Consider the following 115,343-nt stretch of genomic DNA (forward strand, 5'->3'; position numbering starts at 1 on the left):
AAGAGATGCTGACGGCCGCTCTGAAAGGCGTTGTCGACAAGTATCAGCTGCACGGCGAGCGCATTGGCGAAGTCGCCGCTGGCGCCGTGTTGAAGCACAGCCGTGACTTCAACCTGACCCGCGAATCGGTTCTGTCTTCGGGCCTCGCTCCTGAAACCTCCGCTTTCGATGTGCAGCAGGCCTGCGGTACCGGTCTGGAAGCCGCTATCAACATCGGCAACAAAATTGCCCTCGGTCAGATCGACTCCGGTATCGCTGGCGGCGTTGATACCGCTTCTGACGCCCCAATCGCTCTGAACGAAAAACTCCGCAAAATCCTGCTCGAAGCCAACCGCGCCAAGACCACCGGTCAGCGCCTGAAGGCGATCGCTAAGATCCGCCCAAGCATGCTGGCTCCAGCCATCCCAACCAACGGCGAACCACGCACCCGTCTGTCGATGGGTCAGCACTGCGAGTTGATGGCACAGGAATGGAACATCCCGCGCGAAGAGCAGGACCAGTTGGCTTTTGAATCGCACAAGAAAGCCTCAAAGGCCTATGACGAAGGTTTCTTCTCAGACCTGATTGTTCCTTTCGCTGGTCTGACCCGCGACAACAACCTCCGCACCGAAATGTCGCTGGAAAAGCTGGCCACGCTTGGTTTGGCCTTCGACAAGAAGAGCGGCAAGGGCACGCTGACCGCGGCCAACTCGACCCCGTTGACCGACGGCGCATCTGCCGTTCTGCTCGCTTCGGAAGACTGGGCCAAGGAGCACGGCCTCAAGATTCAGGCCTACCTGACCCACGCTGAAACCTCGGCCATCGACTTCGTAAATAAGAAAGAAGGCTTGCTGATGGCTCCGGCTTACGCCGTTCCACGCATGCTCAAGCGCGCTGGTTTGACTCTGCAAGATTTCGACTTCTACGAAATCCATGAAGCCTTCGCTGCACAGGTTCTCTGCACCCTGAAGTCATGGGAAGACGAGAAGTTCTGCAAAGAACGCCTCGGCCTCGACAAGCCACTCGGCAGCATCGACCGCGCCAAGCTGAACGTGCGTGGTAGCTCGCTGGCCCTCGGCCATCCTTTCGGCGCAACCGGCGGCCGTATCCTCGCCACCGCAGCCAAGATTCTGGACGAGAACGGCGGCGGTCGCTGCTTGATCTCGATCTGTGCGGCGGGTGGTCTGGGTGTTACGGCGATTGTTGAAAAGTAAGCCTGACGCTTTCAAAGAAGGTCAACGAAGAAGCCGGGTTCGCCCGGCTTTTTTGTGGGTAGGCCTAGGGCAAATCCTGTCGTACACTGTCATCCAAGCAGGCAGTACTTCCGTATCTCCTGCTGACAAATAAGGAAGCGGAATAATCAAGGATGATCGTGAAAACGATGAATCGGCGCGTGCGTTTTACCCTGATGTGGATGTTCGGCTTGGCCGCATTTTTAATCAATGCGCAGACCTATGCTGCGGCGACACCACTCTCTACTGTTACTCCGGTTCCTGCATCTGAGCAGCTGCGTTTGCAGACTCTGATGTTCAAGGACATGGGCCACTACGAGCCTGTCCAACTCAAGGGTGTCGATGGACGCATGAATCTGGCGTTCGGCGTGCGTCTTGATGAGTCCGTTGTTAGCGCAAAACTCAAACTTCGCTTCAGCTATTCGCCTGCATTATTGCCATTACTGTCGCACCTCAAACTGGTGCTCAATGGTGAAGTAGTTGATGCATTGCTTTTGCCAAAGGAAACGGCGGGCACCGAAGTAGAACGCGAGATTGAACTCGATCCGCGCTACTTCACTGATTACAACAATCTCTCGATTCAGTTGGTCGGCCACTACACGATGGAGTGCGAAGATGCGATGCACTCCAGCATCTGGGCGTCGATCAGCAATCGCAGCAGTCTCGAACTCACGCTAAGGCCGCTGGCTTTGCAGCCCGGTTTGTCATTGTTGCCAGCGCCATTCTTTGATCGTCGCGACAATCGCCGTCTTGATCTGCCGTTTGTTTTTGCCGCCAAGCCAAGCCTCGCAACACTGCGTGCCGCAGGTGTTGTTGCCTCTTGGTTTGGTGCTGAGGCTGCATATCGCAGCGCCCGCTTTCCAACGTTTTACGATCAGATGCCACAGCGCAATGCGGTGGTGTTTGCGACAAATGCCGAACGCCCAACGGTTTTGCAATTGCCTGAAGTAAAACTGCCCACGATTTCAGTGCGGCCGTTGCCGTCTGATCCCACCATCAAGTTGCTGATCATTCAAGGTCAGGACGCTGCACAGTTGAAGACTGCGGCTGATGCACTAGTGCTAGGGCAGGTGGTATTAACCGGCGATACCGCCACGATTACGAAAGTGGTTTATGACCCACCGCGCAAGGCTTATGACGTTCCCAATTGGATTCGCACCGATCGCCCCGTGAAGTTCAGCGAGCTGGTGGGTGATCCTTCGGAATTGCAGGCGGTTGGACATCAGCCTTCACCAATTCGCGTCAACGTGCGACTGCCGCCCGATTTGCTGACATGGAATCGCAAGGGCGTTCCGCTTGATCTTAAGTATCGCTACACACCACCAGCGGTTGAAGATAATTCATCGTTGACGGTCAGCATCAACAATAGTTTTGTTCAGGCATTCCGTCTTCGCGCCAGTGGCAAGGGCGGCGATAAAGGTCGCCTGATGGTGCCGGTGCTTGATGAGGCGATGGCGCAATACGAAGAGAGTCTGGTGATTCCGGCGTTTCAGGTAGGAAGCAATAACCAGCTGCAGTTCTTGTTCGCGCTCGACTATCACAAGGAAGGTCAATGCAAGGACAGTATTGTCGATGCCACGCGCTCGGCGATTGATCCTGATTCAACCATCGATCTCTCTCCGTTCCCGCATTACACGACCATGCCGAACTTGGCCTTGTTCGCGAATGCAGGATTTCCATTTACCAAATACGCCGACCTTTCTCAGACTGCGGTTGTTGTTTCCAATCAGCCAGCGGCTGATGACGCAGAGTTGATGTTCTTCATGTTGGGCCGCTTGGGCCGCGTGACGGGTATTCCCGCGCTTCGCTATAACTTGGTTCCAACATCTGCTGTGTCGGCTCAAAAAGATTTCGACTTGCTGGTCATCAACGGCGCTGGCGAATCAGATCTGTTGACGAAGTGGGGCAAGAGTCTGCCTGCGATCATCGATAAGAATCGTCGTTTGATGACGCCACTGTCGCCATCGAAATTACAGCCCGGACAGTTGTATGGAAACGAAGACAGCAAAACAAAATCTCCGTGGAGTGTAGACGCCAGCACGAATGGTGGATTGGCTGCTTTGATCGGGTTTGAATCACCTTTGCAGAGCGGCCGCAGCGTTGTTGCCGTTTCTTCGTCGGGGTCTGAAGTTGCGAAGAATGTTGTCAACGCGATCGAAGACGATGGATTGGTTAGCCGCATTCACGGCGATATCGCTTTTGTTCGCGATCGCCAGATCGACAGCTTCCAAGTCAACAATATGTACTACGTCGGGCATTTGCCCTGGCATCTGCGCATATGGTTCTTCCTCTCAATGCATCCGGTGCTGCTGGCAATCTTTGGTCTTTTAGCTGGACTGATCTTGGCCTTCTTGTGCTACTGGACGCTGCGCGGCGTGGCAGCGCGACGCATGAGGCAGTGATGTGGTTGGGCACGCGCAACGACTAAGTTTGTGGATGATTGCGGCGTTCTTGCTGGGCATATCGCAGGCTCACGCGGCGGCGAATTGTGACTGGCCGCAGTGGACCGCATTCAAGACGCAACTAATCAGTGCTGACGGACGTGTGATTGATGCGAGCACGCCACAGCAACACACCGTCTCCGAAGGACAGGCTTATGCATTGTTCTTTGCATTGGTTGCGAATGATCGTCCTGCATTCGAAAAGTTGTTGCAGTGGACCGAGAACAATCTCGCGCAGGGTGATCTCACTGCGTATCTGCCAGCGTGGCAGTGGGGACATCGTGATGATGGTAGCTGGGGCGTAATCGATAAGAATCCCGCATCGGATGCGGATGTGTGGATCGCCTATGCTTTAGGCGAAGCCGGGCGACTGTGGAATGAGCGGCGCTATACGGTTTTATCCAACATCATCGCCAATCGCATTTTGCGTGAAGAGACAGCAGATATTCCGAGTTTGGGTCTGACGCTATTGCCGGGCTCTGTTGGATTTACGCAGGGCAAGAATCGTTGGCGACTCAATCCCAGCTACGCACCGATACAAGCACTCAGACGACTCGCGGCGAATGATCCTGATTCTTCTTGGAGTGCAGTCGTCGCATCTTCACAAAAATTGATTACCGATTCTGCGCCAAAAGGATTTTCACCGGACTGGGTATTGTTTCAAACCGGAAAAGGATTTTTGCCCGACGTTGAGACCCAAGCTGATGGCAGCTACAACTCCATCCGCGTTTATCTATGGGCGGGCTTGATGGATAGAAACGATCCAGCTCGTGCAGAGATTATGAATGCGCTGCGTCCTATGGCTGCTTATGTAGCCGCGCATGGCGTCGTTCCTGAACATGTTGATACGCGCAATGGAGTCATGAAGGGTGATGGTCCTTCTGGTTTTGTTGCGGCAATGATTCCATTCATTGATGCCGCTGGCGATGCGCAGACAGCACAAAAATTGCGGCAACAGCTCAGCGATCATCCTGTGCCAACCAATATTTACTACGGCCAAGCACTGGCGCTGTTTGCACAAGGCGGCACTGATGGTTCTTATCGTTTTAACCGCGACGGCTCGCTAGTGCCGCGCTGGACTCAGTCATGCGTATCGCCGCAAAAACGCTAGCGCTAATTTTGTTGTTGATGGCCTCCACCGTGCAGGCCGTTGAGCCTGCGCCTGCGATAGGTGAGCTGCTTAGTAGCGCGCGTTTGTGGCAAGCCAAGAATCGTCCGGATCTTGCACGTCTGGCGCTAGAAAAATTATTGCTCGCCTATCCGAATCAGCCTGATGCGTTGTTGGAACTAGGCGAACTCGAAATTCGATCTGCTCGTGTTGACGTTGCTGCAAGACTGTTGCAGAAAGCCCAAGCCGCGCATCCGGGCGAGCGTCTCACCATTCAGTTTGAAGATCTTTATCGCGTTTCGACAAAAGATCGTTTGCGCATGGCCACTATCAATCGCCTTCAACAGTCCGGCAAGAGTGAGGAAGCGCTGAAAGAGTTGCGTGAACTTTTTCCGAATGGTCCACCGATGGGCCAGTTGGGACTTCAATACTATCGAGTGGTTTCTGGCAGTCGAAATGGTTGGGATGAGGCGCGCGCGGGTTACAGCCGCTTGGCGCGTGAGAATCCAGAAAATCCGCAGTACGCCTTGGCCTTGGCCGATCATCTGTTAGATCGACCGGCAACACGTGCGACAGGCATGAACATGCTGGCGAAGCTCTCCGAAAATAAAGATGCCGATCATCAGCGTGTGATGGATCTTTGGGACGGCGCATTAAAACGTAAGTCTGGTAGCGGCGTTTCTACAGCAACTCTGCATGATGATGTTGAGCAGGTTCCTAATGAAAAGGAAGTGCAGGCTCGCTTGGCCGCACGTGCGCGCAGCGAGCAAGCTAAGGAGCTGATTGCCAATAACACGCTGTCTAAAAACTGGGCAGATGATCAGGCAGAGCAGAGCAGCAACATCGAAAAGCTGTTGCTTGAAGGGCACCTGAAATATCCAAAAAAGACCAGCATTCTTGAAGCGCTCGGCGCGTTGCGTTTGCATCAAAAACATTATGACGAGGCTTGGGAGCTATTCCGCACCGGCCGGGCTTACGATTCGCCGAAGACGCTAGAAAAATGGAATCGTCGAATGTCAGTGACGATGTTTGCCAAGTGGATGGCGGAGTCTGACGCTGCGCGTGAGAAGAATGATCTTGAGCTGTCTGCACGCAAACTCCGTGCTGCGCTGGCGATAAATGAAGGTTCTTATTACACGCTGGGACTGATGGCGAATCGCTTGGTGCGTGAAAAGCAGTTCGATGAGGCAGAGGACATTTACCGCCATGTATTGGCTTTGGATGAGGTCAACGACACTTCGTTACGAGGCTATACGGCGCTGCTGTCGAGTACGGGTCGCAGCCAAGAAGCTCTAGCGCTACTGCAAGATCTACGCAAAGATCGTCCCGCTGATCAGGCCAGTATTGATGTGCTACGGGCTGGGATTTTGCGTGATCAGGCTGATGTTGATATTGCTGCCAATCGTTTGGGTCCTGGTTTACGTACTTTGGAAACTGCGCAGCAGCTTGCGCCCAACGATCCGTGGATTCGTTTTGATCTGGCGAATCTCTACGTGCGTCTTGGCGTGTCGCGGCAAGCACGTGAGCTGATGGATGAAGGGGTGCGTAATGCGCCGGCCGGTGAAACAGATATTTACTATGCGCAGTCGCTATTGCTCGCCAGTCTTGATGATGATCAGGCGGCAAATGCCGCACTGAATAAGATTCCTGCTGATCAGCGCAGTGACAGTATGAATCGACTGTCGCAGAGACTTGATAACATGAAATGGCGCCGCGAGAAATCTGCCGAACTTGCGCAGGCTGATCGCGACGAAGCAGCGGGTCACTACGATGCAGCTCGCGCGATTTACGCCAAGCTTGTTGCTGAACGCAGCACTGATGTTGATCTGCATCTTGCTTATGCTCGCTTGCTACGCCGCGCAGGTGATCGTGCTGCAGCGAATGCAGAGCTCAACGCTATTCTTTCAAGTGCAGCAACGACCGATTTCGATACGCGCTTGGCCGTCGCCAAAGAGCGGATGTATCTGGGCGATCTGAAAGGCTCTCGCGAGATTGTGACTGCCTTGCTTGAGCAGCAACCTGCTAATCCCGATGTGCTGGTGCAGGCAGGCCGTATCGAGCGCGCAGATCGTCATTACGAATCGGCGATGGCCTACTTCCGCAAAGCGCAGGCTGCTGGTGCGAAGACTGAGACGCAGGGCCTTGCACCTGCTGATGCTGAAATTGCCAGCCTTCAGCAACGTCGCTCAGGTGGCTTTGTAACTTCTGGCCCAACTTTCCGTAATAAGTCTGGTGACCCGGGAATCTCATCGTTCGCAGATGTTGAGTTGCCGATTGAGTGGCGTTATCCGATCAATTACGAAGGACAGATGTTTGTGCATCTTGATCCGGCACATATCAGTGCAGGGACGCTGCCAACAAACTTTGACGAGGCCGGTCTGTTCGGCAAGGTGCAAGCACTCAACGCGGGCGCCGATTTGCCAGCCAGTGTGCGTCAGTCTCAGAGCGGCGCTGACGTGGGTGTCGGATATCAAAATGACAACTGGCGTTTTGATATTGGCACCACGCCACTTGGATTCTTGGTGCAGGACATTGTTGGTGGCGTGAAGTACGACGGAAAATTAGGTGATGTAGGTTATAGCGTTGATGTTTCGCGTCGCCCTGTAACGAGCAGCTTCTTGTCCTATGCCGGTGCGCGCGATCCGATTACGGGACAGGTATGGGGTGGCGTGCGTAGCAATGGCGCTGAGCTGAACTTCTCGCGCTATGAACAAGATTGGGACGCGTCGGCCAGCATAGGTTTCCATCGATTGACGGGTCGTAATGTGTCCGGCAATAACTACTTCTCTGCGAGAGTGAGTGGTGGTCTTAATCTGATCAATCGCGATGATGTTCAAGTCTCAATCGGCTTGAGCGCAACGCAATGGAATTACAGTAAGGATTTGAGTCATTACACCTTTGGACAAGGCGGCTATTACAGCCCGCAGTCTTACACCTCATTAGGTGTGCCATTGGAATGGACGGGCCGCGTGGGTCGTTGGTCGTATCAGCTGAAGGGCTCGGCTTCGTACTCCTTGAGTCGTAGCGATGATTCGCCGTTTTATCCAAACGATCCGGCTTTGCAGACATTGGCCGTGGGCTCGACGTTGCCCTCCGGTTACAGCAGCCCGGTGTATGACGGCGGCTCTAGCTCTGGCATCGGCTACGCGCTGAAGGGCGCAATGGAATATCAGATTAATAGCGATTACTTCATTGGCACCATCGCCAATATGGATCGCTCGGCGTATTACGCGCCTAACTTCTTTAACGTCTATGTGCGTCGCGTGTTCACGCCATGGACACAAGCCGTGCCGTATCCGCCACGGCCGCCTAAGCCTTACTCGCAGTACTAAGCGCCTTTGAGCCGATAACCGACGCCAGGCTCAGTCATGAGTAGTGTTGGTTGCTCCGGCGTGCGTTCGATCTTGCCGCGTAGTTGGCGGATATAAATGCGTAGGTACTGAATATCCATATCGGCATCTGCTGGCCATGCGGCCTTCTGTAGATGTTTGTGTGTCAGTACTTTGCCTGCGTGCAATACCAATTGTTCCAGCAGCGCATATTCCTTTGGTGAAAGTCGCAGTTCCAAGCCATCCAGCGTGACGATGCGGCGGACCAGATCGACGACGAGTCCATCGCATTCGTAAAGTGGGCGACTGCCTTGCTGTTGCAGGCGATGACGCAGTGCGGTGCGAATGCGCGCCAGTAATTCTTCAGCGCCGAAGGGTTTGGTGATGTAGTCATCAGCGCCTGCATCGAGTGCTGCCACCTTGCCACGTTCGTCGTCGCGGCTGGAGAGAATCAGAATCGGCACTGCGGACACTGCGCGAATCTCTGCGATCACTTGCAGGCCATCGCGATCTGGCAAGCCAAGATCAAGAATGATGGCGTCAGGATTGGATTCACGCTGCATGCTCAGCGCAGTCGCCGCTGAGTTGGCTTCCACGATTTCATAGTCGTGCGCTTGTAGCGTTGTGCGCAACAGGCGACGAATGGCGGGTTCATCGTCCACTACCAAAATGCGACCTGTGCCAAGTGTCATGCGGCTGTCTCGGTGGGTGCTAATGTTTTGGCAACGATGCGAGAGGGAAACTCGATGGTGAATACTGCGCCGTTAGAATCACGTCGATTGCTTGCACTGATGCGGCCACCCATTGCTTGGATGAAGCCACGGCAAACAGCGAGACCTAGTCCTGTTCCTGCAGTTTTGCTGTCGGCTTGTTTGACGCGGAAGAAGGGATCAAAGATGCGGAGCACATCTTCTTCTGGAATGCCCGGACCTTGATCGCGCACTTCAAGCGCGAGTGCATAGCGATGCATTTGCGCGGCCACTTCGATCGTCGTATTCGGCGCCGCGTACTTGGCGGCGTTGTCGATGAGATTGACCAGCACTTGTTCCATCAACATGAAATCCAGCATCAGCATCGGCATGTCTTGTGGGATATGCACGCTGATTTTGTGCTGCGCGACTAACTTTTTGGTGCGGTTGAGTGCAGAGCCAACGAGGTCATGCAGATCACAAGCTTCGAGCCTTGGTGCGAGCGCGCCGGAATCAAGGCGTGTCATGTCGAGCAGGTTATTGACGAAGCGCGACATGCGCTCGGTTTCTTCTTGCGCGGTGGCGAGTAGTTCTTCGCGGGTCGTTGCATCGTAGAGATTGCTATACGAGCGCAGGCTCGTGATTGATCCCAGAATGCTTGCCAGTGGTGTGCGCAGATCGTGAGAGATTGAAGTGAGCAATGCAGTGCGCAGCTTTTCAGTTTCCGCGAGCATCTTGGCCTGGTCAACATCGCGTGCGAGGCGAATGCGTTCAAAGGCGATCACGACTAGATCGCTGAGGGCATCAAGCAAACGACGTTTGTCGGGCTCCAGCCTTCCTTCGTCATCGCTGTGACGAACGCCGATAACCGCCAATCCATTGTTGCCGTTATGCAGTGGCAAGAACAATCGACGTGCACCGGGCAAAGTATCGGAGCCACGACCGGTTGGGCGATTCTTTTCAAGGCACCAGGTTGCGGCGGCTAAATCTGCCTCATCCAGTGATGCAATGGTGGGCATACTGGCGCGAAGTTTTAATCGGCCGTCAACGGGTGTCAGTAGCACGGCTTCGACACGCAGCATCTGCGCAACCTGTGTTGCGGTGAGTTCCATCAATTCATCTATTTTTCGCAGGCCTGCGAGACGGCGACTGAAGTTGAGCAACTCGGCCGTTGTGCGTGCTTGTTCGCGTGCAAACTGCGCTTGAACGCGTGTGCGCGCGGTGAGATGGCTAATCAGAAATGCGACGGCAATGAAGGCAAAGAACGCTAGCACATTGTCAGGATCGCCGATGGTGAAGGTATACAACGGCGGCAACATAAAATAGTTGTAGCAGAGCGAACTCATGATCGCGCCGAATAATGACGGCATCAGTCCGTAACGAGTCGCGCTGAATACGACAGCGGGCAAGATAATCAGTGAGACATTGGCCATGCCCGCAGTGCGGTCAATCGCAATGCCGACAAGAGTTGCCAGTGCAACCCAGAAAGCTGTGGCCAAATAATCACCTGGCTTGCCCCAGTTGATTGAGGGTCGTGTGCTATCGCCAGTAGCTGATGCGGCACTGCGTTCTGCGGCGTTATTGGATTCACCTAGAACCTGCACAGTGATATTGCCGGATTTTCGAACGAGCTCGTCTACGACTGAACCATGCAGCCACTCAAACCAACGTGGGCGACGAGATTTGCTGACGATGACTTGGGTAATGTTGTGTTCGCGGCAAATGCGCAGCACATCATCGGCGATGCGCTCGCCGGGGAGGGTCAATGTATCGGCGCCTAAATGTTCTGCGAGACGTAAGGTCTGTGCGACCGTGTCGCGCTGTGATTCGCTGAGTTGGCGGCTGCGTTCGGTTTCCAGATAAACCGCTGTCCAGGTCGCGCCAAGGCGATCTGCAACGCGTTTGGCGTAGCGCACCAGCGATTCGGCGCCCGGTGATTCGTTGATGCAAACCAAAACACGTTCGCTCGCTGCCCAGACTTCATCGATGCCTTGCACGCGGCGTTGCTGACGCAACTGCGCATCAACGCGCTGTGCAGTGCGACGCAGCGCCAGCTCACGCAGAGCGGTGATATTGCTGGGCGTGAAGTAGTGGGCAAGCGCACGTTCAGCCGCTTCGCCGTGATAGACCTTGCCTTCGCGCAAGCGCTGCATCAGGTCATCTGGCGTGAGATCAATCAGCTCAATTTCGTCAGCCTGTTCGAGAATGGAATCCGGAACGGTCTCGCGTACACGCACACGAGTAATGCTGGCCACCACGTCGTTGAGACTGGCGACGTGCTGAATGTTGAGGGTGGTGTAAACATCAATGCCAGCGGCGCAGAGTTCTTGCACATCCTGATAACGCTTGGGATGGCGACTGCCGGGAGTGTTGGTATGCGCCAACTCATCGACCAGAACCAGTTGTGGATGACGCTTGAGAATGGCGTCAAGATCCATCTCAAGCAGCGTGCGGCCTTGATGGATTTCTTGCCGACGTGGAATGACTTCGAGTCCATCGAGCTGGGTTTCGGTTTCGATGCGGCCGTGGGTTTCGACCACGCCCACGACCACATCAACACCTTCCCGCAATTTGCGCCGACTGACGCTGAGCATCTCGTAGGTTTTGCCTACGCCTGGTGCTGCACCGAGAAAGATTTTGAGACGACCTCGCTGCTCGCCCTGAGCCTGCGTGAGCAGGGCGTCGGGCGATGGACGTTGTAAATCACGGCCGTCGTTTGCTGGCATTGATTAGCCTCTATGCGTGCATTCTAAGGCTTCCCGACTGCGTCGAGTGCAAGATTCAGTGCTAGAACATTCACGACGGGCTCTCCCAGAAGCCCTAGCCAGCGGCCATCAGTATGTACGCCGATCAAGGCTTGTAGCTGTTGCTCGTTCAAGCCCCGTGCGCGCGCGATACGAGGCACTTGGAACAGTGCGCTTTCAGGTGAAATATGCGGGTCGAGGCCGCTGCCTGAAGCTGTCACCAGCTCCGCTGGAACCAGTGCATTCGGGTTCTCGGCTTTGAGCTTTGCAGTGTCGGCAGCAACGCGATCCAGCAATGCCTTGGATGTTGGGCCCAGATTCGAACCCACAGAATTCGCAGCGTTATAGGGCGATGAAATGGTCTTGCTCGCATCGGTCGGATCGGCGCCTGAAGTGGCAGACAGGCGGCCGTGAAAGTAACCATCGCCTACAAAGTTTTGGCCAATCAGGCTGGAGCCGATGATGTGCCCATTCTTTGTGATCAAGCTGCCATTGGCCTGTGCGGGAAACAACGCCTGCGCAGCGCCGGTCATGGCCAGCGGATAGGCCACGCCGGTGAGCAGGGTTAGCAGAACAAATAAAACGATAGCGGGACGGATATGACTAAACATGAGTTTGTCTCCTTTAAACCAGACCGATTGCGCTGATCGCAAGGTCAATCAACTTGATGCCAATGAAAGGCGCAACGAGGCCGCCGACGCCGTAGACCAATAAGTTGCGAGCGAGCAGGGGTCCAGCGCCGACAGGGCGATACTTCACGCCGCGCAGTGCCAGTGGAATCAACGCAATGATGATCAAGGCGTTGAAGATGATCGCGGACAGAATCGCGGACTGCGGTGTTGCCAAGTGCATAAGGTTCAGCGAGTTCAGCTGCGGATAGATCGCTGCAAACATCGCCGGAATGATGGCGAAATATTTGGCGACGTCATTGGCGATGGAGAACGTCGTCAACGCACCGCGCGTCATCAGCAACTGTTTGCCGATGCCAACGACTTCAATCAACTTGGTGGGGTCTGAATCCAGATCCACCATATTGCCGGCCTCGCGTGCGGCCTGAGTACCGGTTTGCATGGCAACGCCTACGTCAGCTTGAGCCAAAGCAGGTGCGTCGTTGGTGCCGTCACCGCACATCGCTACCAGCTTGCCTTCAGCTTGTTCCTTGCGAATCAATGCAAGCTTGTCTTCCGGTTTAGCCTGAGCCAGAAAATCATCGACACCTGCTTCGGCCGCGATGGCGGCGGCGGTCAGTGGATTGTCGCCGGTGATCATCACCGTCTTGATGCCCATACGACGCAGCTCAGCAAAGCGTTCGCGAATGCCGCCTTTGACGATGTCCTTGAGATAGATCACACCAAGAACGCGATCACCTTCTGCTACCGCCAGTGGCGTACCGCCAGCGCGGGCGATGCGATCAGCGATTTCTTTCAGCTCTTTCGGTACGGCGTGTTGTCCGCCAATGCGCTGCACGTATTCAGTGATTGAATCGATGGCGCCTTTGCGGATGACACGTCCATCAATGTCGACGCCTGACATGCGCGTTTGTGCAGTGAACGGAATAAAGCGTGCATTGAGACTTGCGAGGTCGCGACCGCGCAGGCCGTACTTTTCCTTGGCGAGAACAACGACGCTGCGGCCTTCTGGCGTTTCATCTGACAAGCTCGAAAGCTGAGCGGCGTCTGCCAGTTCGGCTTCAGTGACTCCAGGCATCACAGCAAACTCTGCAGCCTGACGATTGCCCAAGGTAATGGTGCCGGTCTTATCAAGAAGCAGAACATCAACGTCACCGGCCGCTTCTACCGCGCGGCCTGACATTGCCAGCACATTGAAGCGCACAAGCCGATTCATGCCAGCAATACCAATGGCGGATAACAAGGCACCAATCGTGGTCGGAATCAGCGTAACGAACAGTGCAACCAGAACAATCACGCTGATGCTGCCGCCTGCATAAGTCGCAAAGCTCGGAATGCTCGCTGTCGCAAATACAAAGATCAGCGACATACCTGCCAGCAAGATGTTGAGCGCGATTTCATTCGGCGTTTTCTTGCGTGACGCGCCTTCGACCAATGAAATCATGCGATCCAGAAAGCTGCTGCCAGCAGCGGCAGTGATGCGGACCTTGATGACATCGGACAACACGCGGGTGCCGCCTGTGACTGCGCTGCGGTCACCGCCTGATTCGCGGATCACCGGAGCTGATTCACCGGTGATAGCAGATTCATCAACGGTAGCGACGCCTTCGATGATTTCGCCATCGCCAGGAATTAGATCACCCGTGCGAACCAGTACAACGTCGCCGACCTTGAGTTGTGAGGCGGGAACGTTGCGTGTGGAGTCGCTGCCGGGTGACACCAGAACCTTAGCGATGGTCTGCGTTTGCGTTTTACGTAGAGACGCGGCTTGAGCCTTGCCGCGGCCCTCAGCAATGGCTTCTGCAAAGTTCGCGAACAACACGGTGAACCATAACCAGATGATCACTTGCGCCGAGAACAACAGGTTTTGACCTGAGCCAAAGATGTCATGCACGAACAAGACGGTCGCGAGCAAGGACACCAGTGCAGTGATGAAGATCACCGGATTGCGTGCGAGCGTGCGTGGATCAAGCTTGATAAAAGCGTCGCGAATCGCCGGCACGATGAGTGCGCGATCAAACAACGCAGGAGCGTTTTTCTGTGTAGTCATGGGAGTTCTCAGTAAGCCTTGCCGGTCAGTATCGCGAGATGTTCGACGATGGGGCCAAGCGCAATAGCGGGGAAGAACGTCAGGCCGCCAACGATGACAATGACGCCAACCAGCAGTGCAATGAACAATCCGCCGGTAGTCGGGAAGGTGCCTGCAGACGGTGGCGTGTACTTCTTAGCGGCAAGCGCACCAGCTGTCGCCATCATCGGCACGATGAAGGCAAAGCGACCAATCAGCATCGCAATACCTAGCGTGACGTTATAGAACGGTGTGTTTGCTGTAAGGCCTGCAAACGCACTGCCGTTGTTGGCGGTGGCCGAGGTGTAGGCATAGAGCATTTCGGAGAAGCCGTGAGGGCCAGTGTTGGCTAAACCTGCAAGACCTTGTGACAGTACGCTGGAGACTGCAGTGAATCCCAAGATCGAAAGTGGCAGACAAAGTATTGCCAGCATCGTCAGCTTGATTTCACGCGCTTCGATTTTCTTACCGAGATACTCCGGTGTTCGTCCGACCATCAGTCCAGCGATAAATACTGCGATGAGTGCGTACAGCAGAATGCCGTAGAGGCCTGCACCAACACCGCCGAAGATCACTTCGCCGAGCATCATGTTGACCATCGGCACGAGGCCGCCGAGTGGCGTAAAGCTGTCATGCATGGCATTGACCGCACCGCATGAAGCATCGGTAGTGATCGTGGCGAACAACGTAGAGTTGGCGACGCCAAAGCGCGTCTCTTTACCTTCCATATTGCCGATGGGCTGGCTGATGCCCATTGTTGTGAGCTGCGGATTGCCCTGACTTTCAGCCCAGTAGCAAGTCGCAACGCCAACCAGGAATAGCACTGACATCGCTGAATACAGCGCCCAACCTTGCAGTTCACTTTTCACCATTCGGCCGAAGGTGTTGGTGAGGCCAGCGGGGATCAGGAAGATCAACAGGATCTGCAAGAAGTTCGATAGCGCTGTCGGGTTCTCGAATGGATGCGCAGCGTTGGCGTTGAAGAAGCCGCCACCGTTCGTGCCGAGCATCTTGATCGCGACCTGCGATGCGACAGGACCTTGAGCGATGGTTTGCTTGACGCCTTCTAGCGTGAGGGCGTTGGTATACGCTGAAAGATTCTGCGGCATGCCCTGCCAAATCAGGAACAGTGCGGCGACAATCGAGATCGGTAGCAGTACATAAAGCGTTGCGCGCGTCAGGTCGACCCAGAAGTTACCGATCGTGCTTGCTGAACGACGAGCGAAGCCGCGCACGAGTGCAAGCGCTAGACCAATGCCTGTCGCTGCCGACACGAAGTTATGCACGGTAAGCCCCAGCATCTGCGTGCCGTAGCTCATCGTGGTTTCGCCACCGTAGCTCTGCCAATTGGTGTTGGTGACAAAGCTGATCGCGGTGTTGAAGGCGAGATCAGGCGTCAGCGCGCCAAAGCCTTGCGGATTGAAAGGTAAATGTCCTTGCGCGAGCAATAACAGGAATAGCGCGACAAAGCAGACGAGATTGAACGCCAGCATCGCCAGCGTGTAGCTGATCCAGCTTTGCTCGGTCTGTGAATCGACACCAGCGCAGCGATAGAAGCCGCGCTCCAGCCAGCCGAGTGGGCGTGACAGCAAGATGCGTTCGCCATTGAACACGCGATAGAGATATCCGCCCACCGGGCGCGTCAACGCCGTGAGCAAGGCGAAATAGATCAGGATTTGAATCCAGCCATTGATAGTCATTTCAAGGTTCCTTTTAGAACTGCTCGGGGCGCAGCAGCGCATAGAGCAGGTAGCCGATCAGGAACAGCACAACGATCCCGCCAATCCAATATTCGAAGGTCATGGCGCGCTCCTATAGCCGATTGCACAGGCGTACATAGATCGCGAGGCCCAAGAAGCCTGCGAGTCCTAACATCAGATAGAGAAAGTCGGCCATCACGCTGCTCAGTAACACCGCATTTGCGGCAGGAGCATTAAAGGTCGAGGGGGCGTATGGATTCGAGAGGGAAGTGCAGACGAGAAAATATAAAAGACATATACGCCAGTCTCGATGGCGTATATGTCTTTGGTCTGCGGCCTAACTAAAGCTATTGAACTTGCTTGGGATACTCAGTCCAGCTCATATCTGGATTACGCATCATGTAGCGTCCAGCTTGGCGCATCACAACCGTGCCTTCGTTTTCGGAAACAAAGTTGGTTTGTGGAAGATCGCGTGTGTAGTCCTGCAGATTGAAGTTGGTCGCCTCAAAAGGATTATTCGCTGCAAGCGAGGCCAGCAGTTGTGCAACGGCTAGGTAGCTTGACGGTTGATTGATGATTAAAGGCGACGATGTGGTCTGCGGCATGCCGATGAGTTTGACGCCAACAGGAATCGAACTGATTGCAGGAGAGGGAATTTCACGCAAGCCAGAAATCTGCAATTTATCGCCACGCAAGCCTGCGCCGTGTTCTGGAATAAACACGACAACGACGCGTCGGCCCGAACTGGAGAGTTCCTGCATGAACTTGTCGACATCATTGAGCAGCTTATCGAGGCGTGCGCGATAGCTGTCCACCGCATTCATCGATGGCTTATTCAACAGCCTGTTGCCGTCGTGAAGACTCGTTGTGTTGTAGTAAAGCGCGACACGAGTATCGGGTTTGTTCAAGCGTTGCTGCCACCAGTGTGAGAGCTCTGCGTAATCGTCATAGACCGGGCTGCCATCAAAAGCATTCATGGCGACTGGGACTTGATTGATCGGAAGTAGCGGCACATCTAAGCCGCCACCTTTATGTACATCATCAAGAAAATTTCCGAAATGACCGTCATGGCCCATCAGGAATTCAGGCGTGAAACCCGCTTGCTGGAACTGATTGAACAGGTAGCAGCCCGGATCTTTCTTGCTGTAGAGATCTTCGTGCTTTTCGTGTCCACAAGGGCTGCGCAGGACTCGGATTGCCGCAGGGCCGCTGTAGCTGGAGCCGGAGCTGAAATTGTCAAAAACCAAATCAAACCGGCTCATCACTGGGTGATTCTTGAGATTGACATAGGCCATGTCATCCCAAGCTAAAGAGCAGATATGCAGCATCACAATATCGAATGGCGCTTTGCTGTCTGCTGCTGGTGGTTTGAATGAAACCTTGCGGCCAGCTTCTGTCCGATAGAAATTGGTCAGAATTGAATTGAGTTCATCACCACTTGCGGGTTTTTCATTCGCACCTAGCATCAGGGTGCCTGCAAGCGGCGAGGCGGCATCGGCAGATTGATTGATGATGCTCGGCTGTTTAAGTGCGGTGACAAAACTGGTGATCGGTGGCACCAGCAAAATGGCCGCAATTGCAAAAGTACTCATGCGCAGTTTGCGGCTCAACAGCATATTGAATATCAATAAAACCAACAGCAGGGTCACGACGCGCGGGTTAACGAATCGACCCATTAATTCGATCAGGTATGCAGAGTCGAATTGCTGAAGGTTTCCAGCTTGCGACATGACGCGCTGCAGTGGTGGCAGCCAACTGTCGTGATACAGCAAAGCAAGGCCAGCGGGTATAGCGACAAGTTGTCTGGCGATACGCAGTAATGGACGCTTTATTGGAAGGATTAAAAAAATCGCAAAAGCGAAATTCAATAAAATATGAAAATCGATGTAACCACCGACAAACAAAAATAGTTTGCCGAAGAAATAGAAGCTCCAAAGTCCCATTGCTATTCCGTGCGTGACTTAATCAGGGAGTGGGCGAGCGCGGCGCAATACGCTGCTCGGCCATGCGTGCTGCAATAACGTCGGCGAGATTACGGAACAGATGTCCGTAGCCGCGAAGACCATAAGCTAGAACTTCAATCAAGCTGTCGAGAGGACGGTCTTGAATGGTGTGTTTATTCCATTCAAGCCATGCATCGGCGCGACCAAAGGTGCACTGAATCAAATGCTTCTCGTCATCCATCGATAACTTTTCAAAGTACAGGCCGACACTGTCATTGCGTCGATTTGCGATGCGTGCCGAAAAACTATATTCACGATCACCACGATTGAGTGAAATCTTGACGCGAGTGTCTTGCGGCAACACGACTTCGCGGTCGATATGAAGATCAAGGCCGCCGGTTGAATAATCCTGCGTATGGCATTGCAGGGTTTGTCCGTTGGCCAAGTACAGCGTCGCTGGAATACGCATTGGAACGCGATGCGAAATGCGCTTTTGCCGCGACTCAGAAGCCACGGCGATAGCAGTGCCGAGCATGATGAGATTATGTGCGGTCCACAATAAATTCATCACGACAGTGGCAGTCTCAAACGTGTTCCAAGAGAACAGACGCATGATGCCGATAACAAAGCCAGTAAAATTCAGCAGCACCAAAGCCATATAAGGCTTCGATATAAACCAATCGAAGTATTCGTGTTCGATCAAGCCACCTTTCGCTGTGACGTTGAACTTGCCTAGCTTTGGATTGATCAGCGCAATGGTGGTCGGCAAGGCGATATACCAAGCCAGAACGGATTCGTAGACTTCTGCCCAGAACGAATGTCGATATCGCCCTTGCATTCGTGAATTGGCTAATGTTGATTGCACGATGTGCGGCAGCACAAAGAGCGTCAACAGATAGGCGCCAGAATTAATGATGTGAAATTCAAAAAACAAATACGTGAGCGGCGCCGTAAGGAATACCAAGCGCGGCAGGCCATTCATAAAGTGCAGCATGGCGTTGGTATAGCAAAGCCGTTGATAAAGACTCAGGCCTTTCCCTAGCAGGGGATTGTCGGTGCGGAAAATTTGCACCATGCCGCGTGCCCAGCGGATGCGCTGGCCAATATGCCCTGACAAGCTTTCTGTCGCGAGACCGGCGGCCTGCACGATATTGATGTACGAGGTGTTGTAACCGCGACGGTGCATTTTGAGTGCAGTGTGCGCATCTTCGGTCACGGTCTCGGTGGCAATGCCGCCAACTTCTTCAAGTGGGCCGCGACGAATGACCGCGCATGAGCCGCAAAAGAAAGTGGAGTTCCACAGATCGTTTCCGTCTTGTACCAATCCGTAAAAAAGGCTGCCTTCATTGGGCACGCGACGGAAGGTGCCTAGATTTCGCTCGAAAGGATCGGGTGAGAAAAAGTGATGCGGCGTTTGCAACATCGCACATTTTTCATCGCGCAAAAACCAGCCCATCGTCATTTGCAGAAATGAACGCACGGGCATGTGGTCGCAGTCGAAGATGGCGATGAATTCGCCTTTGGTCACTTTTAATGCGTGATTGAGATTGCCTGCTTTTGCATGCGAATTCTCAGTGCGAGCGATGTAATGAACATTGGCGGCTTCAGCAAACTCCTTGAATTCGGCGCGGCGTCCATCATCAAGAATATATATATTGATTTTTTCTTTCGGCCAGTCCATTCCGCATGCTGCGAAAACAGTCGGCTTCACAACTTTAAGTGGCTCGTTATAGGTGGGGATATAAATATCGATCGTTGGCCATAAAGAAGTATCTGCTGGCAGTGGCACTGGTTTGCGTTGCAGTGGCCATGCGCTTTGCAGATAACCCAGCATCATGATGATCCAGGTATAGATCTCGGCCATTAGAAGACCGCCGCCAAAGAAGTACTCAATCGGACTGCCCAAATCCATAGTCTGGGTCACGCGCCAGAAGGCATAGCGTGCGGTTGCGATTAAGGAGAATGTTGTTAGCGCCAATGTTGGCAAATTGCCGGGCATGCGCCGAATGGTCATGGCCATCAGCCACATCAACGCCATAAACATTAACTGCTCAAACCACTGCAATGGCGTTGTCGCAACAAGAATGAACAGAACGACTGCGATGCTCACCATGACGTAACGCAGCCACATTGGTTGCGCAAAGGCGACGTCGGCAACGCTCTCTAACTTTGAGCCGGCGCTTATGAAATTGATGCGATCAAAGCGTGCGTAGAGTTTTCTAAGTGGCCAGGCCAGCCAGAACACCACATTGCGTACGTGAGGGTAGGCGCCGCCAAGGAGTGTCCGTACCAAACGTGAAAGATGCCAAGGTGTGGCTTCCTTTTTTGCTTTCGATATTCCTGAAGGCAATACGAATAAGCGCAGCAGCCATTCCTGTGCTGATTGTGGCTGGCGAATTTCAAGTTCGCGGACTAATACGCCGCTGGTACGCAGCATCGCTTTGCTGAGCCATTGTGGCTGTGGACGCGCTTCTGTTGGCGGAAGCACGAACAAACGCAAAATCCACAAGCGCAATTGACGTGGATCTTCTACGCCGAGATGACGTGCGAACCAAGCCAGAAGTTCTGGCAGGCTCATCATGTTTTGAGTGCAATTCTGGTTAGCAGCCAGCCTGCCAGACCTTGTAAGTCATGAGTGGCTTGGCCATGCGGCGCATAGTCAGCAAGGCTGCTATTGGCGGCGAGCGATTCCGGCACAGCTTCGTCGTGATGCACGAAATAGGGCAGGAGACGATCGCCAAGTTCGTGCTGCATCAAGGTCACGATATCGTTATGCAAGCGTCGCGCTGCGTCAGCGTAGTTGACGACATAGAAAGTATCGTTTGCTTTGCCGCTTTGTTTTAAGACTTCTCGCAGAGGCGATAATTTTGCGTAGCTGCTTGCGTCAGCCGCAACAACGGCTAACACCAAGTCGGCAGCATTGATGGCCTGCTGCGCGTAGATCGACGGCAGGCGCGGCGTGTCGATTAGTGCAATCGCAGCAGCTGGCAGATTAATTTTATTGATCTGATCAGATAACCAATGCGGATCAGCGGATATCTGTCGTCCAAAATTAAGGCGCTCATTTTCATTGGGTGCGCCGAAAGGCAGGAAGGTAATGCCGTCAGCGTTGCTGAAGGCGGCATCCTGCCAAAGCTGTCCGCGAACTGCGCGCAGTGCGAGGCCATCAAGCTCAGTCGAAGGTAGACCAAAGTGCAGGCTCAATAAATTATTGGGATCAAAATCCAGTGCTAAAACTGATTGGCTGCGCTTTGCCAGCAAACTCGCGAGATGTGCGGTTAGCGTTGTGCGACCGATGCCGCCATTGGCGGAAATCACGGCGATTTTGAACATGGCCTAGGGCTGCTTATCAGAGGTATAGCGCGTCATGAAAACCGGCTGCCATTGTCGACGTATGAGTCGGTGACGAAACAACCAAAGGCGAATCGTGCGATTGCGTACGAGGTAAACAAAAAGCAAGTAAAGCGGTATGGCAAGCAGCAGGCCAATAATCAGCGGTAAGAACGCATAGAGGTTAAGCAGGATGAAGTTCATCGTGACTGATTAGAGTTGATGAGAGGTAACAAGGCGCGTGTTACGCGGCGATCCAATGTGGAGTGCGTTTTTTCTTTAAGTTCTACTTGGCCCAAGATCACCGGCGTAGGCTCGTCAATCACTAGCTCAGAAGGATGCTTCTGAGTCGATTTTTTCAGTGCTAAAGGATTTTCGATCTGTGCTGTGAAATCCGCGATTGGCGTTGAATAAAGATTGCTCTCGAGCTGATCGATAGCGTTTTGAATCGAAACTGAAGAGAAATATCTGATCTGTCCTTCAAACGTTTGTGCCAGTGGATGGGCATGCAAACGTTCTAAGGTCGCATCTGCGTCCGGTTCACGACAGGCGTAGAGGAAAATCCAAATGCCTCGTTGATCCGCCGTGAAAAGATCTCCCTGTCGCTTGATCTTAAACAAGCGCAACGCATCAACGTGTGAAATTTCTGGCAACAAGTATAGGCAAGCCAGCGTGCTCTCGATGCCAATGCGTGCGCTTTGCGCGAGGTTGTCGCGCACCATGCCGCAGAACGCTTGCGGGTTGAGATAACCCATATGCGGTGGTGGCATCGCCGCATGCACAGCATCTTCAAAATGATCAGGCACGGTGCCGCTGTAAATCTGATCTCGCAGTGAATCAATTAACGAGATGAAGCGCGAAAAATTTACTTCGGCATAAACCACTGAGTTGGCGCCAAGGCGTAACAGCAACAACTCATCGCTATAGCGCAAGCGTAGCTTCCGTTCGCGGACGATGATGCGCAGACCCGGACCGTGTTTTTGTCGCAGGCTGTGAATTGCTCGTGCTAGCAAATGCAGTTTGTCGCCATTAACAAAATCGATTAGACAGGTGGCTGCCACTGCGCCTTCTGCAGCTTCAAGCATGCCGTCCAAATCACTAACGATGCGCCATTGAGAAGGCACGCCCCGTTCGCCTTGCACAACGGCCTCGGTGGTAATGACGCGATCTTGATCTGGCGCATTTTTGATACGAGCGTCCAGACCTTCGAGTTGATAACCCGCAGCGATCAGGCCGGTTCCTTGTGCATCAAAGCTAACCGCATATTCGCGATGACTGAGACTGGCGAATGGCGATTTCCAGTGATTGATGCGCCATGAGAAATGAACACTGGACTGCCCAAACTCTGCCATTCCTGAAAAATGGTCGCCGAGCGTTCGCAGCGCAGCGAGTTGGGCACCTTGAATTTTTGCAGTCGAGAAAAATAGTAGCGCTGTCGCTCCAGTGCTTTGATACCACTGCTGATAGATTTTGGCTTGTTCACTGGCTAGGTGAGAATCACTAAGCGTGAATAAATCCTCGGCGTTTTCGACCGCTAGCAGACAGTTCTGAGGTGCGTTGTAGTAATCGAGCTCGTCAGTGAAATGACGTGCACCATGCCGCAGTAGTTTCTCGCCAGCGTCGTCCGTCCTTTGCAGGATCAGCAGGCGACTTTTCTGCAGCACGTCATCGGTATTGATGCCGTGTTGCTCGAGCCGCTGTAGCAACTCTGCTGTGGGCGAGCGAATGACGACGACGGCTGTGCGCTGTTCATGCAGTGCCGCAACGATGCTGTTATCAAAACAGGCTATTGCTGCACGAGGCTGCTGAACGGTAACGGCATAAGCGTTTCCGGGCGCCATCGTGCGCACGGGGTTAGGCAGACCTGCAATTCCAACCGAAAAGTATGTTCTCTGGTTTGCCATGCAGTCAGGTGGTCGGCGTGTTCGTGGCTACGGCCCATTCCGAACGCAATTTGGCCAGCAAGGGCCAGTGATTCAGGGCCTGCTGCAAGGCGGCAAGCTTTTGAATATCGATATAGCTCAACTGCGACGAATCGCCGAGGCTATCGATGAGCGCGTCCGTATCGCTCCGATTTTTGAGGTGCATTTCCATTGCGCTCCCATCTTATCGTTACGGGCCATCGCTTGCATGGGGTTCTGCCCGGTCTGGACTTCAAATAAGGTAGGTAGTATCTAGGCCTTAATTAGAGTGGAACCCGCTATAATCGGGCAATCCGGACGGGGGCCTTCTAGCTGTAGTTGATGGCGTTCCGATTCGACGGTGGGCTTGGGCCCACCATAAGGCTAGAACCCGGCCAAAGACCGGGCTTTTTATTACCTGATTATTTAAGTTTCCCCGAGGACTTCATGCTGCAAGATATTCGCGACAAGCTGACTGGTTGGTTGGTTTGGGTTGTGGTGGGTTTGATCTGCGTTCCCTTTGCACTGTGGGGCGTTGACTCGTTCTTCACGGGTAATAACGATCCTGTGGTCGTTAAAGTTGGCAATCAGGAAATTACGGAATCGCAATTCCGCAATGGCTACGATCAGCGCTATCAGCAGTTCCAAGCGATGATGGGTGAGAACTTCCGCGCTGATATGTTTGATCAGTCCAAGTTCCGTCAGGCCGTCCTCGACGACATGACGCAGGAAGCGATGATGCGCCAGTACGTGCGCAAAGCGGGCTATCGCGCTGGCGACGCCTCCTTGCTTAATTATTTGAGCTCAGTGCCATCGTTCCAGATCAACGGCAAGTTCTCGACCGACGCTTATCGCGCAGCGCTGTCACGCCAAGGCCTGACGCCGCAGAAGTTCGAAGCGCAATTGCGTGACTCGTTGGAAATCGACCAGATTCGTCAAGCCGTGCTCGATACTTCTTTCGTGACCGAAGCCGACGTTGCTGAAGCGTATCGCTCAGCTAACGAACAGCGCAGCCTGTCCTACGCTGTGTTGGATACTGCAAAGTATTTGTCGCAGGTCACGGTCACCGACGATCAGATCAAGTCGCGTTACGAAACCGACAAAGCCAAGTACATGGCGCCAGAGCGCATCAAGCTCGCTTACGTTGAGCTTTCCTTGGAAGCCTTGGCAAAAGCTGAAGCGCCAACGGCTGATGTACTGAAAGTGATTTACAACGCCGAGAAGGATTCACGCTTCTCGACGCCAGAAGAGCGCAAAGCCAGCCATATCCTGGTTGCGTTTGGCGCGGACAAGGCAGCGTCCAAGAAAAAGATTGAAGAGCTCGCAGCCAAGGTCAAAGGCGGCGCCAACTTTGCCGATTTGGCTAAGCAGAACTCGGATGACTCCGGCTCAAAAGAGCAGGGCGGCGATCTGGGTTGGGTCAAGCGTGGCCAGATGGTCGACAAGTTTGAGAAAGAACTGTTTGCGCTGAGCAAGCCGAATGAAGTGAGCGGCATTGTGGAAACGCAATATGGCTGGCACTTGATCCGCTTGGAGCAAATCAAAGCACCGCATACGCGTGCTTTTGAAGATGCAGGCGTGCAGTCCGAACTGGCTGATTTGTATCGCCAGCGTGAAGTGCAGAAGCGCTTCCAAGAGCAGACTGAAAAGCTGGAACAGCTCGCATTTGAAAATCCAGCATCGCTGGACGCTGTGACCAAAGAACTGAAGTTGGAAGTGCAGACCACTGAATGGTTCACGCGCGCTGGCGGCCCTGGTCTTGCTGCTAACGATGCCGTGAAGCAGGCTGCTTTCTCGAAGGAAGTCGTCGGTGATGGCGACAACAGCAAGCCCATTACAACAGCACCGGGTAAGGTTGTTGTGATCCGCAAGGCTGAGTACGAAGCACCACGCCAGAAGCCACTGGCAGAAGTGATCGAAACCGTTCGCTCTGCTCTGAGCAATGACGCTGCACGCGCCAAGGCACAGACCGAAGCTTCGCAGATGGCTGCTGCTGCACGTGTGGGTCAGTCGGCTGCAGAACTGGCGAGCGCTCGTGGCTTGACACTGTCGGTACCGGGCCTCGTGCGTCGTGACAACACCACGGAAGATCGCGCAGTGCTGCAAGCGCTGTTCCGTCTGCCACGTCCTAAGCAGGGCGCCGTCAGCGCTGCAGATATCAAGCTGTCGAATGGCAATGCTGCGGTTGTGATTTTGACCGCAGTTCAGGATGCCGTGTGGCCAGCGACCGATGCAGTTGCTCTGGGCAACGCACAGAAGCAGCTGCGTGATGCAGTGGCTGGTGCCGAATTTGGCAGCTACCGCAAGTCGATTGAAAAGCAGATCAAGGTCAAGGTTATCAATCCGCCGGTGGCTGAAGCCGCACCGACGCCTGAATCCTAGTCGTAAGGACTGATATGAAGCTCCACTGGCAGATCGCCATCGCCCTAGGGCTGGCGGCTGCCACTGGAGCTTTTTTTACGCCTGATAGCGGCGTCATTACTGCTGGCGCTTTTATCGGCAATTTGTTTTTGAATGCCTTGAAGATGTTGGTGGTGCCGCTGATTGTTTCGTCCTTGATCCAAGGGCTACTCAGTCTCAATGATCCTAATGCGCTGTCTCGCATGGGACTTAAAGCGATCACCTATTACACCGGTACCTGTCTGGCCGCAGTGCTGGTTGGTTTGGCGCTGATCAATCTGATTCAGCCCGGCATCATTGACGGCAAGCCTGCAGGTGTATTGCTCGGCTTAACCAGCAGTAGCGATGACGTCATCGCAAAGATTGGCCACCACGATATGGGCGATATCGTCGGTGTGTTCACGCGTTTGATTCCGCCAAATCTGATCGAAGCTGCTGCCAAGGGCGATATTCTCGGCCTTATTTTATTCAGCCTCGCATTCGGATATTTCTGCTCTCGTTTGCCTGAGCCTCTGGCCAGCACACAGCGTGATTTTTGGCGTGGCTTTCAGCAGGTGATGTTGGATATCACGGGTCTGGTGATGAAATTTGCGCCTTATGGCGTATTCGGTCTGGTGGCGAAAACGGTTGCATTGACTGGCCTTGATGCGATCAGGCCTTTGGCTTGGTTCTTCTTCGCAGTGCTCGCTGGCCTAGCCACGCATATGTTTATTGTGTTGCCGTTGACGCTAAAGTTTATTGGTCGGGTTTCGCCATGGCGGCATTTCAAGGCGATGTCTCCAGCACTACTCACGGCGTTTTCGAGTAGCTCTTCAGCGGCGACCTTGCCGGTGACGCTGGACTGTATTCAAAACCGTGCAGGTGTTTCGCCGCGCGTCACCAGCTTTGTGTTGCCTTTGGGCGCTACGATTAATCTCGACGGTACCGCCTTGTATGAAATTGCGGTCGTCATGTTTATTGCACAGGCTTATGGTTTGGACTTAAGCCTTGGCACGCAGTTCATGATTGCGATACTGGCGCTGATCACATCGACTGGCGTTGCAGGCATTCCTTCAGCGAGCTTGGTCGCGATCAGTGTGATTCTTGGCTCGGTCGGCTTGCCGCTGGAAGGTTTGGGCGTGATTCTCGCCGTCGATCGTATTCTGGATATGTGCCGTACGGCCGTGAACGTGTTTAGTGATTCTTGCGGTGCGGTTGTTGTTGCGCGCTTGGAAGGCGAAGACGTTCTAAAGTCTTGATGACAATGGTGCGCACGACGCACCCTACGAAGCAAACATAAAAAAGCCGCTGATCACTCAGCGGCTTTTTTGTTGAAGCGTATCTACTTATTCAGTATCAAAGCTCATGCCCATCATGTTGTAGCCAGCATCGACATACATGATTTCGCCAGTAATACCTGAGGCAAGATCCGAGCAAAGGAAGGCGGCAGCATTGCCCACTTCTTCAATCGAGACATTGCGCTTGAGCGCCGATGCTTTCTCAGCCTTGGACAGCATGCTGCGGAAGCCGGTGATGCCAGCGGCTGCGAGCGTTTTAATCGGGCCAGCAGAAATTCCGTTGACGCGGATTTTTTCTTCGCCAAGTTCAGCGGCCATGAAGCGCACGTTAGCTTCAAGGCTAGCCTTAGCTGGACCCATCACGTTGTACATCGGCACTGCGCGAACGGCGCCGAGGTAGGAGAGGGTGAGCATGGCGCTGTTGCGGCCGGTCATCAGTGGCTTGGCAGCTTTGCCAAGTGCAGCGAATGAGTAAGCCGAAATGTCATGCGAAATGCGGAAGCCTTCGCGCGTGACAGCGTCGAGATATTTGCCCTGAAGCTGTTCACGCGGCGCAAAGCCGATGGAGTGAACGAGGCCATCAAGCACGCCCCACTGAGCTTTAATCTCAGCAAAAACGTTGTCGATTTCTTCATCGACGGTGACATCGAGTGGCAGAACGATCTTGCTGCCGCATTCGGCTGCAAAGTCGGTAACGCGACTCTTGAGGCGTTCGCCTTGGTAAGTAAAAGCTAATTCAGCGCCCTCACGCTTCATTGCTTCGGCGATGCCTGTTGCAATCGAACGATCACTGGCAACGCCTGTAATCAGCATTTTTTTGCCGGTCAAAAAACCCATGTATGTCCCTTCTGGTTGATGCCTGCGCTAAGCGTACAGCAAGGCGTTAGACGAGGCGCTGCGGTCTCTGAAGTTGGCGGGTGTCTTGCGACACCCGCCAAGCAGATTATGAAGCTTGAATACGGATCGGGTAGTGCGGCACGGAGAATGCCGGAACAGCCTTTTGGCCAAAGTTGAGCAAGCTGGCGCGCTGCACCACTTTGTTGGCTAGTTCAGCATCACCCAAGGTGCTGGAGACTAGCTTGCAGTTGGTCACCGAGCCATCAGGCTGGATAACGAACGAAACCACGATGACACCCGCAGATGGGATGCCGGCGTTGTCACGAGCTGCACGCGTGTAGATTGCAGTGAAGGCACCCTTGGCGCGATCAAATACAGCATTGATCTCTTCATCGGTGCGGCCTGGAATTGCGCTATTGCCACTTTGTCCCGGCTTAGCTGTATCGCGACCAAAACCAACAGGTGATTGCACGGTGGTAGTTTTGCGTGAATCCAACTTGGTGCCGCTGGGATAACGCTGTCCACTGCCCGGTGTGTTGGTGGTGATGCCGCTGCTGCTGCTACCTGCATTCGCTGCAAATGCCGCGCTATCACCAGCCGTGACTTCGCCACCGCCAGATTGGGACGAGAGCGCACGAGTGCTATCGAGCTGCGTCATGTTGCGATCGCGCAGATCGGAGAGCTGATCAGCCATAGCAAGCAAGCCAGAGCGTTGCGCCACTTGGCGTGCGGTCTGAATCTGCTGCTGTTGCGTGATCACAGGCTTTTGCTCAACCTGTTTCTCTTGCTTCTGCTTAGGCGGCTGAACTTCTTTGGTCGGTTCAGGTTGAGGAGCGGGTTCTTCTTCCTTTTCCGCAATCGGTGCTTCCTTCTGAGGCTGCACCATCTGCGCATAGCGAGTCTTGCCTTCTTCACCGCCGCCTTCTTCTTGCCCGATGAGCTTGATGAAAGGGATGATGATGCCCAAGACGATATAGAGAACAATCAGCGCACGGAAAATGCGTTTATAGCGACTCTCTGCGCGCTCGATGAAACCCCAGTCATTGAGAACGAAACCGGCGGTCATCGGACGGCTCCTTTCTGCTGCGTCACTGCGAGCGCAGTGCGTGAGAAACGCGCCTTGCCGCTAGTGCTCATAACTTTTTTAAGCAACGAGTAGGGGATTTTCTTATCAGCGAGGATGTTAATTTCGCCGCGCGTTTTTTCGTTAGTGCGTGCATCAGGCAGCAGTTCAATTTTTTCTTCGAACTGAGCATTCAGCGCAGCCAATACATCGCCTTCGGCAGCAATCGCGTCTGGTGTGCTCATCACAAAGACGTTGTTCAGAAGAATTTCTTTCTGAGTCACCATCAACTGTGCTGCTTCACGTGGACGATCGTTAGAGGTCGATTTTGGTAGCTGTAAATTGTCCGGATTCGGACGCATTTCAACTGCTGCAATGCTAACTAATAGATAGAACACCAGGATCGCGAAGATGTCGATCATCGACACGATGTTGATAGGTACCGAGCGACCGCCCTGCACATACTGACGTTCAATACGACGAATTTTGTGTGAGGACTTCATGATTTGCCTCCCGCTGCTTTCGGTGCATCACCGATAGAAATCTGCGGGAACATATCTCTCGAAGGGTTTTCGCCAATCTGTACGCCCTTGGGTAAGGAACGTGCAGCGTCCATCGTTTGCACTAATACGTCGTAGGCAACATCGGCTTCAAGCAACAGCGTGATGTCGTCTTTAGATGGCTGTGCTTGCTTGATCGAGACCAACGTTGCAGTGAGACGATTGAAATCGTAACCCTTAGCGTCGTTCGGGATCGGCGTGACAGCGCCAGTGCGGTCGGTGACCTGAAGGAGATCCTTGCGAATCACGACACTCAGTACTTTCTGCGGTTCTTGTTGGCTCGGAACCTGATCCGGTGAGGGCAGGTCGAGGCCCAGGGCATTGAGACGGTCAGCCGCCAAAGAGGCGGATAGCAGCAGAAAGAACACCAGCACCGCAAAAACGTCGATCAGCGAGACGAGGTTGAGATGCACGGCGCGCGAGCGCATGCGGTTGTGACGCTCCATGCGGCGGACGTGAGTGGACGATTTCATCCGGCGGCGTTCCTAGATGGATTGCGCGTGGATTAACGATTGCCGCGGTTGGCGGCGCTGCGTGCGTTGACCAGCTTCATGCAAGCCATTTCGAGGCTGTCGACCAGATCATTGGTGCGAGTCTGCAAGAAGGCGTGGATCAGCAGGAACGGAATAGCAACCATCAGGCCGAAAGCCGTGCAGTTCATAGCTTCCGAAATACCGGCCGAGAGCAGGTCTGCCTTTTCCAGTGCGTCGGCTTTTGCCAAGGCGGCGAAGGCGGTGATCAAACCGATAACCGTACCGAGCAGGCCGAGCAGGGTCGACATGTTGGAGAGCGTGGCGAGATAGTGCGTACGCTTTTCGATGATCGGCGTTACTTCCATCAGGCTTTCTTCAACAGCCAGTTCCAGTTCGGCGCGTGAATCGCCGTGGGTACGTGCATGTTCAAGTGCGGCACCGAGAACGCGGCCTACGGCGCTGTCCGAGCCCTTGGCGAGCTGTTCTGCGCTGTTGAAGTCCTTCTGTTCAATCAGTGGTTGAATCTGCTTCCACAGCGCGCTGTTCTCACGTTCTGCGCGGCGGAGCAAGAGCAAACGTTCCACTGTGATTGCCAGGCCGATAACCAGTACCAGCGCAATCGGGTACATGAAGGCGCCGCCTTGCTGGAAGAAGCCCAAGATGTGTTCGATGAATTCCATGCTGCAATCCTCAGTGGTGTTTCGTTGTGCTTATAGCTGTTGATGGGTTTTAAAGCACTGCTCGCATCGGTGCGAGCAGCTGTAAATATTCAATTTAAAGCAATCAATTAATGATAGTCGTTAATTGGTGCTAGTGATGCCTATATGACGACAAATTATGGTGTTGCTGTCTTTCGTTTTGCAGCACCGCTTAATGCGTCGTAGTACTCCACTTGTCGTTCAAACACGTCTTTGTCGATCGGACGCATATCTTCTTGCAATAATCGTGCTGGCCGATCGATGTCTTTTTCAGGACGAGACTCGCGCCATGGCGTCAGATACAGACCGAGCGGTGACTCGCCTTCGCCCGTGATCACGGTTGTGCCGAGACCGCCGCTATTCGCCGGTGCTTTCATCTTGGACGAGGTATCCAACGCCGGTTGATCGTCGTTAGCCGGGGCGGGGGCAGCCTTAGGTTTGGCAACAGCTTGCGCGTAAGCGGGAGCGGACAATGCCAAAACCGTTAGCAAAAATAAAGTTCTCACGGTTTTTTCTCCGTCTGCTTGGGCTTCGCGGGCGTAGACGCAGGCACAGGAGTGACTGGTTTAACCACAGGCGGAGTGGCGATAGGCGGGGCAACAGGGGCGGCAGCAGGTGGTGCTTTTGCCTTCTCAAGTTCGGCAATCCAAACCAGTACACGCAGATCGTCAGCGCCACCAAAGCGTTGGTAATCCTTGTAGTGCTCCAAGGCATCATCAGGACGTTTTAGATAAACGTCGTAAAGAATGCCGAGATTGAGATGCGCATTGCCGTAGCTTGAATTGATGCTCAGCGCACGTTTGTAAGATTGTTCAGCGCGGCTGTAGTTGTTCGCTTCGCGGAACAAGATGCCCTGCCAGTTGTAGGCCACGGCGTTCTGCGAATTGTTGGCAATCGCCTTGGCAAAGGCATTCGCTGCGAGATCAAAGCGCTTCGATTTAACGTAGATCACGCCCAGCTCAGTGAGCGGGCCTGAGAACTGCGGAAAATCTTTGACCAGCTCGGTCAGCGCGGCTTCAGCTTCTTGCGCCTGACCTTGCTTGTAGAGCTCGATGGCGCCCTTGAAGCGTGCATCAGGATCGCCCTTATCAATCGGCTTTGGCGCAGCAGGCTTGGTGCCGGGCGCTGGTGCTTTGCCGGGTAGCGTGCTTGCGCTGCCGTTGGGTGAGGTCGGTGATGGCTTGCTGCCGAACATACCGCAACCGCCAAGCACCAACGTGCTGAGCATCAAGGCGGTGAGAGCAACGGATTTATGAGAGTGCATAGGGATCATGGCCGTATCACTTGAGGGTTTCATAAATTTCTTCGCCCTTTTCGTGCTTGCCGTACTTGGCCGGTGCCATCTTCAACAGCTCCGTATAACTCTTGGCGACCCACTCGTCATAAACATTCTGGCGGATGCGCTTGAGGTTGGTTTCGTGAGTCTCGATTGCCTTTTCCTCGAAGGGGAAGGCTTGTTCTTCCAACAGAAGGTTGTACTGCTCAAGTTCCAGGCCTGAGAGTTTCGTCGGACGATCAGAGTCGAGCATGGACTTGCCGAAGTCTTGATACAGGCCGCCCAACTCAAACGTTGCGGCTGTGGTGATATCGCTGTAACCGTAGCTGCCAGCTTTCGACAGGCTTTGGATCGCAGCATCCATTGCAGCTTTCTTGCGCGGCAGACTCTTCTCAACCGGCAGCGTCAGACGAATCTGCTTGGCTTCGGTGATGCTGAAGCGTGCCAATTCCATTGAAGAGCGTGCAGCCAAGCTGCGCGACTTCTCGGTGCGTTCGGTGCCAGCGCTGTCATCAGCGGCAACGATTTCACGTAGCCAACGCGTCAGCTGTGGCGTATCGCCTCGTTCGCGGCTGTAATCGGCGAGACGACCACGAGCATCCATCGAGCGAGCCAATGGGCGCGGATAGCTGAGGACATAAACCTCATAGGCTTTCGCGGCATCAACAGGTGCTTTGGCTTGATCGAACAACGTTGCGGCCAACCAGCTGGCTTCGCGACGCGTATCAACCGTCTCAGATTGACGAGCGCCGATGCGACGATAGGTCTGTGCGGCTTGCAGAGGTTTGTTGTTCTTCTGATAAGCCACGGCCAACTTCTTGTCGACGTCTGGGCCCAGTGCGTGGCCAACGTAGGTCAACTGGAAGCTTTCCAAAACCTTTTCTGCAGCAGGCCAGTCTTCCAACTGAATCAGAGCGGCAGCGCCGTCGTATTCAGCCGTCGGACGAATCTTGGATTCGGGTGCGGCCTGACCAACGCGCAAGAATTGTTGTGCAGCTTCGCGCAGGTTGCCCGCAGCGCGCGCAGCTTCACCTTGCTTGTAGACGGAAGCGGCGAGCTGTTCGATCACTTCAGGGCGAGAAGCGCTGTCTTTAGCCGTGAGCTTGAGCTCTTCGGCGTAGGCGGTTTCTGCTTCTGGGTAACGTTGCAGAGCGAACTGTGAATCAGCCGTGACGCTCCAAGCTGAACGACGCAGTTGGTAAGCGACTGCGCGTGGTGACTTCAGCACGCGAGAAGCAATCTTGATCGCTTCGTCGTAAGACTTCAGTTCATAGAGTGCTTCTGCCATGCGCGTCAGCACAGGCATCAACTCTGTATGGCCGGGGAAGGTGTCGGAGAACTTAACGCCCGAGTCGATGGTTTGACGTAGCGCAGCGTTGCGTTGATCTGCAGGACTATCCTTGGCCACTTTCTCGTAGGCCAGCACTGCGGCATAACCGGCATCAGCTGCTTTCGGATGCATGCCGTAACCGTAGGCCGTCTTGCTGTATTCCTGCGCAGCTTCCACGGTCTTGCCGCCATCAAGCAGCACGTCGGCGAGCATGAAGTTGAGTTCTGGAACGTTGGCATCGTTCGGGAACACTTCCATCGTGCGCTTGTACCACTTGGCCGCTACGAGGAAATCAGCCTGATTCTTTTCTTTGTCCTGCTGGCCACGTGCCTGGTAGTACTTGGCGAGATCCAGCATGTGAACGCGCAAGCCATTGAGTACTTCTTCGGTCGGCTTTTTGCCGGCCCAGTAAGCGGCTGCTGGATCGTAAGTGGTGGCGTAACGTTCTTTTTCGCGAATGACCAGATCGTTAAATCCGCCATCAGCATAAGTTTTGATGATGCGAGCCTGGAACGCTGGTGAGCGTTCATGCAAAGGATGACGCTCGATAAACGCAGCATAAGTATCTGCCGCATCGGAATAGCGTTCCTTCTCCAGCAGTGCTTCGCCGAGCGCTGAATAGATCAACGGATAGAAGCGTGGATCGCCTTTCTTCGCGAGATATTCGTTAGCGCCTTTACCGCCGCCCAGTGCAATGAGCGAATAGCTGGTGACGCGAATGGAGTCGCGTACGAGATCATTCTTGCTCTTGCTGATGTTCTTGAGCGCATCAGTGGTGTCGTACAACTCGCCAGGTGGGAGTTCACGATCAAGGATTGCAATGAAGACATCCAAAGCGCCGTCATAGTTGGACTGCTTGTACTGCGACCAACCGTATTTGTACTGTGCGGATTCAAAGAACGGCGTTTTCTCAGCCAGATCCATAACCGTTTTGTATTCCGGTTCGGCTTCGGCATAACGTCTGGCGTTGAACAACAGTTCTGCGCGGCGGAAGTGAGCATCGCCAGCGAGTTGAGAGTCTGGGTGGCGCTTGGTCAGACGCTCAAGGGTGTCAATTGCAGCGCCAACATCGCCAGAGTTCTGCTGCGCGCGCGCAAGCTGATAGAACACGCGATCATTGTTCTTGTCGTCTGGATTTGAATAGAGCAGCTCGTTGTAGAGACGCATAGCGTCACGCAAGCCTTGCGAGCTGCTAGCGTCGTTGCCCTTGGAATCTTCAATCTGCACCTGCAAGTCAGCAAGGCGGCGCATGGATTCGGACTTGGTATCCGTATCTGGCGAGAGCTCTAGCAACTTGCGATAGTTTTCGACTGCTTTACCGGAGTCAGCAGCAATCGGTTCAGACTTAATGATCGGCAAGATCGCTTCGTCTGGCGCTTTGCGCTTACTAACTTCGCTACTAATCGGCGGTGCTGCGTTCTTGATCACGGGCGGCGTGCAAGCCGCGAGGATCAGACACAGGGCGAGGGGCAGACGCTTATTTGTCATTGAGTTCGCCCTTCATCTGGCGGTCATAGAGGCGTGCCAGCGCGAAGCGGGCTTCGACCAGATATTTTTCAATCTGCTTCTTTTGGCCTGTGAGTTCTTTAATTGCGAGCGTCTGCAGAATTTTGCTCTGCTCATCGTTCGCTTGTGCCAGTGACTTCTGCAAGGTGACGAGGCGACCCTTCAGCGCTTCCACTTTTTCGTGATCGCTTTGAGCCTGCGTCGGCGTGCCTGAAGCCAGTTCGACTTCTGGCGTGGCCTTACTTTCTTCGCCCAATGGCTTGTCGTAAGCGCCAGGTACAGACAGCGTGTCTTCGCTGCGCAGTTCAGTCGGAGCGTTGTTGGTGTCGGTCCAAACTGGGGTTTTATTCTCAGTGGCTTGTTTGACCAAAACATCAGGCGAAACATTTGCGCGATCTGGGTTCTGGTATGCCGCTTCCATTGCCTTGATGCGATCCTGCCAGCCATCGATGTTGTGAGCCAACATGCGAGTGTCACGATAATTCTTCAGCGCTTCCTGGAAGCGATGTTCAGCCAGCAGCGTTTGCAGGTAATACGTTTCTGGTGCATCCGGCAGGTCTGTGAGTCTCCAGGTCCAGCCATTTTCAGCATCGATGTCGCGCTTCACGATGGTGTCGACCATGCGACCTTGCTTAATTGAACCCATCGCGGCATCAGCACGCTTGCGATTCAGTTCAAGCTGTTCGACGGCCTTCTCGTAAAACTGCAGAGCCTGCGTATGAGCGCCAAGCTTGTCGAGCGAATAAGGAATAGCCAGCCAGCCTTCTTGCACGGCTGGATCCATCGGATCGCGATTGATCAATGTGACCCAAGCAACGAGTGCACGCTTCAGAGCTGCGTCTTCGGTCTTGGCAAGTTTCTCAAGACGGAAATTGCGCAGGCCAGCGCGTTTGAAGATGTCGTTATCTACAAAGCCAGGACGCAGCAATACGCCCAGCGTCGAGAAGCTGCTAAAAAACGGCTGATCTTCAGGATTCACAACATCGCTATGTTCTTGCTTGGCGCCACGAGGGGCCAGTTCTGCCCAGCCAAGACCGAGCAATGCACGGTTGGAGTAGGGGCCTTGCGAACGTACGCGACCAAAAATAGCTTTGGCGCTACCGCCCAGTTGGTTATGCAAGAAATGCCAACCCAAGGTGAGATTGGCTTTGTCGCGCAGCGCGAGATCTTCAAGCGTCATTACGCGCATGCGGCCGACGCGATCAAGAAGATCACGACCTTGCGGTGCACGACCATCATTAATCAGCGCAACGCCAAGGTTGTAACGGGTGTATTGCGACTGCTTGCCGGCGTTGTCGAGATTAGTGAGTACGCTCACTGCCTCGCTGTAACTGCCTTTGGCCATCAGTACACGTGACAGCAGGTCTTGCCATTGCTCAACGAGTTTCTTCGGCAGCTTTTCTTGCATCTTCAACAATGCGCTGCGCGCTTCATCGAGATAGCCGCGTTGATAGCTGAATTCTGCGAGGCGCAAACGGGCGCGACCCAGTAAAAGCTGATCTTCAGTTGTTTGAGCGATGTCGCGATAGAGCGGTTCGGCCTTATTGCCCATGCCGAAGGAGAGGTAATCTTCCGCCATCAGCCAGCGAGCATCATTGGATAGCTTGGATTCGCTATCCATGCGCAGCAGTTCAGTCAGTGACGAAAAATAACGGCCTTCATCACTCTGATACTGAGCAGCACGCAAGTTTGGATCGTTTTTGCTCCCGGGAACATAAACATCAGCTGCATGTGCCGTTGATGCGCTGAGCGCAGCAACAAGAAGAATGAGCGACGTTCTCATCGTGCACTCCTCGTTTGTTCTAGGGTGAGACTCGGTTCGGCTCTAAAGCCAGTGCGAACAAGCATGAGTCCGAGGTCGGTATTGTTGTAGTTTTTGTCGAAGATGGCTTCTAGATTTCCAGTAATCGGCAAGGCATCAGGTTTGGCGTCAGCAAACTGAGCAATGAACTCAGCACGAATTTTGTGCTGACCCGGCTCGAGATTGACACGCATGACGCGGCGTAGGCCTTTGTTCTGCAAAAAGGCTAGCGATTCGATTTCGTCAAAAGTAAATTTTTCTGGCGCGCCGCCATCAAAAGTGACGCTGAATTCTTTAATCAGTAAGCCGCTAAGCCGCACACCGAGAAATACGCTGGTGCGTGAGTAAGACGGATATAAGCTGTTCTGTTCCAGCGCGGAAGCATCGCTGTTGAATTGAAGAACTTCTTCTTTCAGATCTTGGATGGTCTGGTCGAGTTTGAGTGCACCGCTTTCAGGCGGCGGTTGCACTGGTGCGGCCGCCCAGAGTGTGCCGGTGGCACAGCTCGCAGCGACTATGAGGGCTCTAACGGCCTTACGGCACGATTTCAAGGGCATCAGGAGTAGTACTCGAAAAGGTCGAACCGAGTTTAACAAAACAAAACGAAGTCACGCAGACAATAGCTTGAGTGCGTCAATTTCGACGATGAACGGCATCACAGGAGTTTGCGGCTTTAATCAGTGTTCTGACTACGGATAATTCGGAAAGTGCTGTCTTTATACGCTGACAGCTGCATTCTCTTGTAAATATATTGTTCTATACATCTACTTATAAGTTATTAATATAAATACTATAAAACATTATTCGCGTTGATGCTTTAAGTATTTTGACGACGTTAGAAACCAACTGGCGTTTTGAATCCATCTTTCCATCGACGCAGTATTGCGAATACTTGTGACGGATTTTGTAGCGTTTGTCCTGATTGATGTTGCGCTGCCGCAATTACATCTGGAACGTCTACACGAATAAAAGGATTGCTCGCACGTTCAATCGCCAAGGTGGTCGGAAGACTGGGCAAATTTTGAGCACGCAAAGCACGCACTGTTTTCAGTCGATCGAGTAAATCGGGGTTCTGAGGCTCTACAGCTACAGCAAAAGCCAAGTTCGACATTGTGTATTCATGTGTGCAGTAAACCTGCGTTGCTGCTGGTAGTGCTGCATAGCGACTTAGTGAGGCATGCATCTGTTCAGGAGTGCCTTCAAACAAGCGTCCGCATCCGGCGGAAAATAGTGTGTCGCCACAAAACAGTTGTTGATCCGCAAAGTAAGCAATATGTCCGAGCGTATGCCCAGGCACGGCCATGACCTCGAAAGTTTGATCAAGAACGGTGACGCGGTCGCCATCGTCAAGCTGGTGCGTGAGCTGGGGGATTTTCGAAAATTCGGCGCGTGGGCCATAAACCGGAACAGGGCCCAGTTCCAGCAACTTGTTAATGCCGCCGATGTGATCCGGATGCCAATGAGTGATCAGGATGGCAGTCAACTTGAGGCCGCGCTCACTTAGCACTTGCAGTACTGGCGCAGCGTCGCCCGGATCAACAATCACGGCATCGGCGCCTCGTGACAGCAGCCAGAGGTAATTATCGGTGAACGCGGGGATGGCATGGACGTCTAACATCATTAAGATGGTGGACATGAAGCGGACAAAGGTCAAACGAAAATGAATTCGACGCGCGCACGCCGCGGCGGCCGGCCGTTTAGTCGTCACACCTTAGATCTTTGGCTGCGCTCGCCGCGCGGACGCAGACTGCTGGAACTTGAAGAGCAGGAAGTGCGCCGCGTGCTACCCGATGTTTTTGGTCGGCATGTTCTGCAAATCGGCAGCTGGGGGCATGGTGGCCAATTATTGGCTGCCAGTGAAACGCTACACAGCGCCGTGCTCGGAACGATTAGTGGCTTCGGCGCGCAGGCGATAACTGAGCCAGAAAGCCTCCCTGTGTTGAGCAAAAGTGTTGATGCAGTTTTGTTGCCTCACACATTAGAATTCGCGCGTTCACCGCAATCTGTTTTGCGAGAAGCCAATCGCATCTTGACTGACCGCGGCCGTTTGATGGCTTTAGGCTTCAATCCTTGGAGCGGTTGGGGCATTCGTAAAGCTATGGGTATGCGTTATCGCGCTTTCCCACAGGGCGCGCGTTTCCATGGCGTTGGACAGATGTGTGATTGGTTGGAGCTTCTGGATCTGGAGATGGTTGAAGTGCGGCGCTTTGGCGTTGGATTTCCGTGGTTGGAGCCGCGCTCCGATGGGGATCCTTTCGACATCGGTACGCTTGCGCATCCGCTGGCAGAGGCTTATCTGCTTATTGCCAAAAAACGTGTCATCCCGATCAACCGAATCGGGCGTGCGCAACGCGCACAGATCAAACCACTGATCGGCGTGCCAGCTTCTGAGGCACGTTCAACAACTACGAATTATGAGAACGATCAGGCGTGAAGAAAATTACGATTTATACCGACGGTGCCTGCAAGGGAAACCCAGGTCCGGGTGGCTGGGGCGTGTTGTTTCAATACAACGGCACTCAGAAAAAGTTAAGCGGCGGCGAGCTACTGACCACCAACAACCGCATGGAAATGATGGCGGCGATTAGTGCGCTGGAAACTTTACGTGAGGCTTGTGAGATCACGCTCTTCACCGATTCCAAATACGTGATGCAAGGTTTGACTGAGTGGCTTGCCGGTTGGAAAGCCCGCGGTTGGCGCACAGCCAGCAAACAGCCGGTCAAGAATCAGGATTTGTGGGAGCGTCTCGACGCGGCTGTGCAGCGACACAAGATTGATTGGCGCTGGGTCAAAGGCCACGCAGGTGATCTGGGCAATGAAATGGCGGATCAGTTGGCGAACTTGGGAATTGAACAGATGCTGGCTGCGCGTGCTGCGGAGAAAGTTTGATGCAAAGACAGATCATCCTCGATACCGAAACCACGGGTCTGGAAGTCCAGCAGGGCAATCGCATCATCGAAATTGGCTGCATCGAAATGAAGAGCCGTCGATTGACGGGCAACAATTTCTGGCGCTACGTCAATCCTGAGCGCGATAGTGAATTTGGTGCGCTACAGGTCCACGGTATCAAGAATGAATTTTTGTTGGACAAGCAGAAATTTGCTGAGATAGCAGAAGAGTTGTGGGCCTATTTGGAGGGCGCGGAGTTGTTGATCCATAACGCGCCGTTTGATCTGGGCTATCTCAATATGGAGTTTGCCCGCTGCGGTAAGAAACAAAAGTTGGAAGAGGTTTGCACCATCACTGATACGGTGACGATGGCGCGCAAACTTAATCCGGGCCAGAAGGCCAGTCTTGATGCGCTGTGCAAGCGCTATAACGTTGATAACTCGCGGCGCGATTTGCACGGCGCTTTGCTCGATGCAAACTTATTGGCCGAAGTTTATCTGGCAATGACGGGTGGGCAGTCTCGACTCATTCTCGATGCGGGTGATGTCGGCGGCGTGCCACGCAAATCACGTCTTGATGAGTTATTGCCGCCACGAGAATCTGCACTGCAGGTGATAGTTGCAACCGATGCAGAACGTGAAGCGCATTTGTCGCGTCTGGCTTACATCAAGAAAAAAGCGGGCAAGCTGCTTTGGAGCGACGAGCTGCCGCAGTCTTAAAGATTTACTCGAGCTCGATTTCTTCAGGCGCGCCGCTGCGCTTTTTGACATAGCGCGCAATCGACAAGCTGATTGCTAGCAAGACAAACGTCAGCATTAATTGGCGAGCGTCGAATATCTGACTCAATGGCGGCTCGTGTCCAGACAGGATGACGTCCAGACGCACGGATGCGCCAATGCTGGCGTAGATCAATGTCGCGGCGGCATTGCCGATCAGTGTTGCCAGCATGAAATTGCGGAAATTTACATGTAGTGCTGCCGCTGCAAAGTTGGTCACATCAAACGGCAGCAGCATTAAGCGCATCAGTACCACAGACATGAAACCGTCTCGACGCATGCGCTGTAGCCAGACGCCAAATTTTGACTGTGAAGAATTGTTCTGGCTTTTTGGCACGGTCAATCGTGCAATCCAGTAACTGCTGGCTGCAGAGATCATCATGCCGCTGATGGCGTAGAGACCGCCCATCCACAATCCCCAAAGCGTGCCGCACAACAGCACAAGCCATGAGATTGGGAAAATAAATGGCGGGCGCAATGCGCAAACCAAGAGCAATAGCCAAGGGGCGTCTTTGATCGTGTCGTAAATCCAGCGCAGGGCACTCGACAGCGTGACGCCGTAAATGCTGGCTTCAATGAGGCCAATAATCAGCAATGCAATCAGGATGAACGCTGGAAGCCAGCGCTTAATTTTTGCGCGAGTCATTAGCGTTTGCGTGCCAGCGCAGTGACGACTTCGAAATACGGTGGCCGTGGTTCGCGAGATGTAACGCCGCATTGTTCCACTTCAAGTCCCGCAGTTTTAAGCATGCGACGCAGATGATCTGATGACAGACCCAGATTGACATGATCGTAGGCGCGCATGGCTTCTTCGTGCTGATGCGCGTTCAACGTTGCGACAACTAGACGGCCATTCTTTCGCAGCAGTCGTGCCGCTTCATTCAGCATTTTTTGTGGATTCTTCGAATACGAGAGGGCGTGCATCGCGAAGATGTAATCGAAGCTGGCATCTCCCAATGGAAGTGCATGCATATCGGCTTCGTAAAAACGAACATTGGTGTACGGCGCCAAGCGTTTTTGTGCAGCGCTAATCACGGTACTGCTGATATCAACGCAAGCGACACTGCGTGCATGGCCGGCGATTAACTCGGCGAGCACGCCATCTCCGCAGGCGAGATCAAGTACATCGCCAAATTCCAGCAGGCCAATAACGGCGCGTGCGGTGGCTTCCCAAGTACGGCCCGGCGAGTAGTGCAACTCCATGCGACCTGCGACGGACTCGGCCCAAGTCTGGCCGTGTTTGCGTGCGCGTACAGCTTCTTCAGCACGTTCGCGATCTAAACGTGCCTGACCATCATCAATCTGTGCACGCAGCATTTCCCAAAGTGTTTGCGCGCTTCCGCCATTGGCGGTAGCTGAGTAGAGCGCGGCAGCGCCGATGCGTTTGTCCTGAACCAAGCCAGCACGCTTAAGGCGCGACAAATGCGTCGACACGCGGCTTTGTGCAAGGCCTGTAATTTCAGTCAGCTCTGCCACCGACAGTTCGTGCACTTCGAGTAGCAGCATCAGGCGTAGACGACTTTCGTCCGCCATCAGGCTGCAGAGTTGTGTGCTTTCTTCGAGAGTCAGGTTCATGAGTGACGCGGTGAGAGTTCGTGATGTCGCTTTAGAGGCATTTTGACACGCGCGGGGCGTGTAGGGCGGCATCTGCGGTCGCGCATGGGGTGATTAGATGAGATTGGTGATGTGCGGAGAGAACTGCTGTGCCAAATTACGAACCCGCCAAAACTACTGGCGGGTCGTATTGATGCGATGAATCAGTTGGCCGAAGGCTCGCCGTTATCGTCGGCTGCTGTAGGCGCTTCTTCAGTGCTCGCCAACGCAGCGGTTACTGGCGTTTCGATACCTGATTCAGCGGCTTCTTTCTTGCCCTTGCTGGTGGCAAGAAATGCACGTGACATGGGTGAGGGAATCACTGGCGCCATCGCGGTGACGAGAGGCTGCATGGCTTCAAACATGCGTTCACGTGCCTGTGCGGCATTTTCGCGAGCCTGCGCTACGCTTTCACGCGCTTGTGCCAAACTTTTCTGTGCGACGGCTTTCACCTGAGCAACAGGGCCTTTTACGGCTTCTTTGGCTTGAGCTAAAGGTTCTTTAACTGCGGCCTTGGCTTGGGCGACGACTTTTTTCTCAGTGGCCTTAGCTTGAGCAACAACTTTCTTCTCAACAGCCTTGGCTTGAGCAATTGGGTTTTTGACCGCGGCTTTTACTTGGGCGACCACTTTCTTTTCGGTCGACTTGGCCTTCGCAACGACTTTTTTCTCAACAGACTTCGCTTTTGAGACGACTTTCTTTTCTGCGGCTTTAACCTTCGAAACGACCTTCTTTTCTACTTTTTTGGTCTGGGCAACGACTTTCTTTTTAGCGGCCTGTACTTTGCCGGTCGCTTTTTTGACGTTGCTCTTGGTTTTGGCTTTTACCGTGTTAACTGCTTTCTTGGCGGTAGCTTTGAGCTTTGACAACTTGCTGGCAGGCTTTTTTGCGGCCTTGCTGCCTTTTGCGGACTTCTTCATAAGGTTCACGAGCTCCATACGAGTTACGGCCAAGATGGCCGGGAATCGCGCGCATAAGTCGATGCCGCGAAAAACCATTTGCGGTACCGACGCCCGTCGATACATCGCCTTGAAGTGAATCGCATACGCTACAACTGCCTTTACGGCAGCTCTTCCGGTAAAGCGGGCTGGCGACTTCGATGTCGCTGCAGTGATTAGGTTGAGCAACGACCTTGAATGAAGGCTTTTGCGAACCAATTTTGAAGAGTATCGGGACTGGCGCTCTATGGCGGCTATTTATGGTCCCGACTTGACTTTTCCCCCCGGAATAGCGACCGAGTGTATGAGGGGGCTAAGTACCTGTCAAACGCGATTTTTTTGCGAATTGCAACCCCCGCCAAGCCATACGCAGCTTGGTTTACGGGGTCCTGAGCGGACAGCTATTATTACGGGCTAATTTTTTGATGCCTGCGGTCTGGGCGCTTCGCTTTTCATAATCCAGAGGTAATACACCTATGTATCAAGGCCAATCTATTCAGGTCACGAAGCTGGACGGCGATATCGCCGAACTGTGCTTCGACAACAAAACGGATTCCGTTAACAAGTTTGACCAGCGCACGATTAAAGAACTGTCCGAAGCCACCAAGGCCATCACGGCAGACAGCAGCATCAAGGGCTTGCTGGTAACGTCGGGCAAGGACGTCTTCATCGTTGGCGCAGACATCACCGAATTCGGTCCGATGTTCCAGCTGCCAGAAGAAGAGATCGCCAAGTGGGCGTTTGAAGGCAACAACATCTTCAACGCAATTGAAGATCTGCCTTTCCCATCAGTCACCGCTATCAACGGCATCGCGCTGGGCGGCGGTTTTGAAATGTCACTGGCCACCGACTACCGCATCATCAGCGAAAAAGCGTCGATCGGTCTGCCAGAAACCAAGCTGGGCATTATCCCTGGCTTCGGCGGCACGGTTCGTCTGCCTCGCTTGATCGGTGCAGACAACGCAATTGAATGGATTGCTGGCGGCGAAGCACAGAAGCCTGCCGCTGCGCTGAAGGTTCACGCCGTTGACGGCGTAGTGCCTGCTGACAAGCTCAAGAGCGCTTCGCTCAAGTTCCTGCAGTCGGTCATCGACGGCAAGTTTGACTACAAGGCGCGTCGCGAACAGAAGAAGAGCAAGCTGAACCTGAACCCATTGGAAGGCATGATGGCGTTCTCGACCGCCAAGGGTTTCATCGCTGGTAAGGCTGGCAAGAACTACCCAGCACCCGTCGCTGTGGTTTCGGTAATCGAGAAGGCTGCTGGCAAAGGCCGTGAAGAAGCACTGAAGATTGAATCGGCCGCTTTCGCCAAGCTCGCAAAAACCACGGTTGCTGATGCGCTCATTGCGCTGTTCCTCAATGATCAGTTCCTGAAGAAGAAAGCTAAAGCTGCTGGCAAGCTCGCCAAGCCAGTGAAGCAGGCCGCCGTTCTCGGCGCCGGCATCATGGGCGGCGGTATCGCTTACCAGAGCGCCAGCAAGGGCACGCCAATCATCATGAAGGACATCGCCGATAAGGCGTTGGACATCGGCATGGGCGAAGCCAACAAGTTGCTGTCGGCTCAGGTTGATCGCAAGAAGATGACTCCGATCAAAGCCGGTCAGGTGTTGAGCGAAATTCGCCCAACGCTGAACTTCGGTGATTTTGGCGGCGTGGATATCGTTGTTGAAGCCGTCGTTGAAAATCCTAAGATCAAGAAGAGTGTGTTGGCTGAAGTCGAAAAGATCGTCAAGCCAGGCACCATCATCGCGTCCAACACTTCATCGATCTCGATCGAAGAGCTGGCAACGGCGATGCAGCATCCAGAAAATTTCCTCGGCATGCACTTCTTTAACCCTGTGCACAAAATGCCTTTGGTTGAAGTGATCTACGCCAGCAAGACTTCCAAAGAAGCGATTGCCACCACGGTTGCCTACGCAACTGCGATGGGCAAGACCGCGATCGTTGTGAAGAACTGCCCGGGCTTCTTGGTTAACCGCATTCTGTTCCCATACTTCGGCGGCTGGTTGGCCCTGATCCGTGACGGCGCTGACTACATCGCTGTCGACAAGATCATGGAAACCTTCGGCTGGCCTATGGGCCCAGCTTATCTGCAGGACGTCGTTGGTATCGACACCTCGCATCACGTCGGTGACGTGCTCGCAGAAGGCTACCCTGATCGCATGGACAACAAGCAGTTCAAGTCTGCGTTGGACGTGATGTACGAAGCCAAGCGCTTCGGCCAGAAGAACGGCGTTGGTTTCTTCAAGTACGAAGTTGATCCTAAGGGCAAGCCTAAGAAAGTAGTTGATCCAACCACGCCTGAGTTGCTCGCCACGGTTCAGCCAAACGGCAAGAAAGATTTCAGCGAAGAAGAAGTCGTTGACCGCTTGATGCTGCCGATGATCATCGAAACCGTGCGTTGCTTGGATGAAAGCATCGTTGAGAGCCCAACCGAAGCGGATATGGGTTTGATCTTCGGTATTGGCTTCCCTCCGTTCCGTGGCGGCGCGCTGAAGTACGCCGACACCGTGGGCATGAAGACCATCCTTGAGAAGTGCGCCAAATACGCATCGCTCGGCAAGCTCTATGAGCCGACCGAATCGATGAAGAAGATGGCCGCTGAAGGCAAGCTCTACTACCCCAAGTAAATCTCTAACGCGAGCTGCATGTGAGTGCAGCTCGCCTTAAGAAAAGGAAACAACATGTCTAATATCGAAGTAGTTATTGTCGACGCCGTCCGCACTCCGATGGGTCGCAGCAAAGGCGGTATGTACCGCAACGTTCGTGCAGAAGAACTTTCTGCGCATCTCGTCAAATCCATCATGAGCCGCAATGCTGCGCTCAAGCCAGCTGATGTCGAAGACGTTATCTGGGGCTGCGTACAGCAGACGCTGGAGCAAGGCTTCAACATCGCTCGTAACGTTGTGCTGTTGGCCGGTTTGCCACAGACCGTTGCTGGCCAAACCGTCAACCGTCTCTGCGGTTCGTCGATGACGGCAATTCACGCTGCATTCGCAAACGTTAAAGCGGGTCTGGGCGACGTTTACATCTGCGGTGGCGTTGAGCACATGGGCCACGTGCCGATGAACTACAACTTTGATGGTGCACCGGCGATGAGCCTGAACACCGCCAAAGCTGACGCAATGATGGGTCTGACCGCAGAAATGCTGACGCAGACGCACCAGATCAGCCGCGAAGCGCAGGACGAGTTTGCACTCGCCAGCCACCAGAAGGCCACTAAGGCCATGCAGTCTGGCGCGACCAAGAATGAAGTGATCCCGACGCCTGCACACGACGCCGACGGCATGCCGTTCCTGGCAACCGAAGATGAAGTTGTGCGTCAGAACGCCAGCATCGGCGATCTCTCCAAGCTGAAGCCTGCATTCAATCCTAAGGGCAGCGTCACTGCCGGTACTTCTTCTGCAATTTCTGACGGCGCCGCTTGCGTACTCGTCATGAGCGCAGAGAAAGCCAAGTCACTCGGCCTCAAGCCGATGGCGAAGATTGTTTCGGTTGCAGCTGCTGGCTGCCAGCCTTCGATCATGGGCATCGGCCCAGTCCCAGCTACGCAGAAGGCGCTGAAAGCTGCTGGCATGGACATCGGTCAGATCGACTACTTCGAGCTGAACGAAGCCTTTGCTGCGCAGAGCCTCGCTGTGATCAAGGATCTGAAGATTGGCGATCGCATGGACCGCATCAACTTGAAGGGCGGCGCAATCGCTCTGGGTCACCCACTGGGCTGTTCCGGCGCGCGTATCACCGGCGCACTGGCTCACGTGCTCAATGAGAACAACGGCAAGTTCGGTCTGGCCACCATGTGTATCGGCATGGGTCAGGGCGTGGCTACCGTGTTGGAGCGCGTTACTTAATCAGTCGTAAATAAAGCTGTAAACAAAAAGGCCGGAGCATTTGCTCCGGCCTTTTTGTTTCTGTTGTTGCCATTGCAACAACAGAAATTAGTGCGAGGAATTAACGCGCTGCGCCGTCGAGTTTCAATGGTCCGCGACGAATCAACCTGGTTTCATCAGAACGCTGAAATTCCTGAAGTCCTTTGATGAAAAACTGCGTAACAAACGCGGCTGCTTCTTCGGGCTTTTTGCCTTTGCGTTCGACAATCATGCGCGCCATTTCATAACCAGCGCCGCCAAGAATTGCGGTGAGATAGTCGGTATCCATTTCTGGCAACAGGCCGCGAGAAATCGCCAAGCTCAAATCCTGCTTCAGCATGGTCATCGTGTTGCCGATGACGCTGCCGCTGTAGAACGTGCGAATCACCGGTTCATTGCGGAACAGCATCGCGTAGAAATCCGGGTTGTCGGCAATTTCCTGAAAAAACGCGAGATAGGCGCTGTGGATGAACTGCTCAATACTGGTGGCAGATCTGCGTGCGGTCGTCAGACGCGTCGCCATCGTACCCATGTGCTGTTCAATCAGCGCGTGCAGTAGTTCGGCTTTGTCTTCGAAGTAGTTGTAGAACGTGCCCGAGGCAAGACCCGTCAGACGGATGATGTCGCGCACAGTAACGGCGTCATAACCCATTTTGACAAAGGTGCTTTGAGCCGCTTCAAGAATGGCCGCGCGATTCGCGAGCTTATTTTGCTCACGTTTGCCCGTAGTACGTTTTGTACGAACCGGCGGCATTAGATGTTCATTCCGATATTCAATTTCATTACTTCCGTTTCAGCGTGCGTCCTTGCTTGCTGACTAAGCAGATTTATCTGTGAAGCGTATTAGCTGAACTTGGAGAAGTCAGGTTTACGCTTTTCCATGAAGGCTGACATGGCTTCGCGGGCTTCTGGCTTGCCGAGCATCGGCATAAAGAAGCCAGCTTCGTACTTGATGGCTTCCAGAACGGTTTCCTGATTCCAGCGACGCAGCAGCATCTTGGCGGTGCGCAGAGATTCGGGTGGCTGTGAAGCAAGCTTCTCAGCGCGGTTGCGCGCACGGGCTTCGACTTCTTCATCCGGCAGCACTTCGTTAATCACGCCGTAAGCCAACGCTTTTTCGGCGGTGAAGGCTTCGCCCAGCATCACGAGTTCAGCAGCGCGAGCGTTACCCATGATGCGTGGCATCAAATAGCTGGAGGCGAGTTCTGGGCAGATGCCGATGTTGACGAAAGGCAACTGGAAGCGTGCACCGGTGCCTGCGTAAACCAGATCGCACTGCATCAGCATGGTGGTGCCAACGCCGATTGCAAAGCCATTCACCGAAGCCACGATAGGCTTAGGAAAGGTTGCGATAGCGCGCATGAATTGAACGACAGGAGCATCCGGAGCCAGCGGCGGATTTTGCAAGAAGTCTTGCAGGTCGTTGCCGGAGGAGAAGCAGTCTTTGGTGCCGGTGAGCAACACAACACGAACCGAAGGATCGGCTGCGGCATTGGTCAGCGCGTCAGCGGTGGATTGATACATCACTGCGGTCAGCGCGTTTTTCTTTTCAGGACGATTAAAACGAATCGTCAGTACGCCGCCATTGTTTTCTAATTGAACCAGAGACATTTAAAGCTCCAAGCGAATGGTAATCGTGATAACGCGGACCTGAAATTATTCGCCCCGGCGAACCGGGGCGAATAGTGATTTAGAACAGGTCAGCTTTGTCTGTTTTTGCGGCTGCAGCAGCGCCAGCATCGCGCGAAGGAATCCAGTCGCCGGTGATCATCTGCCCGTACGACATGCCGGGGCCAACCATCGGATAAACCGAGGCCATTGGATCAATGATCACTTCTAAGAATGCAGGGCCTTTGAATTCGATAAAGGCTTTCACCACGCGAGCGAGATCAGCCTTGTTGCTGACGCGTTCGGCGAATTCATAACCGTCTGCCTGCGCCGCTTTGATGAAGTCTTTGCGGTGCAGTGATTTGTCTGAGCCGGAGTAACGGCTGTCGAAGAACAGGCGCTGCCACTGCTTCACCATGCCGTCGCCGTTGTTGTTGAGCACAACAATTTTGACGGGCAGGTTGTAGGTGGTCGCGGTTTCTAGTTCACCGAGATTCATGCGAATGCTGGCGTCGCCATCGATATCGATCACGATCTTGCCGGGCTGTGCAAACGCGGCGCCGATCGCAGCAGGCAGGCCGAAGCCCATCGTGCCCATCGAGCCTGAAGTCAGCCACAAACGCGGCTGCTTGAAATCAAAATATTGCGCGGCCCACATCTGATGCTGACCAACGCCGGTCGCAACAACGGCTTCGCCGCCGGTGATGTCGTTGATCGCTTGAATGACAGCGTGTGGCTGAATCACCGTGCTGGTCTTGTCGTAGTTCATCGCGTGATCTTTCTTCAGCGCAGCGATGTGCTGATGCCAAGCGCTGTAATCCGGTTTGAAGTTTTGCGCCTTGGCGTATTGATGCAATGCGCTGATCGCCGGATTGAGTTCGCCAACGTGATGCCAATGCACGCGCTTTACTTTGTTGATTTCGGCGATATCGATATCGAGATGCGCGATCCACTTTGCGCCCGGCGCAAACTTGGCGGGAACGCCAGCAACGCGGTCGTCAAAGCGTGCGCCGATAGCAATCAAGAAATCGCAGTCGTCGGTCGCATAGTTCGCAAACGCAGTACCGTGCATGCCGAGCATATGCAGCGAGAGCGGGGCAGTGGTGTCGACTGCGCCGATACCCATCAGCGTGGTGGTAACCGGAATGCCATAGGCATTCGCGAAGTCGCGCACTGCTTTCGAAGCTTCGCCATTAACAACGCCGCCGCCAGCGTAGATCAGCGGGCGCTTGGCCTGAGACAACATTTCGTGGAAGCGCGCGCAGGCGGCGTCATCCAATGTGTTGTCAGCCACAGCCTTGAGGCGCGCGCGATAACCGGGGATCGGCAATACGCCGTCACCCTGGAACACGCCGCTCCAGTTCTGAACGTCTTTCGGAATATCGATCACAACCGGGCCAGGACGGCCGGTGCGGGCGATCTCAAACGCGGTGCGCATCGTCGCTTCGAGCTTCTTGGCGTCCGTCACCAGAAACACATGCTTGGCGCAGGCCGACATGATGTTGCTGATCGGGGCTTCCTGAAAGCCGTCCGAACCAATCGCAGCGGTAGGAACCTGACCGCAGATCACAACAATAGGAATCGAGTCCGCCATGCAGTCACGCACAGGGGTCACGGTATTGGTCGCGCCCGGGCCGGACGTGACTAGTGCGACGCCAACCTTGCCGGAAGCACGGGCATAGCCAGCGGCCATAAAACCAGCGGCCTGCTCGTTGGCCGGAACAATCAGGGGCATCGACTCGGCGCCGTCCGCTTTGCGGTGATCCGCGTTGTAGCGGAATACGGCGTCATAGGTCGGCAAAATTGCGCCGCCGCTATAGCCGAAAATGGCGTTTACACCTTCATCCGCCAGAATCTGGACGACAATCTCCGCGCCGGACATGGTTTTGCCTGCGAGGGGATGCGTTTTTGGCGGGGAAGCGGCGTTCATGGTTGTGTCAGTTTGAAGTCACAAAAATAGGACGCGCTTTATAGCATGTTAGGGGGGTGTTCTGGCAGGTTTCTGGGCGTTTTCAGTGCACTAAAACGCTAATTTCAGCTTGTTTTCGCAAATTTTCAGGGCGAGTTCTGCCAATCAAAAGCCCGACATGATTTGATACGCCCACAAAAACCGACACTTGGCTGCAAGCCTCAGTAAACAAATGAAGTTATCTGGGCTTATGCCGGGGTTGCATCGCAGCACAAACATGGCTAAGGTGCGCGCCCTATGCGTCATATCATCTCTATCCTCTTGCAGAACGAAGCGGGCGCTTTGGCGCGTGTCTCCGGTATGTTTTCCGCACGTGGCTACAACATCGAATCGCTGTCTGTAGCTACAACCAACGATCCGGCCGTTTCGCGCCTGACGCTGGTCACGCTGGGTTCTGACGCGGTGATCGACCAGATCATCAAGCAGACCCGCAAACTGATCGATATCCTCGAAATCACCGATTTGTCCCGTACGGACCATATCGAGTGCGAGTTGTTGATGATCAAAATCGAGATGGCTCAGGACACCGCTCAGCAAGTGATTGACTGCGTGCGCAAGCATCGCGTCAGCGTGCTGGATGGTTCTGATAACACCCGCATGCTGCAACTGGCTGGCACTGGCGCTGAAGTTGATGCGTTTGTTGCCGAGATCGCCACGATTGCCAAAATTATTGAAATGGTCCGCAGCGGCGTTGCCGCATTGACGCGTGGCCATCCGGTTCTTGCTGTTCCCCAATAACTTCTGTCTTTTTTAGTTTCCTACACGGAGCGCGCTGTGAGTATTCATGTCCTTTATGACAAAGACGCCGACCTTTCGATCATCCAGTCGAAGAAAGTCGCCATCGTTGGTTACGGTTCGCAGGGCCACGCCCATGCGCTGAACCTCAAGGACAGCGGCGTTGATGTCGTCGTTGCCCTGCGCCCTGGTTCCGCAACCGCCAAGAAAGTTGAAGCGGGCGGCCTCAAGGTCAAGAACGTGGCTGACGCCTGTGCTTGGGCTGACCTCGTAATGATTCTGACGCCGGATGAGTTCCAGTCTGAGCTGTACAAGAACGAAATCGAACCGAACATCAAGAAGGGCGCTGCACTGGCCTTCGCACACGGCTTCGCTATTCACTTCAATCAGGTTGTGCCACGCGCTGACCTCGACGTCATCATGGTTGCTCCTAAAGCACCGGGTCACACCGTGCGTAACGAGTACACCAGAGGCGGCGGCATTCCTGATTTGATCGCTGTCCATCAGGACGCCAGCGGCAACGCTAAGAAGCTCGCACTGTCCTACGCTTCGGCCATCGGCGGCGGTCGTTCGGGCATCATCGAAACGACCTTCAAAGACGAATGCGAAACCGATCTGTTCGGTGAGCAGGCTGTGCTTTGCGGCGGCGCGGTTGAACTGGTTAAGGCCGGTTTCGAAACGCTGGTCGACGCAGGCTACGAGCCAGAAATGGCTTACTTTGAGTGCTTGCACGAACTGAAGCTGATCGTCGACCTGATGTACGAAGGCGGCATCGCAACGATGAACTACTCGATCTCGAACAACGCCGAATACGGCGAGTACGTGACCGGTCCTAAGGTCATCAATGACGAATCACGCAAGGCGATGAAGCAGTGCTTGCTCGATATTCAAACTGGTAAGTACGCCAAGGCTTTCGTTTCCGAAGGCAAGCTCGGCTATCCAGAAATGACCGCAATGCGCCGCCTCAACGCTGCGCACCCAATCGAAGTTGTCGGCGGCCAGTTGCGCGCGATGATGCCTTGGATTGGCAAGAACAAGCTGGTCGACAAGTCCAAGAACTAAGTTCTTAACTTGCTTTAAAGACTAAGGGGCGCGAAAGCGCCCCTTATCTTTTGTGGACTTCAACCGTAAGATGTTGCAACTGACTTAAGAGATTAAGAGTATGGATGAGCAGGGCGCCAGCAAAAAACGTCGCAGAGGCATTTATCTGCTACCTAATCTGTTCACCACCGGCACCCTGTTTGGCGGTTTCTACGCAATCATCTCTGCAATGGATGGACATTTCTCCGCCGCAGCCGCAGGCATTCTTGCTGCGATGATCGCGGACGGCCTCGATGGCCGCATCGCACGTCTCACCAATACCTTCAGCGATTTCGGTAAGGAATACGACAGCCTCTGCGATATGGGCGCGTTTGGTTTTGCCGCTAGCATCGTTATCTACGCGTTTAGCTTGAATCACTTTGCCGAGGTTCACTGGCTGGGCGGCAAGGTCGGCTGGGCCGTGGCATTTCTCTATGCGGCTTGCGCGGCGCTGCGTCTCGCACGCTTCAATGTGCTGGCTTCTCGCGGTGGCGCCTCGGGCGATTTCTTTGGTCTGCCTTCTCCAGCAGCAGCAGGCTTGGTGGGTGGCTATGTTTGGGCGGCAAACGAATCGGGTCTGTCTGGCGATAACTGGGTGGTGATGTTGCTCGCTGCGGTTGTGACCGCAGGTGCCGGCATTCTCATGGTCAGCAACTTCCGTTTTGCGGCATTCAAGACCGTGAAGATCGAGGGTAGGGTGCCGTTCCGCTACATCGTCGTGATGGTTGGCTTGCTCGCCTTGTTTGCGATGGACCCTCCCCATATCTTCTTCCTGACGTTCTTGATTTATGCATTGTCAGGTCCGGTGCTGGCCTTGTGGCGCCGCTACAAGAATCGCAAAACGACGCCTGCTCCTCAGGCATGATTTTGCGTGGGATCAGCGCGCTATTAGCGCTGCTGCTGGGCACTGCGGTATTCGCTGCTGACGTGACGCTGGACTCTGCGCGTGCAGAGTTTGTGGCAATGCATAGCGACGAAGCACAACGGCAATTCACGCTGTTGCAGGCGCAGACCCCCAACGATCCGGCCGTGTTGTTTTATCTTGGCCGACTCCAACTTCGTCAAAATCATCGCAAGACCGCCGTTCAACTGCTGCGTCGTGCTGTCGAGTTGAAGCCGGACAACGTCGACTATCGCATTTGGATTTCTGCTGCGATTGGCGCGTATATCGATGACGTGCCGTTTTATCGCAAGCTCAGTCTTGCTCAAGAAATACACCAGCATCTTGACGCTGCATTGCTGGTGGATCCGCGTTCCGTAGATGTACGTGATGGCCTCGTAAGATTTCATCTGGCTGCGCCAACGATCATCGGCGGTGGACGCGATAAAGCCGTTGCAGAAGCAGCGCGGTTGATGGCGTTGGATCGATCTGAAGGTTCAATCGCTAATGGCGTGATCGCCATTCATGACAAACGCTATGTTGATGCAGAGCGTGAGTTTCGTGCGGCGATTCAGGCTGCGCCTAAAAGTGCAGCGCCACGTTATGAGTTGGGCAAGTTGCAACAAATCCAAAAAAATTTCGATGCCGCATTTGCGACCTTCGAAGACGTCATGCAATTGCTGCCCCGAGAAACCGCCGCTTATTACCACTATGCCCATACTGCGGCGTTAGCGAATCAGCGTTTGGACAGTGGCCTAGAGAAGGTGAAAGTTTTCTTGGCGCGCGGACCGATGACTGACGAGGATCCCACTCCAGTGATGGGCTACCGCGTGTTGGGACGCTTATCTGCGCTGAGCGCCAAGAAGGATGCGGCGCGTAATGCCTACCAGACGGCCTTGAAGCTGGATCCAGATAACGCCGAAACCGCCGCAGCACTCAAGAAATTGGACTGATCCGCGTGCCTTGGTCTATATTTAGCAGGCTATGTCGACTTTCCGCAGCCATTTCGCTTTTTCGCCCGCGCTCGTTCGCGGCGTTGAGCTGCGCTCGCTGGCACTGCTTTCACTCGCGCTTCTGCCGTAAGGCAGACCATAGCGCCGCGCCCGGCACGGGGCCAAAACCGTCCAACCAAGACCAGTACAAACAAAAACCTTACGTCAGTCCGCTGAATTTATCGCGACTGAAAATGCAGATTTGGAGTTTCTCATGACGATGTTGACCGACCCTTCGAAAAAATACCGCAGCTTTAAGCCGGTTCATTTGCGCGACCGCACTTGGCCGGATGCTGTGATCACCAAGGCTCCGATCTGGCTTTCAACCGATCTGCGCGATGGCAATCAGGCGCTGATCGAGCCGATGAATCAGGCGCGCAAACTTCGCATGTTTGAACAGCTGGTCAAGATTGGTTTCAAGGAAATTGAAGTGGGTTTCCCGAGCGCATCGGAAACCGAGTTCGGTTTCTTGCGTCATCTGATCGACAACAATTTGATTCCTGACGACGTCACTGTGCAGGTGCTCACGCCTGCGCGCGAGGCGTTGATTCGTCGCACCTTTGAATCGCTCAAAGGTGCCAAACGCGCGATCGTGCATTTCTATCATGCCGTCGCTCCAGTGATGCGCCGCGTTGTGTTCGATATGACGCAGGATCAGGTCATCGAAGAACTCGCGATCAAGCACGCAACCTTGATCAAGGAATTGGCCGCGCAGAATCCGGGCACCGATTGGCGCTTTGAGTATTCGCCAGAAATGTTCTCAGGCACTGAATTGGAATTCTCCAAGCGTGCAGTGGATGCAGTCGTTGAAGCGATTGGTGCGACCAAAGAGCGCCCGGTCATTATCAATCTGCCTTCAACGGTTGAGCATTCCACACCAAATATTTTTGCAGACATGATCGAGTGGATGCATCGCAACGTCGCTAAGCGCGAAGCGATCATCTTGTCGGTTCACCCGCATAACGATCGCGGTACCGGCACTGCTGCTGGGGAATTTGCTGTGATGGCCGGCGCTGATCGCGTTGAAGGTTGCTTGTTCGGCAGCGGCGAGCGCACCGGCAATGTTGACGTCGTCAACATCGCTTTGAATCTTTACTCGCAGGGCATCAATCCCGGTTTGGATTTTTCCAACATCGATGAGATTCGTCAGTGCGCTGAATACTGCACGCAGTTGCCGGTGCATCCGCGTCATCCTTATGTCGGTGATTTGGTTTACACCAGCTTCTCCGGTTCTCATCAAGACGCGATCAAGAAAGCTTTCTCTGCACGCAAGGAAGGCGATATCTGGGAAATGCCGTACTTGCCGCTCGACCCGATGGACTTGGGCCGCAGCTACGAAGCTGTCATTCGCGTGAACTCACAATCCGGCAAGGGCGGTATCGCTTACTTGATGGAGGCAGAGCACGGCGCGGTGTTGCCGCGTCGTCTGCAAATTGAGTTCAGCGGCGTCGTTCAGGAAGTCACCGACGCCAGCGGTAAGGAAGTAACGGCTGCTGATCTTTGGACGATCTTCCAGCGCGAGTATCTCGAAACTGCGCCGTACAGCTACGTCTCTCATCATTTGATTGAGGACTCAACCCGCGAGATCGTTGAGCTCAACACCGAAGTGCAGGACGGTAACAACAAGCAAAAAATCTCTGGCCAAGGCAACGGCCCGATTGATGCTTTTGTGACCGCGCTGCAGAAGCTCAGCAATCAAAAGATCACAGTGATGGATTATCACGAACACGCCATCGGCGCGGGCGCGGATGCCAAAGCCATTACTTATGTCGAGCTGCGCGTTGATGGTGGCAAGCCTTTGTTTGGTGTCGGTATGGACTCCAACATTGTTACAGCCTCGCTCAAGGCGATCTTGTGTGGTCTCAATCGCAGTACGCGAGCGTCGGCGCCGAAATCGGCCGCTGCTTAAGCTAGGTAAAGAGCCCGCATTAGCGGGCTCTTTTTTATAAATTTGATGTCACAAGAATCTCGGGTTAGTTGTTCAGGTAAATAGATGGGTATGACTGAAAACATTGTTCTGGTGCTGTTTGCCTTGCTGCTGGTTTTGCTTAACGGTTTTTTCGTTGCCGCAGAATTTGCGATCGTCAAACTACGTCATACGCGTGTTGAAGAACTTAAGCGTGTTAACGGCATTCGTGGTCGTATCCTGGCTAAAGTGCATCAGCGCATGGATGCTTATCTATCGGCGTGCCAATTGGGCATTACGCTGGCATCGCTAGGTTTGGGCTGGATTGGTGAGCCCGCTTTTGCTCGCTTGATCGAAGTTCCGCTTGCAATGATGGGTCTCGACAATGATCCGGCCACAGTTCACACCATCGCGTTTATTTTTGCATTCGGCGTAATTTCGTATCTGCATATCGTGGTGGGCGAACTGGCACCAAAATCGGCTGCACTCCGCAAGCCAGAGGCAATGTCATTGTGGACGGCCATTCCGCTCTATTTGTTCTATTGGCTGATGTATCCGTTTATTTATTTTCTCAATGCCAGCGCCAACGCGATGCTGCGTCGCATTGGCCTTGAGGATAAGTCCAAGCACGGGTACGAAGTGCCATACACGCATGAAGAACTGCGGACGATTTTGCATCTCAGTCGTGCAGGAACTGATGAGCGGGATTCCGATCTCAACCGCATGCTCGCACATACATTGGATTTGCCGAACTTGTGGGCGGGCGATGTCATGCGCAGTCGCTTTGACCTGATTGGCATCGCAGACGACCTGAGCCACGCGGAAGTACTACGCACGCTGCAGGTTCACCGTTACAGCCGCTATCCATTTATCGCTGCGGACAGCGAAGAGATTCTTGGCATCTTGCACCTCAAGGATATTTTCCTTGAAGGTCCCGGCCCGGATTATTCATCGCGTCTTCGCAGTCACTTGCGACCTGCCGAACGTTTCACTGAAGAGACGCCTGTCGCCCAGTTGCTACGGGGCTTTCGCATGGGCAGTACTCATCTCGCACTCGTTGAGAGCACAGACGGCGTGCTGGCCGGTTTTGTGACGATGGAAGATGTGCTGGAAGCCGTCTTTGGTCCGATCGCCGATGAGCACGATAAGGTCCGCCCCGAGCAAAGCAGCCGAGTGCCAAGGTGGCTGGATGGCAACTCCTTGCTGGTCCACGGCGAGACGCCGCTGTACATGCTTGAGCGCGAAATCGGCGTCACTCTTTCTGAGAGCGAAACGCTGAACACGGTGAATGGCCTGCTTCGCGAGCGGCTTGAGCAGATTCCACGCGTTGGAGACAGCACCGAAATCGGCACTTTTTCAGCATCCGTTCTGCAAATGGACGGGGCCAGCATTGAGGCCATGGTACTGACGCGTCGCTCTGAAGCCGGGGATAGCTGAGGAAGGGACTCCGGGGCTTGCACGTCGTCAGATTGTGAGCCGCATGTCAGAATGACCACATGAAAACCGCCAAGCGCAAACAAGTCCTCAAGGCACTGGAAATCGAAGCATGGGTGCCGCGTGGCGCAGAGCCTGCTGTTGCAGAAGTGGCGGCAGCCCCAGTTGAAGAAGAAGCCGAAAAACGCAGCCGTGGTCGTCCACGCCTGAATCCTATTGCTGAAACAGTTGTCGCTACGAAAGTCGCTGAGCGTCCATCTAAAGGCAATGCTGTTGTGCGCACGGATTATGTCGCGCCGACCGATTGGGAAGGCCTGCGCGCTGCGGTAAAAAGCTGTGAGCGCTGCAAGCTCTGCCCAACGCGCACGCAAACAGTATTTGGTACTGGGAACGAACATGCTTCGCTTATGGTTGTAGGCGAGGGCCCTGGCGCTGATGAGGATGCATCAGGTGAACCGTTTGTAGGTCGCGCAGGCAAACTGCTTGACGAGATGCTCAAGTCGATTGGCCGCTCACGCAAAGACAACGTGTTCATCGCCAATGTCGTTAAGTGCCGTCCGCCTGGCAATCGTGATCCTGAAGCTGACGAAGCAGAAGCCTGCCGTCCGTTTCTTGAACAGCAGATTAAATTGGTTAAGCCAAAAATGATTCTCGCGCTAGGCCGCATCGCTGCACAGCGTTTGCTGCAAACTGACGAGCCCTTGTCAAAGCTGCGTGGCCCGATTCACGAATATGGCCCAGACAAAACGCCGCTGTTCATCACGTATCACCCTGCGTATTTGATGCGTAGTCCGCGTGAGAAGGCGAAGAGCTGGGACGATCTCAAGAAAGTTTATCGCCATATTGAGAAAGCTGGATGAGTGCACAACTCCAGCCATCGCAATGGCGATTGTTGCCGATGCATCCTTCGCATCTGCCACAAGTGCTGGAGATTGAAGAACGCGCGTATCCGTTTCCGTGGACTGAAGGCATTCTTAAAGACTGCATCAAAACCGGTTACAGCTCGTGGATAGTCAGTAATACGATTGGCGAAGTGATGGCTTACTCATTCATGAGCATGGCCGTCGGTGAAGCGCATATTTTGAATATCTGCGTTGACCCTAATCAGCAGCGCCAAGGCTTGGGCTTGTTCTTGATGCAGCATCTAATCACTTTGGCTCGCGCTGCCAATTGCACGATTGTTTTGTTGGAAGTGCGTAAATCCAACAAGGGCGCTTTCAAACTCTACGACTCGCTCGGCTTTCAACGTCTGGGCCTGCGCAAAAATTATTACCCCGCATTTGATGGGCGCGAAGACGCCATCGTGCTTGGGCTTGAATTGCTCTGAGCATGAAGCGCGGGCAACTCTCATGGGCGATGTACGATTGGGCCAACTCGGCCTTTGCAACGACAGTGCTTGCAGGTTTCTTCCCGATTTTCTTTGCCAAGTATTGGGCCGCTGATCTCGCCGATGCTGAACGCACCTGGTGGCTAGGTTGGGGCGGGGCTATCGCGAGTTTGATCGTGATGATTATGGCACCGCTGCTAGGCGGCGTTGCTGATCGCAAGGGCTACAAAAAGCGCTTTCTGTTTTTGATGATGGTGCTCGGCGCTGGCGCCACGATGGGACTCTACGGTATCGACAAAGGTGACTGGCAATCAGCACTGATCATGTTCACCTTGGCGTCGATTGGTTTCTTTGGCGGTCTGTCGTTCTACGATTCTCTGATCGTTCACGTTGCAGACAAAGAAGAGATGGATCGTGTCTCTGCGCTGGGTTATGGCCTTGGTTATCTCGGTGGTGGTCTGTTGTTTGCGATCAATGTCGCGATGGTGCTGAAGCCAGAGGTGTTTGGATTGGCTGATGCTGCAATCGCCACACGGCTCTCATTTCTAAGTGTTGGTGTGTGGTGGTTGGTGTTTTCGATTCCGCTGTTTCTGCGTGTGCCAGAAACAGCTAAGCCTGATGGCAATGCTTCATTTGCCGCGTTGTGGGCTACCGCCAAGCAGTTGGTCACGATGAAGCCGGTACTGCTGTTCCTCTGTGCTTATTGGCTCTATATCGATGGCGTCGACACCATTATTCGCATGGCGGTCGACTACGGCATCAAGCTCGGCTTTGAACCGGCCGCGCTGATCAAGGCTTTGCTGCTGGTGCAGTTCATTGGTTTTCCAGCAGCGATTGCCTTTGGTTATCTGGCAGATCGCATAGGCACCAAAAACGCGATCTATCTGGCTTTGGCGGTCTACGCCGGGGTGACCTGCTTTGCCTTCACGCTGCAAACCGAAGCGCAGTTCTATGGCATGGCTGCAGTCATCGCCTTGGTGCAAGGCGGCGTCCAATCGCTGTCACGTTCGTATTACGCCAAGTTGATTCCCTTGGATCGTGCGGGCGAGTTCTTTGGCTTCTACAACATGCTTGGAAAATTCGCGGCGATTGGCGGACCTATCGCGATTGCCGTTACTGCCAATGCTGTTAGCGACCAGCGTTACTCCATCCTCGCGCTGCTGCCGTTCTTCATATTGGGCGCTCTGCTGTTGTCGCGAGTGCGTCCGGAAACAACGCGCTAAACGGGCGCAGGCTCAAAATAAAGCACCATTTGCGTGCATGAGTTTTGAGCTATTCGAAGAAATCTAGCCACATCAAAGCGTTGAACGTGCCCCATACAGACGGCACGCATATTGCTCCACTCATGCAAAAGGGCGCCATGCGCCATGCTGATCTTGGACGTTTGTTTCAAATAATGACGCTACGCGTAATCCTGATTGATAGCCGCACTGAGCGCTCTGAGCGCATGGAAAAAGCCCTCGTTGAATCGGGTTTCCATGTGCTCGCCGTGCTGCGTGAAACCGACGATCTTTATGCGGGTCTGCGTAACCTGAAACCCGACGCAGTGATCATCGATGCGGATTCACCGACGCGCGACACCCTGGAACATCTCGGTGCACTGAGTCAGCGTTTCCCCAAGCCAATGATCATGATGAGCGACGTTGCTGACGCTGCATTGACACGTGCGGCTGCCAGCGTCGGTGTCAGTGCCTATGTCGTTGATGGCCTCTCGTCTTCAGTGGTGCGCTCATTAGTTGATGTGGCGATGCTGCATTTTCAAAGCCATCGGCAATTACATGCCGAGCTATCAAAGACGCAGCAAGATCTCAGCGACCGTCGTTGTATTGATCAAGCCAAATGCCATTTGATGGAACGTCATGGTTTTAGTGAGGATCGCGCTTACGGCGTAATGCGCCGCTTGGCGATGCGACGTCAACAACGTCTTGCTGACTTTGCACGCGCGCTGCTTTCACAAGAGGGTTTGTCATAGAAAACGATACTTGGCACGACGTTTGCTAGGTTACATCTGACACTCAAGATTGCTTACGCACCGACATTAAAGCCGGTGCAGCCCAAAGACGGGCAGGCATCTGATTACGTCAACACATATTAGTTTTAAGGCAAAGGCGCCTGCACGCGAATCGAGAAGATTCGCGGCGGCGCCTTTTTTTATTGCTCGATCAGCGTTGATCGAAAACACATCAAGGGAGATGGGGAATGAAGAAAAGTTTGGGCTACGCATTTTGCACTGCTGCAACGATGCTGACCTCCGGAGCGGCAATGGCGGATTCGATTGATGTACTGCGTTACGCCTTGTCTGGCGGCACGCCTAATCTTGATGTACGTGGACGTTGGGAGCACGTCAGTCAGGACAATGCATTAGATGCAGCGGACGCATACACCGTGCGGGCGCGTGTGGGCTACACCACAGGCAGGTGGAATGATCTCGATGTACAAACCGAATTTGAGGGCACTTTCCCTTTCGGTCCTCAGGCATATAACAGCACGACCAACGGCAAAGTAACGCGTAGCACAATCGGTGATCCCAAAGGCACTGAACTCAATCAAGTCTCGCTGCGTTACACCGGCATCGCAGGCAACGTTTTCAAGTTGGGACGTCAGCGTTTCATCCTCGATAACGCGCGCTTTATCGGTAACTCGGGTTGGCGTCAGAACGAAGTCACTTTTGATGCGTTCACCGCAGTCAACACGAAAATTTCCAAGACCACGCTGACTTACGCTTACTTAAGTCGCGTTGACGATAAGAATTACAAAGGCTTCAAGGTCAATGGCCAAGTCTTTAATGCGGCATACGCAGCATCGACTCAACTCAATCTCGTTGGCTACGCTTATCTGTTCGACTTCGATCAGAACCTGGCAACGCGCCGTGACACGCAGACTTATGGATTACGTGCGAACGGCGCATTTCCGTTCGATGGTTTCAAGCTGCTCTATACCGCCGAATACGCACACCAGAATCATTACAAAGATTCACCTAGCGCGGTTTCAGCTCAGTACATCCTCGCGGAGTTGGGCGCTAGTTCCCACGGTGTAAGCGCCAAGCTTGGCTACGAAGTTTTGGGCGGCGATGGCACCTATGGATTCCAGACACCGTTGGCAACGTTGCACGTTTTCCAAGGTTGGGCGGATCAGTTTCTGAACACGCCTACCGGCGGCATTCGCGACGCTTATTTGAAGCTCGAAGGTGATGCGCCTGCAGGCATCAAATTGCTCGGCTTCTATCACGATTTCCGTTCTGACAACGGCGGCGCCAAGTACGGCACGGAATACGACGTGCAGGCGATGAAAGCCATCAACGACAACTTTAGCGTCACTGCGAAATACGCCGGCTATCGCGCAGATACATTTTCTGTGAACGCCGACAAATATTGGTTACAGGCCGAGTACAAATTCTAAGCACACCTAGGAGCATGTTATGAGCGATACCAAGCAAAAGAATTTCCCCAATCTTTCCCGTCGCGGCTTCATTCTCAGTGCAGCAGCTGCAGTGGGCGGCATTGCGGCATCGGGTGTGATTCCTTCTTCATTCCAAAGTAATGCATGGGCTGGAACTGGCGCGTTGGAAAAAACGGATCTCACTATCGGCTTCATTCCGCTGACCGATTGCGCCAGCATCGTTATGGCTTCAGAGCTGGGCTTGTTCAAAAAGTACGGCCTCAACGTCACTGTTTCGAAAGAAGCGAGCTGGGCCGCGGTACGTGACAAATTGGTTCTAGGTCAACTCGACGCTGCGCACGTGCTCTACGGTTTGGTTTACGGCGCGCATCTGGGTATCGGCAGTCAGAAGAAAGACATGGCGATTCTGATGGGCCTTAACCACAACGGTCAGGCGATTACGCTTTCAAATAAATTGAAAGACGTGGGCGTAACTGATGGCGCGAGTCTGAAGAAGTTGGTGGATAAGAAAGAGCGCGAATACACCTTTGCGCAGACGTTCCCAACCGGCACGCACGCGATGTGGCTGTATTACTGGTTGGGCGCGAATGGCATCAATCCATTCACCGACATCAAGAACATCACCATTCCGCCGCCGCAAATGGTTTCGAATATGCGCGTCGGCAATATGGACGGCTACTGTGTGGGTGAGCCGTGGAATGCACGCGCCATCTTCGATCAGATTGGTTTCACCGCGACGACAACGCAGGCGATCTGGAAAGATCATCCAGAAAAGGTTTTGGGCACCACGAAGGAATTCGTTGATAAGTATCCAAACACCACGCGCGCAATGATGCGTGCCGTGCTTGAAGCTTCGCAGTACATCGATGCCATGGCCAACCGCACCAAGGTCGCTGAAATTATTGGTGGCAAGGCTTATGTCAACGCACCGTCTCCGGTGATCTTGGGACGCATGCTCGGCAACTACGAGAATGGCCTGGGCAAGACCTGGAAAGACCCTGACTACATGAAGTTCTTCGACGATGGTCAGGTCAACTTCCCGTACTACTCACACGGCATCTGGTTCCTGACGCAGCTACGTCGTTGGGGTCTGCTGAAGCAAGACATCGATTACGCGGCTGTCGCAAAGCAAGTCAATCAAGTTTCGCTCTACACCGAAGTGGCCAAGTCGATGAACATCGCAGTGCCAAGCAATCCGATGAAGACTGAGACGCTATTCGACGGCGTGGTGTTTGATCCAAACAAAGCGAAGGAATACGTCAGCAGTTTCAAAATCAAGGCGTGAATAGGAGTACGGTGATGGCAGCGAATCTGATGTTGGTTAAAGGTGTGGCGACATCGATGGAGCCCAAGCCTGTGGCGAAGTCGGTTGTCGCAGTACCTCCACCTGAGCCCCCAGCAAGAACGCCATGGGCAGATGCTATTCGAGGAATTTTGTCGGCAGTGTTGCCAAGAGTTCTAGGAATTATTGCATTGCTTGGCCTTTGGTATTTTGCGGCGCAGCACTCTGCATATCTGCCGGGTCCCGGCAAGACGTTTCACTCTGCCGTAGAAGTTTTCGCTGATCCTTTTTATCAACATGGGCCCAATGATCAAGGTGTCGGTTGGAATCTTTTGGCATCGTTGGAACGCGTCGCTAAGGGCTTTGGTCTTGCCGCACTGATTGGTATTCCGCTGGGTTTTGCGCTTGGGCGATTTGCCTCATTGAGCAAAGCAGCAAGTCCGATTATCAGTCTCCTGCGTCCTGTGTCACCGCTGGCTTGGCTGCCAATTGGCTTAGCAATTTTTCAGGCCGCAAATCCTGCGGCGATCTTTTGCATATTCATCTGCAGTGTCTGGCCGATGATTATCAATACTGCTTTGGGTGTGGCGAGCGTTCCGCAGGACTATCTGAATGTGGCGCGTGTGCTGCAGCTGTCTGAGTGGAAAGTGTTCACACGCATCTTGTTGCCGGCCAGCATTCCTTATGTTCTGACTGGTGCAAAGCTTGCGCTCGGTATTGCCTGGCTTGCGATTGTTGCGAGTGAAATGCTAACCGGTGGCGTTGGTATCGGCTTCTGGTTATGGGACGAGTGGAACAACCTCAATATGGAACATATCCTCATCGCGATTGTTGTGATCGGTGTTGTGGGCCTGCTGATGGAGCAGGGCATGACTGCTATCGCCAATCGTTTTGACTATCGCCAACGCTAAGGAGCGATCAATGACTGCTTATTTAGAAGTGGATCACGCCACCATCGAGTTCAAGACTCGTAAAGGTATTTATCGGGCTGTTCAGAATGTCAGTATCGAAGTAGAGCAGGGCGAGTTTGTTTCGATCATCGGACATTCTGGTTGTGGCAAATCGACGGTGCTTAATCTGATTGCAGGCCTCGTGCCTGCGAGCAGTGGTGGAGCACTGCTAGGTGGACGTGAGATTAGTGGCCCAAGCCCAGAGCGTGCAGTCGTTTTTCAAAACCACTCTTTGCTGCCTTGGCTAACTTGTTTTGGCAACGTTTACCTGGCGGTAGAAAAAGTTTTTTCGGGTCATCAGAGCAAAACTCAGATGCGTGAACGAACAGATGAAGCGCTCGCGCTGGTTGGGCTCACGCACGCACGTGACAAGCGTCCTAACGAAATCTCAGGCGGCATGAAGCAGCGTGTGGGTATCGCACGCGCTTTGGCGATGGAGCCCAAGGTGTTGCTGATGGATGAGCCGTTTGGCGCCTTGGATGCACTGACGCGCGCCAATCTTCAGGATTCTCTGATGGAGATTCAGGCGCGCTTGAAGAGCACCGTGGTAATGGTGACGCACGACGTTGATGAAGCGGTGTTGCTATCCGATCGAATCGTGATGATGACCAACGGCCCTGCTGCAACGGTGGGACAAATCTTGAGCGTAGATTTGCCACGTCCACGTAATCGTCTGCAGTTGGCAGAAGATACTCGCTACATCCACCACCGCGCTGAAGTGCTGCGTTTCCTGCACTCCGGTCACGGTGCGGGTGCTATTGCGGCTTAACCCTGTGCTGCAAACTTTTCAGGGATGCAGGGATTGATGCCGCGGTAGAAGCTTTGAATCTTTTCGAGATCAGCGGCGTAATCGCCGCTGGTCTCGATCAGCGGTCCTAGGCTCACGACCTTTTTCTTGTAATCGAGATAAGCAATCTGGATCGGCACACCAGCGGCATGTGCGATCTGATAGAAACCGCTCTTCCACTTGAGCGCTAGTGAGCGAGTGCCTTCAGGAGCGATGCCAATCAGTAGCTGCTCCTTTTCTGCAAACCGTTGCGTTGTTTGCTGTACAACACCGATAGCAGCGCTGCGATCAATCGGAATGCCGCCGAGTTTAATTAGCAAGTTTTTAAATGGCGGGCTAAAGATGGTGTGCTTGCCAAACCAATGCACGCGAACTTGCAGCGCAAGAATTGCGGCAAGGCCAAAAGCAAAATCCCAGTTGGAAGTGTGTGGTGCGTAAATCAGCACCATCTTAGGGCGGTTGGGCAGCACGACATTCAATTGCCAACCAAACATGCGCAACACGCACAGGCCGACCCAGCGTGTGAGCCGATTTCCCCAACGCGGAATCTGCGGTGGAATTTCCATACTTGTTCTTCCCTGTAATTAAAAACTTCAGCCCGATCTATCGTCGTGGCTTAAATGCAGCGACCGCATTATTGAGCTCTCGCTCTGCAGTCTGATCCGCTTCCTCTAAGTAACGCATTTTCAAATAGGCTTGCAACACACGCTGCATTCCGTCCCCGTATGCAGGGTGATCTCGCGTGATTCGATCAACGAAATCGCGCGGTCCTTCATCAGGATTTTGGCTGATGCCAACCTTGGCCAGTTTTTTCAGCACACGTTGCCAAAGCCGGAGCGCATGATCGCGCGGAATGACGGTGGCGAACTGACGCATCAGGAGTAGGCTGACTGCAAGCGTTCCTAATAGAAGCAGTACCGTCATCACCAGAATCATCTGGCTCCAATCTTCAATGCCAAAATTACGCAAGAAATCCGCTTGTAGGTCAGGGCCGTAAGCCAGCACCCAAGCGTTCCACTTCTGATTGACCCAATCCCAGCGCATATTGAGTGCAAAGCGCAGTGGATTGCTTTGTTGCCGCACAATAAATCCGGGTAGGCCATTGGCCAGAGAAATGGATGATGTGAAGCCGCGTTCGACGCGCTGTGGTGCCACTGCGCCGGTGGGGTCAACACGAACCCAACCTTTTTCGGCGAGCCACACTTCGCTCCAGGCGTGAGCGTCGTACTGACGTATCACGTAGTAATCGCCGAGCGGGTTTTGTTCGCCGCCTTGGTAACCGGTAACCACTCGTGCAGGAATGCCGGCGGCACGCATCAAGAATGTGAAGCTGCTGGAATAGTGTTCGCAGAAACCTTGTTTGGTATTGAAGATAAATTCATCAATGCTGTCGCGCCCCAACTTGGGCGGCTGCAAGGTATAAAAAAATTTCTCACTGCGAAACATCAGCAAGGCTTTATTGACGATTTCAGCATCGTTAATTCTGCTGCCACGCCATTGCTGCGCTAACTGACGAGTGCGCGGGTTATAGCCTTCTGGGATTTGCAGGAAATGCGCGCGCTCCATTTCACTGAGCGTTGGCTGCAAAACGTACTGCGTGTAAGCCGTGCCTTTATAGACTTTACGTTCGTTGATCGGACCCGCTGTAGTCAGCACATTGCTGTAATTCAGAGTACTGTCATTCGGCAATTGCTTGGGTGCTGGCGTATCGAGTGCGAGCAGCAAGCGCGAACCGCTGGCTTCCATCGTCAATTCATATGAAAGCGATTCGCCAATGGTGATGGTGGGCACAGTGCGAGTTTGCGTCGCCAGTTTCGAAGACTGCCAACCGCGTCCATCAAATTCATCGAACACTGGACCGCGCCAATAACGTTGCTGTGGCGTTGGCACGTCACCCGAGAAGCGCACGCGAAACACCACTTCATCGGTTTGCATCAGCGAGGCAATGTCGCCGGGTGACATCTTGTCAGACAGGCCAGTGCGCCCAGCACCGCTATCTGTCGGCAAACTCCATAGTGGTCCAGGGATGCGTGGAAACAGTACGAAGAAAATCAGCATCAGCGGCACCGCTTGCGCCACCATGATGGCTCCAGCACGTAGCAGCACGCGCGTTGGCAATGATTCGCCTGCGTGATTGCAGTCCATTAGCAGCGCGGTGATGCAGACAGCACTGAATAGCAGATAAGCGATCGTCCAGATTTCTTGTGAAAACAAGAAATGCGTGATGAGGATGAAATACATCAACAGCACAAGCACCATCACATCGCGGCGTGCTCGCATCTCCAGCAACTTGAGAACTGCCATTACGCTGAGCAGCGCAGTGCCTGCGGTGAGTCCGGAGATGCTACTGAAATTGAAATAGACCGCTGCAAAACAAGCGATCGAGATAACGTTACGTATCCACGGCGCAGGTAAGCGCCATTGGCGTATTGAGATCAGTGCACGCCATGCGATGACTGCAGCAAGTAGCAGGTTCTCCCAGATCGGCAAATGTGCAACGTGCGGCGCGAGCACTAGAACCAGCACGGCCAGCAAGCGAAGCAATGTTGTCTGGGTGAGGTAATCAATCATGCGATGTCATACAGCGCCAAGCGCTTCAGGCATTGATGTTGATGGGTTTCACCGCGTGCGGGTTCCAGCACGATGCCGGGCATGCGCAGACCGTAAGCCAAGCCTAGTTCTTCAACCTCGAGTACCCAGCGGGTGAGTTGAGACAATCTCGCTTCAGTGTCGAGGTGTGAGAGCGCATTCCAATCCAACCAAAGCTCGCGATCCAAGGTCTCGGTGAATTGTTTGACCATCGGTGACTGCAACTTCGGCAAGCTCTTCCAATGGATCGACCTTGCAGTGTCACCGCGTTGATAATTTCGCAGGCCTGCAAATTCATCTTGCCCGCTGCGGCCACCGCTGGCGTGCCCGCCAACGCCAGCAACTGCAGGCAATTCCATGCCGGGCGGAGCAGGGCTTGGATAGACCAGACAGTTCATGTCCAAGTCGGCCCATGTCCACGCATGAAACAGGCCCAACGGAAATTCTGTAAATATGCTGTAGACACCTGCAGGCTGCCAACCGCGCTTGAGCGTTGGTCGCGTCAAAATCATTACGGCAATGCCTTGCTCAGGTGCATCGCCAATCGTTGCGTTGGCTTCTTGTTTGGGCCACGCCAAGCCGATGGCGTAGCGCGGGTTCTTCGCTAAGTTCTCAACATGAATTTCATAGTGAGCAATTTCACCTGCAAAAACTGGACGCGTTTTTCCGGCGTGCATACGCAGGTTCAGCATGTTGGCGTGCGTGTGGTGCATGCAGATCATGCCGAGGCCTGCGAGTAGAAACGTCAGCGCAAAGGCCATGCTGTTGCTGTAGTTCATCGCGCCCATCAGCATCACCAGCGCCATGATCGCGAAGCCGTAGCCAAAGCGTGTCGGCACGATGTAAACGCGATTGCGTGGAATATCGATTGGGCCCGGCTGACGTTTAACGCGTGCTAACACCCATGCGTCGATGCGCTCCTGTGCGTAGCGCAGAGGATGAAGAATGATCTTAGCGATCAGCCAGAAACGCATTGGATTAATAAATCGCGATTAAGGAATTTTGACGCGCGACAAAATATCTTCTGCGGTCGGTGCGCCAGCTTCGCGTTCTGAGGCGGAGATCAAACGATGATTGACGACGGCGGCGAACACCGCTTGCACGTCTTCAGGAATCACGCCGGTGCGACCCTCGATCAGTGCCCAAGCTTGCGCCGCGCGTCGCAGTGACAGACCCGCACGTGGCGACAGACCTTGGCGCAAGCCCGCGTGGTTGCGAGTGTGTTGAATCAGCGCCAGCAAATAGTCGAGCAGCGCGGGCGTAGTGCGCACGGCTTTCACCTGTGCTTGCAGGTCTAACAATTGAGCCGGTGTGAGTGCGGGAGCTGTCTCTGCGAGTAGATCACGACGTTCGCGATCCATCAGCAATGCGCGTTCGGCTTCGGCGGTGGGATATCCGAGCGAGATGCGCATCAAGAAACGATCAAGCTGAGATTCAGGTAACGGAAAAGTACCGATCTGATGCGATGGATTCTGTGTCGCGATGACAAAGAAAGGTTCTGGCAGTGGACGTGTTTCACCTTCTGCAGTGACTTGGCGTTCTTCCATTGCTTCCAGAAGTGCCGACTGTGTTTTAGGGCTGGCGCGATTCACTTCGTCAGCGAGTACCAACTGCGAGAAAATTGGCCCCGGATGAAAACGGAAGCGGCCATTGTTCTGCTCAAAAATCGACACGCCCAGAATATCGGCCGGCAGCAGATCGCTGGTGAACTGCACGCGTTGAAATTGCAGGCCTAACACTTTGCCCAGTGCGAGTGCCAGCGTGGTTTTGCCGACGCCCGGAATGTCCTCAATCAGCAGATGTCCGCGTGCCAGCAGGCAGGCGAGGGTGAGTTTGATCTGCTGCGGCTTGCCCAGCACGATCTGGTTGAGGCCAGTCAGCGCCAAGTGTATGGGATTGCTCATGAAGGTCTGTGGTCCGTCACTGAAAATTCGATCCCTGAGTCTACTGGTACGGCTGCCTGAGCGGTATCGCCTATGCCTAGTAATTTGCTGCCAATCATTGCGGTGGTATGACCTTTGCGGGAACATAGCGACAGTCATATTTTGGGATGCTGGAATGGATCGTATTAGTCGTGAATGCTTGGCGCAGATGCGCAACGCCACTGATTACCAAAGCTGGCGCGAAGCGGCCGAATTTATGGACCGCCATCGCGGGCTGGAAGAGTGGAAGCAGAACGAGACGTCAGACGACTACGACTGGCGTTTGATTCGCAGCCGTCTGCGGCAGATTCGTCAGTGCCGTGATGAAGGTGATATCCCCAAGCTGATTTATCACCTGCGTCAGGGCCTGCACTGGAATCTCGGCAATATCGGCAATCCCGCGCTCTATACGCGTACCAATGTTGGGACCAAACATCTCATCAACGAATACGTCCATGAAGTGAGCGCTGTACTGGAAGAACTGAGCCATCTGGACCGCAGTACTTTTCCGCATGCGGACAAACTGCGTTTCTTTCATGAAGTGGCACTCAGCTTTGGTCGTTCTGCATTGATGCTCTCAGGCGGTGCAACGCTGGGGCTTTTTCATGTCGGGGTGGTTAAGGCTTTGTACCGCGAAGGCATTCTGCCAACGGTGCTGACGGGCTCCAGTGCGGGCTCGATTGTTGCGGCCACTGTCGGCACGCGTAACGACCATGAGCTGGAAGAACTTTTGGATCCTAAGAACGCGTACTACCATTTCTGGCGCGTACTGCCGTTTGCACAAATGATTCGTCGTCGCGCCATCATGGATCAAGATCAGTTGCGTCGCGCGATTGCAGAAAACGTCAAAGACATGACGTTTGAGCAGGCCTATAAACACTCTGGCCGCATCATCAATATTACGGTGTCACCTGCGGGCGTGAATCAACCGCCGCGTTTGCTTAACTATTTGACCTTTCCGTATCTCTACACACATGAAGCCGTGATGGCATCGTGCGCCGTTCCAATTTTATTCCCGCCAGTGATGTTGATGACGCGCGATGAAAAAGATGGGCGCGTGCCGTATATGCCCTTGTTGAAATGGAATGATGGTTCTCTGAAATCAGATTTGCCGACGCTGCGTATTCGTCGTCTGCATAATGTGAATCACTTCATCGTCAGTCAGACCAATCCACACGTGTTGCCGTTTGTCTCCAAACGCGAACCGGGCAGTAAAGGCTTGGCCAACTCAGCGCGCGATTACGCAACGTCCACCGTGCGCCAGCAGGCCAAGAGCATCATCAATTTTGTTCGTGCCAGCATTCCGCTAGGCGATTTCAATAAGCCACTCGATACCGCGGCCAGCATTTTGGATCAGGACTATCGCGGCAACATTAATATTTTCCCGGACGTGAGCCTTTGGCGTTACGCCAACATTGCAAAAAATCCGGACCTAGAAGCAGTGCAACGCTTCATGCTTGAAGGCGAACGTGCTGCGTGGCCGCGTATTGAGATGATCCGGACGCAGACAATGATTAGCCAAACATTGGATCGCTGTGTTGATCGTTTGGAGCGCGAGCACGAGAGCGAAAAAGTCGTGGGTTTGCCGAACAAGCCGGGCTTGCGCGTAGTGAGGCAGCGAGATAACAAAGTCTGATCAGTATTGTTAATACCCATAAAACCCGCTTCACGGCGGGTTTTCTTTTGTGTGGTTTGTTCTGGCAGGACATATCTCTGCGCGCTGATTGTTAAGCAACTGATTCTGCCTTCAGGATGTTCAGCGATTTGCAAAGCCATAAAATTTATGTGACTGTCATCACGCCTCTTACATAAATAGCTTGAAGAAACTGAGGCAGCCAAGGATCGGCCTAACCCGTTGGGTGGGGCTGTTGTGCCTACTCCAACGCAATCGATCACCTTCTGCGGATTCCAGCGAATCGCACGAGACGATCTAAGGCTGATGAGGCACATGTATGAATCTTGCATCTGGCGACTCGGGCACATTTTTTCTACGCGACCGGGGCAAAACCTCCTTGTTTTTTGGGGAGCGTAAATTCACGCGAACCGCTTGGGCTTGCTTGTTACTGTTTAGCGCGACTCTGCTGATCACCGTGACTGTCATCGGCACGCCGCCAGTTATTCAGAGTGTTTCATCGCCGCAGCTCAATACCCAGATCGCAGTCGTCGGCGCCAACCAAAATTGGCTGAGCCGCGCGAAGGCAGAGATCCAAGCCCGCGAATACTGGATGAGCACTGAAGCCGGACAAGCCCGTGCTTATAACCCGACAAATCGCTACTTCGCACAGTTCACCGCCAGCGGCTATCAGCTACTGGATATTGCTGGCGGGCAAGAGCCGCTGGTTGGCGTGCAACTCGAAGGTATTGGCCGCGGTGGCGCCATCACACCGCTGTCCTTCGGCGCCAACAACACTGAGCAAGCGCGACTTCAACGTCAGGCCGACGGCGTGACTGAATGGTTCAACAACAGCAATGCAGGATTGGAGCAGGGCTGGACGTTGAGCACTCGTCCGCAAGGTCATGGTCCGCTGCAAATACAACTGCGCTTCGAGCACGCCAAGATTGCCAAGACCAGTGACGACGCCGTCAGCGTCACTAGCCAGCAGCAGCGTGAGTTGCAATACAGCGCGCTTAAGGTCCGTGACGCCAGCGGGCGCACTATCGCCGCACGTTTTGTGCAGCAAGCGCCGCAGCTGGTAGCGATCCAGCTCGATGATAGAAATGCACGCTATCCGCTAGAGATCGATCCGCTGTGGACAATGCCACCGTCGGCAGATACCACGCTGAACGGACTCGCCGCCGGTGACTCGTTCGGTTATAGCGTTGCTTCCGCCGGTGACGTCAACGGCGACGGTTTTGACGATGTCATCATCGGCGCTTATGGCCGTGGCTCATTTGCCGGTAGCGCTTATCTGTTTCTGGGCTCGGCTACTGGCCTGTCAACGACCATTTACCAAACTTTTGTCGGATCTGCCCCAGAAGACCTCTTCGGTGTCAGCGTCGCCGCGGCTGGCGATGTCAATCGTGACGGCTATGCTGATGTCCTGATTGGCGCCAGTGGCACTAATGGACTTACTGGTAGCGCTTATCTCTACTTGGGCTCGGCGACTGGCTTTATGTCTCTTGGTCAGAGTTTCAACGGTGTAGCGATGAAGGATCGTTTCGGCGAAGAAGTCGCCTCTGTCGGCGATGTCAACGGTGACGGCTATGTCGACTTCATCATCGGCGCCCCTGGCCGCAACAATTTCAACGGCAGTGCTAATCTCTATCTAGGTTCAGCCAGCGGCACGATGGTCGCTAGCAACATTTACAACGGTGAAGGTGGGTTTAGTAACTTCGGCGCTAGCGTCGCTTCAGCTGGTGACGTCAATGGTGACGGCATTTCGGATGTCATCATCGGCGCCTATGGCTACAGCAACTTCAAGGGTCGTGCCTATCTTTACTTGGGCTCGACTACTGGCTTGTCGCTCGTAGCCGATCAGACCTTTGACGGCAGTGCCGACGGCGATTTGTTTGGCGATCCCGTGGCCCCGGTTGGTGATGTTAATGACGACGGCTTTGCCGATGTGATCATTTCTGCCATTGGCAACAATAGTCGCACCGGTAGTGCATCTCTCTATCTCGGTTCAGCTGGCGGTCTGACGCTTGCTCAGACTTTTGTTGGTACGGCTCCTTTCGATGGCTTGGGCACCAATGTGGCTTCAGCCGGTGATGTCAACCACGACGGCTACGCCGATTTTTTGATTAGCGCGGTCTACGCCGGCTTTTTCGGCGCCCTCCCAGCCGATCATGTTGACCATGTTTATCTTTACCTTGGCTCGGCTGGCGTCACGCCAGCCAGTGTCGATCTCACTTTCAATGGTCTGGCAGCAGCGGACCGCTTCGGCCGTGGCCTCGCCGCCGCCGATGTCAACGGCGACAGTTTTGTCGATCTGCTGATTGGCGCGTCCGGCACCAATGCATCTGCTGGCAGCGTCAATGTTTATCTGAATCTGGCGCAAATCAATGCGCCAGCCACGCAACACTTTGTTGATCGCTTTGTTGGCACGACCAGCAGTCCGGCCAGTCTGACCATCAAAAATAGCGGCCGTATTCCGCTGAGATTAGGTTCACCGACGTTCAGTGGCAGCAACCCGGGAGACTTTATGATTAGCAGTAACAGCTGCACTTCTGATGTGGCGCCTGGTGACAGCTGCGAGATCAGCGTGACATTCACTCCCAGCGCGAAGGGGCCTCGTACAGCAAAGTTGGATCTGCCAGGCAATGTGCCAGCCAGTCCGACTGTGATTACGCTTGACGGTAACGGCACTCTCGCGAAGGGCGAGATTTCATCGGGTGGCGGGAGCTTTGATCTGCTTGGCTTGTTGCCGCTGCTGGCCTTGCTGGCACGCCGCAAGCTGTTACTGCAGAACTGGCCGATGCGTCGCCTGCTATCGCAGGGATTGATGATAATCCTGCTGGTGATCGTGACCCTGCAAGCGCCGCAAGCACAGGCGCAGAAGGCACTATCGTCGGCTACCGTCGGCGCTGCTGCGGGCATGTCGATGGCAACGATCAGTGAGTCAAAGCTAGAGCGTGAAATCAACGCCTCTGGTCTGCACAGTCAAATTTCAAATTTCAACAGGAATGACAAAAGCTTTGAGGCGTACCTGCGTTATGCCCTGACGCCCAACTTTGCACTGCGCGGGAGTCTTCTGGATCTGGGTAATTACAGGGCCACCATCGAGCTGCCGCCGGGCGAAGCCAAGGCCGTGCTGAAAGCGGCGAGTAACAAATTTCCCCTAGGCGGATTTGCAGTGGGGCTTAGTGCGGAGACTCAATGGCAGCTGACATCATCGTGGTCGATCCAGACCAGCGTCGGCGCAGTTGCTTCGATACAGCGCAAGATTAACCTGATCCTGAACCAGCAGCAGATGGCGATCCGAGGGCCGGCGGCGGGCTTGATGCTGGGCCTCGGTACGGGGTATCAGATCACTCCGAGCTGGCAGATCGGCCTCGATGCGCGGGCGTTTAATCACAATAGCTGGATCATTTCACCGCGCGCATTCGTGGCTTTTACCCTGCCGGATTAATCATCCGGATTTACAAGGCGCTGATATTGGCGTGCTGCTGTCGCAGTGCTTCCAAGTCTTGTTTCTGACGTGAGGCTTGATCGCGTGTTTGCTGCTGCACGTTTTCAGGCGCCTTGCCGAAGTTAGGATTGTTGACGCGCATTTCGGTTTTGCCGAGATCGCTTTCCAGCTTGGCGATTTGCTTGGCAAGGCGCGCGAGTTCCGCGTCCTTGTCGATCAAGCCAGCCATTGGAACCAGCAAGCTCATCTGCCCAACAAGTGCCGTCGCGCATTGCGGCGGCACTTCATTGGCTTCGAGATGACGCATCGATTCAACGCGTGCCAGAAACTGAATGCTGCTCTGCATGCGTTCAATGCGTGTGCGGTCGCTGTCGCTAGCGTTCTGTAACAGCAAGGGCAATGGTTTGCCCGGTGAGATATCCATTTCGCCACGAATCTGACGCAAGCCAAGGATGAAGCTCTTGAGCCATTCGATATCGGCTTCAGCGGCTTCGTCAATTTTCTCAGGCTGCGATTCCGGATACGGTTGCAGCATGATCGTAGGGCCAGACTTTTCTGCCAGCGGTGCAACACGTTGCCAAACTTCTTCTGTGATGAACGGCATCAGCGGATGCAGCAAGCGCAGCCATGTTTCCAGCACGCGCACGAGCGTGCGCTTGGTGCCGCGCTTTGCGAGTTCATCGTCGCCGAGCAAGGTGGGCTTGGTCAGTTCGAGATACCAATCGCAGTACTCGTTCCAGATAAATTGATAGAGCAACTGCGAGAGCAGATCGAAGCGATAAGTCTTAAACAGTTCAGCAGCTTCGGCTTCAACTTTTTGCAGGCGCGAAATGATCCAGCGGTCTGCAACCGAGAGCGTGTACTCGCCGTCGTTAAGGCCAACAGGAACTTGCAGTTCGCCTTCTTCGTTCAGTGCACCAAGATTCATCAGCGCAAATCGTGAAGCGTTCCAGATCTTGTTGGTGAAGTTGCGATAGCCTTCGGCGCGCTCGGAGTCGAAGCGAATATCGCGGCCGGGCGAGGCGAGTGCTGCGAAGGTGAAGCGCAGTGCGTCGACGCCGACTGCAGAAATGCCTTCCGGATAATCTTTGCGCGTGGCTTTCTCAATCTTCGGCGCAGTTTCAGGTTTCATCAAACCAGTGGTGCGCTTCTTGACCAGATCTTCCAGCGTAATGCCGTCGACGAGATCAAGCGGATCAAGCACATTGCCTTTCGATTTGCTCATCTTCTGGCCTTCCGCATCGCGGATCAGGCCGTGTACATAAACTTCACGGAACGGCACTTCGCCCATCAGCTTCTGACCCATCATCACCATGCGGGCGACCCAGAAGAAGATGATGTCGAAGCCAGTGACGAGCACGCTGCTTGGATAATATTTTTTCAGTTCAGCCGTATCTTGCGGCCAGCCTTGCGTAGCGAACGGCCAGATGTCGGACGAGAACCAAGTATCGAAAACGTCTTCGTCTTGTTTCAGTGAAACGCTGGCATCGAGCTTGTACTTGCTGCGCACAGCTTCTTCGCTACGCTCAACGTAGACATTGCCTTGCTCGTCATACCAAGCAGGAATGCGATGGCCCCACCAGAGCTGACGCGAGATGCACCAGTCTTGAATATTGCGTAGCCAATGGAAGTAAGTGTTGCTCCAGTTTTCTGGAACAAACTTGATGCGGCCATCTTCTACGACGTTGATTGCAGGTTCCGTAATGGCTTTGAGGCCGCCGGGTCCTGGCTTGCCGTCACGACGTGTTTCGCTTGTGAGATCAACGAACCATTGATCAGTGAGATAAGGCTCGAGCACAACGCCGGTGCGATCACCGCGTGGCACTTTGAGTTTGTGATCGTCGATCTTTTCGATCAACGATGCGGCTTCGAGATCAAGAATGATCTGCTTTCGTGCGGCAAAGCGGTCCAAGCCTTGGAGATTTTCAGGTATACCAATATCAATCGCCATATCGACGACTGCATTTACTTGAGACGTTGAAGGGTTGTTTGACTTAAGTGTTGAGTGCCAATCAGCAGCTTTATTTGAAACAATCTTTGCTTCACGCGTAAGAATATTGATTAACGGCAGCTTATGACGCTGGCCAACCTGATAGTCGTTGAAGTCATGCGCAGGCGTGATCTTGACGCAGCCGGTGCCGAATTCGCGGTCGACGTAATCGTCAGCAATGATCGGAATTTCGCGATCACACAATGGTAGCGTGACGGTTTTGCCAATCAGTGACTGATAGCGTTCGTCTGCTGGATTCACAGCAACTGCAGCGTCACCGAGCAATGTTTCAGGACGCGTCGTAGCAACGACGATGTGATCTTTGCCTTCTGCAGTCTTAGCGCCGCCAACGAGCGGATAACGGATATGCCAGAGCTTGCCGTTCTCTTCTTCCTGCACAACTTCGAGATCAGAGATCGCGGTTTGAAGAACCGGATCCCAGTTCACCAGACGCTTGCCGCGATAGATCAAACCTTCGTCGTGCAGACGAACAAAGTGTTCGATGACGGCGGTGGAGTAAGACGGATCCATCGTGAAAGCTTTGCGTGACCAGTCGACCGAGCTGCCCATGCGGCGAATCTGATTTTCAATCGTGTCACCGGAAAACTTTTTCCAGTCCCAAACTTTTTCCAGAAACTTTTCGCGACCGAGTTCAGCGCGCGTTGGTTCGCCAGCGAGCTTGAGATTGCGCTCAACCACCATCTGAGTGGCGATGCCTGCGTGATCGGTCCCCGGCTGCCACAACGTGTCATTGCCCTTCATGCGGTGATAACGCGTCAGTGCGTCCATCACGGTGTGCTGGAAGGCGTGGCCCATGTGTAGGCTGCCGGTGACGTTCGGCGGCGGGATCATGATGCTGTAAGGCTCGCCAGTGGCGGCGCCAGCACCAGCGGCAAAGCAACCGCTCTGTTCCCAGGTCTCGCGCCAACGGGCTTCAATGACGCGGGAGTCGAAAGTCTTATCCATGGTTTTTCTTGAGGTTAAAGCTAGGCGCGGGCAGGGTGTCTGCCAGCGCGAAAATGAGGGCGAATTGTAGGGTGCTTGGAGCTGGCTAGCGAGCGTCGCCCAATAGATCAAAGCAGTTCAGGCTAGCCATCCATGGCGAGACAGTAGACATGTGAAATGGCACCGGCTCGGCCATCCATGGCCGAGCGTGTCAGCGGGGCCGAATGCCGTTTAGGCATTCGTCCTATTTCCGCTGCCACCCACCTTCCGAGTTCTGTTCAAAGGTGTTCAACTCGCAGCCACGCTCTTTATAAAACTTGAAGCGCTCGCGAGACTTGGTGCGCAAAGCGGCATTGCCGTCGACAACTTCCAGAACGCGCTCAAAGTTGCTGAAGAAGGGCGGGACTTCGGCACTCAAGTTGATGAGGATATTGCGGTGCGTTGCTGGCGGCTCGATCGAGCCAAGCAGTACCAGCGGCTGCGGGTCTTCATAACTTTGGCCATGATGTTTTTCGTGGGCAATAAAGCTGCCTTGACGAAAACTCCACAGCGCGCCATCCAGGCTTTCAGCTTGGGTGGCGTCCGTTGTGTAGACAAAAACCTTGTGGCCGACGCTGGTGGCTTTGTCGCAAAGCCTGCAGGTTGCCGCGATTGAACTGTCGGCAGGGGCGCTGCCTTCAGGCAATAAGTAGAAATCGATGCGAGTCATTCTTTACTCGTGCTCGCCTTTCTTCGCGGAGTAGTTGAGCAGGTATTGAGTCAGCAATGGCACTGGGCGGCCGGTCGATTTTTTGCCTTTCCAAGCCGTGCCCGCGATATCCAGATGCGCCCACTTCATCTTGCGAGTGAAGCGGTGCAGGAATACGGCCGCGACAATTGCGCCGGCTTCGCCAGCGCCAATGGTGGCGATGTTGGCGATGTCGGCGCAGTCGCTCTTGATCTGTTCGTCGTACTCAGGCCAGATCGGCAGTTCCCACGCACGGTCACCAATCTGTTCACCTGCGGTGAGCAGTGCACGTGCGAGACCCGATTGATTGGAGAACAGGCCGCTAGCATGTGCGCCGAGCGCAACAACGCAGGCGCCAGTGAGTGTGGCCATATTGATGCACTGCGCGGGCTCGTAAAACTTTTCGGCATAGGTCAATGCGTCGGCCAAAATCAGGCGGCCTTCTGCGTCGGTGTTGAGCACTTCAATCGTGATGCCAGCCATGCTGGTGACAACATCGCCGGGTTTGCTGGCTTGGCCGTTAATCAGGTTTTCTGTGGCAGGCACGATGCCGACAACGTTGATCGGTAGCTTGAGTTCGGCAATTGCGGTGAGCGTGCCAAACACTGAGGCGCCACCGCACATGTCGAATTTCATTTCGTCCATGCGCGCTGCGGGTTTGATTGAAATACCGCCCGCATCAAAGGTCAGGCCTTTGCCGACGAGTGCAACGGGCTTCTCATCCTTGGGACCGTTGAGGTATTCCATGATGATGAGCTTGGCGGGTTGGCGGCTGCCTTTAGCAACGGATAGCAGCGAACCCATGCCAAGGGTTTCCATATCCGACTCTTCCAGAATCTTGGTGACAATCGGATATTGTTCAGCAAGCTTCACTGCCTGCTCAGCCAGATAAGTTGGGGTGCAAAGATTACCCGGCAGGTTGCCGAGATTCTTAGCCAGGCTCACGCCTTTGCTGATCGCCAGCGCTTCGCTCAGGCCTTTTTCGCCAGAGGGCAGGTCAGATCGGCGCGGCACGTCGAAGGTGTAACGCTCCAGCTTGTAGCTCGGCAGATCTTGCTTAGCTTTTTCGCCACGGCATTCGTCGAAGCGGTAATAAGCATCTTCAGTGGCCAGTACGGCTTGCTGAACATTCCACAAAAAGTCGCGGCCTTTCAGCGGCAAATGCGTCAGGTAATTAACGGCATCAATTGCGCCGGTCTGATGCAATGCCTTGGCGGAAGCTGCAATCGCTTTGCGATACACGCCTTCGTCAAAATTACGCTCTTTGCCTAAACCGACCAGCATCACGCGATCAGCAAAAGTGCCGGGGACATTGTGAAGAATGAGGGTCGAACCGAGCTTTCCGTCGATGTCGCCGCGGCGCATAACAGCGCCGATCGCGCCATCGCTGGCCTTGTCGATTGTTTCAGCGGCTTCGGTTGGCGTGCGACGGTCAAATATTCCGACGATGACACAGGCAACACGCTGCTTTTCAGGGTTTCCGCTTTTTACAAAATATTCCATGTTGACCTCAATTCAATTTAGGGCCACTAAATTGATATTAATGAAATGACAGCAAGCATTTCTTCTGGAGAATTACTCGGCCAGTGGTATGCCGGATATAAAGAATTCTGGGCTGGGATTAAGCGCACTACATTTTAGTACTAGCATCCTAAATTACTAGCTATTGATCAAAATATTTGCCTTTTGATACGGGATAAACTGGTTTGTTCAAGGTCTTAGAAGACTTTATTTGAGTGACCACCGTCTTTATAAGGTATTTATGGTCGTCTCTTAGCGTCAAATGTGTAGGTAAATTCTCTGTAAAGCGACGGTATATTTTTAATTTAATAGTTTTATTTATATTATTAATCAAAATATAACTTATAATTTATTATGAAAAGCGAGAGCGGAAGCCAAAAAACGGCATAATCCGCAAAAGCCTTAAGGAACCGCGAGACGGATGAAGTTCGGAATTCTTGATCGATATTTGCTGCGTGAAGCCGGTGGCGCTTGGCTGGCCGTAACGCTGGTTTTGATGTCGATCATGCTGGCCACGCGTTTTGCACGCTTTCTGGGCGAAGCGGCAACCGGCATCCTGCCGCGAGAACTGCTGTTTAAAGTGGTCGCGCTGTCGAGCCTGCAGTATCTGGTGATCCTGATTCCGGTTTCCTTGTTGCTGGCGATCATGCTGGCGATGGGCCGCCTTTATAAAGATAGCGAGATCGCAGCCATGAGCGGCTGCGGCGTCAGCATGAAGCAGTTGTACCGTCCCTTTATGGTGCTCGGTGTTGTGCTGACTTTATTGGCTTTGGTGCTATCGCTTTATATCGGTCCTTGGGCAGGCCGCACGGCCGAATATATTTCCAAGGACGCTGCTCGATTCATTCAATACAACCCTTTTGAGGCAGGTCGCTTCAAAGAAGTGGGCGGTGGACGTGCCGTGGTGTACACCGGCGAAATGGATGCAAAAGGTGGCCAGCTCACCACAGTATTTGCCCGTGTTCACGAAAAGGACGGCGATACGCTGGTGATTGCCAAGCATGGTCGTCAGCAAGCAAATCCGCTGACCGGCGAACGCGAAGTGACCCTGAGTGAAGGCTATCGTTATCGCGGTGAAGCTGGGCAGGCGCAATTTGATGTCATGCGCTTTGGCGAATTTACGACCTTTATTCAGCCGCCCGATTTTGTATTCGTCAGCAACAAGCGCCGCCTGTATCAAACGAGTCATTTGTGGAATTCCAAAGACCCTAAAGATATGGCCGAGCTGCAATGGCGATATGCGGCGCCACTGTCTGTATTGATTCTTGCATTGTTGGCTGTGCCGCTTTCGCACACCGCGCCACGCCAGGGACGCTATGGAAAATTGATTCTCGGCATCCTCGTATATCTGGTCTACACGCAGCTCATTGCAGTGGGGCAAGCCTGGATTGCGAAAGAACAAGTTCCTGCTGGAATTGGCTTGTGGTGGACGCATGCGCTGATGTTGGCATTGGCGCTGTGGCTGGTCGCTAAACGCTCAGGCAAATTCAAACGCACATGAACAAGATCGACCGCTACATCATCGCTCACATCTTTGGCTTCACCGCGATCGTCGGGCTGGCCTTGCTAGCGATTTACACCTTCATCGGTTTTGTTTCCAACATCGACAGCACCGGGCAGGGTAGCTTCGGCGTTTTGCAGTTGCTGATTTACACCGTGCTGCAAATGCCTAGCGGTCTGTACACGCTGCTGCCGATCATCGCCATGCTCGGTACCTTGATGGGGCTGGGTGCTTTGGCAGGTCAGAGTGAATTGACTGCGATGCGCGCTGCCGGTGTTTCGCTAATACGCATTGGTCGCGCGACGATGATGGCGGGTGTCGTGCTCGGTTTGTTGGGCTTATTTTTGGGTGATTGGGTGGCGCCAGCCGGTATTCGCGCTGCCGAAGCTTATAAAGCACGTGAACGTTCAGGAACGCAGCCGGGCTTGCATGGTCAATCGGTGTGGCTGCGTGATGGCGATAATATTTTTCACATTAAGCGTTTGATTGCTGAAAACCACATTGCAGACGTCGAGATTTTTCGCCTGACACCTGATCTGCGTTTAAGCGCGAGCATGCACGTCGAAGATGGTGTTTATCAGGATGGCGGTTGGCGTCTCACGGGTGTTCGTCAAACTGAACTCACGGCGGAGTCGACAACAACCTCAACCATTCCTTCGATGGATTGGAGCGGCACGCTTTCGCCTGAAGTGCTGCGTTTGTTTGTGCTTGAAGCGCAGAGCTTGACCATGCCGGGCTTGGTTCGCTTGATCGATTATCTCGAAGTGAATCGTCTTGATTCCGCCGAATATCGAATGGAACTTTGGCGCAAGCTGATGGCGCCCATCACTGTGATGGCGATGATGCTGTTCGCGATCCCATTTGTGCTCGGCTCGCTACGCAGCAGCGGTGCAGGGCAGCGCTTGCTGATCGGCATCTTGGTCGGCGTTGGTTTCTACGTGATCAACGAAGTCTCGGCCAACCTTGGACAGATTTATCACTGGCCTCCGTTCTTGGCGGCTGCAGTGCCGAGCATCGTGCTGTCGCTGAGTGGCGCTTACCGTTTAGCTAAAGCGCGTTAGCTGTCGTAGCAATAGGAATCTCGCTTATGCGCGCAATCATCGTCGTTGCATTATTTGCAGTGAGCACTACATGTGCAGCACAAGGTCCAGACATTCTTGCGATATACGATCAGTTCGTGACTTCGCGCGCTGCTACGGCCAAATGTGTATCTCCCCCGCCGGAATCTCTCGGTCGATTTCTTACGAACTTTAAGATGGTCTCGGGATACGCGGCGCAGGAAGTGAAGAATCGCCGGCCCAAGATGACGGTGAAGCAAGTCCAAGCGCTTATGAAAGGTCGGACGGCTGCTATCACATCAAGTGTTAATTCTTTGGTCGCAGAAAAAGGTTGTAGTAATCCTGACATTCAACAGCTGGTGCGTCGCTTTGAGGTTCAGGCCCAACCGATACCCGGAAAGCGATAGCTAATCACTGGTTCCAGTCGACATATTCGCTTTGTCGAGAATCCAGACTTGAATTAGCTGCTAGCTCGCCTTTGGAACAAAAACGACTTCGGTATCTGCAGCAATGTCATGCCAGCTGCGCTTGCGGCGATCGATTAAGCACCAGAGCATTCCCAGACCCAGCACGCTCAAAGAAAAAATGGAGATGGCGAAACGCAACATTGCGTTCGCCCAATTGACGCTGCGGCCATCTGAGCGTTGTACTTGAATGCGCCAGGCACGCATGCCCAATGTTTGTCCGCCGTGTGTCCAAAACCAGCCGTAGAACCCAAACGTGATCGCGAACATGTAGGCGCGCATGAACGTTGGCGGTAGCGCGCCTTGTGCGCCGAGCAAATGTGAAACGGCCCAGGCAGTAAACGTGGCTGAAAGCCACAGGCCGAGCAGTAGAAGAATGTCGTAAGCGGAAGCGGCCAGACGGCGCCAGAGTGGGGCCGGGGTCAGCAGTATCTCGGACATGGGCTCACAGAGGTTGATGAGCGCACCTGCCAGTCGGCAGGGCAAATTTAATGGCGCTCGTGCCGGGATTCGAAACCGCCGGAATAAGTGCCAAGCCTTGAGAGGGCCCCGCCTTTTCGCATGAAACTTTGTGGCGCTCCTACCGGGATTTGAACCCGGCGGAATAAGTGCAGGCCTTGAGAGGGCCCGTCTTTCCACAAACTTTGTGGCGCTCCTACCGGGATTCGAACCCGGGTTTAGGCCTTGAGAGGGCCCCGTCCTAGGCCTCTAGACGATAGGAGCGTGCGAGAGGGCAAAGCGGCGGGTATCATACGCAGCAGCAGTGCCAGTCACAAGGCGAGCACAACGAAAAAGTATCAGGAATTTAAGTCATTACCGAACCAACACGCATTCCGCGCGCGGAGCATTCAATCTCCCGTTCGCAGATCTCACAGGGCACGCTCAAGGTGCTCTATACCCTTAAGGATGCCGGTTACGAGGCCTATATGGTCGGCGGCGGCGTGCGCGATCTGTTGGCGGGTCTGGAGCCTAAAGACTTTGATATCGCGACCAACGCCCATCCGGATCAGGTCAAGGCGATCTTCCGTTCTTGCCGTTTAGTCGGACGTCGTTTTGTGATCTGCCATGTACGTCATGGCAACGAAATTTCTGAAGTCACCACGTTCCGCGGTCCGATCACGGACGAGCATGAGCGTGACGACACCGGCCGCATTCTCAATGACAACGAATACGGCACGCTTGAGGAAGATGCGTTCCGTCGCGACTTCACGATCAATGCGCTGTACTACGACATCCGTGATTTTTCGATTATTGATTTCGCTGATGGCTTGACGGATATGAAGCGTGGCGTGATTCGTCTGATCGGCGATCCCGAACTGCGCTATCGCGAAGATGCGGTGCGCATGCTGCGTGCGGTGCGTATTGCCAACAAAATGAACTTCAAGCTGGATGGTCCAACGGCCAAGCCGATTCCGAAACTGGCGCCACTGCTTGCGGAAATTCCGGCAGCACGTTTGTTTGATGAAGTGCTGAAGGTGATGCTGAATAAGCAGGCTGTGAATAACTTCCTGCAACTGCGTGAGCTGGGTCTGTTTGCTCAGCTGTTTCCGCAGACTGAAAAAGCGATTGAAGATGCGCGCAGTTACAACTTTGTTGTTGGCGCGTTGCTGAATACTGCTGATCGAATGAAGAACGATGCCTCAGTGAGCCCAGCGTTTTTCTACGCTGCGTTGCTGTGGCCGCCAGTGGTTGCGCGTATGCGTGATTTGATTGTGCGCCAGAACGTGCATCCGAATGTGGCGAGCGTTCAGGCCTGCGAAGAAGTGCTTGCAATGGCTGTGCAACGTATCGCGATTCCTAAGCGTTTCTCTTTGCCGATGCGCGAAATCTGGCAGATGCAGCCGCGCTTTGAAATGCGTAAAGGTGGTCGTGCAAAACGTCTGCTGACGCATCCGCGTTTCCGCGCTGCTTATGATTTTCTGTTGCTGCGCGCGCAAGCGGGCGAAGCGCCGAAAGAACTTGCAGACTGGTGGACGCAGGCGCAAGTCGGTACGCAGTTGCCGCCGGTTCGTGAAGAGGCTGTTGATAGTGCAGACGGTCCTGTCAGCACGGAAGGTGCCGCGCCTGTGCGCAAGCGCCGTCGTCGTGGCGGTCGTCGCAACAAGAAACCAACGCCTTAAGCCTGACGCGTTTTCGCGTTTGAGCATTTGCGGTCTCGTCTATGTCTATCGCCTACATTGCACTCGGTGCCAACCTTGGCCAGCCTGCGCAGCAGTTGCGTGCGGCACTGCTTGCCTTGGCGCGAGTGCCAGAGCTTGAGCTGTTGGCGCAATCGCCGTTGTATCGCACGGCTCCGTTGGGGCCTGCGGATCAACCGCATTACTGCAATGCGGTTTGCAAAGTAAAAACCAATCTCACGCCAGAAGCTTTGTTGGAACAGCTTTTAGCACTGGAGCGTGCGGCTGGTCGTTTGCGCAGCGAAGATCGTTGGGGGGCGCGTTTGTTGGACCTCGATCTATTGCATGTTGAAGGTGAGCAGCGTGATACGCCGCAACTGCAACTGCCGCATCCTGGGATTGCGCAAAGAAATTTCGTGCTTACTCCTTTAGCTGATGTTGCGCCAATGCTACTTATTCCAAATGTTGGACGCGTCGATGAATTGGCTCAGAAGCTGGGGCGCTCTGGCTTAGAGCCTTGGTCTGAATGAGTTACATCGCGATCGAAGGACCGATCGGCGTAGGTAAAACTACGTTGGCGCGCCAGCTTGCGAATGATCTAGGTGCCAGCCTGTTGCTGGAGCGGCCCGAGGACAATCCATTCCTGCCGCGTTTTTATCGCGAGCCAGCCAGCGGTGCATTGCCAGCGCAACTCACGTTTTTATTGCAACGCGCCGGTCAGGCGGAGCAACTGCAACAGCACGATCTTTTTGCCAGTGATTGCGTGGCTGATTTCCTGTTTGAAAAAGATCGCCTCTTTGCGCAACTCACGCTGGGCCATGTGGACTACGCCTTGTACATGCAGGTGTTCGAGCGTCTCGCGTGGGATGTGCCGCCGCCAGATTGCGTGATCTATCTGACTGCGCCAGTCCAAATCCTTCACGAGCGCATTGCGATTCGTGGTCGCGACTACGAATCCACGATCAGCGGCTCGTATTTGGCTGATCTGAGTGCGCTTTATGGTCAATATTTCCGCAATTACGCGGTGGCGCCAGTGATTGAGATCGATACATCTCGCTTCGATTTCGTGAATGAACCCAGTCATTACGCGGAGTTGCGTGCGGCACTGGATAAGCGTGCCCCGTATACCCAACTGCCCGCCGGGCTTTTGTTATAGTCGCGCCGCATTTCAACGAGCCCATGCGCATGGAACCCATAAAGCCCGTCAACGTTGCCGAATTGCGCCGCATGCGCGAAGCCGGCGAAAAGATCACTGCACTGACCTGCTACGACGCCAGCTTTGCTTTGCTGGAAGATCGCGCGGGCGTGGATGTCATTCTGGTGGGCGACTCGCTCGGCATGGTGATTCAAGGTGGAAACACCACGACGCCAGTGACGGTTAACGACATCGTTTACCACTCACGCTGTGTTGCACCTCACCTCAAGCGCGCATTTCTCGTTGCCGACTTGCCGTTTCTTTCTTACGCCACGCTGGAGCGCGCACTCGACGCTTCGCAGCGCATGATGCAAGAAGGCGGCGCGAAGATGGTGAAGCTGGAAGGCGGACGTGAGCAAGCCAATATCGTTGAGTACCTCGCGATTCGCGGCGTTCCGGTTTGTGCGCATTTGGGTTTGCAGCCGCAGTTCATTCACAAAGTTGGCGCATTCAAAGTACAGGGGCGTGAAGAGGCTGCTGCCGAAATCATGCTTCAGGACGCGAAGGTGCTGACCGAAGCGGGGGCTGATTTGCTGGTGCTGGAATGCGTGCCTTCGTCTCTGGGCAAGCGCATCGCCGAAGCATCCAAGGTGCCGGTCATTGGCATCGGTGCCGGCCCAGATACGCACGGACAAATTTTGGTGCTGCACGACATCCTGAACATCTCACCGATGGTCACGATTGGTCGCAAGCCGCGTTTCGTGCAGAACTTTATGGAAGGTGCGCCGGATATTGAATCCGCAGTGCGTGCCTACGTACAAGCTGTTAAAACCAGCAAATACCCCGCACCTGAGCACTGCTTCTAAGCGCTGCGTTTGATCTCATGCTGACTATCCATACCATTCCCGAACTGCGGGCACAGCTGGCTGAATGGCGTCGCGCCGGACAGCGCATTGCGTTTGTGCCGACGATGGGCAATCTGCATCGCGGGCATCTGGAATTAGCGCGTCGCGGACGTCAGATGGCGGATCGCGTGGTGTCGAGTGTTTTCGTGAACCCGCTGCAGTTTGGTCCCAACGAAGATTTCGGTCGCTATCCGCGTACGCTGGAACAGGACAAGGCCGCGCTCGCTGAAGTTGGCGCAGATTTGTTGTTTGCCCCAACGGCGCAGGAAGTTTATCCGCGTGGCATGGAAGGCTTGGCGAAAGTCAGCGTTTCCAGCGCCTCGAATATTCTTTGTGGCCATTTCCGTCCCGGACACTTTGATGGTGTTGCCACAGTCGTCAGCATTCTGTTCAATCTGGTTCAGCCAGATGCTGCGCTGTTTGGCGAAAAAGATTACCAGCAGCTTTTCATCATCCGCCGCATGGTCGCCGATCTGCATATGCCGATCGACATCATCGGTATTGCGACGGAACGCGAGCCGGATGGTTTGGCCCTGTCGTCACGCAATCAATATCTGACTGAAGAGCAACGCCAGTTGGCGCCTGAGATGTATGCGACTTTGCGCGAAGTGGCTGACAAGCTTAGGGCAGGGCGTCGTGACTTCCCAGCGCTTTGCTATACCGGTGTTAAGCGCTTGGAAGCTAGCCACTTCAGACCTCAGTATCTTGAGGTTCGCGCGCCTGATTTGAGCGAGCCAAAACGTGACAGCAAGGAGTTTGTAATCCTTGCAGCGGCCTATCTGGGCAAGACCCGCCTGATCGATAACGTCAGTTTGTCTATTTAACAGTTTAATGACGGCCCAAAATCGACTAAACTTATAACCCTTCGATCCGTGACCTTGTTCACAGACGACGGGTGTATGTCTTATTGGGCCACCCGCTTTTCTAAAGTATTGAATGTAGGGCGTATGTCTTATTGGGCAGCCCGCCGTTCCCCTAATCGGAAAAAGCCATGCAGCTCAATATGCTGAAGTGCAAACTTCATCAAGCTCGCGTTACTCACGCAGAGCTCGACTATGACGGTTCCTGCGCCATCGATTCACGCCTGCTGGACCTGGCTGGGATCGTGGAATTCGAACAGATCCAGATCTACAACATCACCAATGGCGAGCGTTTTACGACTTACGCCATTCTGGCCGAGCCGGGTTCCGGCATTATTTCGGTCAACGGTGCTGCTGCTCACAAGGCTCGCGTAGGCGACCGAGTGATCATTTGCGCTTACGCCAATTTTGAAGCGGCCGAAGCCAAGATTCACAAGCCTAAGTTGGTGTACTGCGATGCGCAAAACCGCGTCGTGCGCTCGACCAATACCATCGCGATGCAAGCTGCCTAATAAGCGTTGCGCGTGAAAAAGCTTCAAGCGTGGTTTCCCACGCTGATCTACGCAGAACGCCTGCTCGCCAAAGGTGGGCAGGCGTTCAATGCTGAACTCCTCCGAGAGTGCTACCAGATCCGGGATTACGATCAACCCGGCGTGAACTGGTCAGTCAAAAACTATCCGGGCGGCTATACCAGTTATGGCTCGATGGATCAGTTACACCGCTTCTCCTCAACCTTCGACCAACTCCGCAAAGAAATTGACCGCCATGTGCGCGTTTATTCGCGTGCGCAAGACTGGGATTTGCGTGGCGGCAAGCTGCAGATGACCGATTGCTGGGTCAATGTCATGCCGCGCGGTTGTGCGCACAGTTTTCATGTGCACCCACAAGCCATCGTTAGTGGGACCTACTACGTCAGAACGCCACGTGGATCTTCCGGGCTGAAGTTTGAAGACCCGCGCCTCACGCACATGATGGCGGCTCCAGCACGCAAGACAGCTAAGAAGCCAGAACAGCAGGCGCACATCGTTTATCCGGCCAAGGCTGGGCAAGTGATCATGTTCGAAAGCTGGCTGCGCCACGAAGTGCCCGCAAGCTTGATTGATGAAGAACGCGTCAGTATCAGCTTCAACTATCACTGGCTGTAATCGTTGTCTGATTTACGCTTAAAACTATGCCTGTGGCAGGCGAACGTTTAAGCTTTACAGATACTTATTCAAAACTCTTAAATGTCCAAGCTGACCCAGAGCCCAGCATGGCTTGCTCTGCAAGCAAAAGCTGAAGAACTCCGACCGCAACGCGTTGTGGAGTTGTTCGCGCGTGATGAAGATCGGCCGGCAAGATTTTCACGCGATGCCGTGGGTCTTCATCTGGATTTCTCAAAGCAAAAAATAGATGCCGAGACGGTTGAGCTGCTGCTGCGTTTGGTTGATCAACAACATCTGGTTGAATGGCGTCACAAATTATTTTCTGGCGAGATTGTTAATACGACAGAAGGCCGCGCTGCTGGTCATATGGCCCTGCGTGCGCCAGAAACTGCAGTGATGCCGATCAATGGCGTCAACGTTGTGCCGGTTGTTCACGCAGAGCTAGATCGCCTCAATGCATTTGCAGCGCGCGTGCGCAGTGGCCAGTGGAGTGGACACAGCGGCAAGAAAATTACCGACGTGGTGAACATTGGCATCGGCGGTTCTGATCTTGGGCCACATATGGCCTGCGTTGCCTTGGATTCATTCGCTGATGGCCCGCACGCACATTTTGTTTCGAACGTTGATGCCGCTCAGTTAACCGCGCTACTGGAAAAGTTAGATCCAGATACGACGCTGTTCATCGTTACTTCTAAAACGTTTACGACGCAGGAGACGATGGCCAATGCGCATGCCGCACGGCGTTGGTTTTTGCGGAGTGCCCCGGAGTCAGCGGTTCCTAAGCATTTTGTCGCCGTCTCGACCTCGCGTGCAGAAGTCGCGAAGTTCGGAATCCATGCCGAGAATACCTTTGGTTTCTGGGAATGGGTTGGTGGACGTTATTCGCTTTGGTCGGCGGTTGGCCTGCCGATTTTGATTGCGATTGGTCCTGAGCGTTTTCGCCAATTTCTGAATGGCGCACGCGCCATGGATGAACATTTTAGAACCGCGCCGTGGATATCAAATATGCCGGTGCTGATGGCGATGCTCGGCGTCTGGAACAATAACTTTCTGGGCTGTACCACGCAGTGCATCGCACCGTATTCACAACGATTGGTTCACATCACGGCTTGGCTACAGCAGCTTGAGATGGAATCCAATGGCAAGGGCGTTGATCGCGAAGGTCACAAGGTTGATTACGCCACCACGCCTGCGCTTTGGGGTGATGTGGGCACCAACGGCCAGCACGCATTTTTCCAGATGCTGCATCAGGGTCCAGCGATTCACGCCGTCGATTTTATTTTGCCCATTCAGGCAGAGCACGATCTGGCGGATCAGCATCAGATGCTCATCGCCAATTGCTTTGCGCAGAGCGCCGCAATGATGCGTGGCAAAACAGCGGATGAAGTTCGCGAAGAATTAATCGGCAGGGGTTTAAAGGGCGATGCACTTGAGGCGGCTATTCCGCATCGTGTTTTCACCGGTGATCGCCCCAGCAATACGTTGTTGCTCTCAACGGTTGATCCCTATCACTTAGGAGCGCTGTTGGCGCTCTACGAACATCGTACGTTTGTGCAAAGCGTAGTCTGGAACATCAATCCGTTTGATCAATGGGGCGTCGAACTAGGCAAGCAGTTGGCGCAGCACGTGCTGATGGCAATGTCTGGCAAAGACACACCTTTGGATGGCTCAACACGCAGCTTGCTCAAGCGTATTTCTTAAGCGGCTTGTGTCTGTTGTTGCAGAGCCCATTCAACATGTTCACGCACGATTTCGTCTGGAAACTCGGCACGCGTTTGTAGTGCTCTAACTACGTCGACATTTTTGGGCGCATTGCCCAAAGCGACTGCAATATTTCTTAGCCAACGGTTGTAGCCGGCGCGGCGCAATGCCATGCCTTCGGTGCGTGATAACCACTGCTCTTCACTCCAAGAAAAGAGCTCGGTGAGCTTGACACTATCAAGGCTATGTCTCGGCGCGAAATCGGGCTCGTTGGTGAGCTTGGCGTAACGATTCCACGGACAAACCAACTGGCAGTCATCGCAACCAAAAATGCGATTGCCCATCATGGGGCGCAGCTCTAGGGGAATCGCGCCGTGATGTTCAATCGTCAGGTAAGAGATACAGCGTCGCGCATCGAGTTTGTACGGGCCGATAAACGCCTGTGTCGGACAGATTTTGATGCAGGCGCTGCACTTGCCGCAGCGATTCTCTACTTGCTCTGCAGTGCTCACTGGCAAAGCAAGGTCCGTATAAATTTCGCCTAAGAAAAACCACGAGCCTGCATCTTTGTTGAGCAGCAGCGTGTTCTTTCCAATCCAACCCAAGCGTGCGTTTCGCGCTAGCGCTTTTTCCAAGGCTGGGGCGCTATCGGAGAAAACACGATAGCCGTGAGGGCCAATGGCTTCCTCGATCTTTTTGCCGAGCTTGAGCAGCCGTGCGCGCATCAAGCGGTGGTAGTCGCGGCCCAAGGCATAACGCGAGATGTATGCGCGCTCGCCATCCTTGAGTACGCGGTCAGCGGCCTCCGCATGGGGACGATAATCGAGGCGTGCGGAAATGACGCTGACGGTTCCGGGACGTAGCTGGGCAGGGTGCTCGCGCAGGTCCAAATTGCGCTGCATGAACTCCATCCCACCATGCATGCCCTGATCCAGCCAATGACGTAGATGATCTAGGTCCTCTCCCAGTTGGAGCTCGGCGATCCCGGCATCCGCAAAGCCGAGTTCGCGCGCCCATCGCTGAATGCTGACAGGTAGATCATCAAAAATGGGGGTGGAACCGGTCACGGTATGAATTGCTGCTCTTATACTGTTGCTATGAACACAAAATCCCGCAAATTGTATTCCGCCACGCAAATTCGTGAGTTGGATAGTGCCGCCATGGAAGGCGGAATAGCTGGACATATTCTGATGCAGCGAGCCGGGCATGCGTCCTGGCTTACGCTGCAACGATTTCGCCCCAATGCCAAGCGAATCGATGTTCTCTGCGGCTCCGGCAATAACGGCGGCGATGGTTACGAAATTGCGCGCCTAGCCAATGCTGTCGGACGCAACGTTCGCGTGTGGCAAGTGGGCCCGGCGCCCACAACGGGTGATGCGCTGACGGCACGCGCGTCATGGTTGAAAGCTGGCGGCACGGTGCAGTCCTTGCAATCAGACAGTTTGCTTGGGGCCGAAGTGATCGTTGATGCCTTGCTGGGCATCGGCGTAAAGCGAGAATTAACCGGTGACGTGGCGACTGCGGTAACCACAATTAATCAGGCGCGCGAGCATGGTGCTTGGGTGCTAGCCATTGATGTGCCGTCCGGATTGGATGCAGGCACTGGCCGTGTTTATGGCACCGCTGTACGCGCCAACATGACGATCACGTTTATCGGAAACAAGGTCGGGCTTTACACCGGTGCTGGCGTTGATTGCGCCGGCGAGATTGTGTTGGACACGCTAAATATTCCGCCGCAGACCTATGACGCAACGGAGTCGTTGGCGACGCTGCAAGACGGCAGCGATCTTGTGACATGGCTGCCTAAACGTGCGCGTAATAGCCACAAGGGCACGCATGGCCATGTGCTGGTTATTGGTGGTGATAGCGGCATGTCAGGCGCGGCTTTATTGGCGGGTCAGGCCGCGTTGCGTTCTGGCGCGGGCCTAGTCAGCTTGGCAACGCGCGGCTCCCACGCTTTGGTGTTGACGCCCGCGCAGCCAGAATTGATGTGTCGCCGCGTTGAGAATGTTGATGAATTAACGCCGCTGATGAACCAAGCCAGCGTGATTGCGATTGGACCTGGTCTGGGTCAAGAAGCGTGGGGCCGCGCTTTATTTGCGCGTGCATTGCTTTCGCAGTTGCCATTAGTTGTTGATGCGGATGCGTTAAACCTGCTGGCCAGCACATCGTTTAAGCGTGAGAACTGGGTGCTGACGCCGCACCCGGGTGAAGCTGCGCGAATGCTGGGCGTTACAACCGAAGAAATTCAGAATGACCGACCTGCCGCAGTAGAAGCATTGAAAGCGCGCTATGGCGGCACCGTTGTGTTAAAGGGCGCGGGAACCCTGATTCAGGGACACAGACTTTCCCTCTGTCCATACGGCAATCCCGGCATGGCCGTCGCAGGTATGGGAGATGTGCTGACCGGAATGATTGCCGCGTTTATTGCCCAAGGCCAAGCGCTGGGGCAGGCGGCGAATACGGGCGTTTTAGCACACGCCTTGGCCGGTGACCGTGCGGCGGTTCAAGGCATGCGCGGTCTTTTGCCGACTGATTTGCTCTCCGAGCTGCGCACGGTTGTGAATCCATGACGTTGGATCTTCCCGATGCCTCAGCGACTGAGGCCTTAGGAGCAGCGATTGCTCGAGCCTTACAGAGCACAAGTACCGGATTGGTCATTTTTTTGTACGGCGACCTCGGGGCGGGCAAAACCACCCTTGCGCGGCAACTGCTCCGAGAGTTGGGCGTTACTGGCACAATACGCAGCCCTACGTACACGCTTATGGAGCTGTATAGCCCAGAGGGACGTGAGCTTTTGCATATGGATCTTTATCGGCTTCACGATCCAGCAGAACTTCATAACCTTGGATTGACCGATTACCCGCCGTCGCAGACCTTGTGGCTGGTGGAGTGGCCGGAAAGGGGGGGTGATTTGCTACCTTCTGCGGATATTTCCATCACGCTGAGCGTGGCGGAACTGTCTCGCAAAGCTGATGTGTTGGGGCTTTCCGAGGCTGGTCGGCAGCTGGTTTCTAAGCTTAGTTAAACGCTATATCGAGTAAACGACTTTAAAGATATTCGCTATCTATCTTGTTTACATAGAAAAAAGTACTTGCATTGCATAATTTGTCACGCTAATCTTCATTACACAACGCAAACGAAATGCGGCCATGCGCAGATTTTTGATTCTGATCGCTTTGCTTAGCACCTCGCATCTAGCGAGTGCTGCGGAGTTGCGCGACCTGCGTTTATGGGACAGCCCTGAAAGCACACGCCTGGTTTTTGATCTAAGCGACGAAGTGCAGCACAAGGTTTTCACGCTCAACAATCCTGATCGCGTTGTCATCGACATCACCAGCGTCGACAAGAAAAGCGCTACCGATTTCATCAATAAAGCTGCGCTGAAAGGCGTCGTCACTAAAATGCGTTACGGCGCAAGAGATGATGGTGCTACGCGCGTTGTGCTGGAAGTTTCCAAGCCTGTAAATCCCAAGAGTTTCAGCATTCAGCCGAATGGCGCTTATGGCCATCGACTCGTTGTCGACCTGATTGATGTTGTGCCTGCGACGAGTGCGGTTGTGCCGACTCCAGCGCCACAGCCGATTGCGCCAGCAGCTCCGGCCAAAATTATTCCTGCGCCACCGCCTCCAGTTGTTGTTGTGCCACAAGCTCAGGCTCAAGCGGCCGTGATGACCAAGCCCGGCATTCGTTTGACCGAAAAACCTATCGTCATTGCGGTTGATGCTGGCCACGGTGGTGAAGATCCGGGCGCTATTGGTCCGACAGGCGTGCAAGAAAAAGAAGTTTCATTGGCGATTGCGCGTCGCTTGGTTCGCTTGATCAATGAGCAGCCCGGCATGAAGGCCGTGATGACGCGTGATGGCGACTATTACGTTGGTCTGCGTGAACGCGTACAGCGCGCACGCAAAGTGCAGGCAGATTTGTTTGTCTCTGTTCACTGCAATGCGCTGCATCGTCCAGACATGCATGGCACCGCGGTTTACGTGTTGTCACCACGCGGCGCGACGAGCGAGCATGCGCGTTGGTTGGCTAATCAAGAAAACTCTGCCGACCTTGTTGGTGGTATCGAAATTCAAGACAAGGATCACGATCTGGCGGCAGTGCTGATCGATCTGTCGCAGAGCGCGACGATGGAGGCCAGCTTTGATTTGGGCAGCCGCATGCTCAGTTCTTTGGGCCAAATTAACAATCTGCAAAAAGACCAAGTTCAGCAGGCTGGATTTGCTGTGCTCAAGGCTCCAGATATTCCTTCGGTCTTGGTTGAAACTGCGTTCATCACCAACCCTGAAGAAGAAAGGCAGTTGGCCAGCCCTGACTATCAACAGCAGATGGCTGAGTCGATGCTTAGTGGCATCAAGGGTTACTTTCAAAGCTATCGTCCACAGCAACAAGTTGTAGTGAATGAGCCTTCAACGAAGTCGGAACCCACCGTGCGCAAAGCTAAGCCGCGCATCGTCGAAGTAAAACTGAAGCGTAAGACCAGCAAGAAATCATCTATTCGTTCTGGCTCGGCACGCTCGTAATAAAACGCGGTTAAACCCTCTTTGACTTCGCCATAGCTGGCGTTTTTATGGCAATGGATGGCCTGTACCCCACGGCGCAGGATGCGCAGGAATGGGGTTGCTGATGCTGCAACACAATCTGGAAAAGGCATGCGCCGTACGGGTGATCTCGTTTAAGCTTTGCGCCTTCAACGAGCTCGTCCCGCATGGCCATCCGCATTCTTCCTGACCAACTCATCAACCAGATCAAAGCTGGTGAGGTTGTTGAGCGCCCGTCTGCGGTGGTTAAAGAGCTCGTCGAAAACAGCCTGGACGCGGGTGCTACTCGCGTTGAGATTGAAGTGGAGCAGGGTGGCTTAAACCTGATCCGCATTCGAGATAACGGCTCAGGCATTCCGCGCGAAGAACTCCCCGTCGCCTTGCAGCGACACGCTACTAGCAAGATCCAGAATATGGATGATCTTGAGCGCGTGGGAAGCCTTGGGTTTCGCGGTGAAGCACTGCCCAGCATTCTCTCGGTATCACGGCTGACGCTCACTTCACGCGTCGCTGATGCCTCGCATGGTTGGCAGGTTTCAGGCGCGGGCGCGTATGAAAACGAAGAGCCCAAGCCTGCAGCGCATGCAGTTGGCACCACCGTTGAAGCCTGCGATTTGTTCTACAACACGCCAGCACGCCGCAAATTCATGAAGGCGGAGTCGACTGAATTCCGCCACATCAGCCAGTTCATCAACCGCATTGCGCTGTGTCGTTTCGATGCAGGATTTACGCTCAAGCATAACCAGCGTCGTACATTGGATTTGGCGCCAGCCGATTCTGAGCCAGAGCGCGAAGCGCGTGTAGCACAAATCTGCGGTGATGATTTTGTGCGTAACGCCATTCGTATCGATGAGCAGCGCATGGGTTTATCGCTGCAAGGTTGGGTCGGATTGCCGAGCTTTGCGCGAACGCAGGCTGATCTTCAATACCTATACGTTAACGGTCGCGCAGTGCGCGACAAATTGCTAGGCCATGCACTGCGTCGAGCGTTTGCAGACGCGATGCACTCCACGCATTACCCGGCGTTTGTGCTGTATCTGGAATTGGATCCAGTTGGTGTCGACGTCAACGTGCACCCGCAGAAAACTGAAGTGCGCTTTCGTGAATCGGCGCGCGTGCATGATTTTCTTTTTGGTGCGGTTCATCAGCTGTTGCGTAGACAGCGCCCAGAGCCTGAGCAACATCATCACGCACACTTTGCAGAATCTGCGACGAACATGTCTGTGCAGCAGCCAATGCGTTACGCAACGCCCAGCTATTCGTCACCAAGCTATTCATCTTCGGGCTATTCATCACAAAACTTTTCGGCGCGTGAATCGGCGAGCTCTGTTGAAAGTTTGTGGGCTGCTTCGAATGCGACCACGCCTTCCTTGCAAGAGTCCGCAGCCGAATATCCGCTAGGCCATGCCTTGGCGCAGCTGCACGGCGTTTATATCCTCGCGCAAAACAACACCGGTTTGATTTTGGTGGACGCACACGCTGCACACGAACGCGTGCTGTATGAACAGTTCAAGCAGCAACTCACGCACGGCGGCATTCCATCGCAGGCCTTGCTGGTGCCTGAGCAAATCAGTCTTGATGAAGAAGCCGCTGATGCGCTCGAATCGCGTCACGAAGAATTGCGTCGTTACGGATTGGAACTAGATCGCGCGGGTCCGGCTTCAATCATTGTGCGTGCAGTGCCGCCGTTGCTGGCTGGCCAAGACATCGCAACGTTGTTACGTGAACTGTCCTCTGACGAAGATCGCCGAACCAACACAACACATCTGGGCGAAGTCCTCGATGCACAGCACCGCATCATGGCGGACATGGCTTGCAAGGCGGCGATCAAAGCCAATCGTCGTCTGACCTTGCCGGAAATGGATGGCCTTCTGCGCGATATGGAGCGCACGGAGTTGTCGGGTCAATGCAATCACGGTCGCCCGACTTGGGTACAGGTTGATATGGCTGAGCTCGACAGACTTTTCCTTCGTGGCCGCTAAAAGCGAAATCCCAGTCGTTTTCCTAATGGGGCCGACGGCCTCAGGGAAAACAGGACTCTCATTAACGCTGGCCGAACATCTGCCAGTCGAAATCATCAGCGTCGACTCCGCGCAGGTCTATCGCGGCATGGATATCGGCTCGGCCAAACCCGATGCGGCGACATTGGCCCGAGTGCCGCATCATCTGATTGATCTGCTGGATCCATCCGAAGCCTATTCGGCCGCACGATTCCGGGACGACGCTTTGCTGTTGATCGCAGCGATCCGTGAGCGAGGCAATATTCCGCTGCTCGTAGGCGGCACCATGCTCTATTACCGAGCCTTGCAGTACGGGCTGAGCGATCTGCCAGCGGCTGATCCGGCGCTGCGCACACGGATTGAGGCGAGGGCGTCCGCAGACGGTTGGCCGGCTTTGCATGCTGAATTAACCGTAAAAGATCCCGTGACTGCAGCCCGCCTGCACCCGAATGACCAGCAACGCATCCAGCGCGCGCTGGAGATTATTGAGCTGAGCGGCCGTTCACCGACAGAATTTTATGCACAGGCCAAAACCGAGGGCCTTGCTGGAAAACTGATCAAAATTGGCCTCAATCCGGCATCGCGTGAGGAATTGCACGAGCGAATTGCGCTGCGCTTCCACCAAATGATGCGCGAAGGTTTCCTTGAAGAAGTGGCCCGACTGAAGGCTCGCGGAGACCTGAATGTTGAACTTCCTTCAATTAGAGCAGTCGGTTACCGGCAGCTTTGGGAACATTTAGAGGGGCGGGATAGCCTTGAAAATGCGACCGAGCGAGGCATCGCAGCCACCCGTCAGTTCGCTAAAAGACAAATAACCTGGCTGCGCTCAGAAACGGCGGTGCAGTGGCTGGATCCTGCATCGGATAATTTATTAAACGATGCCTTGCAATTGCTGAAATGACAGCCATATAAAACGGCTGATACACTTTCAGCCTCGGGGATCACCGCGGCGACATGCCCGCGATACGTAAAATAAGGATTACAACAATGTCCAAAGGTCACACATTACAAGAACCGTTCCTCAATGCCCTTCGTAAGGAGCGCATTCCTGTATCCATTTACTTGGTCAACGGCATCAAGCTGCAGGGACAAATTGAATCTTTCGACTCATTTGTGGTTCTGCTGAAAAATAGCGTCAGCCAGATGGTCTACAAGCACGCCATTTCAACGGTTGTGCCTGCACGTGCTGTGCGCGTGTATGACGCCGAAGGCGCTGAGCTGGGCGCTGAAGACGCCCACGCCGAAACACCTCCTGCAGGCAATTAATCTGGCCCGGTACCGCAAACTGAAGGTTTTCCTGAAGGCAGCGGTGAACCGTACCCACGATGTTTGAGCGGCCGAAGTCTGGCCAGAAGGCCGTTCTTGTTCATCTGGAATTCCCGTCGACCGATTTCGATAGTGATCGGCGGGAGTTCGAAGAACTCGCCCGTTCCGCGGGCGTAGAAATCCTGAGTGTCATTGGCGGTTCACGCCAAACCCCTGATCCCGGCTTGTTTATTGGCAGCGGCAAGGCTGAAGAAGTCGCTGCGGCTGTAGCCGAGCATCGCGCTGAACTTGTGATTTTCAATCACGACTTATCCTCCAGCCAAGAACGTAACGTCGAAAAACTGGTGAAATGCCGCGTGCAGGGTCGCGTTGGCCTGATCCTGAATATTTTCGCTCAGCGTGCGCGCTCGCATGAAGGCAAGTTGCAGGTTGAGCTGGCACTGCTGCAGCACAACGCAAGTCGTCTTGTGCGCGGTTGGACGCACTTGGACCGTCAGCGTGGCGGTGGTACTGGTCTGCGTGGCGCGGGTGAAGCGCAGCTGGAAATGGACCGTCGACTTTCTAAAGAACGCATTGCCACACTCAAGCGCCATCTGGAAATCGTGCGCTCACGCCGCAATCAAAATCGCTTGGCCCGCGTTAAATCCAATATTCCTACGGTTTCGATTGTCGGCTATACCAACGCAGGCAAATCGACGCTGTTCAATACCCTGACTGGCGATTCGATTTTTGCCTCAAACAAATTGTTCGCCACGCTAGATACAACAGTGCGCAAACTTGTATTGGACGGCGGAGAGCCGGCGTTGCTCGCCGATACCGTTGGATTTATCCGAGATTTGCCGCACGACCTCGTCGCCGCTTTTCGCGCCACGCTGGAAGAAGCCCGCGAAGCAGAACTGCTGCTGCACGTTATCGATAGCGCTGATCCTGAGCGCATGACCCGCATTCAGCAGGTCAACGAGGTCTTGCTAGAGATTGAGGCAGAGCGGGTGCCGCAGTTAGAGGTTTTCAACAAGATTGATCTGCGTGAAGACGAGCAGCCGCGGATCGAGCGGGATGAACAGGGTCGCCCAGTGCGGGTGTTCGTCTCGGCCAAGGACAACCTGGGCATGGATCTGCTGCGTTTAGCGGTCGCGGAACTTCTTCGACATGATCTTGCCGAATACGAACTCGTTTTGCCGCCTTCTGCAGCAAAACTTCGTGCGCAGTTGTTTGAACATCACGCGGTTAAGTCAGAAACTTTGGATGAAGAGGGTAATTTTCATCTCAAGGTTTCTATGCCGGGGGAGCGCCTGCGCGGTTTATGTGTCGCGTCCGGGGTAAAACCGCCTGAAACCTTGAATATCATTGAGGAATGGGCGTTATCCCCTTAAAATTAACAATTCGATTGGTTAGCCCCCTGTATAGTCGCGCCTACGCCGTAAATCAGTACGCTTTTTCGCATTCTGGCGACCCAACACAACCCTTAGAAGGTTTTATGAAATTCGGAGTAAGCAATGGCTTGGAATGAGCCTGGCCCCGGCCGTGACCCGTGGAATCAGGGACCCAAAGACAACAAGGGCCCACCAGATCTGGAAGAAATGCTGAAGCGTTTGAAACAGCGTTTTACCGGCAACAAAACACCCGGCGGATCAGGTAAAGGTGGTCTTCCATTGCCGTCCGGCTTGGTCGGCTTGTTATTTGTTGCCCTTGGGTTGATTTGGATTGCGTCTGGCATCTATGTGGTCGATGAGCAAGAGCGCGCTGTAGAGCTGCGCTTTGGTAGCAAAGTCGGCACTACTGGCCCAGGCATGCACATGCATCTGCCATGGCCGATTGAAAGAGAAGAAATCGTCAACGTTACTGGCGTGCGCTCGGTTACCGATCGCGCTGTGATGCTGACCAAGGACGAGAACATCGTCGACGTGGAACTCTCCGTTCAGTACACGGTTTCTTCGGCTGAAGATTATTTGTTCAACGTTGATGATCCCGACATGACGCTGCGCCAAGCCACCAAGGCTGCGGTGCGCGAAGTGGTGGGGCAGAGTGCAATGGACTTCATCCTGACCGACGGTCGCGACGAAGTGGCATCACGCACCAAGCAACTGCTCCAGCAACGTCTCAGCGAATACAAAACCGGCCTCAGCGTTACCGAAGTCAACTTGCAGCAAGCTCAGCCACCTGAACTCGTGCAGGCTGCTTTTGCTGACGCAATCAAAGCGCGTGAAGATCAGCAGCGTTTGAAGAACGAAGCTGAAGCTTATGCCAACGATCGTCTGCCACGTGCACGTGGTGCTGCTGCTCGTCAGATGGCAGAAGCCACTGCTTATCGCGATCAAGTAATCGCTAAAGCGCAGGGTGATGCTTCACGTTTTAGTCAGTTGGTTGCTGAATATCGCAAGGCACCTAAAGTGACTCGCGAGCGTTTGTATCTCGACAGCATGAATAGCGTGTTGACCAACAGCAGCAAGGTATTGATCGACGTCAGCAAGTCTGGCTCGATGATCTATCTGCCTTTGGATCAGATCATGAAGAACCAGCCTTCGATGCCGGATGCGCAGAACAACAGCGTGCCGAACACAGCAAGCGTGATGCCATCGGCACAACCCGATAGCGGCGCCTCACCGATGCTGCCTAATAACGACGCTCCGCGTGCGCGCGACAGGGGCCGCGAATGAAAAACTCACCACTATTTTGGTTTGCCATTGTCTTCGGCGTTTTCCTGACGGTTAACAGCACCTTCTTTGTCGTCGATCAGCGCGAACGCGCGATCGTGAAACAGATGGGTGAGTTGTTGCCTGTCGAATACTTTCCTGGCCTGCACGCAAAGATTCCGTTTTTCCAAGACGTAGAAAAGTTTGATGGCCGCATCCTGACAATGGATAACCAGGTCGAAAACTTTTTGACGGTTGAGAAGAAGAACGTTGAAGTCGACTTCTTTGTGAAGTGGCGCATCGCCAATCTCACGACTTACTACCAAGCAACTGGTGGTTCGAGCGCGTCGGCAATGGATCGTTTGGCAGGCATTGTGAATACCAGCCTGCGTGGCGAATTCGGTTCGCGCACGATTCAGCAAGCGATCTCTGGTGAGCGTGATGCAATCATGCGCACCTTGAGCAAATCGATTTCCAGCAAGGTTAAAAATCTTGGCATTGAAGTAGTTGATGTGCGCGTTAAGAGCATCAACCTGCCTAAGGAAGTGAGCGGCTCGGTTTACGAGCGTATGCGTGCAGAACGTACGCGTGTTGCTTCAGACCTGCGCGCACGTGGTGCGGAAGAAGCTGAAAAGATTCGTGCAGAAGCGGATCGCTCAGCTCAAACCACCATCGCCGATTCTTATCGTGATGCTGAAAAGATTCGCGGTCTGGGCGATGCCAAGGCTTCCGAAACCTACGCCAAGGCTTATGGCCAAGACGCGGAGTTCTACAGCTTCTATCGCAGCCTCAATATTTATCGCGATGCATTCAGCAGCAAGAAAGATGTTCTGGTGCTGGAGCCTAAGGGTCAATTTTTCCGCCACTTCAATGGCACAGGAAAATAGGCTCGAATGAATTCGCTTTCCAACTGATCGTCTGAATATGTCGACCAAACGCTGGATGCTGCCTGACGGCATGGAAGAATCTCTGCCGCCATTTTCGTGGCAGCTCGAAGATCTGCGCCGCAAGCTGCTCGATCATTATCGTGCTGCTGGTTACGAGCTAATTCTGCCGCCGTTGCTTGAACATCTGGATACGTTGCTGACGGGTGCTGCGCAGGATTTGGAGCGTCAGACTTTCAAGCTGACGGATCCAGCGAGCGGTCGCTTGCTGGGTATTCGTGCAGACATCACGCCGCAAGCTGCGCGTATCGCAGCGCGTCGCTATGCCGATGTGCCTTTGGTTCGCCTCTGCTACCTCGGCACGGTGTTGCGTACACAGCCAGATAGCCTTGGTGGCACGCGTTCGCCGCGCCAAGTTGGTTGTGAAATCTTTGGCGAAGAGAATCTCAGCGCAGATCTCGAAATCCTCAGCATGATGCTGAAGACGCTAGAGCTTGCTGGCGTTGCTGATGTGCATCTGGATCTAGGTCATGTCGGCGTCTATCGCGCGATTGCTGCGCGCTTGAAGCTGGATGAAGAAGAAGAGTCTGCGCTGTTCGATATTTTGCAGCGCAAGTCGCTGCCAGACTTCGCCGAATTCGCTAAAGCACGTCGCATGCAGCCGCGCGTTGCCAAATTGCTCAGCGAGCTGATTCAGCTCAACGGCGACATCAGCGTGATTGCGCGTGCACGTGAAGTGCTGGCATCTGCTGGCGATGAAGTGATGCAGGCTTTGGATGTGCTGGAGCAATCCGCCACCGAATTGCAACGTAAATTCAAGAAACTGCCAATTCATATCGATTTGGCAGAACTGCGTGGTTACCGCTATCAAACCGGCATGGTCTATGCCGCATTTGTACCGGGCCATGGTCGTGAACTTGCACGTGGTGGACGCTATGACGGCGTCGGCCATGAGTTTGGCGTGGCGCGTCCTGCCACGGGATTTTCTGCAGACATTAACGAGTTGCTGCGCCTTGGCGCTGCAACGAACGCTGCTCCTGCTAAGAAGGCTGTCGCTAAGAAAGCCAAGAAAGTTGTCAGCAAGAAAAAGCGTTAAACCATTTCGCTGTATTTGTTTTGAATTGAAGAGAGAAACATGGGTAAAACCGTAGTTGTCATCGGCGCTCAATGGGGTGACGAAGGGAAGGGGAAGGTCGTCGATCTGTTGACCGACCGTGCGCAGGCTGTCGTTCGCTTTCAAGGCGGCCACAACGCAGGCCACACGCTGGTTATCAACGGCATTAAGACTGCGCTCAACCTGATCCCCTCCGGCATCATGCGCCCGGGCGTTGCTTGCCTTATCGGCAACGGCGTCGTGCTCTCTTTGCCTGACCTGATCAAAGAAATTGAAAAGGTTGAGGCCACCGGCGCAACCGTTCGCAATCGCCTGCGTGTTTCAGAAGCAACGCCACTGGTGTTGCCTGTGCACGTCAAGCTCGATCAAGCGCGCGAAATCGCTCGCGGCGAAGCCAAGATCGGCACCACCGGCAAGGGCATTGGCCCTGCTTACGAAGACAAGGTTGCACGCCGCGCGATTCGCGTGGGCGATCTGTACCACCGTGAAATTCTGGCCGCCAAACTTGGCGAGCTGCTGGCGTATCACAACTTTGTTTTGAAGAATTACTACAAGGTTGATCCAGTTGATTTCCAAGAAACCCTCGACGCACTGCTCGGCTACGCCGAAGTGATTCGTCCGATGGTTGCCGACGTCACCGAAGAGCTGCGCCAGCATTTGAAGCGTGGCGACAACGTGTTGTTCGAAGGCGCACAAGGCGCGCTGCTCGACATCGACCACGGCACCTATCCGTACGTGACTTCCAGCAACACCACCGCTGGTGGCGCTGCAACGGGTACGGGCGTAGGCCCTCGTGAACTGAACTACGTGCTCGGTATCGTTAAGGCTTACGCAACTCGCGTCGGCAGTGGTCCGTTCCCAACGGAGCAGGACAACGATCTCGGCCAGCACATCCGTGATAAGGGCCAAGAATACGGCACCGTCACCAAGCGTCCACGTCGCTGCGGTTGGTTTGATGCGGTGGCTGCTCGTCGCTCGATCTTCAACAACAGCGTTAGCGGTCTCTGCGTGACCAAACTCGACGTGCTCGATGAGCTCGACGTGATCCGCATTTGCACCGGTTACAAGGTCAACGGCGTTGAAGTTGAAGTTCCACCGATTGGCGCTGAAGGCTACGCCAAGGTTGAAGCGATCTATGAAGAACTGCCGGGCTGGAAGTGCAACACGTATGGTGTAAGCCGCTATGAGGACCTGCCTGAAAAGGCGCGTACCTACCTCAAGCGCATGGAAGAAGTGACGGGCACCCCGGTGGCCATCATTTCGACCGGCCCCGACCGTGACCACACCATGGTCCTGCACAACCCGTTTGATTGAGAACAGGTTGATTCAAAGCTTCATATTGGATTGTCACCCCCGCGTCCCACGCGGGGTATCTCTCCCCCTAACGATAGTCCCCTTGTTTCAAGGGGGCGATGACCTCGTGCAAGCGAAGTCATGGGGGTTGTGGGAAACTATCTGTGCCATCGGCACCAAACAAAAAAAGCCCAGCGTGGGCTGGGCTTTATTTGTTTGGTGCCGAGAAGAGGACTCGAACCTCCACGGTTTTACCCGCTAGTACCTGAAACTAGTGCGTCTACCAATTCCGCCATCTCGGCAATGGGCGCGCATTCTGTCCACTGCTCATATCTTTGTCAATGAAAAACTCCAAAACAAACAATAAAAATTCCAAACATTCTTCGGCTGACTGGCGTCAGCAGGATTCCGAGTTCCAGAACGAAAAAGGCCGCTATGAGGACCCGATCCCAAGCCGCGTACTGATTCTGGAAACACTCAACGAAAAGGGCAGTCCACAAACATTGGACGACCTTATCGGTCACTTCAAACTAGGCAAGCTGACCCAGCAAGAAGCGTTGTCACGTCGTCTCGTTGCCATGCAGCGCGAAGGCCAAGCCATGCAGAACCGCAAGGGTGCATGGGGCGCGGTCACGCGTATGAATCTGGTTGCCGGCGTGGTGCAAGCGCATCGCGATGGTTTCGGATTCTTGATTCCTGATGAAGGCGGGCAAGACGTGTTTCTGCCACCACGTCAGATGCGTTCGCTGATGAACGGCGACCGTGTGTTGGTGCGAATTTCTGGCACCGATTTCAAAGGTCGTCCTGAAGGCTCTGTTGCAGAAGTTCTTGAGCGCGGCACACGCACCGTCGTCGGTCGTCTGCACTTAGATCAAGGCATCAGCTATGTGATTCCGGATAACCCACGCGTGCAGCAAGACGTGTTGATTCCACCTGACCAACGCATGGATGCCAAGAAGGGTCAGATGGTGGTTGCTGAAATCACTGCGCCGCCCGGCACACGTACCTTGCCAGTCGGCAAGATCATCGAAATTCTCGGCGAACACATGGCGCCGGGCATGGAAATTGAGGCTGCGATTCGTGCCCACAATCTGCCATTCGAATGGCCGCATGCTGTTGAAGCAGAAGCCGAAGCAATTCCAAGCACCGTACAGCCTGAGCAGATCAAAGATCGCGAAGATATTCGCAAGTTGCCGCTGGTCACGATTGACGGCGCTGATGCACGCGACTTCGATGACGCGGTGTATTGCCGCCCAGAGAAAAAAGGCTGGACGCTGTGGGTTGCAATCGCAGACGTTTCTGCTTACGTGACACCCGGCGCGCCATTGGATGTGGAAGGCGCCAAGCGTGGTAACTCGGTGTATTTCCCGCAGCGCGTGATTCCGATGCTGCCGGAAAAACTCTCCAACGGTCTGTGCTCGCTCAATCCCGATGTGGATCGCTTGTGCATGGTCTGCGAGATGCGCGTGTTGCCGAATGGCGAGATCGACAAAGCTAAATTCTACGAAGGCGTGATGCGTTCACAAGCGCGTCTGATTTACGAAGACGTCGCTAATATTCTGGACAATCCTCAAGGTGAATTGGCGCAGAAGCGCGCCAACTTGGTGCCGCATTTGCAGGCCTTGAGCAATGTGTTCGATGCATTGTTCGCTGCACGCGAAAAGCGCGGCGCGATTGATTTTGAAAGCACCGAAACTCGCATCATCTTTGGTAGCGAGCGCAAGATCGACAAGATCATTCCGGTTAAACGTAACCGCGCGCATCGCCTGATTGAAGAATGCATGATCGCGGCCAATGTTGAGTCGGCCAAGTTTGTCGAGAAGGCCAAGCTGCCGGTGCTGTATCGCATTCACGACAATCCAGATCCGACCAAGGTTCTGGCACTGCGTGAATTCCTCGCGACACGTGGTCTCAAACTAACCGGTGGCGAAAAGCCACAGGCAATGGATTACGCGAAGGTGTTGGTGCAGGCTCGTAAACGCGAAGACGCTGCTCTGATTCAAACGGTGTTGCTGCGCTCACTGATGCAGGCCCAGTACAAGCCTGAGAACAGTGGCCACTTTGGTTTGGCGCTGACGCATTACTCGCACTTCACATCGCCAATTCGTCGTTATCCTGATTTGCTGTTGCACCGTGCGATTAAACACGCGCTGCGTATCAGCAAGAGCGGCGGTTTGTTTAAGCGAAAATCAAAAGAAGCCTTCACGTACACCGCAGAACAGATGGGCCAGATGGGCGCACATTGCTCAATGACTGAGCGCCGTGCTGATGATGCAACGCGTGACGTTTCGACTTGGCTCAAGTGCGAGTTCATGCGTGATCGCGTTGGCGAAGAATTTGGTGGTCTGATTACTTCGGTCGCTAACTTCGGTTTGTTCGTTGAACTCGAAGGCTTGTACGTTGATGGCTTGGTTCATGTGTCTTCGCTCAAATCCGATTACTACCAGCACGATGCCAAGCAGCATCGCTTGGTGGGCGGCAAGGGCGGGCAGGTCTATGCACTCGGTGGCCGTGTACGCGTGAAGGTTGTCCGTGTGAATCTGGACGAACGCAAGATTGATCTGGAACTGGTTGATGGTGGTGCGGCTGGCAAGCCAGCGAATTCAACCAAGCCCGCTGCTCCGGCGAAATCAGGTAGGCGTGGTGGCGGTAAGTCAGAGAAATCTGGCAAGCAATCACCGCCTCCTGCACCCGCTGAAGGCGATGCGGCTCCGACCAAGAAAAAGAGGCGCCGTCGTCGGTGAGTAAGAAGCTTGCCTATCTGGTACCTGCGCTATTGGCGCTGAGCGCCTGTGCGCATCAAGGCGCTGTGGCGCCCGTTGTGCCGCAAGCTCAGCCAGAAGCGCACGCGATTCCGAATTACGTCGGCGCTAAAGTTGAGTCGCTGTCGGCGGCCTCAACCGCCGAATATATGTCGCGTGAATTTAAGGCGTTGACGAAAGCGCTGGCTGAACACACTGCCACGGATTGGCAGTCGACTCAGCTCAGCGATGGTTCAATTCGTCTGCAAATTCCAAGCAAGTTTGCGTTCGACACCAACAGTGCCGAGTTGCGTCCGGTGGCTTTGGATGTATGCGCCAAGCTTGCGCGTATTGCGCAGGAGTACAACAAAACGGTGCTTCATATTGTGGTCAGTGGCCGCGATGCGAAGCCCATTGAGTTCAGCCAAAGCTTGTCTGATCGCCGCGCCGCTGCACTCGCTGCGTATATGAGCGAGCAGGGGTTGGATGAAACCCGTTTGCGCGATGAAGGCGCGACATCAGACAAAAACGGCGCTTTGATCTTTTTGATTAAGCCCGTTGTTGCTGGTGCCGAGCCACAGGCTTGGGCATCACCGTCTTAACGCGCTGACCGATAAGATTTAAGCTATGCACTATGGCTGCAGTTTTCTGCAGCCATTTTTCTTCTGTGATTGAGTAAAGGCGAGCGAATAGTGGCGAATTACACGGTGATTGGCGGGTTTCATGCGGTGCTGGCAGCGCTGGAAGATGGCGAGGACAAGCCGTTTGAAATTTGGCTGTCCGACACGCGTCAGGACGAGCGCGCCCGTAAAGTAACGGCGCTGGCCAAGCAGCTAGAGGTTCCGGTTTATACCCGCGGTCGTTCAGATCTCGATCTGCGTGCGCCTGAATTGCGCCATCAAGGCGTGTTGGCGATGCTGCCTGAGCGCAAGTTTCAAGGCGAAGATGCTTTGGAAGTGCCAGCCACACCCGAGCGCATGCTTTTGGTTCTTGATGGCGTGCAAGACCCGCACAACCTCGGCGCCTGCCTCCGTACGGCTGAAGCCGCCGGCGTCGATGCCGTGATCATTCCGCGTGACCGTTCGGCCACGTTGACTGCCGTGACCCGCAAATCCGCCGCCGGCTCCGCCGAGCGCGTGCCGGTGATCGCCGTGACCAACCTTGCGCGTACGCTCGAGCGCCTCAAAGAACTGGGCTACTGGCTCACCGGTTTGGCCGGCGAAAGTACGGAAAGCATCTACGACGTCGATTTCACCGGCCCTGTGGTTCTGGTGATGGGTGCAGAGGGCGAGGGCATGCGCCGCCTGACCAAGGAAGCCTGTGACCGTTTGGTCCGAATTCCGATGCAGGGCAAGGCCGAAAGCCTCAATGTTTCAGTCGCCTCAGCGGTTTGCCTTTACGAGGCCGTGCGCCAGCGCAGCCATAAACGCAAAAAATAGGCCTAAAACAGCTTTTTACGTTGCAACAATCGGCTGATTCCATTACTATTCGCGCCCCTTTATGCGTCGCATAGAGGGTTTTTATTACTTGCTCCACCTTTAAGGGGAGCTGTGCCGCAAGGCATATCCACAAGGAAATTGCATGAGACATTATGAAATTGTCGTCATGGTGCATCCGGACCAGAGTGAACAGGTCCCTGCCATGCTCGAACGCTACAAAGCCATGATCGAAGGAGACGGTGGCAAAATCCATCGTCTTGAAGATTGGGGCCGTCGTCAGCTCGCTTACCCTATCGCCAAGGCTCACAAGGCTCACTACGTTCTGTTGAACGTTGAGTGCTCGGACAAGGCGCTGGCTGAAATGGAAAACGCTTTCCGTTTCAACGACGCTGTTATCCGCAAGCTGATTGTGCGCAAAGACGACGCCGTCGCCGTGCAGTCACCGCTGTTCAAGAATCCGGAAGACGAAAAGCCTAAGGGCGAATACCGTGCGCGTGGCGATGCCCCCGCTTCCGATGAATCCGACGAGCCAGAATTGGCCGCCGACGAAGCAGGAGTCTAAGACCCATGGCCGCTTATTTCCGTCGCAAGAAAACTTGCAAGTTCAGCAGCGAACACGCAGCTGAAATCGACTACAAAGACCTCGCTACTCTCAAGCAGTACATCGTTGAGAACGGCAAGATCGTGCCTAGCCGCATCACCGGCACCAAGTCGCGCTACCAGCGTCAGCTGGCTGTTGCGATCAAGCGCGCGCGTTTCCTCGCGCTGCTGCCGTACACCGATAAGCACGAGTAAGGAGAGACAATATGAACGTTATCCTGCTCGAAAGAGTTAAGAAGCTTGGCGATCTGGGCGACACCGTTAAGGTTAAGCCTGGCTACGGCCGTAACTACCTGCTCCCGCAGGGCAAAGCATTGCCAGCAACCGAAGCAAACCGTCAGGTTTTCGAAGCTCGCAAAGCTGATCTGATCAAGAAGGCTGGCGATAGCCTCAACGCTGCTAAGGCACGCGCTGAGAAGATCGGTGGCAAGAAGGTTGTGATCAAGGCTCGCTCGGCTGAAGAAGGCAAGCTCTACGGTTCCGTAGGTCCTGCTGACATCGTTCGCGCTGCTGCTGCTCAGGGCATCGAGATCGAGAAGAGCGAAATCGACCTGATTTCTGGCGCTATCCGCCAGACCGGCAGCTACGACATTGCTGTGCGTCTGCACACCGAAGTCGAAACCTCGCTGACCATCGTGGTTGAGGACGAGAAAGCCTAAATTCTGGCTTGCTCTGAGTTACACTCAACGGCCCGCACTTTGCAGTGTGGGCCGTTTTATTTTGAAGCGTAAAAATACGGGAATCCTGTGAGCCCATCGCCCAAACTACCGCCGCATTCAATCGAAGCCGAACAGTCTGTACTCGGCGGTTTGATGCTGGATAACCGGACTTGGAACGACCTTGCGGATCGCATCAACGAAGAAGATTTTTATCGCGCCGATCACCAGCTGATCTTCCGCGCGATCGCCGAACTCTGCGGCACAAACAAACCTTGCGACTTCATCACGCTCTGCGAGCACTTGCGCCATCAAGGCAAGCTTGAAGATGCGGGCGGTGTGCCGTATCTCGGCACGCTCGCCAACGACACGCCTAGCGCCGCCAACGTTATGGCTTACGCAGAAATCGTGCGTGAGCGTTCGGTGCTGCGCACGCTGATTGCAGCGGGCGGCGATATCGCTGAATTGGGTTTCCGCCCAGATGGTCGCGGTCATTCAGAACTGATCGACGTCGCAGAACAAAAAGTATTTGCCATCCGCAACAAGTCTGCGCATGCCTCAGGCGGTTACGAAATGATGCCGCGCTTGATGGATATGGTGGAAGAACGCATTGAAAGAATGCGCACCAATCCGGGCTCACTCGCCGGTTTGCCAACCGGCTTTGATGATCTCGACAGACTCACCACCGGCTTTCATGCAGGCGATCTAGTGATCATCGCAGGACGTCCGTCGATGGGTAAAACCAGCTTCGCGATGAACATTGCAGAGCACGTTGCGCTGATTGAGAAAAAAGGCGTGGCTGTGTTCAGTATGGAAATGCCCGCCGACCAGCTGGCACTGCGTGTGCTGTCATCGTTTGCGCGCATCGATATGGGCAAGCTGCGTAGCGGCGAACTCGAAGATCGCGACTGGGATCGCCTGACATCAGAAGGTGGGCGAGTGCGCGAAGCACCGCTCTATATCGATGCTACCGGCGCACTGTCACCGCTAGAACTTCGTGCACGCGCGCGACGCATGAAACAGCGTCATGACATTCAACTCATCATTGTGGATTACATTCAGTTGATGCAGGTGCCAGGCACCAAAGAAAACCGTACCAACGAAATTTCAGAAATTTCTCGTGGCCTGAAAGCGCTGGCCAAAGAACTGGAGATTCCAGTCATCGCACTGTCGCAGTTGAATCGCGGCGTAGAACAGCGCGACAACAAACGTCCACGTATGTCGGACTTGCGTGAATCCGGCGGTATTGAGCAGGACGCCGACATCGTCGCCTTGCTTTATCGCGACGAGGTTTACAACAAAGAATCGCCTGAAAAAGGCACGGCAGAAATCATCATCGTCAAACAGCGTAACGGACCGTTGGATACCGTGAAGGCGGCGTTCCTCGGCAAGTTCACGCGCTTTGAAAATCTGGCCAAAGGCTACGGCGACTACAGCGGCTCATGATTCCAAGAGTCATTGCTACGATTGATCTCGCGGCGATTCAGCACAACCTCGCACAGGTTCGTCGCTACGCACCGCAGTCGCGCGTTATGGCGGCGATTAAGGCACAAGCCTACGGGCATGGTGCAGTGCCGGTTGCGCGCGCGCTGGAAAGCACAGGCGTTGATGCGTTTGCTGTCGCGTGTCTGGAAGAAGCAATTCAATTACGCCAGGCACACATCAAGACTCCCATTGTCTTGCTCGAAGGTATTCTCTCCGCTGAAGAAGCTGTGCTCGCTGCGGATGAGCAATTCCAGATTGCTGTGCATGACCATTGGCAGCTAAGCCTGCTGGAAGCGCTGCCCGAAAGTGCTGAAGTTTCGATTTGGTTCAAGCTCGATAGCGGCATGCATCGCTTGGGCTTTCCGCTAAACGAGACTGCGAGTCTTGTTGAAATTCTTAAGCGTCGTCCACGCTGGCGCTTCATGGGTTGGATGACGCATCTGGCTTGCGCGGATGAGTTGAACAATCCGGCCACGCAGCAGCAGATCGAAAAATTTAATGCCGCACTAAAAGGTTTGCCAGGAGCGCGTTCAATCGCCAACTCTGCAGGCATCTTGGCGTGGCCCGAAACGCACGGCGATTGGGTCCGTCCGGGCCTGATGATTTATGGCGCTTCACCTTTGCCAGATCGCAGCGCAGCTGATCTTGGACTCAGAGCGGCGATGACGCTGGAGAGTCGCCTGATTGCGATTCGTGAATACGATGCGGGCGAGGGTATCGGTTACGGACAAACCTATCGCTGCCCCGAGCGCATGTCGATTGGTGTGGTTGCAGTTGGTTATGCCGACGGCGTGCCAAGAATCCTGCCGAATGGCACGCCGGTTCTCGTTAATGACACGCTAGTTCCGATGGCAGGACGCGTCTCGATGGATATGATCACCATCGATCTGCGCACAGTGCCCAATGCCAAGATTGGCGACACCGTGCGTTTATGGGGCGAGGGATTGCCTGCTGAAGTGATCGCGGCCCATGCGGGTACTTTGGCTTATGAACTGTTTTGTGGACTGACACAGCGTGTGCAGTTTGTTTACAAGCATTTCTGAAACTTCCGAACATGTCGCTCCTGCGCATCCTGCGCCCGCGACATACCGTCCATCCATGGACATAAAAAAAGGCCCTCGAAGGGCCTTTTTTATTCGCTCATTAAAGCTTAAGCCAAGATGAAATTCATCTGAGTGCCAGCCAGTTCAATCATGTCTTGGTGATTTAGCTTGAACGCTTGGCTATCAATTTCTTTGCCATTAACCAGCGGGCGTTTGGTTTGAGCGCCGCCGACGTGGACGATGTAGTAACCGTCTGCACGGCGAGTAATTGCAGCGACTTGAACACCCGGACGGCCGACGGTCGTGAGCGCTTTGGTCAATTCCAATTCTTTGCCAGCATTCGCGCCGTTGGCGACCTTGAGTTTGCCAATCAGTGGCTTTGTTGCATCGATCTTCTGAGAGTCGAAAGCTGAGGAGAATTGGCCGGGCTTCAGAACCATGGTCCTTTGGAAGTCCTCTTCAGCCACCTTCGTGCCTTCATACTTCATCGTGTTGCGGCCGATGGAAATGACGTCGCCATCCATCAGCGGATGCTTGGCAATTTGCTTGGTATTAACTTGCGTGCCGTTGGTGCTGTCCAGATCTTCCAAGAAAGAATCTTGCAGGATGGTAATGATCACAGCGTGATGACCAGAGACGGCTTTGTCATTCAAGCTAATGTCATTGTCGGGATGACGGCCAATGCTGACGCGCTCCTTGTCGAGCAGGATTTCCTGCGTGCTGCCATTGCCGTCCGTGACGATCAACTTGCCCATATATCCTCTTAGAACCATTCCATGAGTCGTTCGTACCAGCGTCTGCTACGCATCAGCGAGGCATCTACGCGGGCCAAAGCAACCGTTACATTGTCCTTTCCACCATTTTCCAAGGCTAATCGAACGAGCTCTTTGGCGGCTCGCTCAACATTAGCAGCATACTTGTTTAGTGTTAAGGCGATAACTTCGTCACTGATCATATCGTTCAGGCCATCAGAGCAAAGGAGCAAGATGTCTCCCACCTCCAATGTGTCTTCGATCAGATCAACGGTGACCACATCTTCTACGCCCAGCGCGCGCGTCACAATATTTTTGCGAACCAGGTTCATTGCCTCATCGCGCGTGTAGTGCCCACGCGCGATCAATTCTTCAAGCAAGGAATGGTCGCGTGTGACTTGCTCTAGGCGACCATCGCGGAAACGGTATAGCCGTGAATCGCCAACATAGGCGATCGACAGAATGTCTTGATGCAAGATGCAGGCAACAACGGTGGTGCCCATGCCAGCGCACTGCGGCTGGCTCTGCGAGACCTGAAAGATCGTCGAGTGTGCGGCTTCAACAGCACGCTTGAGCATCAGCGCTTCAACGCTGTACCCAGTCTCATGATCAATCACGCCATGTTTGAGATCTTTCCACTCTTTGCGTGCGGTCTCCAGCACGGTGTTGGTTGCAATGCCGCTCGCGATTTCGCCGGCGTTGTAACCACCCATGCCGTCGGCAAGCACCAGCAAACCCAACTCCACGGATTCAGCAACCGCGTCTTCGTTGTTGTTACGTACACGACCTGTATCAGTCAGCAGCGCAGTCGATATTTTATTTTTAAGCGCCATACAAAACTCAGGAAAGAGTGCTCAAAACCGCACGCAGATCGCGCGCCATTTCGTTGCCATTGCTGTAACGCGCTTCTGCAGTTTTCTGCAATGCACGATTAATCACTGCATCTATTTGCGGTGGCAAATCCGAGCGAACAGTGCACACATTGGTGTGCTGCTCGTTGGCGATCTTGAACATCAACGTTGCCATTGAATCTGCCTTGAAAGGCAGCGAGCCTGTCAGCAACTGAAACAGCGTAACGCCGAGAGAAAACAAGTCAGAACGGCCATCGACTTTTTTGCCTGACAACTGCTCAGGCGACATGTAAGACGGCGTGCCTAGCACCATGCCAGTTTTGGTTTTGCTGGAATCCGCTAGGCGCGCAATGCCAAAGTCCATCAGCTTGATCACTTTGGTTTCTGCGAGCAGCATCATGTTTGCAGGTTTAACGTCGCGATGTACAACGCCATTTTTGTGTGCGTAATCGAGCGCATCTGCTGCGTCTGCAACGTATCGCAGAACTTCGCTAGGGCTCAGCAAATCACTGGGCTTGATGTGCTTGGTGAGATCAGAGCCTCTGACGAATTCCATGGCGATATAAGCCAAGTCATGCTCTTCACCAGCATCAAAAATTTGAACGATATTTGGGTGGGATAAACGGCCAGCTGTTTCTGCCTCGCGGAAAAAGCGCTGCTTAACTTCAAGCAATTCGCCAGCTTCAAATTCCTGCGCGAGTGCCATCGTTTTAATAGCGACGGTGCGGCCGATCTTGGGATCACGTCCCAAGTAGACGACGCCCATTGCGCCTTTGCCCAATTCTTTTTCGACTTGGTAGCGGCCGAGCATGGGCTTTTCTGTGCCTATGGCTGTTTTCGCGGCGACAGGACTGGCTGTCGCACTCATGGAACCAACGCCAAGAATTTCGGTTTCTGCGAGTCGTTTTGCGCGACTCAGTTTCTGTTGTACGTCGCGGTACTCTTTATTGGTTTGCGTAATGTGCAAGTAAACCGATTCTGCTTTTTTGAATTCGCGCTTACGCTCAAATTCCAAAGCGAGGTTGTAGAGCAAATCCAACAAGCGACTATCGACCGGCTGTATGCGGCGGAATTTTTCAAAAGCCTGATCCAACTGGCCTTGGCCTTGCAGCGCGAGTGCCTGCATCTTGTTGGAATCAGGACCCTCAGGCGCGGTGCTCGCCGCTGGCGAACTCCGCACGGTTGGAATTAGCTTCTCGATGCCGTCAATCCCGCCGAACTGCTTCTTGAAAGCGTAGACAGCCGCGGCCCCCAGCGCTAACGCCGGAAGAAATAACCTCAGCCAGATGGAATGTCCTGAAAGAAGTATGAATTGTGCGATCAATAGATCAGCGACAACGATCGCCACTGCTCCGGCGATAAACCCCTCGAACCACTCCTTGGTCCATTTTTTTTCTTTTACCACTGAAGCGCCTCAAGCATTTTGTGCTGCTAAGCTGATACTAACTTTTTTACGCTCACTAAAAAACGCACCCGCACCCGATGGCTAAAATTAAAACTCAATATGTCTGCCAAAGCTGCGGTTCCGCGAGTAGCAAATGGGCCGGACAGTGTAGCGATTGTGGGGCCTGGAACACTCTAGTCGAGACGGCCGCCATCTCAACCAAGCACCGTCCGTCCAGCGCAGCCGCTGGTCAGGTGCAGCGCCTCGATCAAATCAGTATC

At 54.1% G+C, this 115,343-nt stretch carries 97 protein-coding genes and 2 tRNA genes (2 of these 99 only partly in view); 57 read left to right on the forward strand and 42 right to left on the reverse strand.

Translation table 11 applies throughout. From position 1 onward, the window contains the following. The 4 genes from CJD38_RS11845 to CJD38_RS11860 all read left to right on the forward strand — a co-directional run. On the forward strand, nt 1-1,193 hold the 3' portion of the coding sequence (locus tag CJD38_RS11845) for an acetyl-CoA C-acetyltransferase (RefSeq protein ID WP_107940567.1). It extends 88 nt beyond the left edge of the window; 1,193 of the gene's 1,281 nt are visible here — the last part of the coding sequence; the start codon falls outside the window, past its left edge; the stop codon is at nt 1,191-1,193. A gap of 167 nt (nt 1,194-1,360) precedes the next feature. Beyond that, nucleotides 1,361-3,613 (forward strand): cellulose biosynthesis cyclic di-GMP-binding regulatory protein BcsB, encoded by a 2,253-nt coding sequence (gene bcsB / locus CJD38_RS11850; RefSeq protein ID WP_240783621.1) that lies wholly within the window; start codon nt 1,361-1,363, stop codon nt 3,611-3,613. Between the two features lies 1 nt (nt 3,614). Further along, nucleotides 3,615-4,763 (forward strand): cellulose synthase complex periplasmic endoglucanase BcsZ, encoded by a 1,149-nt coding sequence (gene bcsZ, locus CJD38_RS11855; protein WP_206362977.1) that lies wholly within the window; start codon nt 3,615-3,617, stop codon nt 4,761-4,763. Continuing rightward, nucleotides 4,739-8,092, forward strand: coding sequence for a cellulose synthase subunit BcsC-related outer membrane protein (locus CJD38_RS11860; protein WP_107940570.1), 3,354 nt, complete (start codon nt 4,739-4,741; stop codon nt 8,090-8,092). Before bcsZ ends, CJD38_RS11860 begins: the two co-directional genes overlap by 25 nt. Here CJD38_RS11860 and CJD38_RS11865 read toward each other — a convergent pair. The 11 genes from CJD38_RS11865 to bcsR form a co-directional block, all read right to left on the reverse strand. Beyond that, on the reverse strand, nt 8,089-8,781 hold the full coding sequence (locus CJD38_RS11865) for a response regulator (RefSeq protein WP_107940571.1): 693 nt from the start codon (nt 8,779-8,781) through the stop codon (nt 8,089-8,091). The two genes, CJD38_RS11860 and CJD38_RS11865, sit on opposite strands and share 4 nt — an antisense overlap. Next, nucleotides 8,778-11,504 (reverse strand): DUF4118 domain-containing protein, encoded by a 2,727-nt coding sequence (locus tag CJD38_RS11870; RefSeq protein WP_107940572.1) that lies wholly within the window; start codon nt 11,502-11,504, stop codon nt 8,778-8,780. Before CJD38_RS11870 ends, CJD38_RS11865 begins: the two co-directional genes overlap by 4 nt. A 23-nt stretch (nt 11,505-11,527) precedes the next feature. After that, nucleotides 11,528-12,133 carry a K(+)-transporting ATPase subunit C gene (locus CJD38_RS11875; RefSeq protein WP_107940573.1) on the reverse strand — a complete coding sequence of 202 codons (606 nt, stop codon included), beginning with the start codon at nt 12,131-12,133 and terminating at the stop codon, nt 11,528-11,530. Between the two features lie 13 nt (nt 12,134-12,146). Further along, complete coding sequence (gene kdpB, locus CJD38_RS11880) at nt 12,147-14,201, reverse strand: potassium-transporting ATPase subunit KdpB (protein WP_107940574.1); 2,055 nt, start codon at nt 14,199-14,201, stop codon at nt 12,147-12,149. Between the two features lie 8 nt (nt 14,202-14,209). Further along, nucleotides 14,210-15,919, reverse strand: a complete 1,710-nt coding sequence (kdpA, locus tag CJD38_RS11885; protein ID WP_107940575.1) for a potassium-transporting ATPase subunit KdpA — start codon at nt 15,917-15,919, stop codon at nt 14,210-14,212. A 13-nt stretch (nt 15,920-15,932) separates the two neighbouring features. After that, nucleotides 15,933-16,022, reverse strand: a complete 90-nt coding sequence (gene kdpF, locus CJD38_RS11890; RefSeq protein ID WP_107940576.1) for a K(+)-transporting ATPase subunit F — start codon at nt 16,020-16,022, stop codon at nt 15,933-15,935. Between the two features lie 244 nt (nt 16,023-16,266). Next, nucleotides 16,267-17,862 carry a cellulose biosynthesis protein BcsG gene (gene bcsG, locus CJD38_RS11895; RefSeq protein ID WP_107940577.1) on the reverse strand — a complete coding sequence of 532 codons (1,596 nt, stop codon included), beginning with the start codon at nt 17,860-17,862 and terminating at the stop codon, nt 16,267-16,269. Nucleotides 17,863-17,884: 22 nt separating this feature from the next. Then, nucleotides 17,885-20,443 carry a UDP-forming cellulose synthase catalytic subunit gene (bcsA, locus tag CJD38_RS11900; protein ID WP_206362978.1) on the reverse strand — a complete coding sequence of 853 codons (2,559 nt, stop codon included), beginning with the start codon at nt 20,441-20,443 and terminating at the stop codon, nt 17,885-17,887. Then, entirely contained in the window at nt 20,440-21,195 is a 756-nt protein-coding gene (gene bcsQ, locus CJD38_RS11905) for a cellulose biosynthesis protein BcsQ (RefSeq protein WP_107940578.1), read from the reverse strand. The genes bcsA and bcsQ overlap by 4 nt, the downstream gene beginning before the upstream one ends. A gap of 197 nt (nt 21,196-21,392) precedes the next feature. Further along, the gene (bcsE, locus tag CJD38_RS11915; protein WP_107940580.1) at nt 21,393-23,096 is read right to left on the reverse strand and encodes a cellulose biosynthesis protein BcsE; all 1,704 of its coding nucleotides are present in this window, start codon (nt 23,094-23,096) and stop codon (nt 21,393-21,395) included. A gap of 4 nt (nt 23,097-23,100) precedes the next feature. Continuing rightward, nucleotides 23,101-23,286: a BcsR/BcsP family cellulose biosynthesis protein gene (gene bcsR / locus CJD38_RS11920; RefSeq protein ID WP_107940581.1), complete on the reverse strand. Its 186-nt coding sequence runs from the start codon at nt 23,284-23,286 to the stop codon at nt 23,101-23,103. 254 nt (nt 23,287-23,540) lie between these two features. Between bcsR and CJD38_RS11925 the strand changes: the two genes are divergently transcribed. Beyond that, nucleotides 23,541-25,475 carry a SurA N-terminal domain-containing protein gene (locus CJD38_RS11925; protein ID WP_107940582.1) on the forward strand — a complete coding sequence of 645 codons (1,935 nt, stop codon included), beginning with the start codon at nt 23,541-23,543 and terminating at the stop codon, nt 25,473-25,475. 14 nt (nt 25,476-25,489) lie between these two features. Beyond that, nucleotides 25,490-26,731 carry a dicarboxylate/amino acid:cation symporter gene (locus CJD38_RS11930; RefSeq protein ID WP_107940583.1) on the forward strand — a complete coding sequence of 414 codons (1,242 nt, stop codon included), beginning with the start codon at nt 25,490-25,492 and terminating at the stop codon, nt 26,729-26,731. Between the two features lie 87 nt (nt 26,732-26,818). On the opposite strand, the gene CJD38_RS11935 is transcribed toward CJD38_RS11930, so the two are convergent. The 11 genes from CJD38_RS11935 to gloB all read right to left on the reverse strand — a co-directional run bounded on the left by CJD38_RS11935 (nt 26,819) and on the right by gloB (nt 37,950). Continuing rightward, nucleotides 26,819-27,607 carry an enoyl-ACP reductase FabI gene (locus CJD38_RS11935; RefSeq protein ID WP_107940584.1) on the reverse strand — a complete coding sequence of 263 codons (789 nt, stop codon included), beginning with the start codon at nt 27,605-27,607 and terminating at the stop codon, nt 26,819-26,821. A 106-nt stretch (nt 27,608-27,713) separates the two neighbouring features. Beyond that, complete coding sequence (locus tag CJD38_RS11940; protein WP_107940585.1) at nt 27,714-28,673, reverse strand: AgmX/PglI C-terminal domain-containing protein; 960 nt, start codon at nt 28,671-28,673, stop codon at nt 27,714-27,716. Next, nucleotides 28,670-29,173 (reverse strand): ExbD/TolR family protein, encoded by a 504-nt coding sequence (locus tag CJD38_RS11945; protein ID WP_107940586.1) that lies wholly within the window; start codon nt 29,171-29,173, stop codon nt 28,670-28,672. The genes CJD38_RS11940 and CJD38_RS11945 overlap by 4 nt, the downstream gene beginning before the upstream one ends. Then, a complete protein-coding gene (locus CJD38_RS11950; protein ID WP_240783604.1) occupies nt 29,170-29,703 on the reverse strand; it encodes an ExbD/TolR family protein in 534 nt (177 codons plus the stop codon). The genes CJD38_RS11945 and CJD38_RS11950 overlap by 4 nt, the downstream gene beginning before the upstream one ends. 32 nt (nt 29,704-29,735) lie before the next feature. After that, nucleotides 29,736-30,383 (reverse strand): MotA/TolQ/ExbB proton channel family protein, encoded by a 648-nt coding sequence (locus CJD38_RS11955; RefSeq protein ID WP_107940588.1) that lies wholly within the window; start codon nt 30,381-30,383, stop codon nt 29,736-29,738. A gap of 155 nt (nt 30,384-30,538) precedes the next feature. After that, entirely contained in the window at nt 30,539-30,907 is a 369-nt protein-coding gene (locus tag CJD38_RS11960) for a hypothetical protein (RefSeq protein WP_107940589.1), read from the reverse strand. Continuing rightward, nucleotides 30,904-31,698, reverse strand: a complete 795-nt coding sequence (locus tag CJD38_RS11965; RefSeq protein ID WP_107940590.1) for a tetratricopeptide repeat protein — start codon at nt 31,696-31,698, stop codon at nt 30,904-30,906. Before CJD38_RS11965 ends, CJD38_RS11960 begins: the two co-directional genes overlap by 4 nt. Then, the gene (locus CJD38_RS11970; protein WP_107940591.1) at nt 31,682-34,495 is read right to left on the reverse strand and encodes a tetratricopeptide repeat protein; all 2,814 of its coding nucleotides are present in this window, start codon (nt 34,493-34,495) and stop codon (nt 31,682-31,684) included. Before CJD38_RS11970 ends, CJD38_RS11965 begins: the two co-directional genes overlap by 17 nt. Continuing rightward, entirely contained in the window at nt 34,485-36,296 is a 1,812-nt protein-coding gene (locus tag CJD38_RS11975; RefSeq protein WP_107940592.1) for a hypothetical protein, read from the reverse strand. The genes CJD38_RS11970 and CJD38_RS11975 overlap by 11 nt, the downstream gene beginning before the upstream one ends. Continuing rightward, nucleotides 36,293-36,871 carry a hypothetical protein gene (locus CJD38_RS11980; RefSeq protein ID WP_146165979.1) on the reverse strand — a complete coding sequence of 193 codons (579 nt, stop codon included), beginning with the start codon at nt 36,869-36,871 and terminating at the stop codon, nt 36,293-36,295. The genes CJD38_RS11975 and CJD38_RS11980 overlap by 4 nt, the downstream gene beginning before the upstream one ends. 278 nt (nt 36,872-37,149) lie before the next feature. Beyond that, nucleotides 37,150-37,950 carry a hydroxyacylglutathione hydrolase gene (gloB, locus tag CJD38_RS11985; RefSeq protein WP_240783605.1) on the reverse strand — a complete coding sequence of 267 codons (801 nt, stop codon included), beginning with the start codon at nt 37,948-37,950 and terminating at the stop codon, nt 37,150-37,152. Nucleotides 37,951-37,974: 24 nt separating this feature from the next. Here gloB and CJD38_RS11990 point away from each other — a divergent pair, with 24 nt between their 5' ends. From CJD38_RS11990 to dnaQ, 3 genes are read left to right on the forward strand one after another with little or no spacing between them, the layout of a single operon-like run. Next, nucleotides 37,975-38,748: a class I SAM-dependent methyltransferase gene (locus tag CJD38_RS11990; protein ID WP_107940594.1), complete on the forward strand. Its 774-nt coding sequence runs from the start codon at nt 37,975-37,977 to the stop codon at nt 38,746-38,748. Then, a complete protein-coding gene (gene rnhA, locus CJD38_RS11995; RefSeq protein WP_107940595.1) occupies nt 38,745-39,203 on the forward strand; it encodes a ribonuclease HI in 459 nt (152 codons plus the stop codon). The genes CJD38_RS11990 and rnhA overlap by 4 nt, the downstream gene beginning before the upstream one ends. Further along, nucleotides 39,200-39,922 (forward strand): DNA polymerase III subunit epsilon, encoded by a 723-nt coding sequence (gene dnaQ, locus CJD38_RS12000; RefSeq protein ID WP_107940596.1) that lies wholly within the window; start codon nt 39,200-39,202, stop codon nt 39,920-39,922. The genes rnhA and dnaQ overlap by 4 nt, the downstream gene beginning before the upstream one ends. 4 nt (nt 39,923-39,926) lie before the next feature. On the opposite strand, the gene CJD38_RS12005 is transcribed toward dnaQ, so the two are convergent. The 3 genes from CJD38_RS12005 to CJD38_RS12015 form a co-directional block, all read right to left on the reverse strand. Continuing rightward, entirely contained in the window at nt 39,927-40,625 is a 699-nt protein-coding gene (locus CJD38_RS12005) for a TVP38/TMEM64 family protein (RefSeq protein ID WP_161554227.1), read from the reverse strand. Continuing rightward, the gene (locus CJD38_RS12010) at nt 40,625-41,554 is read right to left on the reverse strand and encodes an ArsR/SmtB family transcription factor (protein WP_107940598.1); all 930 of its coding nucleotides are present in this window, start codon (nt 41,552-41,554) and stop codon (nt 40,625-40,627) included. Before CJD38_RS12010 ends, CJD38_RS12005 begins: the two co-directional genes overlap by 1 nt. Nucleotides 41,555-41,736: 182 nt before the next feature. Then, the gene (locus CJD38_RS12015; RefSeq protein ID WP_146165980.1) at nt 41,737-42,492 is read right to left on the reverse strand and encodes a hypothetical protein; all 756 of its coding nucleotides are present in this window, start codon (nt 42,490-42,492) and stop codon (nt 41,737-41,739) included. A gap of 494 nt (nt 42,493-42,986) precedes the next feature. Here CJD38_RS12015 and fadB point away from each other — a divergent pair, with 494 nt between their 5' ends. Beyond that, entirely contained in the window at nt 42,987-45,140 is a 2,154-nt protein-coding gene (gene fadB, locus CJD38_RS12020; RefSeq protein ID WP_107940600.1) for a fatty acid oxidation complex subunit alpha FadB, read from the forward strand. Nucleotides 45,141-45,194: 54 nt separating this feature from the next. After that, entirely contained in the window at nt 45,195-46,361 is a 1,167-nt protein-coding gene (gene fadA, locus CJD38_RS12025) for an acetyl-CoA C-acyltransferase FadA (protein WP_107940601.1), read from the forward strand. Nucleotides 46,362-46,461: 100 nt separating this feature from the next. Here the strand turns inward: fadA and CJD38_RS12030 are convergent, their stop codons facing one another. The 3 genes from CJD38_RS12030 to ilvB all read right to left on the reverse strand — a co-directional run bounded on the left by CJD38_RS12030 (nt 46,462) and on the right by ilvB (nt 49,917). Then, nucleotides 46,462-47,133: a TetR/AcrR family transcriptional regulator gene (locus CJD38_RS12030; protein WP_107940602.1), complete on the reverse strand. Its 672-nt coding sequence runs from the start codon at nt 47,131-47,133 to the stop codon at nt 46,462-46,464. Between the two features lie 89 nt (nt 47,134-47,222). Next, nucleotides 47,223-47,990 (reverse strand): enoyl-CoA hydratase, encoded by a 768-nt coding sequence (locus CJD38_RS12035; protein ID WP_107940603.1) that lies wholly within the window; start codon nt 47,988-47,990, stop codon nt 47,223-47,225. Between the two features lie 79 nt (nt 47,991-48,069). Beyond that, a complete protein-coding gene (ilvB, locus tag CJD38_RS12040) occupies nt 48,070-49,917 on the reverse strand; it encodes a biosynthetic-type acetolactate synthase large subunit (RefSeq protein WP_240783606.1) in 1,848 nt (615 codons plus the stop codon). A 276-nt stretch (nt 49,918-50,193) separates the two neighbouring features. On the opposite strand from ilvB, the gene ilvN reads away from it, so the two are divergent. The 14 genes from ilvN to CJD38_RS12110 all read left to right on the forward strand — a co-directional run bounded on the left by ilvN (nt 50,194) and on the right by CJD38_RS12110 (nt 64,710). Continuing rightward, on the forward strand, nt 50,194-50,694 hold the full coding sequence (ilvN, locus tag CJD38_RS12045; RefSeq protein ID WP_107940604.1) for an acetolactate synthase small subunit: 501 nt from the start codon (nt 50,194-50,196) through the stop codon (nt 50,692-50,694). 42 nt (nt 50,695-50,736) lie between these two features. Continuing rightward, nucleotides 50,737-51,753 carry a ketol-acid reductoisomerase gene (ilvC, locus tag CJD38_RS12050; RefSeq protein WP_107940774.1) on the forward strand — a complete coding sequence of 339 codons (1,017 nt, stop codon included), beginning with the start codon at nt 50,737-50,739 and terminating at the stop codon, nt 51,751-51,753. Between the two features lie 100 nt (nt 51,754-51,853). Next, entirely contained in the window at nt 51,854-52,636 is a 783-nt protein-coding gene (gene pssA / locus CJD38_RS12055) for a CDP-diacylglycerol--serine O-phosphatidyltransferase (RefSeq protein ID WP_107940605.1), read from the forward strand. Further along, nucleotides 52,633-53,604: a tetratricopeptide repeat protein gene (locus tag CJD38_RS12060; protein WP_107940606.1), complete on the forward strand. Its 972-nt coding sequence runs from the start codon at nt 52,633-52,635 to the stop codon at nt 53,602-53,604. The genes pssA and CJD38_RS12060 overlap by 4 nt, the downstream gene beginning before the upstream one ends. A gap of 259 nt (nt 53,605-53,863) precedes the next feature. After that, the gene (gene leuA, locus CJD38_RS12065; protein WP_107940775.1) at nt 53,864-55,552 is read left to right on the forward strand and encodes a 2-isopropylmalate synthase; all 1,689 of its coding nucleotides are present in this window, start codon (nt 53,864-53,866) and stop codon (nt 55,550-55,552) included. A 90-nt stretch (nt 55,553-55,642) separates the two neighbouring features. Further along, nucleotides 55,643-56,986 (forward strand): hemolysin family protein, encoded by a 1,344-nt coding sequence (locus CJD38_RS12070; protein ID WP_161554228.1) that lies wholly within the window; start codon nt 55,643-55,645, stop codon nt 56,984-56,986. Nucleotides 56,987-57,045: 59 nt separating this feature from the next. Further along, entirely contained in the window at nt 57,046-57,843 is a 798-nt protein-coding gene (locus CJD38_RS12075) for a uracil-DNA glycosylase (RefSeq protein ID WP_107940608.1), read from the forward strand. Next, entirely contained in the window at nt 57,840-58,310 is a 471-nt protein-coding gene (gene rimI / locus CJD38_RS12080; RefSeq protein WP_107940609.1) for a ribosomal protein S18-alanine N-acetyltransferase, read from the forward strand. Before CJD38_RS12075 ends, rimI begins: the two co-directional genes overlap by 4 nt. A gap of 2 nt (nt 58,311-58,312) precedes the next feature. After that, on the forward strand, nt 58,313-59,533 hold the full coding sequence (locus CJD38_RS12085) for an MFS transporter (protein ID WP_107940610.1): 1,221 nt from the start codon (nt 58,313-58,315) through the stop codon (nt 59,531-59,533). An 86-nt stretch (nt 59,534-59,619) separates the two neighbouring features. Beyond that, the gene (locus tag CJD38_RS12090; protein WP_206362981.1) at nt 59,620-60,282 is read left to right on the forward strand and encodes an ANTAR domain-containing response regulator; all 663 of its coding nucleotides are present in this window, start codon (nt 59,620-59,622) and stop codon (nt 60,280-60,282) included. A 227-nt stretch (nt 60,283-60,509) separates the two neighbouring features. Next, on the forward strand, nt 60,510-61,709 hold the full coding sequence (locus CJD38_RS12095; RefSeq protein ID WP_107940611.1) for a hypothetical protein: 1,200 nt from the start codon (nt 60,510-60,512) through the stop codon (nt 61,707-61,709). Between the two features lie 19 nt (nt 61,710-61,728). Further along, the gene (locus CJD38_RS12100) at nt 61,729-62,994 is read left to right on the forward strand and encodes a CmpA/NrtA family ABC transporter substrate-binding protein (RefSeq protein ID WP_107940612.1); all 1,266 of its coding nucleotides are present in this window, start codon (nt 61,729-61,731) and stop codon (nt 62,992-62,994) included. 14 nt (nt 62,995-63,008) lie between these two features. After that, on the forward strand, nt 63,009-63,902 hold the full coding sequence (gene ntrB, locus CJD38_RS12105) for a nitrate ABC transporter permease (RefSeq protein WP_107940613.1): 894 nt from the start codon (nt 63,009-63,011) through the stop codon (nt 63,900-63,902). A gap of 10 nt (nt 63,903-63,912) precedes the next feature. Further along, nucleotides 63,913-64,710: an ABC transporter ATP-binding protein gene (locus CJD38_RS12110; protein WP_107940614.1), complete on the forward strand. Its 798-nt coding sequence runs from the start codon at nt 63,913-63,915 to the stop codon at nt 64,708-64,710. Here the strand turns inward: CJD38_RS12110 and CJD38_RS12115 are convergent. The 4 genes from CJD38_RS12115 to CJD38_RS12130 are packed head-to-tail and all read right to left on the reverse strand — an operon-like array spanning nt 64,707 to nt 69,221. Then, nucleotides 64,707-65,294 (reverse strand): lysophospholipid acyltransferase family protein, encoded by a 588-nt coding sequence (locus CJD38_RS12115; protein ID WP_107940615.1) that lies wholly within the window; start codon nt 65,292-65,294, stop codon nt 64,707-64,709. The genes CJD38_RS12110 and CJD38_RS12115 overlap by 4 nt on opposite strands. 37 nt (nt 65,295-65,331) lie before the next feature. Beyond that, the gene (locus tag CJD38_RS12120; RefSeq protein WP_107940616.1) at nt 65,332-67,299 is read right to left on the reverse strand and encodes a transglutaminase TgpA family protein; all 1,968 of its coding nucleotides are present in this window, start codon (nt 67,297-67,299) and stop codon (nt 65,332-65,334) included. Beyond that, the gene (locus tag CJD38_RS12125) at nt 67,296-68,291 is read right to left on the reverse strand and encodes a DUF58 domain-containing protein (protein ID WP_107940617.1); all 996 of its coding nucleotides are present in this window, start codon (nt 68,289-68,291) and stop codon (nt 67,296-67,298) included. The genes CJD38_RS12120 and CJD38_RS12125 overlap by 4 nt, the downstream gene beginning before the upstream one ends. Nucleotides 68,292-68,309: 18 nt before the next feature. Next, nucleotides 68,310-69,221, reverse strand: a complete 912-nt coding sequence (locus CJD38_RS12130) for an AAA family ATPase (protein ID WP_107940618.1) — start codon at nt 69,219-69,221, stop codon at nt 68,310-68,312. A gap of 154 nt (nt 69,222-69,375) precedes the next feature. Here CJD38_RS12130 and CJD38_RS12135 point away from each other — a divergent pair, with 154 nt between their 5' ends. Both CJD38_RS12135 and CJD38_RS12140 read left to right on the forward strand, forming a co-directional pair. Beyond that, nucleotides 69,376-70,875, forward strand: a complete 1,500-nt coding sequence (locus CJD38_RS12135; RefSeq protein WP_107940619.1) for a DUF3336 domain-containing protein — start codon at nt 69,376-69,378, stop codon at nt 70,873-70,875. Between the two features lie 316 nt (nt 70,876-71,191). Continuing rightward, the gene (locus CJD38_RS12140) at nt 71,192-74,308 is read left to right on the forward strand and encodes an FG-GAP-like repeat-containing protein (protein WP_107940620.1); all 3,117 of its coding nucleotides are present in this window, start codon (nt 71,192-71,194) and stop codon (nt 74,306-74,308) included. Nucleotides 74,309-74,318: 10 nt separating this feature from the next. Here CJD38_RS12140 and CJD38_RS12145 read toward each other — a convergent pair whose 3' ends face one another. The 3 genes from CJD38_RS12145 to CJD38_RS12155 form a co-directional block, all read right to left on the reverse strand. Next, nucleotides 74,319-77,264, reverse strand: a complete 2,946-nt coding sequence (locus CJD38_RS12145) for a valine--tRNA ligase (protein ID WP_107940621.1) — start codon at nt 77,262-77,264, stop codon at nt 74,319-74,321. A 223-nt stretch (nt 77,265-77,487) separates the two neighbouring features. Then, on the reverse strand, nt 77,488-77,952 hold the full coding sequence (locus CJD38_RS12150; RefSeq protein ID WP_107940622.1) for a DNA polymerase III subunit chi: 465 nt from the start codon (nt 77,950-77,952) through the stop codon (nt 77,488-77,490). Between the two features lie 3 nt (nt 77,953-77,955). Beyond that, nucleotides 77,956-79,473 (reverse strand): leucyl aminopeptidase, encoded by a 1,518-nt coding sequence (locus tag CJD38_RS12155; RefSeq protein ID WP_107940623.1) that lies wholly within the window; start codon nt 79,471-79,473, stop codon nt 77,956-77,958. 439 nt (nt 79,474-79,912) lie between these two features. Between CJD38_RS12155 and lptF the strand changes: the two genes are divergently transcribed. Further along, nucleotides 79,913-80,992: an LPS export ABC transporter permease LptF gene (gene lptF / locus CJD38_RS12160; protein ID WP_107940624.1), complete on the forward strand. Its 1,080-nt coding sequence runs from the start codon at nt 79,913-79,915 to the stop codon at nt 80,990-80,992. Then, the gene (gene lptG / locus CJD38_RS12165; protein WP_107940625.1) at nt 80,989-82,053 is read left to right on the forward strand and encodes an LPS export ABC transporter permease LptG; all 1,065 of its coding nucleotides are present in this window, start codon (nt 80,989-80,991) and stop codon (nt 82,051-82,053) included. Before lptF ends, lptG begins: the two co-directional genes overlap by 4 nt. A gap of 464 nt (nt 82,054-82,517) precedes the next feature. Here lptG and CJD38_RS12175 read toward each other — a convergent pair whose 3' ends face one another. After that, nucleotides 82,518-82,955, reverse strand: coding sequence for an RDD family protein (locus CJD38_RS12175; RefSeq protein ID WP_107940627.1), 438 nt, complete (start codon nt 82,953-82,955; stop codon nt 82,518-82,520). A 206-nt stretch (nt 82,956-83,161) separates the two neighbouring features. Next, a tRNA-Glu gene (locus tag CJD38_RS12180) sits at nt 83,162-83,237 on the reverse strand. 107 nt (nt 83,238-83,344) lie between these two features. Here CJD38_RS12180 and pcnB point away from each other — a divergent pair. The 8 genes from pcnB to pgi all read left to right on the forward strand — a co-directional run bounded on the left by pcnB (nt 83,345) and on the right by pgi (nt 90,377). Beyond that, a complete protein-coding gene (gene pcnB, locus CJD38_RS12185; protein WP_276307796.1) occupies nt 83,345-84,634 on the forward strand; it encodes a polynucleotide adenylyltransferase PcnB in 1,290 nt (429 codons plus the stop codon). 41 nt (nt 84,635-84,675) lie between these two features. Then, nucleotides 84,676-85,161 (forward strand): 2-amino-4-hydroxy-6-hydroxymethyldihydropteridine diphosphokinase, encoded by a 486-nt coding sequence (gene folK / locus CJD38_RS12190; RefSeq protein ID WP_107940629.1) that lies wholly within the window; start codon nt 84,676-84,678, stop codon nt 85,159-85,161. Continuing rightward, complete coding sequence (locus CJD38_RS12195) at nt 85,158-85,787, forward strand: deoxynucleoside kinase (protein ID WP_107940630.1); 630 nt, start codon at nt 85,158-85,160, stop codon at nt 85,785-85,787. Before folK ends, CJD38_RS12195 begins: the two co-directional genes overlap by 4 nt. Before the next feature lie 29 nt (nt 85,788-85,816). Further along, nucleotides 85,817-86,632, forward strand: coding sequence for a 3-methyl-2-oxobutanoate hydroxymethyltransferase (gene panB, locus CJD38_RS12200; protein WP_107940631.1), 816 nt, complete (start codon nt 85,817-85,819; stop codon nt 86,630-86,632). Nucleotides 86,633-86,649: 17 nt separating this feature from the next. Continuing rightward, nucleotides 86,650-87,495 carry a pantoate--beta-alanine ligase gene (gene panC / locus CJD38_RS12205; protein WP_107940632.1) on the forward strand — a complete coding sequence of 282 codons (846 nt, stop codon included), beginning with the start codon at nt 86,650-86,652 and terminating at the stop codon, nt 87,493-87,495. Nucleotides 87,496-87,662: 167 nt separating this feature from the next. Further along, a complete protein-coding gene (panD, locus tag CJD38_RS12210; RefSeq protein ID WP_107940633.1) occupies nt 87,663-88,043 on the forward strand; it encodes an aspartate 1-decarboxylase in 381 nt (126 codons plus the stop codon). Between the two features lie 12 nt (nt 88,044-88,055). Further along, a complete protein-coding gene (locus CJD38_RS12215) occupies nt 88,056-88,676 on the forward strand; it encodes a TIGR02466 family protein (protein ID WP_107940634.1) in 621 nt (206 codons plus the stop codon). 81 nt (nt 88,677-88,757) lie between these two features. Then, nucleotides 88,758-90,377 carry a glucose-6-phosphate isomerase gene (gene pgi, locus CJD38_RS12220; RefSeq protein WP_206362982.1) on the forward strand — a complete coding sequence of 540 codons (1,620 nt, stop codon included), beginning with the start codon at nt 88,758-88,760 and terminating at the stop codon, nt 90,375-90,377. Here pgi and queG read toward each other — a convergent pair. Next, nucleotides 90,374-91,453, reverse strand: a complete 1,080-nt coding sequence (queG, locus tag CJD38_RS12225; RefSeq protein WP_436295899.1) for a tRNA epoxyqueuosine(34) reductase QueG — start codon at nt 91,451-91,453, stop codon at nt 90,374-90,376. The genes pgi and queG overlap by 4 nt on opposite strands. A gap of 21 nt (nt 91,454-91,474) precedes the next feature. On the opposite strand from queG, the gene CJD38_RS12230 reads away from it, so the two are divergent. The 11 genes from CJD38_RS12230 to CJD38_RS12280 all read left to right on the forward strand — a co-directional run bounded on the left by CJD38_RS12230 (nt 91,475) and on the right by CJD38_RS12280 (nt 104,132). After that, nucleotides 91,475-92,950: an NAD(P)H-hydrate dehydratase gene (locus CJD38_RS12230; RefSeq protein ID WP_107940636.1), complete on the forward strand. Its 1,476-nt coding sequence runs from the start codon at nt 91,475-91,477 to the stop codon at nt 92,948-92,950. After that, nucleotides 92,947-93,405 carry a tRNA (adenosine(37)-N6)-threonylcarbamoyltransferase complex ATPase subunit type 1 TsaE gene (tsaE, locus tag CJD38_RS12235; RefSeq protein ID WP_107940637.1) on the forward strand — a complete coding sequence of 153 codons (459 nt, stop codon included), beginning with the start codon at nt 92,947-92,949 and terminating at the stop codon, nt 93,403-93,405. The genes CJD38_RS12230 and tsaE overlap by 4 nt, the downstream gene beginning before the upstream one ends. 124 nt (nt 93,406-93,529) lie before the next feature. Beyond that, a complete protein-coding gene (locus CJD38_RS12240; RefSeq protein ID WP_107940638.1) occupies nt 93,530-94,903 on the forward strand; it encodes an N-acetylmuramoyl-L-alanine amidase in 1,374 nt (457 codons plus the stop codon). Nucleotides 94,904-95,088: 185 nt separating this feature from the next. Further along, nucleotides 95,089-96,903, forward strand: a complete 1,815-nt coding sequence (gene mutL / locus CJD38_RS12245) for a DNA mismatch repair endonuclease MutL (RefSeq protein ID WP_107940639.1) — start codon at nt 95,089-95,091, stop codon at nt 96,901-96,903. Nucleotides 96,904-96,928: 25 nt separating this feature from the next. Continuing rightward, the gene (gene miaA, locus CJD38_RS12250) at nt 96,929-97,822 is read left to right on the forward strand and encodes a tRNA (adenosine(37)-N6)-dimethylallyltransferase MiaA (RefSeq protein ID WP_107940640.1); all 894 of its coding nucleotides are present in this window, start codon (nt 96,929-96,931) and stop codon (nt 97,820-97,822) included. An 86-nt stretch (nt 97,823-97,908) separates the two neighbouring features. Next, complete coding sequence (gene hfq, locus CJD38_RS12255; protein WP_107940641.1) at nt 97,909-98,187, forward strand: RNA chaperone Hfq; 279 nt, start codon at nt 97,909-97,911, stop codon at nt 98,185-98,187. A gap of 59 nt (nt 98,188-98,246) precedes the next feature. After that, complete coding sequence (gene hflX / locus CJD38_RS12260; RefSeq protein WP_107940642.1) at nt 98,247-99,560, forward strand: ribosome rescue GTPase HflX; 1,314 nt, start codon at nt 98,247-98,249, stop codon at nt 99,558-99,560. 123 nt (nt 99,561-99,683) lie between these two features. Then, the gene (gene hflK, locus CJD38_RS12265) at nt 99,684-100,844 is read left to right on the forward strand and encodes an FtsH protease activity modulator HflK (protein WP_107940643.1); all 1,161 of its coding nucleotides are present in this window, start codon (nt 99,684-99,686) and stop codon (nt 100,842-100,844) included. Next, entirely contained in the window at nt 100,841-101,707 is an 867-nt protein-coding gene (gene hflC, locus CJD38_RS12270) for a protease modulator HflC (protein ID WP_107940644.1), read from the forward strand. The genes hflK and hflC overlap by 4 nt, the downstream gene beginning before the upstream one ends. A gap of 37 nt (nt 101,708-101,744) precedes the next feature. Continuing rightward, nucleotides 101,745-102,800, forward strand: a complete 1,056-nt coding sequence (locus tag CJD38_RS12275) for an ATP phosphoribosyltransferase regulatory subunit (RefSeq protein WP_107940645.1) — start codon at nt 101,745-101,747, stop codon at nt 102,798-102,800. 39 nt (nt 102,801-102,839) lie between these two features. Beyond that, nucleotides 102,840-104,132: an adenylosuccinate synthase gene (locus CJD38_RS12280; protein ID WP_107940646.1), complete on the forward strand. Its 1,293-nt coding sequence runs from the start codon at nt 102,840-102,842 to the stop codon at nt 104,130-104,132. Nucleotides 104,133-104,328: 196 nt separating this feature from the next. On the opposite strand, the gene CJD38_RS12285 is transcribed toward CJD38_RS12280, so the two are convergent. Further along, nucleotides 104,329-104,413: transfer RNA gene (locus tag CJD38_RS12285), tRNA-Leu, on the reverse strand. Nucleotides 104,414-104,452: 39 nt separating this feature from the next. Here CJD38_RS12285 and rnr point away from each other — a divergent pair. The 8 genes from rnr (at nt 104,453) to alr (ending at nt 112,075) form a co-directional block, all read left to right on the forward strand. Next, nucleotides 104,453-106,855, forward strand: coding sequence for a ribonuclease R (gene rnr / locus CJD38_RS12290; protein ID WP_240783609.1), 2,403 nt, complete (start codon nt 104,453-104,455; stop codon nt 106,853-106,855). Beyond that, nucleotides 106,852-107,454, forward strand: coding sequence for an OmpA family protein (locus CJD38_RS12295; RefSeq protein WP_107940647.1), 603 nt, complete (start codon nt 106,852-106,854; stop codon nt 107,452-107,454). The genes rnr and CJD38_RS12295 overlap by 4 nt, the downstream gene beginning before the upstream one ends. Nucleotides 107,455-107,544: 90 nt before the next feature. Next, nucleotides 107,545-108,291 (forward strand): 23S rRNA (guanosine(2251)-2'-O)-methyltransferase RlmB, encoded by a 747-nt coding sequence (gene rlmB, locus CJD38_RS12300; RefSeq protein WP_107940648.1) that lies wholly within the window; start codon nt 107,545-107,547, stop codon nt 108,289-108,291. A gap of 142 nt (nt 108,292-108,433) precedes the next feature. Then, complete coding sequence (gene rpsF, locus CJD38_RS12305; RefSeq protein WP_107940649.1) at nt 108,434-108,853, forward strand: 30S ribosomal protein S6; 420 nt, start codon at nt 108,434-108,436, stop codon at nt 108,851-108,853. 5 nt (nt 108,854-108,858) lie between these two features. After that, entirely contained in the window at nt 108,859-109,086 is a 228-nt protein-coding gene (gene rpsR, locus CJD38_RS12310) for a 30S ribosomal protein S18 (protein WP_107940650.1), read from the forward strand. Between the two features lie 11 nt (nt 109,087-109,097). Further along, entirely contained in the window at nt 109,098-109,550 is a 453-nt protein-coding gene (rplI, locus tag CJD38_RS12315) for a 50S ribosomal protein L9 (RefSeq protein ID WP_107940651.1), read from the forward strand. 87 nt (nt 109,551-109,637) lie between these two features. Continuing rightward, complete coding sequence (dnaB, locus tag CJD38_RS12320; protein WP_107940652.1) at nt 109,638-110,993, forward strand: replicative DNA helicase; 1,356 nt, start codon at nt 109,638-109,640, stop codon at nt 110,991-110,993. Further along, a complete protein-coding gene (gene alr, locus CJD38_RS12325) occupies nt 110,990-112,075 on the forward strand; it encodes an alanine racemase (RefSeq protein ID WP_107940653.1) in 1,086 nt (361 codons plus the stop codon). The genes dnaB and alr overlap by 4 nt, the downstream gene beginning before the upstream one ends. 107 nt (nt 112,076-112,182) lie before the next feature. On the opposite strand, the gene CJD38_RS12330 is transcribed toward alr, so the two are convergent. The 3 genes from CJD38_RS12330 to CJD38_RS12340 are packed head-to-tail and all read right to left on the reverse strand — an operon-like array spanning nt 112,183 to nt 115,083. Then, a complete protein-coding gene (locus CJD38_RS12330) occupies nt 112,183-112,830 on the reverse strand; it encodes an FHA domain-containing protein (RefSeq protein ID WP_107940654.1) in 648 nt (215 codons plus the stop codon). A gap of 8 nt (nt 112,831-112,838) precedes the next feature. Next, nucleotides 112,839-113,660 carry a Stp1/IreP family PP2C-type Ser/Thr phosphatase gene (locus tag CJD38_RS12335; RefSeq protein WP_107940655.1) on the reverse strand — a complete coding sequence of 274 codons (822 nt, stop codon included), beginning with the start codon at nt 113,658-113,660 and terminating at the stop codon, nt 112,839-112,841. 7 nt (nt 113,661-113,667) lie between these two features. Continuing rightward, a complete protein-coding gene (locus tag CJD38_RS12340) occupies nt 113,668-115,083 on the reverse strand; it encodes a serine/threonine-protein kinase (RefSeq protein WP_107940656.1) in 1,416 nt (471 codons plus the stop codon). A gap of 77 nt (nt 115,084-115,160) precedes the next feature. On the opposite strand from CJD38_RS12340, the gene radA reads away from it, so the two are divergent. Then, on the forward strand, nt 115,161-115,343 hold the 5' end (the start) of the coding sequence (gene radA, locus CJD38_RS12345; protein WP_107940657.1) for a DNA repair protein RadA. Its footprint extends 1,164 nt past the window's final position; 183 of the gene's 1,347 nt are visible here — the first part of the coding sequence; the start codon lies at nt 115,161-115,163; the stop codon falls past the right edge of the window.

The sequence above is a fragment of the Stenotrophobium rhamnosiphilum genome (assembly GCF_003052265.1).
In the GTDB taxonomy this organism is placed as follows: Bacteria; Pseudomonadota; Gammaproteobacteria; order Nevskiales; family Nevskiaceae; genus Stenotrophobium; species Stenotrophobium rhamnosiphilum.

Bases quoted from the DNA above. Each gene is read 5' to 3' on its own strand.
- bcsR (WP_107940581.1), bottom strand. From the start codon at position 23,286: ATGGAAATGCACCTCAAAAATCGGAGCGATACGGACGCGCTCATCGAT.
- folK (WP_107940629.1), top strand. From the start codon at position 84,676: ATGTCTATCGCCTACATTGCACTCGGTGCCAACCTTGGCCAGCCTGCG.
- CJD38_RS12140 (WP_107940620.1), top strand. From the start codon at position 71,192: ATGAATCTTGCATCTGGCGACTCGGGCACATTTTTTCTACGCGACCGG.
- CJD38_RS11875 (WP_107940573.1), bottom strand. From the start codon at position 12,133: ATGTTTAGTCATATCCGTCCCGCTATCGTTTTATTTGTTCTGCTAACC.
- bcsA (WP_206362978.1), bottom strand. From the start codon at position 20,443: ATGATGAGCCTGCCAGAACTTCTGGCTTGGTTCGCACGTCATCTCGGC.
- CJD38_RS12110 (WP_107940614.1), top strand. From the start codon at position 63,913: ATGACTGCTTATTTAGAAGTGGATCACGCCACCATCGAGTTCAAGACT.
- CJD38_RS12100 (WP_107940612.1), top strand. From the start codon at position 61,729: ATGAGCGATACCAAGCAAAAGAATTTCCCCAATCTTTCCCGTCGCGGC.
- CJD38_RS12195 (WP_107940630.1), top strand. From the start codon at position 85,158: ATGAGTTACATCGCGATCGAAGGACCGATCGGCGTAGGTAAAACTACG.
- CJD38_RS12240 (WP_107940638.1), top strand. From the start codon at position 93,530: ATGCGCAGATTTTTGATTCTGATCGCTTTGCTTAGCACCTCGCATCTA.
- bcsG (WP_107940577.1), bottom strand. From the start codon at position 17,862: ATGGGACTTTGGAGCTTCTATTTCTTCGGCAAACTATTTTTGTTTGTC.
- ilvB (WP_240783606.1), bottom strand. From the start codon at position 49,917: ATGAACGCCGCTTCCCCGCCAAAAACGCATCCCCTCGCAGGCAAAACC.
- ntrB (WP_107940613.1), top strand. From the start codon at position 63,009: ATGGCAGCGAATCTGATGTTGGTTAAAGGTGTGGCGACATCGATGGAG.
- rpsF (WP_107940649.1), top strand. From the start codon at position 108,434: ATGAGACATTATGAAATTGTCGTCATGGTGCATCCGGACCAGAGTGAA.
- CJD38_RS12030 (WP_107940602.1), bottom strand. From the start codon at position 47,133: ATGCCGCCGGTTCGTACAAAACGTACTACGGGCAAACGTGAGCAAAAT.
- bcsB (WP_240783621.1), top strand. From the start codon at position 1,361: ATGAATCGGCGCGTGCGTTTTACCCTGATGTGGATGTTCGGCTTGGCC.
- CJD38_RS11990 (WP_107940594.1), top strand. From the start codon at position 37,975: ATGAATTCGACGCGCGCACGCCGCGGCGGCCGGCCGTTTAGTCGTCAC.
- CJD38_RS12060 (WP_107940606.1), top strand. From the start codon at position 52,633: ATGATTTTGCGTGGGATCAGCGCGCTATTAGCGCTGCTGCTGGGCACT.
- pssA (WP_107940605.1), top strand. From the start codon at position 51,854: ATGGATGAGCAGGGCGCCAGCAAAAAACGTCGCAGAGGCATTTATCTG.
- CJD38_RS11870 (WP_107940572.1), bottom strand. From the start codon at position 11,504: ATGCCAGCAAACGACGGCCGTGATTTACAACGTCCATCGCCCGACGCC.
- CJD38_RS12130 (WP_107940618.1), bottom strand. From the start codon at position 69,221: ATGAGCAATCCCATACACTTGGCGCTGACTGGCCTCAACCAGATCGTG.
- lptG (WP_107940625.1), top strand. From the start codon at position 80,989: ATGAACAAGATCGACCGCTACATCATCGCTCACATCTTTGGCTTCACC.
- gloB (WP_240783605.1), bottom strand. From the start codon at position 37,950: ATGTCCACCATCTTAATGATGTTAGACGTCCATGCCATCCCCGCGTTC.
- leuA (WP_107940775.1), top strand. From the start codon at position 53,864: ATGTTGACCGACCCTTCGAAAAAATACCGCAGCTTTAAGCCGGTTCAT.
- CJD38_RS12280 (WP_107940646.1), top strand. From the start codon at position 102,840: ATGGGTAAAACCGTAGTTGTCATCGGCGCTCAATGGGGTGACGAAGGG.
- CJD38_RS12070 (WP_161554228.1), top strand. From the start codon at position 55,643: ATGACTGAAAACATTGTTCTGGTGCTGTTTGCCTTGCTGCTGGTTTTG.
- CJD38_RS12150 (WP_107940622.1), bottom strand. From the start codon at position 77,952: ATGACTCGCATCGATTTCTACTTATTGCCTGAAGGCAGCGCCCCTGCC.
- pgi (WP_206362982.1), top strand. From the start codon at position 88,758: ATGTCCAAGCTGACCCAGAGCCCAGCATGGCTTGCTCTGCAAGCAAAA.
- rplI (WP_107940651.1), top strand. From the start codon at position 109,098: ATGAACGTTATCCTGCTCGAAAGAGTTAAGAAGCTTGGCGATCTGGGC.
- CJD38_RS12135 (WP_107940619.1), top strand. From the start codon at position 69,376: ATGGATCGTATTAGTCGTGAATGCTTGGCGCAGATGCGCAACGCCACT.
- CJD38_RS12120 (WP_107940616.1), bottom strand. From the start codon at position 67,299: ATGATTGATTACCTCACCCAGACAACATTGCTTCGCTTGCTGGCCGTG.
- hflX (WP_107940642.1), top strand. From the start codon at position 98,247: ATGTTTGAGCGGCCGAAGTCTGGCCAGAAGGCCGTTCTTGTTCATCTG.
- bcsQ (WP_107940578.1), bottom strand. From the start codon at position 21,195: ATGTTCAAAATCGCCGTGATTTCCGCCAATGGCGGCATCGGTCGCACA.
- CJD38_RS12115 (WP_107940615.1), bottom strand. From the start codon at position 65,294: ATGGAAATTCCACCGCAGATTCCGCGTTGGGGAAATCGGCTCACACGC.
- CJD38_RS12010 (WP_107940598.1), bottom strand. From the start codon at position 41,554: ATGAACCTGACTCTCGAAGAAAGCACACAACTCTGCAGCCTGATGGCG.
- CJD38_RS12230 (WP_107940636.1), top strand. From the start codon at position 91,475: ATGAACACAAAATCCCGCAAATTGTATTCCGCCACGCAAATTCGTGAG.
- panB (WP_107940631.1), top strand. From the start codon at position 85,817: ATGGAACCCATAAAGCCCGTCAACGTTGCCGAATTGCGCCGCATGCGC.
- bcsE (WP_107940580.1), bottom strand. From the start codon at position 23,096: ATGGCAAACCAGAGAACATACTTTTCGGTTGGAATTGCAGGTCTGCCT.
- CJD38_RS11925 (WP_107940582.1), top strand. From the start codon at position 23,541: ATGCTGCAAGATATTCGCGACAAGCTGACTGGTTGGTTGGTTTGGGTT.
- CJD38_RS12005 (WP_161554227.1), bottom strand. From the start codon at position 40,625: ATGACTCGCGCAAAAATTAAGCGCTGGCTTCCAGCGTTCATCCTGATT.
- hfq (WP_107940641.1), top strand. From the start codon at position 97,909: ATGTCCAAAGGTCACACATTACAAGAACCGTTCCTCAATGCCCTTCGT.
- kdpF (WP_107940576.1), bottom strand. From the start codon at position 16,022: ATGACCTTCGAATATTGGATTGGCGGGATCGTTGTGCTGTTCCTGATC.
- CJD38_RS12125 (WP_107940617.1), bottom strand. From the start codon at position 68,291: ATGCGTTTCTGGCTGATCGCTAAGATCATTCTTCATCCTCTGCGCTAC.
- CJD38_RS11940 (WP_107940585.1), bottom strand. From the start codon at position 28,673: ATGACCGCCGGTTTCGTTCTCAATGACTGGGGTTTCATCGAGCGCGCA.
- rpsR (WP_107940650.1), top strand. From the start codon at position 108,859: ATGGCCGCTTATTTCCGTCGCAAGAAAACTTGCAAGTTCAGCAGCGAA.
- lptF (WP_107940624.1), top strand. From the start codon at position 79,913: ATGAAGTTCGGAATTCTTGATCGATATTTGCTGCGTGAAGCCGGTGGC.
- CJD38_RS12330 (WP_107940654.1), bottom strand. From the start codon at position 112,830: ATGGGCAAGTTGATCGTCACGGACGGCAATGGCAGCACGCAGGAAATC.
- CJD38_RS11935 (WP_107940584.1), bottom strand. From the start codon at position 27,607: ATGGGTTTTTTGACCGGCAAAAAAATGCTGATTACAGGCGTTGCCAGT.
- CJD38_RS11955 (WP_107940588.1), bottom strand. From the start codon at position 30,383: ATGGAATTCATCGAACACATCTTGGGCTTCTTCCAGCAAGGCGGCGCC.
- ilvN (WP_107940604.1), top strand. From the start codon at position 50,194: ATGCGTCATATCATCTCTATCCTCTTGCAGAACGAAGCGGGCGCTTTG.
- CJD38_RS11975 (WP_107940592.1), bottom strand. From the start codon at position 36,296: ATGAGAACGTCGCTCATTCTTCTTGTTGCTGCGCTCAGCGCATCAACG.
- tsaE (WP_107940637.1), top strand. From the start codon at position 92,947: ATGACGTTGGATCTTCCCGATGCCTCAGCGACTGAGGCCTTAGGAGCA.
- CJD38_RS12275 (WP_107940645.1), top strand. From the start codon at position 101,745: ATGTCGACCAAACGCTGGATGCTGCCTGACGGCATGGAAGAATCTCTG.
- CJD38_RS12075 (WP_107940608.1), top strand. From the start codon at position 57,046: ATGAAAACCGCCAAGCGCAAACAAGTCCTCAAGGCACTGGAAATCGAA.
- CJD38_RS12335 (WP_107940655.1), bottom strand. From the start codon at position 113,660: ATGGCGCTTAAAAATAAAATATCGACTGCGCTGCTGACTGATACAGGT.
- hflK (WP_107940643.1), top strand. From the start codon at position 99,684: ATGGCTTGGAATGAGCCTGGCCCCGGCCGTGACCCGTGGAATCAGGGA.
- CJD38_RS11965 (WP_107940590.1), bottom strand. From the start codon at position 31,698: ATGAAACCCTCAAGTGATACGGCCATGATCCCTATGCACTCTCATAAA.
- hflC (WP_107940644.1), top strand. From the start codon at position 100,841: ATGAAAAACTCACCACTATTTTGGTTTGCCATTGTCTTCGGCGTTTTC.
- mutL (WP_107940639.1), top strand. From the start codon at position 95,089: ATGGCCATCCGCATTCTTCCTGACCAACTCATCAACCAGATCAAAGCT.
- rnr (WP_240783609.1), top strand. From the start codon at position 104,453: ATGAAAAACTCCAAAACAAACAATAAAAATTCCAAACATTCTTCGGCT.
- panC (WP_107940632.1), top strand. From the start codon at position 86,650: ATGCTGACTATCCATACCATTCCCGAACTGCGGGCACAGCTGGCTGAA.
- CJD38_RS11945 (WP_107940586.1), bottom strand. From the start codon at position 29,173: ATGAAGTCCTCACACAAAATTCGTCGTATTGAACGTCAGTATGTGCAG.
- CJD38_RS12175 (WP_107940627.1), bottom strand. From the start codon at position 82,955: ATGTCCGAGATACTGCTGACCCCGGCCCCACTCTGGCGCCGTCTGGCC.
- CJD38_RS12095 (WP_107940611.1), top strand. From the start codon at position 60,510: ATGAAGAAAAGTTTGGGCTACGCATTTTGCACTGCTGCAACGATGCTG.
- CJD38_RS11950 (WP_240783604.1), bottom strand. From the start codon at position 29,703: ATGAAATCGTCCACTCACGTCCGCCGCATGGAGCGTCACAACCGCATG.
- alr (WP_107940653.1), top strand. From the start codon at position 110,990: ATGATTCCAAGAGTCATTGCTACGATTGATCTCGCGGCGATTCAGCAC.
- fadB (WP_107940600.1), top strand. From the start codon at position 42,987: ATGTATCAAGGCCAATCTATTCAGGTCACGAAGCTGGACGGCGATATC.
- CJD38_RS12155 (WP_107940623.1), bottom strand. From the start codon at position 79,473: ATGGAATATTTTGTAAAAAGCGGAAACCCTGAAAAGCAGCGTGTTGCC.
- miaA (WP_107940640.1), top strand. From the start codon at position 96,929: ATGGGGCCGACGGCCTCAGGGAAAACAGGACTCTCATTAACGCTGGCC.
- kdpB (WP_107940574.1), bottom strand. From the start codon at position 14,201: ATGACTACACAGAAAAACGCTCCTGCGTTGTTTGATCGCGCACTCATC.
- CJD38_RS12035 (WP_107940603.1), bottom strand. From the start codon at position 47,990: ATGTCTCTGGTTCAATTAGAAAACAATGGCGGCGTACTGACGATTCGT.
- rimI (WP_107940609.1), top strand. From the start codon at position 57,840: ATGAGTGCACAACTCCAGCCATCGCAATGGCGATTGTTGCCGATGCAT.
- CJD38_RS11930 (WP_107940583.1), top strand. From the start codon at position 25,490: ATGAAGCTCCACTGGCAGATCGCCATCGCCCTAGGGCTGGCGGCTGCC.
- CJD38_RS11980 (WP_146165979.1), bottom strand. From the start codon at position 36,871: ATGCCCTTGAAATCGTGCCGTAAGGCCGTTAGAGCCCTCATAGTCGCT.
- CJD38_RS11865 (WP_107940571.1), bottom strand. From the start codon at position 8,781: ATGACACTTGGCACAGGTCGCATTTTGGTAGTGGACGATGAACCCGCC.
- panD (WP_107940633.1), top strand. From the start codon at position 87,663: ATGCAGCTCAATATGCTGAAGTGCAAACTTCATCAAGCTCGCGTTACT.
- CJD38_RS12145 (WP_107940621.1), bottom strand. From the start codon at position 77,264: ATGGATAAGACTTTCGACTCCCGCGTCATTGAAGCCCGTTGGCGCGAG.
- CJD38_RS12015 (WP_146165980.1), bottom strand. From the start codon at position 42,492: ATGAAGAAGTCCGCAAAAGGCAGCAAGGCCGCAAAAAAGCCTGCCAGC.
- CJD38_RS11970 (WP_107940591.1), bottom strand. From the start codon at position 34,495: ATGACAAATAAGCGTCTGCCCCTCGCCCTGTGTCTGATCCTCGCGGCT.
- fadA (WP_107940601.1), top strand. From the start codon at position 45,195: ATGTCTAATATCGAAGTAGTTATTGTCGACGCCGTCCGCACTCCGATG.
- CJD38_RS11860 (WP_107940570.1), top strand. From the start codon at position 4,739: ATGCGTATCGCCGCAAAAACGCTAGCGCTAATTTTGTTGTTGATGGCC.
- kdpA (WP_107940575.1), bottom strand. From the start codon at position 15,919: ATGACTATCAATGGCTGGATTCAAATCCTGATCTATTTCGCCTTGCTC.
- CJD38_RS12085 (WP_107940610.1), top strand. From the start codon at position 58,313: ATGAAGCGCGGGCAACTCTCATGGGCGATGTACGATTGGGCCAACTCG.